The following is a 115,343-nucleotide window of genomic DNA, read 5'->3' on the forward strand; positions in this document are numbered from 1 at the left end:
TAGAAGACTTATGGGAAGTAGTTTTGGAAAAGGTCAACCATATTGTCAAAAAAGGCCCGTTCGCTCTTAAACTGGCAAAAATGGTGATTAATCAAGGTTTTGAAACAGATTTAAATACTGCGCTAATGCTAGAGAAGCTGGCCCAGTCGATCTTATTTAATTCCGAAGATAAACAAGAGGGGGTTAATGCCTTTTTAGAAAAACGTGATGCTTACTTTACAGGTGAGTAGATAAATCCTCGTCAAGAAAATTAACAACCTCGTTCAATATGTAAACAAAAAAATAACTGGATGGAAGCAGGATGTCTTGAATGGAGGGGGAGTCAAAATAAATAGTTGGCACGAATTATGCAAGATATAGACTCGAAGAGTGTATATATAACTTAGGAGGAGAAAAAATGGACTTTAATTTAACAGCAGATCAACTAGAGTTACAAAAATGGGCAAGAAATTTTGCAAAAGAGAAATTTTCCGAAAAAGCTTATACATGGGCAAAGAGTGGGGAGGTTCCGTGGGAAAATGCCAAGATTCTTGCCGAACATGGATTAATGGGAATGACGCTGCCTGAAGAAGATGGTGGTCAAGGTTCAGCACTAATTGATGCCATCATTGTAATGGAGGAAATCGCGAAGGTTTGCCCAAATACCGCTGATATGTTTCAGGTGGGAAATTTCGGTGCCATTCGTCAGTTATCTGCTTATGGGAGCAAAGAATTAAAACAAAGGGTATTGCCATCCATTTTATCAGGTGAAAAGCTTATTTCCGTTGCCATGTCAGAACCTAATGCCGGTTCGGCTGTTACCGATTTAAGTACAAGAGCCAGCATTGAAGGCGATAAAGTCATTATTAATGGATCAAAAGTATTTAATACCCATGGACCGCACAATTCTTATTATGTTGTATGGGTTCGGTTTGGCGAGGGTGTGAAATCCTCTGGTGCTGTTTTAGTGGAAAGAGATGCTCCAGGCTTCACCGTTGGAAAAACGGAATACCATATGTCAGGGGAGGAGCATTGCGCATTATATTTTGATCATTGTGAGGTCCCTGTAGGAAACATCCTTGTTCCAGAAGACGGCTTTAGAAAATTGTTTATGATGTTTAATATCGAAAGAATGGGAAATACAGCAAGATCATTGGCTCTTGGCCAGTCTGCGTTTGATTTGGCAGTTGAACATGCCAAGGAACGCAAGCAATTTGGTAAGCTGTTAGCCGAATTCCAAGGAATTCAATGGAAAGTAGCAGAAATGAAAATGAAATTGGATGCAGCCAGATTGTTATTATACCGTGCAGCAACAAATGCCGATAAAGGAGCACCAAGTCCAATTGAATCCTCGATTGCAAAAGCCTATGTAAATACAACTGCATTTGAAGTAGCACACGAGGCGGTACAAATATTTGGAGGCTACGGCTATTCTACTGATTACCCACTGGAATATATTTTTAGAAGAGTAAGAGGTTGGATGATTGCCGGAGGAACCCCTGAAATGATGAAAAATAAAATTGCTGAAGATGTATTTGGCATGAGATTTAGCCAAAGAAAAAAATAAATAGGGTTTTTAGGAGGATATGAGTTGGCAGAAAATAAAACTTTATGCGCAGGGCTTGGTACAGATATCCAGTCTGGGGCATTTTTAATGGAACATGAAGGAGCCGACCTTTTACGAAAATATGAACTGCCTATCGCAAGATCAACGATTGCTAAGAGTAAAGAGCAAGCCTGCCAAATTGCGACAGAGATTGGTTACCCGATTGTGTTAAAAGGAATGTCCAGAGAAATTATTCATAAATCAGATGCTGGCGTTGTGAAGGTAAATCTTAAGAATGAAGATGAATTGACATCTGCTTATGATGAGATTGTAAAAAACGCGTTAAAGAATAACCCAGGAGCGGACATTGCTGGTGTCCTTGTTCAGGAGTTTGTACCAAAGGGGATGGAATTAATTTTTGGAATAAAAAAGGATCCAACCTTTGGTCATCAATTAGTAATTGGCCTTGGCGGCATATTTGTTGAAATCATTAAAGATTTTTCAATGAGAATGATGCCGGTTTCCGTTGATGATGTAGAAGAAATGCTGAAAGAATTAAAAAGCTATCAAATGATTGAAGGCTACAGAGGGAAAAAGGGCATAAATAAACAGTTAATTTATACAATCTGTCTTTCATTAAATGACTTGATAGAGGAACATCCTGAAATTGAGGAACTAGATTTGAATCCAGTGATATTTACGGATAATGATGCCTATATCTGTGATGTAAGGATTTTAATCACTAAACATAAAGAAAAGGAACTGGTGAGAAAAGATTTAAGTCATTTGAAGCAGATGATCAACCCGCAATCCATTGCCGTTATAGGGGCATCGACGAATGAAAAGAAAAATGGCGGCAGGTTATTTAAATATGTTGTAGAAAACGGTTACAAAGGTAAGCTCTTTCCGATTAATCCTGGGGCTAAGGAAGTGAAAGGGTATAAAGCATATCCAAGTCTTTTAGAGGTTCCGGATGAAGTGGAATTAGCCTGCATAATTGTAGCAGCCAAACATGTTCCAGACGTAATGGAAGAATGTGTGGCCAAGGGAGTAAAGGCAGCCATCATCTATTCTTCCGGATTTGCGGAAACTGGAGAAGAAGGGAAAAAGCTCCAGGAACAGATTTTAGCGATTGCTAAAAAAGGGAATATCCTTGTTCTTGGGCCGAATTCAATTGGGATTGCCAGCCCAAATAATAATATTTATACAGCCTTTGGAGCAGCACTTGAAACAAAAGTAAAGGTTCCCGGAAACATTGGCTTTGTTTCCCAAAGCGGCGCGATGGGTAGTGCGTTGTTAAGCAGAGCCTGGGAGCAGGGGGCGGGTTTCAGCCGTTGGATTAGTGTAGCCAATGAAGCTGATTTAACAACAAGTGACTTTATGGAAGTATTGATTGAGGATGAGTTAACCAAGGTAATCACCGTCTTCATGGAGGGGATTAAGAATCCGAAGGCCTTTTCATTAGCTTCCGCAAGAGCGCTTAAGGCGAAAAAGCCTGTGTTAGTATACAAAACTGGTAGATCCAGCATTGGCAAAAGAGCCGTTCAATCCCATACAGGTTCGATTGCGGGGGATGATGCAGTCTATTCATTTGTCTTTAAAAAATTTGGAGTATTAAGAATTAACCGGATTGATGAAATCATTGATGTTTCGCGGGCCTTTACTGTGCAGCCTTTACCAAAGGGGAAAAGAATTGGGGTTATTACCGCTTCGGGTGGTGCCTGCAGTATTATTGCTGATCTTTGTTCAGAAAAAGGGCTGGAAATACCCGAGTTAGTTGACACATCGGAGGAAATAAAAAAATATATTCCTCCATTTGGCTCTGCCCAAAACCCTGTCGATGTGACAGCAGAGGTAATTGCCGTTCCAGAGATGTTTAAAAAAGTAGTCGAAAATGTCATGAAAGATCCCAATATTGATGGTATCATCGTCATGCTGACGACCAATGCAGACCCGGGTGCTTTCATCATTGCCCAGTCATTAATTGAAATTTTTAAAGAAAATGACAAACCGTTAGTAATCGGACGTTTAGGGGCAGATAACATTGCACCGCAGGCAATGGAATTATACAACAAAGAAAAACTACCTGTATATCCGACACCGGAAAGAGTAGTCAGTGTCATGGATTATTTGGTAAAGTACAGTGAAATATTAAAAGAAAAGGGTATAACTTGAAACTAAATTTGAACACAATCAAATGAAAATAATAGAATTATTTCTAGTCGATGTTCCTTGGAATATCGACTATTTCATTATAAACTAATAATAAGACAAAATAATACAAAATTTTAAATATTTAAAATAGTATTTCAAACTATTTTTTAATAAGTTTTTAAAAAAGACTTAACAATTAAAAAAATAGCTTTAATAATCTTTTGTACTTAGTATCTCACTATCCCATTGGTTTTGGGGGATTTTGAGTTTGGTTTTTTAAAGTAAAGGGAGGGTATGGTTGTGAAATATAAAATGATCATGACTTCTGGTTACCCGGAGATGACAAAAATGATTGAAAAGGTAGCTTCTGAGTTAAATTTTAAGGTGACAGTTGTTGAGGGGATTCTGGATGAAGCCGTTCGGGAAGTTATAACGCTAATTGCAAAAGGCGGATATGAAGTTGTTGTAAGCCGAGCTGGAACTGCGAATGCGCTTAAAAAGGTAATAGACCTACCGGTAATATATAGCGATTCAACTAACTCTGATATTATGCAGGCACTTATCCGGGCTAAAAATTTGGGTGACAAAGTGTGCTTTATCACCTACCCAGAAGAGGGGTTTCTATTTGATTTTGATACCATGTTTGAAATTATCGGTTTTAAAGTAGAAATCCTAACTTATAAAACACAGGAAGAACTAGTCAAACAAGTTAAGGAAGCCAAAAGATTGGGAATGGATGTTGTGGTTGGTGGCGGAGTTCGCGTTAAAGATCTTGCCCGGAGTCATGGCATGAAAAGCATGTACATTACACTTGGAGAAAGATCCATAAAGCGTGCTTTGATTCTAGCTGATAAAGTTGCACAAGATCGTATAATTATGAAGGAAAGGGCAGAGAAGTTGAACGCTGTCATAAATGCTTCGGAAGAAGGGATTTTATTATTAAATCAAAGCGGGGAGATTGAAACGTTGAACCCTGCGATTGAACGTATTTTTAAGGTCAAGGAAGAAGCAGTAATTGGTAAAAAGCTCAAAGAAGTAGCCGATTCAAAGATAGTCCAATTATTAAAAGATAAAAAGATTAATTCCGTTCAAAAAGGCAGTTTTACATTCCAGGAACTGATTGTCACCTATGAACCTGTTATTGCCAATCATGAGAGAGTAGGAACAGTTGTAACCTGCAGGGAGTTTAGTAAAATACAAAAATTAGAAAGTAAGGTCCGCAGGGAACTTCACTCAAAAGGTCTTGTGGCAAAGTTTACACTTGATGACATTATTTATTCAGGTCAAAAAATGGAGAATGTGGTTCAGGTTGCTAAAGAGTATGCCCATACTGATTCAACCGTTCTCATTTTAGGCGAAAGCGGTACGGGGAAAGAATTGATTGCCCAAGGAATACATAATGCCAGCAAACGAAAGGACGGCCCTTTTGTCGCGGTAAACCTAGCTGCGCTGCCGGACTCCTTATTGGAAAGTGAATTATTTGGATATGCGGAAGGAGCTTTTACAGGTGCAAATAAAGGAGGGCGACAAGGTTATTTCGAACTGGCACATGAAGGAACCATTTTTCTTGATGAGATAGGAGAGATTCCGCCGCACATTCAAACCCGTTTGTTAAGGGTGCTTCAAGAGAAAGAGGTTATGCGGGTTGGAGGGGATCGGGTAACTCCTGTCAATATCCGGATTATTGCAGCCACTAATCAAAGACTATGGGAATTGGTGAAGGAAGGGAAATTTCGGTCAGATCTTTATTTTCGGCTGAGTGTCTTGCATTTAAGGGTACCCCCTCTAAGAAAGCGAAAAGAAGACATTCCTGCATTAGTAAATAATAGCTTCAAGCAAATAGGCACAGATAAAACCTTCCATCATTTTTCCAAAGACATTCAAAATTTTTTCATATCATACAGTTGGCCAGGAAATATTAGACAATTGGAAAACTTAGTCGAACGTTTACAGTTAAGGGTGAAAAATCAAAAAGATGAAAATGAATTTATTCAGGAATGTATTAGAGAAACAGAGGAAAACAGTGATGTATTTAATGAAGATATAATGATTGTTAACCATGGAACGATGGAGCAAATTGAAAAACAAGTAATTGAACAAATGCTCGAACGTTATGACAACAATCGTACTCTTGTAGCTGAAATGCTGGGAATTAGCCGAACGACTTTATGGAAGAAATTAAATGAATATTAATTAAAAGCCCTGAGGAAACACCGTTTAATATCTTAACGATATTTCTACATCATGATTTATTTTTGAACACTTATAAAAAATACATTTAACTTTTATTAAAGTGATGCAGATAATGGAAGATTGCACGAATTAAAAATCTTGGTATTTTAGTAGTATTTCAAAAAGTAGTGGACATTTATGTAAGAGATCCACTCCCCGACTTGGCATGATTTTTGCATATATATAAATTAAAAGTGATAGCTGGTGATTTTAAAGTCCCTTCCTGTTTTCTACAGAACTAAGGTGGAATCTTACGGCTTTCCCTATTCTGAAAATTCAATATTTACACAAACTTATTTTTTAATTAGGAGGAATGGATCATTGTCAAAAGCTTTATCAGGAATTAGGGTTCTTGGCGCTACAAGAATGCTTGCAGGGCCCTATGTAGAAATGTTACTTGCTGATATGGGAGCTGAAGTACTGCATGTTGAATTGCCGGGAGGAGGAGATGACTCTCGACATTTTGCTCCACTTATAAATGGTGAAGGTTCATGCTTTTTAGCTTCAAACAGAAATAAAAAGAGTATTACCCTCAATCTTCGGACACCGGAGGGACAGGAAATATTTCGTGATTTAGCGAAGATTTCAGATATCGTGGTTGAAAATAACCGTCCAGGAACAATGGATAAATGGAATATTGGTTATGAACATCTAAGAGAAATTAATACCGGGATTATTATGACATCTGTTTCCGGATTTGGGCAGACAGGACCATATTCCAAGCGTCCTGGACTAGATATTGTTGCCCAAGCAATGGGCGGTATGATGTTCATGACCGGAGAAAAAGATGGCCCACCGGTTCGAACTGGAAATGCGATGGGTGATTTTTTAGGTGGTTTATATGCGACATATGGTACATTGTCAGCGCTGTATTATCGAGAAAAAACTGGACTTGGGCAGCATGTCGATGCTGCGCTTCTCGACAGTATCATTGCTGTACTGGAAAATGTCATACCTAACTATGTCGGATTAGGAAGAATTACCGAAAGAATGGGAAGCAGAATTCCGGGTATTGCTCCTTATAACTGTTATTTAGCAAAAGATGGCTATGTTGCCATTGGGGTATCTTCTAATGCATTATGGAAACGTTTTGTAGAAGTTTTGGGTAGGCCGGAGCTTTATGATGATCCAAAATTTAATTCTCCGAGCAAAAGAGTCGAAAACGTCGAAGAAGTGGATAGTATTACACAGAATTGGGTTGCAGAAAAAAATGTGAATGATGTAGTGGAATTATTGAATGAAGCAGGTGTCATTTGTGGACCTGTATATAGCGTTGATCAGCTAATTAACGATCCACATGTAAAGGCCAGAAATATGGCGCCGGAAATAGAACATCCCATAGCCGGAAAACTAAGAGTATCCGGAATCACACCAAAACTTTCCTTAACCCCTGCGGGAATTGAAACTCCACCGCCGTCCTTAGGTCAGCATAATGAAGAAGTTTATAAGGGATTATTAAATTTTTCTGACGAAAGATTGAAGTTGCTTGCTGAAAGGGGAATTATTTAATGATATTTGAATTGACAGAAGAGCAGAAAATGATGCAGCAAATGGTAAGAAGTTTTGCAGAGGAAATGGTGAAGCCCCACGCTGCTGAAATTGACGAAACCGACGAATTCCCCATGGATATCTTTAGAGAGGCTGGAAAACTTGGACTTCTTGCTATCAATATGCCGGAAAAGTATGGCGGAAGCGGAGCTGATTCCACCGCTGCCGTTATTGCCAGTATTGAGATTGCCAAGGCTTCTGCAGCAGTGGCCAATATTTTCTCTTCCGTCCGCCATCATTTGTTCTGCATGTACCATTATGGGAATGAAGAACAAAAACAGAAATTTATACCGGCAATGGCTAAGGGAGAAATAATTGGTTCTTTTGCCTTATCTGAAAGCGGTTCCGGTTCTGATGCTTCAAGTATTAAGACGCAGGCCAAATTGGACGGTGATGAATATGTTATTAATGGAAGTAAAATGTGGATCACAATGGGCAATGTTGCAGATTTTACAATTGTCTTTGCCGTTACGGACCCGGACAAAGGCTCCAAAGGAATCAGTGCTTTTATAGTTGAGAAAGGAACCCCCGGATTTACGGTAGGAAAACGAGAACGCAAATTAGGGCAAAAGGGAAATCCAGTATGTGAATTAATGTTCGAGAATGTTCGGGTTCCAAAAAGCTGCATGTTAGGGGAAGAAGGTCAAGGGATAAAAATTGCTCTGCATTCGCTTGACAGCGGCCGGATTGAAGTAGCTGCATTGGCGGTCGGGCTGATGCAGGCTGCACTGGAGGAAAGTGTAAACTATGCAGAGAATCGGAAACAATTTGGCCAAAAAATCAGCAGTTTTCAATTAATCCAAGCGATGATTTCCGAAATGGCTACTGATCTTGATGCTGCCACCCTTCTTACATATCGTGCAGCCTATTTAAAAGATCAAGGGAAAAAGTTCACCCGCGAAGCATCGATGGCGAAATGGTTTGCAACGGAAGCGGTTATGAAGCATACAACAAATGCGATCCAGATCCACGGTGGGTATGGTTATTGTAAAGATTACAATGTCGAACGCTATTTCCGTGATGCCAAACTAACACAAATTTTCGAAGGTACGAATCAGATTCAGCAAATTGTCATTTCCAGGGAGGTATTAAAACAATGGGCGAAATGAAGCTAGCCGGTAAAACAGCCATTGTTACCGGAGCAGGACAAAACATCGGGAAAGCAGTTGCATTCAGGTTGGCAAAAGAAGGAGCTGCGGTTGTGGTTGCTGATATAAACTTAGGAACTGCCGAGCTAGTTGCAAGAGAGCTTAATGAAGCAGGATTCAAAGCCATGCCCCAGTATGTGAATGTGGCAGTAAAAGAAGAAGTTGACGAAATGGTAAATAAAAGTGTCGAACATTTTGGAAGGATTGATATTCTTGTCAATGTTGCCGGAATACTGGGCCCTTCCGTTCCTTTTAAGGAAATAGCTGAATCGGATTGGGATAAGGTGATAGCTGTTAACTTGAAAGGAACCTACCTTTGTTGCCAAGCGGTAGTCGGCGGCATGATGGAGCAAGGTTACGGCCGAATTGTAAATATATCTTCCGTTTCTGCAAAGGAAGGAAATCCAAGGTTAGCCCCATATGTATCCGCAAAGGCAGGGGTAATCGCACTGACGAAATCAATTGGAAAAGAGATTGCTAAAACAGGTGTAACGGTAAACTGCGTAACGCCAACCATGATTGAAGGTGAAATGGTGAACAACATGACCGAAGAATATTTCCAATCATTGCTAGCGAAGATTCCGATGGGGCGTCTTGGGAAACCGGAGGAGGTTGCAAACGTAGTGAATTTCCTTGTTTCCGATGAAGCGGCATATGTAACAGCACAATGCTATGACTTAAGTGGCGGCCGATCTGTTTACTAGAAGAATTATTTCAATCTAAAATCTATTATTACCTTTAAGGAGTGTTTGAGAATGAAAGCCGTTGTAAAAACAAGGCCAGAACCAGGATTTGTCGAAATTAAAGAAGTACCGATTCCAAAAATTAAACCAGATGAGGTCCTCGTTAAAATCCATGCAACCGGAGTATGTGGAACCGATATTTTACTTGCTGACTGGAAATATGTCGGCAGAAGTCCGGTAAATCCACCGATTATACTTGGTCATGAAGGGGCAGGTGAAATTGTCGAAGTTGGTGCAAATGTAAAACATGTAAAGATTGGTGACCGGGTTGGTATGGAGGCGTTATTAGGCTGTGGTCACTGTCATTATTGCCGACAGGGAAATATCAACTTATGTCCAGATTGGGATCATCTCGGGATTGATTTCGATGGGACTTACGCCGAATACATCGCCTTTCCGGCTATTGGCGTCCATGTGCTGCCAGACAACATTTCATATGAAGAAGCGGCGTTCCTTGAACCAATCTCCATTGTTGTCCATGCGTTGGAATCCAATCCAATCACGGCTGGAGATACAGTGGCCGTAGTAGGTCCAGGGCCGCTTGGATTGTTTTCGATTCAAGCAGCTAAAGCAGCAGGAGCGGGAAAAATCATCGTTGTAGGGACTTCAGTGGATGAAAAGCGCTTGCAAATTGCCAAAGGATTAGGTGCTGATATAGTTTTAAATAATGGTGATAGCCATGCAGCTGAAACCGTAAAAGAATTGACAAACGGGCTGGGTGCTGATGTAGTGATTGAAGCTGGAGGAACTGGAACATCAATTGAGCAAGCCATTGCCATGGCAAAAGGTGCAGGCGAAGTGTATTTAATGGGCTTTGGTAAAGAGTCCACAATTAAGCCGCTGACACAGGTTGTTCGGCAAAACTTAACGATTAAAGGGGTAGTTGGAAGTTTACCGCGTCATTATGAAACGGCTAACAGATGGCTTGAAAATGGTGTTGTAAAGATTGACAAAATGGTCACCCATACATTAGGTTTCAATGATGCGCTCAAAGCTTTTGAATTAATGAAAAATAAAGAAGCTGGCAAAGTTCTTTTTAAAGCAGAACTGTAAATTCCTGATATGAACGCCTTAGAAAAGCGGTTAAGAGGGAATAGATAATAATGGAACAACAATAGAAATTGAAATGGAGGTTAACAGATGCTGGCACAATCCTATGTGAATGGAAAATGGCTGGAAAATGAAGATAACTCTTTATCAATCTATAATCCTTATACGAAGGAAGAAATAGGAAAGCAGTTTCAGGCATCAGAAGCGGATGTTGAAAATGCCATCGCTTCCGCATATGCTGCCAAAAAAGAAGTTGCAAGTATTCCGGCACATGAACGGGCAGCAACCTTGAAGAAGGCTGCGCAGTTACTTGAGGAGCGAAAAGAGCAATTTGCCAAAATTATATCTCAAGAGTTGGGTAAACCGTTACGCTATACGTTAGATGAAGTAACCCGTTCAGTAGAAACGCTGGAGTTATCAGCGGAGGAAGCCAAAAGGCTATTTGGGGAAACGCTACCTGGTGATACATCGTCACGGGGAACAAAGGCAATTGCGGCAACATTTCGTGTTCCGGTTGGTGTCGTTGCGGCGATCACCCCTTTTAATGCGCCGCTAAATTTAGTTGCCCATAAGATAGGTCCGGCCTTTGCCGGGGGAAATAGTGTCATCTTAAAACCGGCTACCCCCGCAACATTAATTGCAACCGAATTTGTGAAACTGCTATTAGAAGCAGGTTTTCCTAAAACATCTATTAACATGGTTCTTGGAAGACGGGATGCCGTACAGCAAATTGTCAAAGACGACCGAGTAAATGTGATTTCTTTTACCGGTGGTCTTGTGGCCAGTAAAAATATTTGCCAGCTTGCAGGCATTAAGAAGGTTCTTTTAGAACTGGGCGGGAACGCCTCCACCATTGTCCATGAAGATGCCGATATAGCCCGTGCTGCCAAAATGTGTGCAAGAACAGGATACAGCAATTCGGGGCAAAGCTGTATTTCTGTCCAGCGAGTTTATGTGCACGAATCAGTTATTTCCGAGTTTACTAGGTTATTTAAAGAAGAAGTAGAGGCATTAAAAGTCGGTGATCCTCTTTTACCTGATACAGATGTCGGAAGTATGGTGGATGAAGCTAACGCAAAAAGAATTATGGATTGGATTGACGAGGCAGTAAGTATGGGAGCCGAAGTTCTCAGCGGCGGCCAGAGAGACGGGGCGATTGTTAAACCAACAGTCCTTTTAAGGCCACCTCATCATAGTAAAGTCGTTTGTGACGAAGTATTTGGACCGATTGTCAGTGTGATCCCATACAAAACAATCGAAGAGGCCATTGAAGCAACGAACAATTCAGAATTTGGCCTCCAAGCGGGAATCTTCACCAACCAAATGGATTTAGCTTATAAATTTGCTCAGGCCCTTGAAGTAGGGGGAGTTGTGATAAACGGAACTTCTAATTTCAGACTGGATCATTGGCCTTACGGGGGCGTGAAGTATAGTGGTATTGGCCGTGAGGGCCCACGCTATGCAATTGAAGAGATGACGGAGATGAAAATGATCGTTTATCAAATCGTAGATTAATATCTTGTATTTCGGTTAGGGGGCACCACATGGAAGAAAGCATCCTGCTAGAGAAAAACAATGGTATCGCTCAAATATATTTAAACGAACCAGAGAGCTTAAACGCTTTAAGTTCTAATTTAAAAGGAAATTTAATGAAAATTGTGAATGAGCTGGAGTTCGACCCGAACATTAAAGTGATTATTCTTGCAGGTAAGGGGAGAGCCTTTTGTACCGGCGGGGATATAAAAGGGATGGCAGAAGCGGAAGGGTACAGCCCGGCTCTGATTAAGCAGAAGATGGATCTTTCCTCGAGTATTATCGAACGTTTGCGAAAAATGCCAAAAGTTATAATTTCCGCCATACACGGCTATGCTGCCGGGGCTGGATTTAGTCTAGCCTTGGCATCGGATCTAATTGTTGCTGAAGAAAATACCAAATTGATCTTATCCTTTAAGAATGTGGGTTTAACTCCGGATTTGGGAATTCATTATCATTTGCCTAGGATTGTAGGAGAATGGAAAGCCAAAGAATGGATTTGGAAAGGGATGAAGATTACGGTAGAGGAAGCCGTAAAATACGGATTTTCGATGGAAATTGTTCCAAAAGGGCAGCAGATTGACAAGGCTGTTGAATTAGCTAACGAAATTTGCGAAGGTCCATTTCAAGCATTAGTATACTCCAAATTAATCATCAATCAGTCCGCACAGTTTAAATTTGAAGATATTCTGGCAAAGGAAAATGAAATCCACACAATTCTGAGGGGTACAGAAGACCACCGGGAAGGAATTAACGCATTCTTAGAAAAACGAAAACCAGTATTTACTGGAAACTAGCATTCTATTAAGGAGGCATTAAAAATACGTGAAAGAGTTAGTATCTAGACAATTAGTGAAATACTTAGAACACCGCGGAATTGAACATATTTTTGGACTTTGCGGACACACCAATATTGCCGTTTTAGCTGAGTTAGAGAAAAGTTCGATTAAATTTATCAATACCCGCCATGAACAGGTTGCCGGACATATGGCAGATGGGTATGCCAGAGTAACAAAAAAGGCATCAGTTGTTCTATCCCATATTGGACCGGGACTGACGAATACGGCAACGGCAATTGGTACTGCGGCATTAGATTCCATCCCGATGGTTGTCATTGCGGGGGATGTTCCAAGCCATTACTATGGAAAAAATGCTTTCCAAGAAGTGAATTTGCACTCAGATGCCTCTCAATTTGAAATCTTTCGGCCGATTGTCAAACGGGCATGGCGGGTGGAGCGGCCCGAATTATTCCCTGAAATTATCGAGAAGGCCTTTCAATTAGCGGAAAGCGGGCGCCGGGGACCGGTTTTAGTATCTGTTCCTATGGATATTTTTTCAAAGGAAATCGATACGAGCTTGTTTGAGAGACTTAAACATCATACCAAAAAGTTAACCAAACCGACCATTGATGTGGAAACAGCAGAGAAAATCATTCTGACTTTGATCAATGCCGATAATCCACTGCTATATGTTGGCGGTGGAATAGTAATTGCTGATGCGGCTGAAGAAGTAAGGGAGTTGGTTGATCATCTCAATCTTCCAGTGGCTAACAGTATGAAGGGTAAAGGGGTTGTATCGGATGATCACCCATTATCGCTAGGTTTGGCTGGTTATTGGGGCTCGAAACTCACCAATGAAAAAACCAAACAAGCGGATTATATTTTAGCAATTGGTACCAGATTTTCAGAGGCTGACAGCAGCTCTTGGGAAGAGGAGTATACGTTTAATTTTCCGCCCACTAAATTAATTCATATTGATATTGATCCAAATGAGATTGGCCGGAATTATCCGGTTGAAATCGGTGTTGTTGCCGATATTAAAGAAGCATTAAAAGTGCTAAACAAAGTAGCCAAACGATTAGTACCAGCAGGACTTTCCAATGAAGATTTAAAGCAGGAAATTAAGGATTTTAAAGAAGGATTTACGAAAGACAATGAGCAGCATGTTAAGGATGAAAGCTTCCCAATGAGGCCGGAAAGGATTTTACAAGAAGTTCGGGAAGCGTTGCCCAAAGATGCCTTTATTACAACAGATGTTGGCTGGAACAAAAATGGTGTTGCCCAAAGATTCCCTATTTATGAAGCAGGAACCGTGCTTACCCCAGGGGGATTTGCCACAATGGGATTCGGTTCACCGGCAGCTGTCGGTGTGAAGGTGGCAAAGCCTGATCGGGTGGTTGTTTCATTAGTCGGCGATGGGGGCTTTGGACAAAATCCTGCCGTGCTGGCAACGGCTGCAGAAGAAAATATTGGTGTTATATGGGTCATTATGAACAACAGCTCCTATGGGGTTATTGCGGGACTGGAAAAGGCCCATTTTGACACGACCTTTGGAACGATCTTTTATAAGGATGGAAAACCTTATACTCCAGACTTTGCCGCAATGGCCCGGTCATTTGGTGTCGAAGGGATTAAAATTGAATCGGCGGCTGAATTTAAACCGGCACTGGAAAAGGCGATTGCCTCCAATAAACCATGTGTCATTGATGTATCCATGGTGAATGTTCCTACACCAACAAACGGCCATTGGAATATTAATGATATTTATTCGCCAAATGAGAAAAAATCACACGTAAGTGTGCCTTTATAATTCTCTGATAATAAGGGAGGGATAGGAATGTTAGCGCCTATCTCTTCTTTTAGCTCTAACAGAGAAAGTGGATCATTTTACATACGTTTTTAGACATAAAGGAGAGAGCTTATGCCAATCGGTCCAATAATCAATGGTTTAGCGATTATTTTAGGCGGCTTTTTAGGCGCATTTTTCCAAAATAAAATTCCCAATCGTTTATGTAAAATAATGCCGTTAACTTTTGGCGTGGCTTCCATGGGAATGGGAGTTAATTCAATTATTAAAATCGATTCACTTCCACCGGTAATTTTGTCGTTATTAATCGGGAGTGCTATTGGGGAAATTATTAAGCTAGAAAAAGGAATTGAATGGTGTGTCAATAAAATTCGGACGCCGACGGAGTGGTTTTTCTTCAAAGACCGCTCAAGTAATGTGAATGAGGATGTCATGGAAAAGTTTATTGCCATTGTGGTCCTTTTTTGTACGAGCGGAACAGGAATTTTTGGTGCTTTAAATGAAGGAATTACCGGGGAGGCTTCCCTGTTGATTTCGAAAGCCTTTCTTGATTTATTTACGGCTGCCATATTTGCCACGACTCTAGGCTATTTGGTCATGACAATTGCTATCCCCCAATTTCTGGTTATGATTACGTTATTTTTTAGCGCAGGCACCATTCTGCCGCTTACAGAGCCATATATGATTAATGACTTTTCGGCAGTCGGCGGTCTGATTATGTTAGCTACAGGCTTTCGGATCAGCGGAATTAAATCATTTCCGATCGGCAACATGCTTCCAGCACTAATCATCGCCATGCCGATTTCTAAATTATTTGCCATTCTTTTTTCCTAGTTTGATATTTTGTATCCCACTTAATCGATGCAAGTTTATGAAAGGACGGACAATCAAAATGACAAAAAGATTTTCATTAGCTCATCTGACCGTGTTGGAATATAGTCCTGCAGAAATGACTTATATGGCTGCAAAAACAGGGTATGATTATGTTAGTTTTCGAACCATCCCTCTAGGGACGGTCAATGAACCACAATATCCCTTAGCGGAAAAGAAAGAAATGCTTCGTGAAACAAAACAGGCTCTACAGAATACTGGGATTGAGCTTTTGGATATAGAAATGGTCCGAATTTATGATGGTGTCAATCCAAAAATCTATGAACCTGACTTTGAAGCAGCTGCTGAATTAGGAGGCAAGCACGTGCTTACAACTGTTTTAACAAATAATCGTCCGTTTGCGGTTGAATGTTTTGCCGAAATTTGTGAGCTGGCTAAGCCATATGGCTTAACGATTGATTTGGAATTTATAACTTGGTATCATTGCGCAACATTAGCCGATGCTAAAGAAATCGTTGGAAAAGCGAATTGCGACAACGGTGGAATACTAATTGATACACTCCATTTTCATCGCTCAAAAATTGGTTTAAATGAATTGCTTGATGTACCAAGGGAATGGCTCCATTATGCCCATGTTTGCGATGCGTCAGGAGAAATTCCAAATACTACAGAGGGACTTATTCATACAGCACGACAAGAGCGGCTTTATTTGGGGGAAGGGGAAATTGATATAAAATCCATTATCAGTCACATGCCAGAAATCCCTTATTCATTAGAAATACCTCATTCTGATCTTGTACGCGAAATAGGCTATGAGGAGTATGCACGACGTTGCTTGCAGAAAGCCAAGGATTACTTTGCCTAAACACAGATCGGAACTGGTACGTCCGCAAATTGAACATTTGCAAAAAAAGGAGATGATGCAAAAGTGAACGCCAAAAGGGTTATTTTGAATAAAAGTTATTTTGAAATTGTTAAATTTATAGTATTTTCTGATATTCATGGAGTATGAAATACAATGTAGGTAGGACTCAAATCCCATTTTGGATACTAACATTTCGATTTCACTTTATATGTTAAAGTGAAATTTTTTCCTTTTGGCACGTGTTTTGCAAATTAAGATATTGCCATGCTGTTATTGAAAAATCTTTTATAAAGGGGAGAACAATTTGACAAGACCTAAAATCAAATGGGAAATTCATTAAACGTATGATCTTCAAAAAAGAAATCCCCCACTGATGGAAGTTTCACTTTATCAATCACGGAACCTTTCGTTTAAAAAATGAACAACAAATAAATGAATAGTTTTATATATGAACAATTACTTCGTACAAAACCAAATATATTGCTTTTGTTATTTGGCACGATATTTGCATTATAAACAGTAGACAAAGTTACAAGTTAATTTATTCGTATTTTTGTTGAATATTACTTATTAAAGGGGGAGTATCATCGATTTGTTTTGAAAAGGTATAGTCTCAAAAGTATTTTCTGTTAATTTTAAATAATCGGAATTGAGTTTGATGAAATTAATTATAAAGGATGAAAAAAATGGTTGAGACACTTACATTCCATGATGAATTACTTCAGATAGTAAAACGGATTACAAAGGAACAAATTATGCCGCGTGCGGCTGAAATAGACCGTACAGATGAATTTCCGCATGATATCGTAAAGATATTAGGTGAAAATGGTCTATTAACAATGACTTTACCAGAAAAATATGGTGGTATAGAAGCGAATAGCTTATTGCTGGCAAAAGTGATAGAGGAAGTCAGCAAAGGAATGGCCACCATAGGAACGACATTATTATCTACGCATTCTGTAATACGTATGGTTGCATTGTTGGCAAATCCTACTCAATTGGATAAATTTTATTCGAATTTAGCCAACGGTCATAAGCTTTGCTGTTTTTGTTTAACAGAATCAAATGCCGGGTCTGATGCCAAGGCATTAAGTACAACAGCGAAAAAGGATCCTAATGGTGGTTATATTTTGAACGGAACAAAGATTTTTGCCACACTGTCTCAAGTGTCTGAATACTATCTAGTTTTTGCGAAGACAGAAGCAGATGAAATTTCAGCATTTCTTGTCCATAAAGACAGTCCCGGATTAAGATTCGGAAAAATTGAAGATAAAATGGGGCTCCATGGAAGCTCTACAGGGGACGTAATTTTGGAAGATTGCTGGGTTGATGATGATTCCTTACTGGGGAAACCAGGAGAAGGCTGGGAAATGTTAACTAAAGTTGGAACCAGTATGCTGCGTTCCTGGGGCGCCGCTGCTATTGGATTAGGAATTGCTCAAAGCGCCTTAGATCATGCGGTTGAATATGCAAAGGAACGCAAACAATTTAATAAACGAATTGGGGATTTTCAAGGAATCCGTTTTATGCTGGCCGATTGTGCTACCCAATTAGAAGCCGCCCGCTGCCTAGTCTATGAAACAAATAAAAGGGTTGACGAGGAGTACCCCAACATTTCAGCATATACCTCTGCTATGGTATCGATGTCAAAGTGTTTTGCAACCGATGTAGCCATGAAAGTGACAACTGATGCTGTTCAAATCTTTGGGGGATATGGATATATAAAAGATTATCCAGTCGAACGATTAATGAGAGACGCGAAAATTTATCAAATTGTCGATGGTACAAATCAGGTACAACGTATGCTGATTGGCAGCATCTTAATGAAACAATAGAAATCTCTAAATGGAAATTAAATAGGTTGGTGGATGATGAGGAAATATTTGGTTATAAATGGACCTAATTTAAATCTGTTGGGAACTCGTGAGCCAGAAATCTATGGGACAGTAACACTTGATGAAATTGAAAATAGGCTAAAGAAATTGGCTAAAGATTTAGGAGTTTCAATAGAATTTTTTCAATCCAATCACGAAGGAAGTCTGATTGATTGTATTCATGAAGCAAAAGATGTGATTGATGGTATCATCATTAATCCTGGTGCTTTTACCCATTACAGCTATGCCATAAGGGATGCATTGTCTTCAATAAATATACCTTTTATAGAGGTTCATTTATCCAATCTACATGCAAGGGAAAGCTTTCGAATTTCAGTTATGGCTGACATTGCCATTGGTCAAATTACCGGTTTTGGGGCATTTGGGTATGAAATGGCTTTACAAGCAATCGCATTACCTCATTCTAGTGGAGGAGAATAATGGAAAACTTCCAATCATTTGATCGTTTAAGTTTAAACCAAGCGACAACACAGAGATGGAACCTTCGGGAGGCAGTTGATGGCTGCGCCCGCGCTGAAATTCCTTGGATTGGATTATGGCGTGATAAGATTGCCGAAATAGGCCTGAAAGAGAGCAGTAAACTGGTTCGGGATGTTGGATTAAAAGTGTCCGGCATCATTAAAGGGGGCATGTTCCCATCCGCTTCAGTCGGAGAGTGGCAAAGGATCATCGATGAGAATCGGCGTGCTATCGAGGAAACGGCAGAATTAGGTGCCAACGCACTTGTGATGGTCGGCGGTGGGTTACCTAATAAAGACCTGGATTACGCCAGAAAACAGTTTAAAGAGGGTATCGCAGAATTGGTACCTTTCGCACAAACCCATGGAGTTAAGTTAGGGATTGAGCCGCTTCATCCAATGTTTGCAGCCGATAGATCAGTTGTTGTGACATTAGCTCAGGCGAATGAGATAGCTAAATCCTATCATCCTAACGATGTAGGCGTGGTTATAGATGTTTACCATGTTTGGTGGGATCCGGATTTATATAATCAAATTTCTTACACAGGAGAGCATATTATAGGTTTTCATGTATCTGATTGGCTTATACCAACTCCGGATATGCTCAAAGGAAGAGGGATGATGGGTGATGGCATAATTGAGATTCGCCGGATTAGAAAAGCGGTAGATGCTGCCGGGTATACCGGGCCGATTGAAGTAGAAATCTTTAATCAACAATTATGGGATCAACCTGGCGATGAAGTTTTAGAAGTTGTCAAAAAACGATTTTTAGAACACGTTTAGTTTCCACATTCTTAATTATGAGAATATTGATTCCAGATTAAGAGGATAGGGTTTTATAAGTTTTACATTGTAAAATCACAGAGGATGTGAGGAAAATGGCTGATTTAGGACGTATTGATGGTAAAACGAAGTTAATTGGTTTTTTAGCAAAGCCTGCTGGACATTCTAAGTCTCCAGCCATTCATAATGCCGCCTTCCGAAAGCTGAATCTTAATTATGCGTTTATGGCGTTTGAGGTGGGAAATGAACAACTTGCTGATGCAATAACAGGTATTCGAGCATTAAATATTCAAGGCTTTAGTGTATCCATGCCGAACAAAATAGATATCTTGCCTCTTTTAGACGGGTTATCGCCTGCAGCAGAATTAATTGGCGCGGTAAATACAGTAGTGAATCATAACGGTCAATTGATTGGGTATAACACAGATGGAATTGGCTATATGCATTCTTTAGCTGCAGCAGGCGTGAATTATAAAGGAAAAAAGATGACCATTTTAGGGGCAGGCGGTGCAGCTACAGCGATTACCATTCAAGCCGCCTTAGAAGGAGTAGCTGAAATTTCTATTTTTAATCGTGAAGACCAGTTTTTTCCCAATGCTTTAAGGAATGCTGAAATCATTAATAAAAAAATGAAGGATACTAATTGTATTGCAAGAGTTTATCCTCTTGAAGATTTAGCTAGATTGAAAGAGGAAATTACCACAAGCCAGATACTTACAAATGCAACAGATGTAGGAATGAAACACTTAGAAGGTCAGAGCCTGCTGCCCGATCCATCGTGGTTACACCCAAGTCAGATAGTGACAGATATTATTTATTTTCCTGACAGAACAAAACTGCTGGAGCAGGCCATAGCTATTGGCTGTAAAACCATTAACGGACTAGGAATGCTGTTATGGCAGGGGGCAGAACAGTTCAGAATTTGGACAGGACAGGAAATGCCGATAGAAGATGTGAAACAGCAAATTTTTGCAACCGCTAACAATTAAAAATGATATAAAGGTGGTCAAGTATATGAAAAATAAAAGAAAAAGCATTTTTAAAGGAATGATTCTAAGTACGCTTGCAGTATTAGCATTGACGGCATGTAATTCTCAGGGTAAAAGCAACACTTCAAAAAGTTCTGGATCGTCTACAAAGGACAGTAAGGTGATCAAAATTGCTCAAATTGGACCTTTTAGTGGAAATGCTGCATCATTTGGAAATTGGGATAACCAAGGAATTATGTTGGTAGTGGATGAAGTGAATAAAAATGGCGGTATCCATGGAAAGAAAATTGAAGTAATCAAGATTGATGATCAAGCTAATCCAACGGTTGCTGTTAATGCCGCACAAAAAGTTGTCAATCAAAATATTGTAGCTGCATTTGCCACTCCATTGAGCACCGGCACTCTTGCTACATTGCAAGTATTTGATCAAGCAAAGATTCCACAATTGACAGCTGGGCAGGATACGTCCATTACGACAAAAGGAAGCAAGTATATTTTCCGTTATAATGCCAACAGTGCTGCTTATACAAAAACAGCCGCAGACTATATTGTTAACAAATTAGGAAAGAAAAAAATAGCTATCATAACGAATTCCGGTGCTTATGGTAAAGGGGAAAGAGATTCTTTCACAAAAGCTTTAAAAGAGTTTGGTGTTGAACCTATAGCAGATGAAGTCGTAACTCCAGATGCAAAAGACTTTACGGCACAGTTAACTAACATTAAGGCAAAGAATCCGGAAGTACTCTATATGGGGACAGAAAATATTCAAATGGGCTTAATAACCAAGCAAGCTATCGCCTTAGGATTAAAAGCTCAAAGGGCTGGGGGATCTGCTGCAGACCCGATTTTCGTAAAAACAGCCGGTGTCGAAAATGCCGAAGGAACCATTTTTACAACTCAATATATTCCAGATGCAAATGAAAAAACGAAAGAATTTAACGAAGCAGTTAAGGCGAAATATGGAATTGAAGGAGAGTTTCATATTGCCAAGGCTTACGATGGAGCAATGATGCTTGTAGAAGCCTTAAAAAACGCCTACCCCAATTTAGATGGAGAAACAGTTGCTAAAGAATTAAGAAAATTAAACTATAGCGGAATTACTGGAGACTACAAATTTGATGAAACAGGAGAAGGTACGGATAAAGCACAAATGGCTGTTATTAAGGACGGCAAAGCTACACTACTTCAATAAACGATAAAAAAGGAGCCAACCGATGAATGGAACAGTATTGATTCAAAGTTTAATTGGCGGATTAGGTATTGGCAGTATCTATGCATTAGTTGCTATCGGCTACTCTCTAGTTTATCGGACAATGGGATTAGCAAATTTTGCTCATGGAAATATTCTGATGGTTGGGGCGTACATCGGGACAGTTTTTTATGTCTCGATGCATACCAACTTTATTATCGCCATTATTATCTCCTCCATTTTAATAGGTATTCTAGGAATGGTAATGGAAAGAATACTTAGGCCACTCGGCAAAATGGATCTTATCTATATGATGCTTGGGACATTAGGGATCGGGATTGTGTTGCAAAATTTAGCCATCATTATTTGGGGAACTGATGGAATTGCTGTTCAATACCCAATTAAAAATGAGCCCTGGGTTATTGGAAACATTTCCATTTCTCCTTATACGCTAGTTATTATTTGTGCTTCAGCAACAGTAGTATTAGCGTTGCAGTTTTTCCTCCATAAGACAAAACTCGGTTTAGCAATGCGTTCATCTGCCCAAGAAAAGGAAATGTCGTTAGTCTTAGGAATGAATGTAAACCTGATGAACGCATTAACCCTAGGTTTGGGATCGGTACTAGCTGCAATAGCGGGGGTGATGGTAGGTCCAGTTTTCTATGTAAGCCCGGATATGAGTAGTTCCGTAGGAATAATTGGTTTTGCTGCAGCCATTTTGGGTGGATTTGGAAGTATACCAGGGGCCATTATTGGTGGACTCACGTTTGGTGTCCTGCAAACAATGGTGGCAACCCAGGTTTCAGAGTGGAGTCAAGTAATTGCCTTTGTTATTTTTGTTTTTGTCTTAATCATTAAGCCATCTGGCATCGTTGGAGAAAGAGTGGTGGATAAAATTTGACCTTAAACAAAGTGGCTGTAGATAAAACAGCAAACGAGCGAATGGATAACCAGGCTGAATTAACCTTTAGTTTAAACGAACGGAAGCTAACTAATTCCAAAAGCAAAGCCAATTATTGGATTGCATTTGCAGTTGGCGTGGGACTTTTGTTGCCATTTGCAGCGAATACTTACCAAATTCATATACTTAATTTGGTAGTTTTATATATTATGCTGGCCATTGGATTGAATTTAACAATGGGCTATTGCGGACAATTAAATCTGGCACATGTTGCCTTTTATGCTGCAGGCGCTTATACATCAGCGATTCTTACAACTACCTACCAATTTAATTTTTGGTTAGCTTTACCGATATCAATTTTAGTCAGCGTGTTTTTAGGTGTATTAATTGGCCTTCCCTCATTAAGGGTTCGAACGCATTATTTGGCGATTGCTACGTTAGGTCTTTCCATTGCGGTGAATGAAACCATAGTGAATTTGGATACTGTCACAGGCGGGCCCGTAGGAATTACAGGAATCCCGAAGCCTTCTTTTTTCGGTATTTTGCTTATCACCGAATATAGTTACTATTATTTAGTTTTTGCTTTTACACTACTGTTGTTCTTATTCTCAAGGCTGGTCGTGAAACATGGTATCGGACGCAGTTTCAGAGCTGTACGTGATGATCATATTGCCGCCCAATCCCTAGGAATAAATGTTGCCAAACAACAAATTTTGGCCTTTGCTTTTTCCGGTTTATTTGCCGGGGTTGGCGGGGTTTTATATGCTCACATGCTTTCATATGTCAGCCCGGATACGTTTACATTTAATGAAATGATGTTCATTTTAACCATTGTCGTTATTGGCGGACTCGGTAATATTTACGGTTCCATTGCAGGTGCTGTTATTCTGCTAATCTTGCGGGAATGGTTGCTACAATTTGAAAATTGGCAGCAGGTTTTATACGGGGCAATGATTGTGGCTTTAGTGGTATTTATGCCAGGCGGATTAGTTAGTATTAAATCGCTTTTTCAGAGACGAAAAAAGGCAGGTTCGTCCTAATGCAAATAATAAATTTACACAAAACTTAAAAGGAGATAGCCGATGGAACTACTAAAAATCGCCAAGGTTTCCAGAGAATTTGGGGGGCTGAAGGCTATAAATGATGTGTCTTTTTCTGTTAAAAAAGGAGCGATTCATGGGGTAATTGGCCCAAATGGTTCCGGAAAAACAACTCTTTTCAACGTAGTCAGCGGTCATTATAAACCGACCAGCGGTGAAGTGTGGTTTGAAAATAAGCCAATCCATAAGCTGCCACCATATAAAATCTGTAGAGCCGGTCTAGCCCGGACCTTTCAAAATCTGCGACTGTTTAAACAAATGACGGTTCTAGAAAATATTTGTGCCGTTTTGGACGAATCATCAGGGGTTCGTATTTTGGATTATTTCCTTTTTCCAAATCGGGTTTTGCGGATTGAAAAGGAAACGGTCTTAAAGGCCGAGAAGTTGTTGGAGGATTTTAATTTAAGTGAATGGTGGAATGTCCAAGCAGATAGTCTACCCTATGGGGTTCAAAAAAGAATGGAAATTGCAAGGGCACTTGCAACAAATCCGAAATTGCTCTTGCTGGATGAGCCGGCGGCCGGTTTAAATCATACAGAAACTGATGAATTATCAGGTATTATTAAACATATCCGGGATGATTTAGGCATTACGGTTGTCTTAATTGAACATGATATGAAAATGGTTATGTCGATTTGTGAAACGATAACGGTCCTTAATGAAGGTCATCTGTTAATAGAGGGTACACCGGAAGTCGTTTCGAACGATAAACAAGTCATCTCGGCCTATTTAGGGGGGGAATGGTAATATGCTGGATATCCGAGATTTGGACATTTATTATGGGAAAGTCCATGCTGTTAAAGGGGTTAATTTATCAGTAGAAGAGGGTGAACTTGTCTCCATATTAGGGGCCAATGGGGCTGGTAAAACCAGCATTCTTAAGGCAATCTGCGGTATTACAAAGGCAGCGGGAGGACAAATTTATTTAAATAGCAAGGATATTTTGAATATGAAGCCCCATAAACTAGTCAAACAAGGATTAGGGTATGTTCCTGAAGGACGGAAAATTTATCCGCTTTTAACCGTAAAGGAAAACCTAATGGCGGGTGCTTATCATCGTAAAGATCGGGCAGGAATTGCTGCGGATTTGGAACGGATCTATGAGTACTTTCCTATTTTAAAAACGAAAAGTAATGTATTGGGAGGAAATCTTAGCGGGGGACAGCAGCAAATGCTGGCAATCGGCAGGGCACTGATGACAAAACCCAAGTTCCTTATTTTGGATGAGCCCTCTATGGGTCTGGCGCCAAGTGTGGTGGGTCAGATTTTTCAGATTATTGGGCAGTTACGGAAGGAAGGGATGACCATTCTTTTGGTTGAGCAGAATGCTTTTCATGCTTTAACCATATCTGATCGTGCATATGTCCTAGAAACAGGAAGAATAGCACTTGAGGGCAGTGAACAGGAGCTGAAAAACAATAATCAGGTTAGGGAAATCTATCTTGGAATGTAATTCAAAAAAGGTGTAGTACATGTTTGGAGCTACAGGGCTTTATATCCCTTCACAAATTAGGAGAGAATGAAATACATGCAAACATTTAAAGCAATTGTACTTGATATGGATGGTACACTGTTAACAAAAGATGGAAAAATCCCAAACAAAACGAAAAACATTCTGCTGAAATTAAAAGATAAGGGGATAAAAATCTTCTTGGCAACAGGGCGCCCAATTAGTACTTCTTTACCATACCACCAAGAACTTGATTTGGAAACACCGCTGATTTGTTTAAACGGGGCTGTTGTTTATGATCGCTTAAAGCAAAAGGTATTAAGCCAGGCCCCTATTTCATTTGAACTTATCAATCTTGTAAAAGAGACCGTAATGGATAATGCAAAAGCAATGGTTTGTCAAACTTTTCAATCAAATTATCAGCTTATAAACTTAATTGGTGAACAGATCGAACGATATTGGCCTGTGGAAAAAGCAGGGGTCATGCCGGGAAATGACGAACCATTTCTAAAAATGAAAATCATGTTCAACAGTAAAAGCTTTGCCTCGTACATAGTGAACAAGTTTACCCCGGTCTTACAGGTTTCAAACTGGGGGGATTGGTTTGAAGTGACAAGCCAGTCTGTCACAAAGTGGACCAGTTTCCATTCGGTTATCAAACAATATGGGATTCATGTAAGAGACGTGATTGCGTTCGGGGACGGTGTAAATGATATTGATTTAATAAAAAATGTTGGCATAGGAGTGGCAATGGAGAATGCCCTCCCCATTCTTAAACAAGTAAGTAAATATTCTACTTCGTCAAATGAAGATAATGGGATCTTTCATTTTTTAAACAATTATCATGTTTCTTAAATTATTGGAGGAAAAAAAGTGAAAAATATTAGAATTGCCGTTTTAGGAATGAATCAAGGATATAAATTTGCCAAGGATGCCTTAACCATTCCAGGGGTTGAACTTGTCGCTGTGGCAGGGAATAATGAGCAGGCCGAAAGGAGAGCACAAGAACTGGAGGTCCCGCTTTATAAAAATTATCAAGAGCTGATTGAAGAATGCCAGGACTTAGATGGTATAATCATTACCCTTCCAAATGGTTTACATCGTGAAGTAGTTGAACTATGCGCAGAAAAGGGGATTCATGTTTTAGTGGAAAAACCGATTGCTGCAACTGTTGAGGATGCGGAGACAATGGTAAATGCAGCGAGAAAAAATCAAATTAAATTGCTCGTCGGCCATCACCGCCGTTTTTCGAACAAATTAATAAAGTTAAGAGAGATTATTTCATCAGGCGCTCTCGGAGAATTAACGGGTGTCAATATGTTATATATGCTTGCAAAGGATCATTCTTACTTTTCCGAAAAATGGAGGCTGACCCAAGGGGGAGGTCCGATGCTGATTAATGGGATTCATGATATTGACACTTTATTATTTGTGACAGGTTTAACGATTAAAAGTGCCTATACAGTTATGCAAAACAAAATTAGAAATAATCCTGTAGAGGATACTGCTGCGATTATACTCGAAACAGTAGAAGGGCCAATTATTAATTATTTCCTCTCTGACGGAACACCTTCCCCGTGGTCATATGACTCAACCGCTAAGGAAAATCCTAAATTTGCCCAGTATGAAGAAAATTGTTATAAAATATTTGGGACAAAGGCAAGCATCGCCTTCCCAAGTTTTGAAATTTACACTTATGATGAAAATCATTTTGGCTGGGAACATAAATTACAGAAGAGTAAAGTTGAAGTAGTTGATAATGACCCAATGATGGCTGAACTGCTGCATTTTATAAATATATTAAATGGAAAGGCAGAGCCATTTGTGACTGGAGAAGATGGACTTGAAACATTAAAAGTGATAACAGCGATAAAATCATCGGCGGAACGCAAGCAGAAGGTTGAAATTAATCTATATCAACAAAAGAAAAAAATTACTCAATAATGACATTTTAATAAGATATAAATTTGATACAACACAAGGGAATCTCTCTGTTAATCCTTTGTGTTTTTATTTTCGAAAATTGAGCTTACAATTAAACATCTTAACATACTATTATTACCAAAAAAAGAAACCGGACAACATTGTGATACGTTTCACATAATTTTCACTTTTTTTAACAAACGTATTTCCCTTGGTTTAGATATAGCTGATCATTCCCATACTAACGATAGCAAATATTGCGAATTGGAATCTTCTCAGAGGTGAAACCCGTTTGGAACTGATTTACCGTGCAGTAACCGTCTTTATGGTCGGATTTTTATTTTTGCGGCTGACAGGAAAAAAAGCCGTAGCCGAAATGCACTCTTTCGACTTATTGTATATTTTTGTTCTTACGAATATTATTAGTACGCCGGTGGAGGTCGCTAGCCTTGGAAAAGCGATTATGTATGCTGCCATCACCGTGATGATTTATAAACTAATCGTTCGTTTATCTTTACATAACAAACTTAGATGGATTATGTATGACAGTCCTACGGTCTTGATTCGCAATGGGGACATTGATCGGAAGGGACTGAAAACGGTGCGGATGCCGGTGGCTGAATTATTGGGGCATTTACGGGTCAAAGGGTATTCCGATACGCAAAATATTGCTCTGGCGGTGATGGAGGAGACAGGGGAGATCAGTGTCATTCCTAAGTCTGAATACAGACCGGTGCAACCGAATGATCTTCAATTACAAGTAAAGCAAGAATATCTGCCGATTCCCTTAATCATGGACGGACAAATTATCTCTCATAATTTAAAATACCTCAACCTGGACTTAGACTGGCTTTTACAGGAGGTTAAAACAGCAGGGCAAAAGGTAGAAAATATTATCTTGGCCACCTTTCAAGAAAACGGCAAGCTATTTATTGATCATAATGAGATTCAAGAGCATCAACATAATCCTTATTACTATAGACCAGGGAAAGATCATTAAGAGGTGTCCAAAGGTACCTAAAAAGGATAATAAACTATATGAAAACACTAAGTATAAAGTAAAGGGCTGCCAAAAGTGTATTTTTGGACAGCCCTTATAAATTTACTTACTGGAACATCTAGTTTCTACTCCATGACTTATTCGTAAAAGGCGCTTGGATAAAATACAAACGACAAGTAAACAAGCTGCAGAGAAGAAAAACACTGAAGAAACACCCATTTGTTCCGATAAAAAACCAACAACCAAGGTCGAGATCCCGAAAACTGGGGTATAAATCGTATGAAAAGCAGCATAGACAATGGCTAACTGTTCTTTGGGGGTTACTTTTTGGAACAAGGTTTGCAACGGTATCCCTTTCAACTGAGAACCAACCCCGACAAAGAAGGAACATACAAGTGCGATCAGTCCTACACTTGTATAACCAAATATGAATGTTGCTCCAGCTGATAGTATCGCCCCGCCCAATACGACAACCTTCATTCGTTGCTGTACCCAAGCATCAAAGCGAATCATTAATAAACTGATTCCGATCATTCCCGCAAAAAATGCCGCATTAATGAAGCCCCACCAAGCGCTTGATTGTCCTAATACTTCTTTCACATAGACAAGTAAAATCGCTGATACCCAGACAGCTGATGCCGCACTTTCAAACAGATCAATCCATAAAAAGCTTCTTTGCAGCTTACTTTGAAAAATAATCTGAAATCCTTCGGTTACTTGTTTGAAAAGAGAACGATTTTCTTCTTTTTCAACTTGAATTTTAGCCAAAAAGAAAAAGGCAGTAGCTGCAATTCCATATAGGCAAACGGAGAACAAGATAACATTTTCAGCTGAAAGCCAAAGCAGCAGGGAACCTCCGATCATCCAGCTGGCAATTTGCATTACCTGGTCAATGGATTCGGCTATACTATTCGCCTTCATAAGCTCCAATTCAGCTACATACTGCGGAATCATACTTTGCTTTAGTGGATTTGCAAACCCATCCAAGAAAGAAATACAAATAATGAAAAGCAGCAGAACGAAGATCGATGGATGATGAGTCATGATGACAATCAGCCAAACCATCGTTAATAAGATTGTTTTAACGAACTGAGTGATCGTTAACAACAAATTGATGTGAATTTTTGCCAAAACAAGTGGTGTCACTACCCCGGCCGCAAAAAGTGAAAAGGTCATGACAAAAGGTATCCATGAAGCATAGAAGGCCGAACCGGTTGTATTATAAACAAGGCTGATGATTGCAACAATATAAAAGATATCTCCTAAATTTGCTGCTGTTTGTCCGAGTAACAGACGTAAATAGTTTTTATTTTTAAACATGCCAATCCCCCATTATTTACTCAAATTTAAGTGAATAACAGGGTTTAAATTAGCTGGTTCGGCATCTAAACGCTCCTTTCTCTATGTAACCGGCTTTTGCAAGAAATGGGGGAATCTTGCAAAAACGTCTATTACGGAATTTTGAACTCCCAGCAAAAGATTAAAACCACCATGATCTTCAGATGTTGGGAACCCGTCAGCATTTTAAAAAATCGTACGCTAAGGATATAAGAAATCGACTTTTTTATTATGAAGTTATTAAGGAATAAAATCCATAACAGTCCGATAATACCTTAGGGAATATCGGCTTTTTATTCAAATTAGCGTGGGCTTATGTTTACTTCCTATGCAACTTGGGTTTTAGGTACTTTAATTGGAGAATTGTTAGCCCATTTTATACCTTTATCGATTAGTTCCATAATGTCAATCTCTTTGTATGCCATGTTTATCGGATTATTAGTTCCAGCAATTCGTAACTCTTGGAAGCTTATTTTAATTGTAATACCTAGTGCTCTATTAAGTTATTTATTTGGTTTGTTTTTAAAGGGTGGGTGGCCAATAGTTATTGCTACAATTTTAGGAAGCGCATTAGGAATGGTTTTTAAAATGGAGGAGGATTAAAAGATGTGGGTAATGATTACTATTATAGGAATGGCCATTGTTACGTACATTTCTCGCCTTGCCCCTGCATTTATTATAGGGCGGTTTACTATACCCAATTGGCTTGAAAATTGGTTAAAATGCGTTCCTTATGCAGCTTTGGCTGCCTTAATCTATCCTGGAATACTTACAGTAAATGAACACAAACCTTTCGTAGGATTAATTGGTGGGTTTGTTGCAGTTGTATTAGCTTACTTTCGTCTGCATATTTTATTTGTGATTATATGCGCAATTATGACAGCATTTGTGCTGTCATAATTTTGTGCGCTTGGCAGCGCATCGGACTAGAGGGTGAAAGTCCCGAACACACCGAAGTGGCGGAAGTGTATAGCTGACAGGTAGTGCATTGCCGTGAGGAAATGTGCAGAGGACTTGAAGGCAAAACCTGGAACAGGCGACTATTTAACCATGTTGGCTGGCTGAGTCGGATAACCCTGCAAAATAAGGGAGTGTCCAAAACCACAAGAAGGCTCTGTTAGTTAGGAGGACTGGATTCAGGGGAAAGCCCGATGACGTGACCCAAGGAGGTCTCATCGTCTCCATACATACTATGGTAAACCTTAAACAAGTCAGTGATTGGCAAGTTAAGGCTATGGATGGTGAGAAGTCAGAGCAGGGGATAGTAGTGAACAAACTTACCGGAAAGGTCGCAAAGGTAAGTGACTCAATACCTAGTTATTGAGAGGAGCCATAACCCAAAAGGTATGGACTCTATGCGAAGCCCGTCTGTCCATGGAAGAGAAACTGAGTTAGCTTAGAATACGTCATGTCCATACAGAAACCGAGAGGACAAATCCATAGAATCGGGGTTGAACAGAAGGGTAGACCGTATGGGGCGTAGTACTTTATGGATCTGTTGATATTGCCGAGGTTGGGCTAGTTAATCATCAGACTGAAAGGAAAGAAACGGAACATGAACGGAAAAGAAGACAAACAAGGTTTTCGTGAGGGAGTAAAGACTCCACAAAAGAAGAAATGGTATAGTCTCATAGATAAAATATGGGCAATGCCTAACATGGAGGAAGCCTTTAAAGAGGTAAAAAGGAATCGTGGAGCCGCAGGGGTAGACGGAGTAACCATTAAAGCATTTGAATTTGGTGTGGAGGATAATGTACAAATCCTTCAACGTGAGTTACGAGAAAAGACATACAAGCCGAGACCTGTGAAGCGTGTATATATTCCAAAGGCTGACGGTTCAAAAAGACCTTTAGGCATCCCAACCGTGAGAGACCGAGTAGTACAAGCTTCTGTACGTAGAATAATAGAACCAATATTTGAAGCTAAATTTCTTGATTGTAGTTTTGGTTTTCGACCGAATCGAAGTGCACATATGGCATTAGAGAAAATCCGAAAGGATTTACTGGATGGGTATGTGTACGTAATTGATGCAGACCTGAAATCATATTTTGATACAATTCCGCATGACAAACTTATGACTTTAGTTAGGGAAGAAATAGTGGACGGAAGTGTCATTAGATTGCTTGAAAGTTTTCTCCAAGCAGGAATTATGGAGGGTGGCAGTTTCCATCTAAATGAAAAAGGTACTCCACAGGGCGGTGTCATCAGTCCGTTACTTGCGAACATATATTTGCATCCATTGGATGAACTTATGACAGAAAGAGGGCATCGCATTACACGATATGCAAATGACTTCGTTATTTGTTGTAAATCACAAAAGGGTGCCGAAAGGGTACTTAAATCAGTCACTCGATTCCTTGAACAAAAACTCGGATTAATCATCCATCCCGAAAAGACTAAGATTGTTAATAATATGAATGAATCATTTGTTTTTCTGGGGTATGAATTTAAACAAGCTTTCTGGGTTAAACCTTCTAAGAAATCTATAAAGAAGTTTAAAAGTAAAGTCAAGGAGATAACAAAGCGAAACCAAACGGTGAACATTGAAAAACTGATTAAAGAAAGACTCAACCCATATTTAAGAGGATGGGGAAATTATTTTGGATATTGGCACTCAAAGACACTAATGGTTAAGTTTGATAAATGGATTAGAAGAAGATTACGGTCTGTTCAATTAAGAAGTTGGAGGAAAATAAGGAAACTACATAGGGAGTTACGCAGAAGAAAATGGAAAGGGGAACTTCCACAGCTTCGGATGTATGCATGGAGAAGTTCAAAGTGTAAACCCGTAAACGTAGCCCTTCCAAATGAATGGTTTTATAAAGAGAAAGGTCTTGTTTCTCTTGTGGATATTTACAATGAACATCATCCCCAACGGGGATAATCATGGAGGAGCCGTATGCGATGACCCGCACGTACGGATCTGTGAGAGGCGCATGAGTAATTCATGCGCCTACTCTATTGAGCATGGCGAACAATGCGGTCAAGAATCGCATCTGCTATCTGTGCCTGTCCCAGCCTAGAGTGCCACCGTTCGGGCGAGAATTGGGAACAGAATATAGTAGAAGTTCTCTTTATTTTTGCCTCAATAATTTCCAAGACGTGAAGGGCATTCTCCTCTAAAAGCTCAGTTAATAACCATTCATCAAGTATCAATAGATCAATCTTCTTGTATTTTTGGATGAGTTTACGGAAGCTGTCTGTTTCCTAACATATTTTTACTCCTCATTAATATCATGGTAATAAAGCCGGGGGACTCGCAGCGTCTGTTCAGTAAGAGACAGGGAAGGGAATCCATCAAAGATAAAATGACAAGGAGTGAAGGGATTTGGCGAAGGTTGGGAAGGATGATTTTGTTACTGGGTTTGTACCGCATCATAATCACGGTTCGGTGGATTACACTTCAATGGAAGCAGGGCATGTTCATCAATGTTTAGATGTAACGTCTCCACCGATACCGACACAGGATGGCAGTCATATTCATTATACGGAGGGCTATGTTGTGTTTGAAGACGGCCATACTCATCATTACAAAGCCTACTCGGGGCCGGCCATTCCTGTAGGAAATGGGATGCATGTCCATTATTATGACTTTTATACAAGTGAGGACGACGGCCACCGCCATCATGTAACAGGAGTAGATAAAGCCGCTCCTGGTAATAGGTAATACTAATACAAAATCAACCTAGATACTTTGACGGAGTCATTCAGCGTTTTGAATTTACCTTTGAGCTTGGATGGAAGAAGAAATACAAAAAATAAATTAGCTATCCCTTCTTGCTGAAAGGATAGCTAATTTACGGTTTAATGCTTCATATGACAGCGGTCTTTGAACAAATAATCGCCTTTATTAGCTCATCATTGCTGCAGCACTTAAAATAACCATGATCACAACGGAAATGACGACAACTAATTTCCAAACATGTCTTAGATAGGTGCTGTATGGAATCCGGGCAATTGCCAGAGCACCCATGATAACAGCACTCGTTGGTGTAACTAAGTTGATGACACCTGAGGCACTTTGATAAGCAGTGATCACCAAGTCGCGGCCGACATGAGCAAAGTCTGCTAAAGGTGCCATAATTGGCATTGATAAGGTTGCCAAACCGGATGTTGAAGGTACCAAGAAAGATAACGGCAGGTAGAATAAGAATGAAATATTCGTAAACGCCACTGAACCTAAATGTTCCAGTGCACCTTCGCCCCAGTGAAGCACAGTTGCTGTCATTCCACCAGCATTCATAACAACGGTAATCCCGCGGGAAATACCGATAATAATGGCTACACCTAATAAATCAGCAGCGCCTCTCATAAACGTGCTGGTATATTCTTCCTCGCCCATTTTATAGATAAAGGCAATGATGATCGAAGAAACGAGGAATAACATCGTTAATTCACCAAACCACCAGTCGCCAAGCGGAATCATCCCGCCCAATAATTTTCCGATGAACGGAATCTTTCCAAGCCAATTGACCAAATCTTCAAAAATGGTAACGTGGAATTTTGCAGCCCATGGAATAACCCCTAAAATCATGACCACAAAGGTTAAGCCAAACACTGTTAAAACAGCTTTATGACGGCTGGTAAATTCAACGTCTCCTGTTTGTTGAGATAAGAAATGCTTTTCATTATCTTCTTTCATATTGGCAATCAGTGATTTGGAAGGGTCGTCTTTCACCTTTTTGGCATAGCGCATCACAAACAGGATCGAAATGATTAAGGTAACAACCAGAATAATCACACGTAATCCTATACCATCACCAATGGATACGCCGGCAAATCCAGAAGCAATCCCTGTAGCAAACGGGTTAACGGTTGAACCTAAGCAGCCAATTCCAGCCCCGATGGCGATAATGGAGACTGCTGTTAATGCATCATAACCAGCGGCAATTAGAACTGGAATTAAGATTGGATAGAAAGCAATTGTTTCTTCCGCCATACCGTAGGTTGTCCCGCCGATCGCAAACAACGTCATCAAAATGGGTATCAGCCACTGCTCTCGTCCTTTTAATTTCCGGATAACTCTGGTAATTCCGGCATCAATCGCACCCGTTTTCATAATAATACCGAGGAACCCTCCGATTACAAGAACGAATAAGGCAATATCGACGGCATCAAAGAATCCATTGATTGGGGCATTGAGAACCTCCCAGAGTCCTTGCGGAGTTTGCTTATCAACGGGCAGCTGATGATAAGTCCCAGCGATTGGAATTTGTTCACCTGTCGCTTTGTCTACTTTTGTATCGTACTTACCGCCTGGAACAACCCAGGTTAAAGCGGCGATGACAACAATAATTAAGAATAATAACGTGTAAGCTGTGGGCATTTTAAACTTTTTTTTCATGATAATTCCCCCCATTATATAAGATATTTAAATCTAGTGGGTTAACTCGTAAACAGCTCTTGCGTAAATCTCCATCGCCCTGAACAATTCTTTTAATTCAACATGTTCGTTTGGCTGATGTTCAGTTTTCGCTTGATTAGGGAAAATAGCACCGAATGCCACAAAGTTTTCCATTGCTCGGGCATAAGTGGCACCACCTGAAGAAATCGGCTCTGATACGAGATCACCAGTAACTTCCTGATAAACCTTCATCAATGTTTTAATTAGAAAATGATCTTTTGGAACATAAATCGAACGTAAAAAGTCAAATTCTTTGTATTCCAAGCCATATTTCTTGGCTGCATCGGCTAATTGGCGGACAACCTCATCCTTGTTAGCCGTAACAGGAATACGCATATCAATCGAAAGTTGTTCCATCTCATCGGTTATGGCAATCTTTCCAACATTGAATTTCAGTTTTCCGGAAACTTCATCTTCACATTCACCGAAAATTTTCACGGCAAACGGATCTTCCTGAACTAAATCATTAATAAATTCGATTGTTTTTGATGTAAAACCGATTTTTTTCAATGCCATTAATAGTCGGTTAATCGCATTGATTCCTTCTTCGGTTACTTGAGCATGAACCGCTTTCCCTAAAACGACAATTTCCTGGCCTTTTTGTTCATAGGAAAATCCCAGTTCATCCAAAGCAGCTGCTAATTCAGTTTGCTTTTCACCGCTATAGTGGGCAGAGTCAGGCACCGCATTAAAGGCACTGCCGGATTGCAGCCGCAAGCTTGTTTCATTTTTTCCTTGTAAATGAAGCTGTAGCAGACCTTTTTCGGCATAAACTAATGGAAATGTCGAGTCCGGTGTAAAGCCCATTGTCGGAATTTCTTCGATTTCGCAGTAGCGTTTCATGTCGCGCCATAAGGTTTCCTCATCGGTTCCAAAAATGAAGCGAACGCGCTTATTAAAGGTAACACCGAGATTCATTAGCGCCTTTACGGCAAAGAGGGCAGCAAGAGTCGGTCCCTTATCATCCTGGGTACCGCGCCCATACATAATTCCGTCTTTTATGACCGCTTCAAATGGTGATGTCTGCCATTCATCGAGGCTTCCAGCCGGGACAACATCAAGGTGACCCAAGATGCCAACCATTTCTTCTCCTTCACCAATTTCAGCGTAGCCGTAATAACCTTTTGGATCATAGTAAGTACGAAAGCCTAACTGCTGACAGATCTCTAATGCTTTTTTAAGAGCTAGGTCAATTTGTTTTCCAAATGCGAAATCCCTTTCATTTTCATCAATAACACTAGGAATGGCGATTAGCTCTGTCAGTGCCTGATGAAAATCTGATTCAACTTTGCGCAGTTCAGGAATTAAGTTATCTAAGCTCATTGTGATCTTTCAGCCTCCTTTAGAAAAATTTTTTTAGCCGATAGGAAAGGATAATCTTTCCTATGAGGCATAAGTGCAACTACGTCTCTGTCTTCGTCTAGAGGCACGCCAATCGGCGAGTTTTCTTCAAGATAGGAAAGAGATCAATTGAGTAATAAGCTGTAATCACATTTCTCCATTCATATAGTTGCGTATTCGCCTTCATTTTAGTATAGCTATCTAATAATTCACATGAATAAATTGTGAACATTCTCACGATGGCAAAATTAATAATTTCAAGGATTCACTATATTTTTTTAATTCACAACAAAAGGTTATATGCAAAAAAGAAAGTAATGTTTTTAGGGTTACCATTTTCTCTCCATTTCAATCAGAATGTTAATGGCAGGAAAGGAAATATATCACCCAAGGTTTTCCTCAGCTAGGTGTTTGTTTGATGTGTTATGTAAAAGAGGAAATTCCTTTATCCTAGAAGGACCGGGCGGTTTTTCGCCCGGTTTTCTTATTGTCCAGCTTCAGCGCCTAGCGGCTAGTGTCCTTCGCTCTCCGCCCTACGATAAGTCAACATCGAATCGCCTCCTGCTTCTGCGCCAAAGCTTATTCAACGAAGCTGATGTTCAGCTCGTCGCAAAGCCTAGGAAGCATTTTCAGGTAGTTACTTGGCTCTTCGTGTTTCCTTTATCTCAGTTGGAGCGCTCCACAAGGAAGGCTTCGACAGCATTTGCATCGCACGAAGGAAAAGCGATAGCTTTTTCGAGGAGGCCATACGCCGCTGACCAAGGCGCTTCCGCTTTTCTGGTCCTAAATATTGATTTGTCCTGTTGCTAACATGATAATAGCGACAATCGCAAGGATGATGAAAATAATCGCCCAGACCAGTTCAAAGGTTTTAAATGTCTTCTGGCCATTTTCCTTTTGGGCATATCGAAAGACCAAGATTCCAATTGCATACAACAATGAAGTTAGCACTAAATAACTAAGCCCTGCTGCATATAACAGCCATACCCCATAGATGGAAGCAATAATACCAATGACCATTTGCTTGGTATCCTTTTGCTGGCTGCTATATTTCACTTGATAGAGAGTAGAGAAAAGATAGGGTACTAAAATTGCCGAACTGGCTAACGAATAGGCGAATTGGTATGGTTTGTCGGAAATTAACAAGGTAAGCAAGAATAATTGCACCAACACATTGGTAATAATTAACGAATTTACTGGTGCCTTATTCTTATTTTCTTTAGCAAAATATTTTGGTAAAATTCCATCTTTTGCTGCGACATAAGGCAACTCAGCAGCCAATAGTGTCCACCCTAATAAGGCACCTAAGAGGGAAACGATTAACCCTAAATTGACGATCGCTGCTCCCCAAGGGCCGACAACTTCTTTTAATACATAAGCCATAGAAGGGCTCTTTAAATTTGCCAGTTCTGCCTGTGACATAATTCCATAGGATAACAAGGAAATCAACACGTAAATAACCAAGGTGGAAAGTAAACCAATGACCGTCGCTTTTCCGACATCTTTCATATTCTGGGCTCTACTTGACAGAACAACTGCCCCTTCGATCCCAATAAACACCCAAAGGGTAACAAGCATGGTACTCTTTGTTTGACTCAATACATCGGAAAGATGAAAACCATTCTTCCCCCAGAAATCGAGGCTAAAGGTATCGATATTAAAGGCAAAAATGACAATGATGATGAAGAGGAAAATCGGCACAAGCTTACCAATGGTAACAACTAGATTTACCAGTGCTGCTGATTGAACGCCCCGTAAGATGAGAAAGTGCATGAGCCAAAGAATTATGGAAGCGCCGATAATCGAAGCAACATTTCCTCCGTTAAATATCGGTATAAAATAGCCAATTCCACTAAATAAAAGTGTTAAAAATGCAATATTACCTAGCCATGCTGACAACCAATACCCCCAGGCTGAATTAAATCCCCAATAATTACCGAAACCTGCTTTGGCATAACTAAAGACACCGCCTTCTAAATCAGGCCGTTTATTGGTTAAATTCTGAAATGAAAACCCTAAGGTGATCATCCCGATTCCAGTGATAATCCAGCCAAGTATGACCGCTCCGGCACTGGCCCCTGAGGCCATATCAGAAGCGATATTAAACGCTCCACCGCCGATCATCGAACCAATGACCAAGGCAATGAGCGAAATCAAACCAAGTTTTTTTTCATTTTCCAAGTGAACACCTTCATTTCTTTAAGGAAGTTATGCTGCCATCCCCATGATGTCTGTCCTTCTTTAAGCTAATAGGATGGATAAATTCAATTGTGCTCTGTCTTCGTCCTTAAGGGCCCGCCAATAGGCGAGTTTTCATTTATTGTGACAATTTGAAGGTGTCTGATACCACAGGGAATAGTCAGCGCTCACGATAGCGTAGCCGCTATTACTGCTTTGATGATTATAATATTTGTTTATGGAAAGGAGTATCCAAGGAGCTCCGAAGTAAATGGAGCTCGATTGGAATGACTACTCCAAATCAATAATTTTAAGCGATAACTGGGGCCCCATGCATGGAAACGACTGTTCCAGCTGTGCCGTTTAGCGCGTTAAATGCTTGATCTAATGAAGTAATGATGGTTTTGCGTTCAGGGTTGGTTTTCGCAAATTGGATCGCTGCTTCAACCTTCGGAAGCATGCTGCCGGCTGCAAAATGACCAGCCTCGATGTAAGCATTTAATTCATCAATGGTGACATCTTCAAGTTTCTTTTGAGTTGGTTTATTAAAATCGATATAAACATTATCAACTGCTGTTAAAATGATTAACGCATCTGCACCAACAAGCTCAGCAAGCTTTTCGGAAGCAAAGTCTTTATCAATAACAGCCTCAACGCCAGTAACTCCAGCTTCCGTTTCAATCACAGGAATGCCGCCGCCGCCAACAGAAATAACAATATGTCCCTGTTCAACGAGAGAATTGATAACGGCATGTTCTTTTATGCTGACAGGTTTAGGTGAAGGAACAACTCTTCTCCAGCCGCGACCGGCATCTTCTTTAAAGCTGGCACCGGTTTCTTCAGCAATTCTTTTAGCTTCTTCTTCACTGTAGAATGGCCCAATTGGCTTTGTTGGATTGCTGAATGCCTGATCCTTTTGATCGACAACAACACGAGTAACAACGGTTGCTACATCCTTTTGGATACCGCGCTCTTTTAATGCTTTTTCCATTGCATTTTGCATCCAGTACCCAATCATGCCTTGGCTCATCGCACCACATGTATCAAGCGGCATAGCTGGGTTTTTAACAGAATCAGCGGCAGCCTGCTGTAGTAAAATATTTCCGACCTGAGGGCCGTTACCGTGGGAAATAATGATATCAATTCCCTGAGCGATAAAATCAACTAATTGTCTCGCAGTTTTTTCAAGTGCCTGTTGTTGGGCAGCAGCGGTTGCATCTCCGGATTGGATGGCATTTCCGCCTAAGGCAATAACAACTTTTTTATTTTTCATAGTATAAACCTCCGGGTCGTAAATATACTGATAAGAAGGAAGGGATGTTCCTTCAGAAACAATATTTTATAGATAACTTTTATAGATAACTAAAGAAAGGAGAGGGAGACAGACTCCTTCTCCTGCATTAAAGAAATTAATCTAATTTGCCAAGAGTTGCGGCCATGACGGCTTTGATGGTATGCATTCTGTTTTCAGCTTGGTCAAATACTTTTGAATGTTTGCTGCGGAATACTTCATCAGTTACTTCCATTTCAGGAAGACCATGTTTTTCATGAATATCACGGCCATACTTTGTTTCTAGATCATGGAAAGCAGGTAGGCAGTGTAAGAAAATTACATTGTCATTGCCTGTCTTTTTGATCATTTCCATGTTGACTTGATATGGAGATAGAAGCGCAATTCTTTCAGCAAATTTATCTTCTTCACCCATAGATACCCATACGTCAGTATAAATTACATCGGCATCAGCAACGCCTTCTGCAACATCGCTGGTGATGGTTACACGACCGCCAGATTGTTTTGCTAAGTTTTCTGCTAATTCCACAATGTCATTAGCTGGGAATAATGACTCAGGAGAACAAATCCGTACGTCCATTCCAACAAGGGCACCGCCAACAAGCAAGCTGTTAGCAACGTTGTTACGGCCGTCGCCAACATAGACAAACTTGATGCCTTCAAGATGGCCAAAGTTTTCTTTTACTGTTAAGAAGTCAGCAAGTGTTTGGGTTGGATGCCATTGGTCAGTCAAACCATTCCAAACCGGAACGCCGGAATGTTCAGCCAGCATTTCTACCTTTTTGTGTTCAAAGCCACGGAATTCAATCCCATCAAACATGCGGCCTAATACTTTTGCTGTGTCTTCGATTGATTCTTTTTTACCTAATTGGATATCGTCTTTTCCTAAATATTCAGGATGTGCACCAAGATCAATACAAGCAACTGTGAAGGCACAGCGTGTACGAGTAGATGGTTTTTCAAATAACAATGCAATATTTTTACCTTCTAAATAACGGTGTTTGATGCCCCGTTTTTTCTCGTCTTTTAATTTCATTGCTAAATCGATAAAAGATACAAATTCTTCTTTTGTAAAATCCATTTCACGAAGAAAGCTTCTTCCGTGTAATTTAGATACAGTTGCTTCCATATTTAATCTCTCCTATCAAACAAATTACTTACGAAGATCCTCACGAACAATTGGCATGCTCATGCAGCGAGGGCCCCCACGGCCACGGGATAATTCCGAGCTTAAGACTTCAATGACCTCAATTCCGTGCTCACGTAACAATTGATTCGAAATGTAGTTGCGGTCATATGTCACAACAACACCTGGGGCAATGGCCAATGTGTTGGAACCGTCATTCCATTGTTCACGGGCAGCAGCAATTTCATCACCGCCACCGCAAGGGATAAGGATCAGCTCGCTGAGTCCAAGAGCTTCTTTTAAAGCTTCTTGAAGGTTGTTGCGATGTGTGATATTAACATGGTCTTCATCCGGACCTTTTTCAAGGATGTATACGTTCATGTTGCCTTCTGGTCCTTGAATAGCTGGGTGAATCGTAAACTTGTCATAGTCTACCATTGTAAAGACGGTATCTAGGTGCATGAAGGCACGGCTCTTAGGAATCTCAACAGCTAGAACTTTCTTGAAGGAGCTGTTCTTTTTAAATAGATTAAGAGCCAGTTTTTCAATTGCTCTTGCAGATGTACGTGCAGAAACCCCAATAGCAATGACTTCATTACTTAAAATAAGTTCGTCTCCACCTTCAATTGGGAATTCATAATCACGATCTAGCCAAACTGGAACATCATGACCGGCAAATCTTGGATGATGTTTAATAATATATTCCATAAATAAAGATTCACGGCGGCGTGCAGGCTCACGCATTTTATTAATCGTTAAACCATTGCCCATACTTGCTGCAGGGTCACGAGTGAAATAAAGGTTTGGCATTGGATCCAAATAAAATGGATAATGGTCTTCCATTAACTCGTATAAACGGGTCTTCTTGCTCGTTTCGATTTCCTTTTTGAGGACACCGCTCATGATTTTATCAACCATATCTGGGGTTGAGAATGACAATAAATATTCTTTTAATGCTTTTCCAGCACCATTGACATTTGCGTTGCTTTCGCGTAAAATGTCATCAACAAATTGATTTTTTAGTTCTGAATTATTGAGTGTTTCAGAAACTAATTTTTCGAGGTATAGTACTTCTACGCCTCGATTTTTTAATGTCTCGGCAAAGTAGTCATGTTCTCTTTGGATAATTGGTAGATATGGAATGTCGTCGAATAATAGCCGTTGTAAATACTCTGGCACTAGGTTTTCAACTTCTTTTCCAGGCCGTTTCAATAGAACGGTTTTTAAAGTACCAATTTCTGATGTGACATTGATCGGATGACTTAATTTGGTTGTTTCTCTCTCGCGTGTCGTCTCTTGAATACTGCTCATCTTTCTTCCTCCTTTTTATTAACTTCCTTGCTACAACTTTATTTTAGGCAATGTGCAAGAAAAATTTTGTTTGCCTCTTCACAATTAAACTGTTAAATTCATTACATTTTTTTGTTGTTTGTATAAGGGGATTTGCATACTTATGAATATATTCATAAAAAATATTGATTTTTAAAGGAAATAATTGAATAACCAACGGATGTCACACAAATGACAAAGATGAATTCGCAAAATTAAAACGATTAGTAATAGAAGAAAGGTTGGCAAATTGCCAACCTTTTTAACTATATTTGAATTTTTCCTGTTGCTAGCATGATGATTGCAATAATGGCAAACAGAATAAAGAGACATGCCCATAAGAGTTCAAATGGTTTAAACGCTTTCTGCTGCTTTTCTTTGGCGGCGTATAAGAAAATGAGAGTACCCAGTGAATATAATATCGATGTCAATAATAAATAGGTCACCCCTGCTGCATATAAGATCCAAAAACTATAGATAGAAGCAATGATACCAATAATTATTTGTTTTGTTTCTTTATGCTGCCAGCTGTACTTCACTTGATATAAAGCCGAAAAAAGGTAAGGCACTAAGATGGTCGAACTGGCCATCGAAAAAGCAAACTGGTAAGGCTTATCGGAAATTAACAAGGTTAGAAGGAATATTTGAATCAAAAGTCCCGTGAAAATAAGGGAGTTCGTGGGAACATTATGCTTATTTTCCTTCGTGAAAAATTTCGGGAAAGTTCCATCTTTTCCTGCCAGATATGGAATTTCTGCAGAAAATAAAGTCCAGCCAAGCAGAGCCCCCAGTAACGAGATAATCAAGCCAAGATTAATAAACATGGCCCCCCAAGGACCCACGATACTTTCCAGAACATATGCCATCGAAGGGCTTTTTAGACTTGAAAGTTCCCCTCGGGTCATGACACCCAAGGATAATAAGGAGATTAAAATATAAATCGTTAAGGTGGACATTAAGCCGATGACCGTCGCTCGGCCAACGTCCTTTTTCTTCCGAGCCCGGCGTGATAAAACAACAGCCCCTTCCACTCCGGTAAAAACCCATAGTGTGACGAGCATCGTACTTTTCGTTTGGGTCATAACGTTTGCTAGGTTAAATGACGTGCCACCCCAAAAATCTAATGTGAAGGTATGAAAATGAAACGCAAACAGGGCAATGACAATGAATAAAAAGATCGGGATGAGCTTCGCAATCGTCACAACGATATTCATGATGGCCGCGGTTTGAATTCCTCTGGAGATAAAGAAAATTAATAACCAAAGGAAAACAGAAGCCCCCAGCACGGAAACGAGATTAGCGCCATTGAATATCGGTAGAAAATAGCCGATCGCACTGAACAGCAGGGTTAAAAAGGCGACGTTTCCGAGCCAGACAGACAGCCAATAACCCCAGGCAGAGTTAAATCCAAAATAGCTGCCAAAACCTGCCTTGGCAAAACTGTAGATTCCGCCATCTAAATCCGGCCGTTTATTGGTTAAATTTTGAAAGGTAAAAACTAATGCGATCATGCCAATTCCTGTAATGATCCAGCCAATGATAATTGCGCCGGCATTTGCCCCTGCTGCTAAATCAGAAGCAACATTAAATACGCCACCGCCGATCTGTGAACCAATGACTAGGGCAATTAATGCCAAAATACCTAGATTATTTTCTTTGTTTTCCATTATTACCATCCTTATATGTAAAAATTAAAAGGCCAGCCTATTGCACAACGAATGGGTTAGTGCAGTAGTTGCTGACCCCTTCTTAAGTATTTCCTTAAAGATCATCAAAATAATCTGGCTGATGAAAGCAAATCTTTTTCTCTTTAACGGAGATAATTCCTTCTCTTTTTAATTGATTCATAATCAAGCTGACTGTTTCCCTTGTGGTACCGGAAATTTTCGATATATTTGCGGCAGTAAGCGGGCAAGGGATCATAAGTTCATGTTCACTGATTTCACCAAGGTCTTCCATCAAGAACTTAAGGGCATGAAGGACTCTTTCCTGGGCATTCGGTACGATGATTTGTTGCATCCGCTGTTGGTGAAGTTCGAGAATGGTAGAGAGTTTTGAAATGGTATGGATTAATGTCTTTGCACTGGACTTAAGCATCTCTTCGAGTATAGGTGTTGGCACAAAATAAACCATGATATCGGTAGCGGCAATCGCCGTGTTTTTATAGCACGGATCGTTGAAAATACCGCAGTAAGGAAACATTTGGTTCTTTTTTACATAGTCAATATAGTGAATGCTGCCATCTTCATTACTATTTTCATACATAACATAGCCATCCAATAAGAAGAAGATTTTATCGCGCGGATCACCTTCCATAAAAAGGCGTTGATTTTTTTTGTAAGAACGAAAATAAAAATAAGGAATATACTTTTGTAATGTTTTGGCTGGGAGTAATTTTAAATTGGGAAACTGCTGCAAATCAGAAAGTACATCCATTTGTAAGACTGCTGAATTTAGCAATTTTGTTACCCCTTTCTAGGTTAACCTAATTAATGATTTAGCAAGTCAATTTGCTGTTGAATATGAATGGCTTCCTCAGGAGAGCGGCAGATGATTAAGCAGGTATCATTACCACAAATGGTTCCAGCTTTTCCTTCCAGGTCCATTGAGTCAAACAACGCCCCAAAGGAATGGGCATGTCCAGGCAGCGTTTTAATGACCACAAAGTAGTTGATCGCTTCCATGTTCACAAGGGCGTCGCGCAGCTTGTGCTTTAATTTTTCTGATATGATATATTCTTGGTCCACTTTAAAGCTGTACTTAAAGCCACCGTCTTTAGTTGGTACTTTGATCAGCTGCAAGGCATGAATATCCCGGGAAATGGTTGCTTGGGTTACCTTCAGTCCCTTTTCCAAAAGCAGTTTTTGTAGCTCGTCCTGCGTGCTTACTTCGTATTTAGAGATCAATTGAGTAATAAGCTGTAATCGCATCTCTCGATTCATAAAGCGAACTCGCTTTCATTTTAGTATATATATATGATAATCCAATTTGTTTAAAATTTACATGGATAAATGGTGAACATTTTCACTATGGCGAGATTAACAATTGCGAGGATTCACCATTTTTCTTCAATTTCAAAAATTAAATCATGTACTATTTCTTTTTAAAGGTTACCATTTTCCTTCCATTTTAGTAAAATAAAATAGGAGAATGATAGAGAGAAATCTATCACCTGAGTTTTTTTACCTTTTTAATAGAATTGTAATTTTTTTAATACATTTGAAACATTTTAAAGGCAATATCGTCTATAATGGTGATAAAGGGGAAAATAAAAACAGCAGCAGAGAGGGATCTTATGAATGAGAAATTTAGGCGCATTTGGTCAATCTGGTCTTTAAGCCTAATCATTGTGATTGGAGTTGTGTTTGCCGGAATTTCGATTACAAACTATTTTCAGGCAAATGCGGCGAGCAAGCCTATGAATCAACCAAAAACGGAAATTGCCGAGCACCCTGTCATGAAGAAGGCCAAACCAGATGTGTCAAAACAAAAAATAAGGGATGAAAGACAAGATAAGGAATGGATTCCAAAGCAGCAAGATCAGGCGCTTGCGAGGGAAAATGTAAAAGAGATTAGAAAAGTGCCATCAAAAACGACTCAAGATACAGCCGCGGCACCGTCTGCCACTAAGGATAAAGCTACTCCTCCACCTGTAAAGAAAGAATCCAAAACAATCGTGTCCGAACACAAAGTAAACAAATCAGGAAGAGACGAACCCAAGAATAAAGTGGTTTATTTAACATTTGATGATGGACCGTCGCCTTTTTCCGGTGATATCATTGAACTGTTAGATAAGCATCATTTTAAAGCGACATTTTTTATGATTGACGGAAATATTCGCCGGTTTCCTGAAGCAGCTAAATTAATGGTGAAGTCAGGTGAAGCTGTCGGGCTTCATAGTGTCTCTCATGACGTCAAACGGTTTTATGCCTCAGTACATTCCGTGTTAGGTGAATTAGAACAAAATCGCAACACTTTAAAAGAAATCTCAGGTGTTGATTCCTATTTAATAAGAACCCCGTATGGCAGTGTACCGCGGATGACACCAGAATATCGGAAGGCTGTTATTGAAAAGGGTTATTCGATGTGGGATTGGAACATCGATAGTAAAGATTGGTATTTCAAAGACGGCCGCTATGTAACCAGCGTGATCGAGCAGCTGAGGAGAATCGAACATCATCAGGAACCGATTGTGATTCTCTTGCATGAACGGAAGGAAACCCTGGCAAACTTACCAAAACTACTTGACTTTTTAACAAAGAATGGCTATAAAAGTCATGCGATTAATAGCTCCATGACGCCTTTTCAATTTAAACAAAAGTAGCTACAATAAGGTGTCATAAAGGACAAAACAGCGGTATATTTGCTATAATATACAGGAGTTAAAATACTTTCTATTCTGAAAATAATGAGGACCGATAATTGTCTATGATCAATAAATTAATGCAGAGCAGTTCACTTAAACGGATTTTAATTTTTGCCATTATTGCCCTTGTTTTATATGCCATGAGGTCGATGATCAATTTAATTTTACTCACCTTTATTTTTACTTTTCTAATGGATCGGCTAGTTCAATTCATCCAAAAGAAAATTCCCCTTAATCGAAAATTGCTGGTGGTGATTTGTTATTCCAGTATTGTCGGCCTGCTTTCATACGGGTTAATTATGTATTTGCCGATGATTGCTGGTGAAATTAGGGCATTAATCATCCAATTGACTGATTTTTATACAGCCAAGCATGACAATATCGTCTTGAATTATATCGTGACTCGAATAGAGGAAATCAATATTTCAAGCTATTTGGAGCAAGGGGTTACTTACTTATTAAAGTCCTTTAGCGGCATTAGTAAAGTTGGCTTGCAAATTCTGTTAGCTCTGTTGCTTAGTTTATTTTGCCTGCTTGAAAAGCCAAGATTAATTGAATTTACCAAGAAATTTAAAACGAGCAAAATTTCATCGATTTATGTCGAAATTGAATATTTTGCTCGAAAATTCGTTAGAACCTTTGGGAAAGTCATTGAAGCGCAATTGATTATTGCCGTTGTGAACTGTATTCTTACGACGATTTCATTGTGGCTGCTTGATTTTCCTCAGCTTGGCGGTTTATCCATTATGGTCTTTGTTTTAGGCTTGATTCCCGTTGCCGGGGTCATCATTTCATTAATTCCGCTTGTGATTATTGCCTATAGTATTGGCGGAATCATGAAGGTGCTCTATGTCGGCCTGGCCATTGCCGTCATCCATGGGATTGAGGCCTATATATTAAATCCAAATTTAATGAGTTCGAAAACAAATCTCCCGGTTTTTTATACATTTATCGTCTTGATTTTTGGCGAACACTTTTTTGGAGTATGGGGTTTAATCATTGGGATTCCCGTGTTTGTTTTCTTTTTAGATATCCTCGAAGTAACAGAAAGCGAATAGATGACAGAATGAAAAATGGGATCGTCGTGATTTTTACGCTGATCCCATTTTTTATTTGAATAATTTACCCCCTATTTTGGGAATCTAGTCTTATAGATGTTTTAGGGGAGGATTATGAATGGTCGAGCGCAGTATTAGATTGTCGAGTGCGGAAATCTCCGGTTTATGGGAAGTCTATCTTCAAGAGAATCTGTCCGTTTGCCTGCTGACCTACTTTTTACATCATAATAAGGATGAAGAAGTTGCCAAGCTGCTCCAAGATGCGCTTGCTTCATCCTCTGAATTTATCAAAAAAATGACCGATATATTTCAATCAGAAGGGATCCCGCTCCCTGATGGCTTTTCCGAAAAAGATCTTGATTTGACCGCCCCACCATTATTTTATGACATGTTCGCTGTTAGTTTAGTCTATTGCATCAGCCGCTTCTCCATGATTAACACGGGTTTTATTACCTCGAATGTTGCGCGTAAAGATGTACTGGATTTTTTTGTGACGATGCTGCAGCAAATGGCTGATTTATACAAAAAATCGACAAAACTGATGCTGGCAAAAGGAATATATGACAGGCCACCTATGGTGCCTTATCCTGAAAAGGTAGAATATGTGGATAAATTCTCTTATATTAGCGGTTTTGGTAAAAAGCGGCCCTTAAATGTAACGGAAATCACGGAAATCTTTTTTAATACGGAACGGAATTATTTTTCAGTATTACTTTGTACGGGGTTGCTTCAGGTTGTGAAGGACAAAGAAATCCATCAATATATTGCTGATGGGAAAAGAATCTCTGAAAAGCAAATCAATACCTTTAACGATATCCTTATGAGGGAGGAACTATTGGGGAATGTCTCTACGTCTATGGAAGTAACGACGGCAACGGTCAATCCGTTCTCCGACCGGCTTATTGTGACTCTTTTCAATTTATTGAATGGGATTGATATTACCTTAATTGGTCATGCATTGTCCTTATCTCTGAGAACCGACCTTACGGCTTATTATCAAAAATACAGTCTGGAGGTCTTAGCCTATACAGCAAGAGGTTTTAAGCTAATGGTTGAACGCGGTTGGGCACAAAAGCCGCCACATGCACCGGAACGAAGAAAACTGCAAAAATTACAATAAACTTCTCAGGCATCCCTCAGGATAAAAATTAGGGGGGCCTGAGAAGTTTTTGGGTCAGTCGTTTTTCATCAACTATGGTACATTAATAGATAAGGAAAAACAGGAGGGGTCAAAATGAGTTTACAAGCACAAATAATGAGGGATTTACATGTCTCTTCCACGATTCAACCGAAGGAAGAAATTCGCAAGCGAATTGATTTTCTGAAAAATTATTTATGGAAGACAAAGGCAAAAGGATATGTTTTAGGGATCAGCGGCGGTCAGGATTCCACTTTGGCAGGACGGCTGGTACAGCTGGCAGTGGAAGAGCTGCGCCAGGCAGGGACGGATGCTGTTTTTATTGCTGTGAGACTGCCGTATGGACGGCAGCAGGATGAAGAGGACGCCAAACGGGCATTGGCCTTTATCAAGGCTGACCAAGAAGTAGTATTTAATATTAAAACAGCCGTAGATGAGCTGCAAAAGGAATATAATCTAATTTCAACCAGCCAGCCTTTGAGTGATTATCAAAAGGGAAATGTAAAAGCAAGAATGAGAATGATCGCCCAGTATGCCGTTGCTGGGATGGCTGGCCTGCTTGTCGTCGGCACCGATCATGCAGCCGAAGCGGTTACCGGGTTTTATACAAAATATGGCGATGGCGGGGCAGACATTACCCCGTTAACGGGATTAACGAAGCGTCAAGGGAGGGCTTTGTTAAAAGAACTCGGGGCTGAAGAACCGCTCTATCTGAAAGTCCCAACGGCGGACCTGTTGGATGAAAAGCCGGGACAGGCGGATGAAACAGAATTAGGAATTTCCTATGATGAACTGGATGATTATCTGGAAGGAAAGCAGGTCCCGGCGGAAGTAGCTGCTAAAATTGAAAAGCGCTATCTTATAACTGAGCACAAGCGTCGCATGCCTGCCACCATGTTTGATGAATGGTGGAAATAATGGAAGAAGAGAGATTGCCGCATGAGGCAGTCTCTTTTTTACTGGTTCGCGACGAATAAAGAAAAGCTTGAACTTTTCTTTATAAAAGGTTCATAAAATTGCAACAACCTCACCCGTCATGGACTGTTAAAGCGTTCTATAATAAGAATTAAAAATATAGAAACGGAGGTGAATACATGAAGACTCACCTAACCGAAGGGAAATTTATCATTTACTCCGTCGCAGCCATTGTTCTTTTGATGATGGTCCATCTGTTCCAATCACCGATAAGCGTTCTCTATAACCCTGAAAATTACGTGGGAATCCATATCCTTTTAGAATGTATCAGTATATGCATCTCGGCTGCCGTTTTCATTTACGGACTTAAAAGTTATCAGCAGACAAGATCGAGCCAAATGCTGCTCTTAGCGATCACCTTCTTCCTCGTAGGATCAATTGACTTGCTCCATACCTTATCCTTCAAAGGCATGCCCTACTTCATTTCAGAAAGTTCCGTTGCAAAAGCGACCTGGTTTTGGGTGATCGCAAGGGTGATTCAAGCTGTTCTGATGCTGCTTGTGCTAATTATTCCTGAGCGCAGACTCAAAAGGGATTATCGCCTTGGCGCTCTGGTATTAGGGATCTTAATCGTTTGTTCCATCGGATTGATTGTATTCTATTTTGAGAAACAACTGCCGTTGCTGATGGTTGAAGGAAAAGGCACAACCATGTTAAAAAATGCAATGGAGTATGGGATTACTTTCATTGAATTTATTTGTTTGCTGATAACCTTATATCAATATCATGTAGAAAAAGGTGAAGAAAAATTATCCGTTGCTTTAGCGTTTGTCTTTTTACTGTTAATGGAATTAGTTTTTACCATTTATAAAAGCGTGTATGATATTGATCATTTTATCGGTCATATTTTTAAAACACTGGGCTTCTATTATATCCTAAAAGGCTACTACTTTTTGAACGTTCATGAGGCGGCGGAGCGGGAACTGCCTGAGCAAAAAAATCAACAACAAGGCCTGAACCAAATCCAGGATAAACCAGTTAGAAAAAACAGTGAAGCAAGTTAATCGAGCCGATTGCTTGCTTTTTTTTAGGCTCTGTTAAAGAATATTGTTAATATTTGAAACCTCTCCAGTATTTGAAATGACTGACACATATGACAGTTTGCGACTATCAAAATTCAATGTATAGTTCTGATTCAACCAACGAAATACTTGAACATTCATTCTAAATTAGAGGGGGATTTTATGGGTAAAAAACGAAAATTAGTATTATTTATTTCAACAAGTTTAGATGGGTATATCGCTACAAAAGATGAATCTCTTGATTGGCTATTCAAAGTTGAAGGTGAAGGAGATAACGGTTATTCTGAATTTTATGAAACGGTAGATACGATTTTATTTGGTAAAAGGACCTACGATTGGGTAATGAAACAAGGTATAAAAGAACTCCCATATAAAAACAAAGAATGTTATGTATTTACAAGGTCTTCTCTTGATGATAAGGAAGATGTAAAATTTATTAATGAAGATGCGGTTCATTTCACCAATAAACTTAAAAATCAAGAAGGAAGAAACATTTGGGTTGTTGGTGGAGGAGAATTGTTACATTCTTTTATAAAAAATAAATTGGTTGATGAATTCATCATTAAAGTTGCCCCAATTTTACTAGGAACAGGAATTCCTCTGTTTAGAGAAGGAGATTATCCATTAAACCTCTCATTGAAAGGTGTAAGGAACTTCAATCAATTCGTTGAACTACACTATGAAGTTAAAAAATAAAGACACACAAGAACAAAGGAAACCCTAAAAAATGGGGTTTCCCTTACTTAATCGCAATTATCAACATTAAAATTTAACAGGTCCTTGTTTTAAAGGTTTCTGATAAATTGCGTAGCCTTACGGAATAGTATGAAAAAGGGAATAGTTTACATCTTCCGATAAAAGTTTTGTTTGGTGGGCTCCCGTTATAGTTGATATATTTATTATAACAATCTGTGTCTATATTTACTCTAGCATCAGTGTTACTCAGTAATCGCTCGCGTTTGTTTACTATAACAGAAGTTATTTCTTTGCTTTATCTGTCCATACAACTTTGTATAAAAAAGCAAGCTCAGTGTCTTTAATACCTTCGGGGAGTTCTCCATTTTCTCCCCCAACAGAACTCAGTCCGTTTTTTGTAGTTCCTGCCCACGCTGCTAAATAAATAGGTTTATTTTTCTTTAAAGTAACTTTTTCTCCTATTAGCTTACTGAAAGAAAAAGATGTCATGTTATTTGAATACGTTGTTGAAGCAAGTCCAGATGGTATCCCAGATATCAGTTTTAAAGAATGGGCTTTATTTCCGGTGTCACTTATTCCAAAGGAAACGAAGCTGTCTTTATATTTTGTTCCAAGCTCATCCCAAGTCTTTAGCAACTCTTCTTTAAACTTCCCATCTTCATATACCTCTACTGAAAATTGCAAATCTGCATCTTCATTCAGGATGCCATTCAGCTTGAAAAATTCAATATGTCCTACACCAGTCTTGCTAATAAGCAGGTTTTCTTTTTCATTCATATTAAATGAATCAATGGTTATTTTCATATTTGATGGAGATTTTTCTTTTGCTACAGATTTTACTTTTTCTACACCTGCGCACCCTGTTAACAACAAACTGAAAATGATAATTAAGCAGCAGCCTTTAATATGTCGCATTTTTTACTCCCCTGATTAATGCAATGTTTCATTAAATTATTTCAAAATTCACCCATTTTCGCAATAAGGAAATAATAATTCTGCTCCCTATTTATCCATAAGATTCCCATTTAAAAATTAAATTACTGTAAAAAATATTGAATTTTAGGAAATAATAGGTTGATATGATACTTTGTTTATTAGTAAACAAAAAGAAGAGCTAAGTATTCTTCCTATAGCAAAAAGTGGTAAAAACATCTTTGTATCAATTGGAAATATTAGTAAGGAAAAAGAAACCTACAATGTTATTGCTTTAAGTAATTGGAAACAAGTACCTTTTATAAATAATGAATTAGTAGGCAATGTATCTGTTGATCCTGGAGAAAGAAAAATTTTTAAGTTTAAGCTTCCATTTGTAAAAGAAAATTCAAATTTTCAAGTTATTGCTTTCCCAACTCCCTATAAAATCAGTAAAGATAACTTTGATAGTACGTTAGTCTATGGGTCGATTCGAACGATGATAAAACCTTAATCCCTTTAGAAATTTAAGTTTATCCATTATTTCAATTAACAAACAGCCCTTCGCCTGACAACTCAATAGCTCGAGGCTTATTCTTATTACTGCATTTTGTTAGCTAATAGGAAATTCAACTACGCTTCACGAACCATCCTTAAGGACTCGCCAGTCGGCGAGTTTCCATAAAATAAAAAAATTGGAAATCAGGAAAAAGTACCCCCGGGCTGGCATAAATCAGATATACTGGAATTAGGAAAATTGAAACCTTTCCTTCTTTAATCCGTATATTTATCATACATAACTTTTTTAAAACAGAAGGGATGGATGCGATGGATTATTAAGGTTTGAAGCCCATTCTGCACTTTCCGTTGTATTTCTTGCCTATCATGATAAAGGGATGATGCGTATGGAACTATTTGGCGTGCCGATCGTAACAGTTTACTTGTATGGTCTGATTATTTCGGGCATTTTAACGTTTATTTATGTTTTATTTGCCGATGTGCTGCATGTTGACACCGGTGATGGGGGGTTACACTTTTTAAATCCTGTCCTTGTATTTGCCTTTATGACCATTCTTTCCGCCAGCGGCTACTTATTTGAACGCTTATCTTCACTGCATTCTCTACTCATTTTAGCGATTTCAGCCGTCATTGCTTTTATTCTGGTAACCTTGTTAAATGTTTTTGTTTTAGTACCGATGTCATCGGCTGAGGAATCTCTTGCCTATCAAGAATCGGATTTACGGGGGCGGATTGGAACCGTGATCACGCCGATCCCTGCTGATGGTTTTGGTGAGGTGTTAATTGAGAGCGCGAGCGGCAGAATTGCCAAACCGGCATCAAGCTTTGATGGCGGAGAGATTGCTAATGGAACAAGGGTGCTGGTGGTCCAGGTAAAGGATGGTGTCTTGCAAGTAACCGTCCATCAAGAAAATGAAAGTTTTATATAGAGGAAGAGGAGGCTAAAATATGGAATTTAGTTTTGTATGGATTGTCATTGGGATCGTTGCCCTTATTCTTATTGCCCTGATTGGTGTATTTATTACAAAGTACAGAACGGCTGGTCCGGACGAAGCCTTGATTGTAACCGGGAGTTACCTGGGAAACAAAAATGTCCATGTCGATGAAGCCGGGAATAAAATTAAAATTATTCGCGGTGGCGGGAGCTTTATTTTACCGGTTTTTCAACAGGCACAGCCGTTAAGTTTATTATCTAGTAAACTGGAAGTCACTACCCCGGAAGTTTATACTGAACAGGGTGTACCGGTTATGGCCGATGGTGTGGCGATTATCAAAATCGGCGGTTCGATTGGCGAAATTGCCACAGCCGCCGAGCAGTTTCTTGGGAAACCGAAGGAAGATCGAGAAAATGAAGCAAGAGAAGTTTTAGAAGGTCATTTGCGTTCCATTCTTGGTTCGATGACCGTTGAAGAAATATATAAAAACCGCGATAAGTTTTCTCAAGAGGTTCAACGCGTGGCCTCACAGGATCTCGCAAAAATGGGTCTGGTGATTGTTTCGTTTACGATTAAAGATGTCCGTGATAAAAACGGCTACTTGGACGCTCTCGGTAAACCGCGGATTGCCCAGGTTAAACGTGACGCCGATATTGCTACAGCTGAAGCCGAAAAGGAAACGCGAATTAAAAAGGCTGAAGCTGCCAAGGAAGCGAAGCGCTCCGAATTAGAACGGGCAACCGAAATTGCCGAAGCGGAAAAAGTCAATCAGCTGAAGATTGCCGAGTTCCGCCGTGAACAGGACATTGCCAAGGCACGTGCCGATATGGCCTATGACCTCGAAAGTGCAAAGGCCAAACAGGATGTTACCGAGCAGGAAATGCAAGTTAAGATTATTGAAAGACAAAAACAAATCGAGCTCGAAGAAAAAGAAATTCTTCGCCGTGAGCGCCAATATGATTCGGAAGTGAAGAAAAAAGCCGATGCCGACCGCTATGCTGTTGAGCAGTCTGCAGCCGCAGAAAAAGCGAAACAAATGGCCGAGGCGGAAGCGAATAAATACCGGATTGAAGCAATGGCGAAGGCCGAGGCGGAACGGGTTCGCATCGACGGTTTAGCCAAAGCGGAAGCACAAAAGGCACAAGGTCTTTCCGAAGCAGAAGTTATTCGGATGAAAGGTCTGGCGGAAGCCGAAGCAAAGGAAAAAATCGCCGAGGCCTTCGAACAGTTCGGTCAAGCAGCGATCCTCGACATGGTCATCAAAATGCTGCCTGAATACGCGAAGCAAGTGGCTGCGCCGCTTTCCAATATTGATAAAATTACCGTTGTCGATACTGGCGGCGGTTCCGGTGAAAATGGCGGGGCTAACAAAATTACTAGCTATGCCACTAACCTGATGACAAGCCTCCAGGAATCATTAAAGGCTTCAAGCGGTATTGATGTCAAAGAGTTGATCGAAAACTATGCAGGTAAATCCAATGTGAAAAATAGTATTGCCGAATTAACCGATACGATTAAGAAGAAAGATGAATAATGAAAAGAAAACTCGCCGATTCGATATTGGCGAGTTTTTTTACTCAGTATTAGTTTAGCAAATCATTTACATTGTATATTTTTCCGCTTTCTACATTCCCGCTGAGTGTCAAATCAATCAGGGCATTGGCTACCATATCCGGCTTTAACAGCATTCCTTTTTCCTGATATTCTTGAAATTTCTTCAGGTCCTTAAATGCTTTTTCGGAGGATGACCTAATGGTTGCTTGCATGTCTGTATCCATGATCCCCGGGCTGAAGGCAATAATACTATGCTTCGTTTGTAACGCTGCCTGTTCGCTGGCAACCGTTTGGGTAAACATATTTAAGCCCGCCTTGGCACTGCAATAGACACTCCAGCCTTGAATCGGACGAACTGCGGCACCAGATGTAATATTTATAATGTGAACGGCTGTGTCGCTAAACTGAGCTTTATGTAAAAATAGATTGGTAATCATGATGGGTGCCGTTAAATTCACTGTAATATTACGGTCAATCGGCGTTTTATCCAAATGACCGACCGTTGCAATCGGTTCGATGACGCCAGCATTATTAAAGACAAAGATATCTGACGGCTCTTTTTGAAAAACGCGATGAGTAATTTCCATAAAAACTTCCTGTACTTCACTTTCCAATGAGAGATTACAGGAAAAATGTTGATAGCTGGTTCCTTTTTCTTGTGCCATCATTTTCAGTTTCTCGTTTTCTGTCCGCGAAACGGTAACAACAGCGAACTGTTTTGCGATTAGACTTTTTGCGATGGCTTCACCCAATCCTTTGGAAGCACCGGTAATCACTGCATATTTCATGATAACTCCCCCCAACCAGCAGCTGTTTATAAATAAATTGTATGTCCCAAGTTTTTAAAAAGCAATCTTAAAGTTCACCTATACGTCGCGGCTTGTGTAATAGTGAGCAAATAAAATGGGGATATGGTATTTTTAAATTAAAATGAGCGAACAGGAAAATAAAGAAGAAGCGGCTTGAACATGTTTTCGAGCCGCTTTTCTAAGATTATTTTTCCTAGTGTGAATGGTTTGACGGGTAAATTCAGAAAACAGACGGGTAAATCCCAAAAGGGAAGGGGACCCAACATAACATGTACTTAAAACTTCCCGGTAAACTGGAAAAACAAGACGAGCAACCCTAATGCCCAGACATAGATGGCGAACGGCTTTAAGGAATGCTTTTTCAAAAAGCCAATCATCCATTTGACGGCAATATAGCCGAAGAAAGCCGATGAGATTATCCCGACAAGCAGGGCGGATAACGAGATTTCCTCCCCGCCGCCGCCAAGCAGATCCGTTGTTTGTAACACAATGGCCCCGACAATGGCCGGCGTCGATAACAGAAACGAAAAGTAGGCGGCAGTTTCCCGGTCCAATTTGCGCCAGAGGGCGGCGACAATCGTCATTCCGGAGCGGGAAATGGCCGGCAAAATGGCAACGGCCTGAAACGAACCGATAATCAAAGCATCCTTATAGCTGATATCCTCCATCCGCTTATAGCCATTTTTCGCCGAATCCGCAAGCCAAAGAAAAAGACCTGTCAGCAGGAATTCCCAGCCAATCGTCACCCCGGTTTTCGATATATCCTCAATATAATCTTTCATCGCCAGACCCAAGACCACTGCCGGAATCGTACCAACGATTAGTAAAAATGTTAATTTACTAAATGGCTTTCGGAGAATTTTGATAAATTCGTCCTTGTAAAAAACAAACACGGCCATGAGTGTTCCCACATGGAGCATCGTATCAAGCAGCAATCCCGCTTCCTGTAAGCCGAATAAATTTCTTCCCAAATAAAGATGCCCGGTGCTGGAAATCGGTAAAAATTCTGTCACTCCTTGAATGATTCCTAGAATCAGTGCTTCCAGTTTTGTTAACATAACGTCCCTCTCATTCTTATGAAGTATATGCCTGTACCATATTGATATGCAAAATTCTCTCGGGCTATGAAATTATCAAAACAAAATGTGTGCAATGGGAGTCAATCCTCCCATAAAATAGGATTATAGACTTGCGAAAGGGGATAAGCGTTTTGGAAACGAAACATCTTTACTTTAATACGTCGATTGGTGTACAGAAACCTGAAAGTATCCGTAACAAAGAGCAAGCCTGCCCGTTTTGCGCCAGAGATGAACTGACCAATATTATTGCTGTTGATGGACCGATCATTCTTTTGAAAAATAAATACCCCGTTTTGGAAAATGCTTATCAAACCGTGTTAATCGAAACGGATGATTGTCACGGCGACCTTTCGAGTTATTCCAAGGAACATTTGCACCGATTAATCCAGTTTGGGATCAAGCATTGGCTGGAAATGGAGCAAACCGGAAAGTATCGCTCCGTCCTGTTTTTCAAAAACCACGGGCCGCTGTCGGGAGGTTCGATCGCCCACCCTCATATGCAAATTGTCGGTCTCCATCATTTAGACTACAGCGTCACAGCTGTCCCCGAAATGTTTGCCGGAATTGTGATGGCTGAAGAAAAAGACGGTCCGCGCTTCACATTATCGACAAGGCCGCGAGTTGGCTTTTATGAATTTAATATCGAAATGGATGATAGTTGCTATCAGGAAAGATTTTCGGAGTATTTGCAAGTCGCCGTTCATTATATCTTGAATCATTTTCCATTCAAGACTTCTAGCTATAATGTCTTTTTCTATCATTTAAATGGCAAGATTTACGCTAAGGTGATGCCGCGTTTTGTGACAACGCCGCTGTATATCGGCTATGGGCTGCCGCAGGTGCCCAGCAATCTCGAATGGATGGCAGAGGAATTAAAGCGGATCTATTTTAGTTAATAGGAGAGTGTAAAGTTTCCCCAGATTTTACACTTTCCTATGTCGGCTAATTCAACCTTCCATTTACAGTGCGCAAACCACTTTGTAAAATAAATCCAAATGTTAGTTGGAAGTTGAGATTTGCTGCTTTTAAAAATATAATGGAGGAATGTACGAGTTTTATATCAAGGTGGAGACACATCATGACATCCAATAAAAACACAACTTCTAAACTGGATTACAGTCTTGTTTTAATATTAATGCTTTTGTTCCTGGCCAGCTGTGCGGCAATTTATAGTGCCCAACAAAGCGGACAATATGATCGGAACTTTTTAGTGATGCAAATTGCCTGGTATGTGGTAGGGTGCGTAATTGTTGCAGTGGTAATGCATTTTGATTCAGACCAATTGCGCAAGCTGACATGGTATGTTTATGGGGCTGGAATTGTCGTGCTCATTTTGCTGATTTTGGCACCGGAAAGTATCGCTCCCAGAATCAATGGCTCGAAAAACTGGTTTCAACTACCCGGGATCGGGACAATTCAGCCATCTGAGTTTATGAAAATATTTCTGATTCTAGCATTAGCCCGCGTGATTGATGATCACCAGCAAAAAAATGTCATGAAGACGCTGCAAACTGATTTCTGGCTGTTAACGAAAATGGGGCTTGTCACCATGCTACCGCTTGTGCTCATCGTTAAAGAGGACTTGGGAACAGGACTTGTCTTTCTCGCCATACTAGCCGGAATGATTTTTATCTCCGGGATTACCTGGAAGATCATTGGTCCGGGTATTTTGGCCGGAGTGCTGATGGTGGGGACGGTCTTTTATTTTGTTTTGTGGAACCCGGATATTCTGGAAAAGTATCTGGGGGTAAAGCAATATCAATTTGGTCGGATTTATTCCTGGCTTGATCCTTATAATTATCAAAGTTCAGCCGGTTATCAGCTGATTAAATCGATGCTGGCAATTGGCTCCGGGCAGACAAGCGGCAAAGGCATCGGCAACCGCGATGTCTATCTGCCGGAAAGTCAAACGGATTTTATTTTTAGCGTCGTCGGTGAGGAATATGGCTTTATTGGCGCCAGTGTTTTAATCAGTTTATTCTTCCTGTTAATTTACCACATTACGAAGGTTGGCATGGAAACGAAGAATCATTTCTACACGTATATTTGTGTCGGGGTGATCAGCATGATTACCTTTCACGTCTTTCAAAATATCGGTATGACCATTGGCGTTTTACCAATTACCGGGATTCCACTTCCATTCATTAGTTATGGGGGCAGTTCGTTAATGGGAAATTTTATGGCGATCGGCTTGATTTTTTCGATCCGTTATCATTATAAAAAATATATGTTCTCGACAACCTCATAAGAAGAGTAAAAGAGCAGGAGCTATTTCGCCTCCTGCTTTTTATTACCCCTTATAACTTCTAGATAAGTCAGAAAAAATAAAAGATAAGAAATATTCTATTGAAATATTATTATTGAAATTTTATAATATTTTAGTGGAACCCTGTTGTATAACACCTTGGGGTTAGAATCTATTTTACAGCATTTAAAGGGGGAATTTTTTTGATAGACAAACTGGTAACCAATGTTTCCGGCTATTTATGGAGTGCACCACTGGTCATTTTCATCGTTTTTGTGGGGGTGTACTTTAGTTTCCGCACAAGATTCTTGCAGATCCGGCACATTAAAGAAATGGTAAAGTTAATCAGCGTCCGGGAAGGGCTCCAATGAGGGGGTTTCGTCGTTCCAGGCATTGGCTATGTCTTTATCCGGCCGGATTGGGGTAGGGAACATTGCCGGCACGGCAACAGGTATTTACTTTGGGGGACCGGGTTCCGTCTTCTGGATGTGGGTCATCACCTTTATTGGTGCCGCATCCGCCTTTGTTGAGTCGACTCTGGCGCAAATTTATAAAGAAAAGCAAGATGGAGAGTATCGCGGCGGACCAGCATTCTATATTGAAAAAGGACTTGGCTGGAAATGGTTTGCGGTTGTGTTTGCCGTTGCAACCCTGCTCGCAATGGCTGTTTTAATGCCTGGTATTCAGACAAACTCCATCGCAGAAGGCATTAAAAATGCCTTTGGGATTAGCCCTACTATTACTGGAGCCGTAGTTGTTTTGCTGATCGCGGCAACGATCTTTGGCGGGGTAAAGCGGATTGCCAGAGTGGCAGAATTTATCGTTCCGTTTATGGCACTCGGATATCTGCTTATCGCTATTTCCATTGTGGTGGTTAACTTTGACAAAATTCCAGAAGTTTTCGGTCTTATTTTTAAAAGTGCTTTCGGGGCAGAAGAAATGTTCGGGGGAATTCTCGGTTCAACGATTATGTGGGGAGTAAAACGGGGTCTGTATGCAAACGAAGCTGGTCAAGGTACTGGTGCTCACCCTGCCGCTGCCGCAGAAGTATCACATCCTGCTAAGCAAGGACTGGTCCAGGCATTTTCCATTTATCTTGATGTGTTCTTAGTTGTTACATCAACTGCGATGATGATTTTATTTACCAATTCTTACAATGTCGTAAATGGTTCAGGAAAATTATTAGCTGAGCACCTTAAAGGAGTGGAAAGCGGCCCTGGCTACACGCAAGCGGCAGTTGATACTTTACTCCCGGGATTTGGTCCAGCATTTGTAGCGGTCGCTCTATTTTTCTTCGCCTTCACGACGATCTATGCGTATTACTACATTGCCGAAACAAACCTTGCCTTTCTGGTAAGAGGCAAAAACAGAAAACCAGCCATGTTTATTTTAAAATTGGTCCTTTTAGGTGCGGTTTATTATGGCGCAGTTAAAACAGCCACGACCGCATGGGCAATGGGGGATATCGGATTAGGAATCATGGTTTGGCTGAACTTGTTAGCCCTTTTCTTCTTAGGCAAACCGGCGATTCTCGCCTTAAAAGATTATGAAGCGCAGCTGAAGCAAGGCAAAGATCCGGAATTCAATTCAACGGAATTAGGTATTAAGAACGCTGAATTCTGGGCTGATGGGTACTACAAGTCCGAACAAAAGGAAAGAAAAAGTTCGTAAGTACAAAAATGAGCTTACAGGTAAGCGTGTTCCGGCACCATATTAGGTTCCGGCCCACGCTTACTTCATTTTTTATATTGATTGTTTTGGCTGTTTTGTTTATCGACCCCGCTGGCTTCTCGGCCGGGGCCAGCATTGCCCTTCACGCTTGCTGCACTTACGCCGGCTTTGGAAGGATTTTTCTTCATTCTCGCCATGATGATCACCTCATCCGATAGATTGCCCTAAGGTAACAAAAATATGGCGATAAGTCAGTTTTCAAAAAAAATTCAATTTTCCACGTTTACTGATTGCACAATTTTTCAAAATATTTTATTATTAGTAATAACAAGGCTCATTCACAGGCATATTTTTTTTAACAGAAAAATGAATGAGCATTCATTCAAAGCTTATGAAGGGGGAGACAATGTTGAGTCGATTGATTAAAAAAGCGGCCGTACTAGGATCAGGGGTCATGGGATCTGGGATTGCTGCCCACCTGGCAAATATCGGTATTCCAACATTATTACTCGATATCGTGCCACGTGAATTAACGAAGGAAGAACAAGCAAAAGGACTTACATTAGAAGATAAACAGGTGCGTAACCGCATCAGTGCCACAGCGATTCAAAAACTGTTAAAGCAGAAACCGGCACCATTAACAACGAAAAAAAATCTTGCCCTTATTGAGGCCGGTAACCTTGAAGACGACTTAGTCAAACTGAAGGATATCGACTGGGTTATTGAAGTGGTAGTGGAAAACCTAAATGTAAAAAAACAAGTATTTGAAAAAGTAGATCAGTACCGTAAGCCAGGGAGCATTATCAGCTCCAACACTTCTGGAATTTCAGTAGAAGCCATGGTGGAGGGGCGTTCCGACGATTTCAAAAAGCATTTCTTAGGGACACACTTTTTTAACCCGCCGCGCTATCTGAAATTATTAGAGGTCATTCCGACGCAATATACGGACCCGGATGTTCTTTCTTTCATGAAAACTTTTGGTGAGGATGTTCTCGGGAAAGGTGTTGTCGTGGCCAAGGATACACCGAACTTTATTGCCAACCGGATTGGGACTTATGGTTTGTTAGTGACCGTCCAAGAAATGCTTCAATCAGGGTTAAGCGTCGGGGAAGTCGATTCCATTACCGGTCCGCTGATCGGCCGGGCAAAAAGTGCCACCTTCCGCACCCTTGACGTCGTTGGGTTGGACACATTTTACCATGTTGCCGGCAACGTCTATGAGAAAGTCGAAGGAGAAGAAAAGAAGGTCTTTGAAGTACCGGCATTTTTGAAAAAAATGGTTGAGAATGGCTGGCTTGGCAGCAAATCAGGTCAAGGCTTCTTCCTGAAAAAGGGCAAGGAAATCCTCGAACTGGATCCCAATACACTTGAATACGGTCCGCGTAAAAAGCTTTCAACACCGGCTGTTGAGCTTGCCAAACAAGAAAGAGGAACGGCCAACAAACTGAAAGCGCTTGTCTATGCTAACGACCGTGCCGGGCAATTCCTCTGGAATACGTTTGCCAAGTCGTTTGTCTACTCTGCAAAGCTTCTAGGTGAAATTGCCGATGATATTGTCGCGATTGACCGGGCCATGAAATGGGGCTTTGGCTGGGAAATGGGCCCATTTGAAACATGGGATGCCATCGGTGTGGAAAAATCGGTCCAAAAAATGCAGGAATCGGGTATTGAAGTTCCTGCATGGGTGACAGAAATGCTCGAAAAAGGCCATACCTCCTTCTATATCGAAGAAAATGGCGAACTCTTCTTCTACCATCATGGTGAATATCGATTAGTCGAGTTCAATCCAAAGGTAATTGACCTTAAAAAAATCAAGAAACAAAAGGGTGTCATTAAAAAGAATAGCGGTGCCAGTTTGATTGATCTTGGTGACGGTGTCGCTTTGCTTGAGTTCCATTCACCGAACAATGCAATCGGGATGGATATCGTACAAATGCTGAACTACGCGATTGATGAAGTCGAGAAAAATTATAAAGGTCTTGTTATCGGCAACCAAGGTAAAAACTTCTGTGTCGGTGCCAATTTGGCGATGATGCTGATGGAAGTTCAAGACGACAATATTTATGAACTCGATCTGATTGTCCGCCAGCTTCATAAAGCATTATTAAAAGTGAAATACAGCTCGAAACCGGTTGTTGCCGCACCATTTGCGATGACGCTAGGCGGCGGCGCTGAAGTTTGCCTGCCTGCTGCCCATATTCAGGCTGCTTCGGAAACGTACATGGGACTTGTTGAAGTTGGTGTCGGTTTGCTGCCTGGCGGCGGTGGCAACAAAGAGCTTTACATGAAACACTTGGAAAACCTGCCAAGCGGTGTGCCATATGATCTGCAGCAAGTTGCCATTAAAGTGTTTGAAACGATTGCGATGGCGAAGGTTTCCACTTCGGCTGAAGAGGCCCGTGAAAATGGCTTCCTAAGCAAATCCGACGGGATCAGCGTGAACCCTGATCACCAGCTGTATGATGCGAAACAGGCAGTGCTTGCTCTATATGAACAGGGTTATAAGCCGAAAGTGCGCAGAAAGGTACCGGTCACAGGAGAAACCGGCTATGCCACATTATTGCTTGGTGCCGAAGCGATGCGCCTATCCGGCTATATCTCCGAGCATGATATGAAAATTGCCAAAAAGATTGCTTACGTTATTTCCGGCGGTAAACTGCCGTTTGGGACAGAAGTCGATGAAGAGTACTTATTGGATCTTGAAAGAGAAGCATTCTTAAGCCTGATTCAGGAACCAAAATCGCAGCAGCGCATGCAGCATATGCTTGTAAAAGGGAAGCCGTTAAGAAACTAGAATGAACTGGGGCAGAAACGGTCAGCCCCTTTAAAAAATAGACTCGTATTTTTACAAATTGCAAGAAAGAGAGGGAATGGCATGAGAGAAGCGGTAATCGTTGCCGGAGCTCGGACCCCGGTAGGTAAGGCAAAAAAAGGAACGCTTGCCACTGTACGTCCTGATGATTTAGGAGCATTGGTTGTAAAAGAAACAATAAGGCGGGCCGGAAATTATGAAGGAAATATTGATGATTTAGTGATAGGCTGTGCGATGCCGGAAGCGGAGCAGGGGAATAATGTCGCCCGTAATATTGGGGCGTTGGCAGGACTGCCGCATACAGTGCCGGCGATCACCGTGAATCGTTTTTGTTCATCAGGTCTGCAGTCGATTGCTTATGCAGCGCAGTCGATCATGCTTGGACATGCCGATACGGCGATCGCTGGCGGTGTGGAATCGATGAGTATGATTCCAATGATGGGGCATGTGGTGCGCCCGAATATTAAACTGGCAGAAACCGCACCGCAATACTATATGGGAATGGGCCATACAGCTGAAGAGGTGGCGAAAAAATACGGTATCACCCGAGCAGAACAGGATGCCTTTGCGGTAAGAAGCCATCAGCGTGCCTTTAAGGCGATTCAAGAAGGTAAGTTTGTCGATGAGATTGTCCCGGTTGACGTCACCATCCGCACAGTTGATCAAAACAATAAACTGGTCGAAAAAACCATTCAATTTTCCCAGGATGAAGGTGTCCGCCCGGATACGAATCTTGAAACGCTGGCTAAACTTCGTCCCGCATTCTCGGTGTCAGGCACCGTAACCGCCGGAAATGCTTCACAAACAAGTGACGGAGCGGCCGCCGTGATGGTGATGGATCGTGAAAAGGCCGAATCCCTTGGGCTTAAGCCATTGGCCAAATTCAGATCGTTTGCCGTTGGCGGAGTACCGCCAGAAATTATGGGAGTCGGCCCGGTTGTCGCTGTCCCCAAGGCATTGAAGCTGGCCGGCCTGGAAGTTTCCGATATTGACCTATTTGAATTAAACGAAGCGTTCGCGTCTCAATCGATCCAAGTCATCCGCGAGCTTGGTCTCGATGAAGACAAAGTGAACGTCAACGGCGGGGCGATTGCCCTTGGCCATCCGCTTGGCTGTACCGGTGCAAAGCTTACCTTAACATTAATTAACGAATTAAGACGCAGACAGCAGCAATTTGGTGTCGTAACGATGTGTATTGGCGGCGGAATGGGTGCCGCCGGAGTGTTTGAGTTACTTTAATGCATTGTTGGGGCCAGGGAACCCCTGGTCCCGTTTGAAAAATAACAATAGGAGGAAACAATCATGACTGAAACAAAAAAAATAGTTAAAGGCGGAAGCTTTTTAATTGAAGATTTATCATATGAAGATATTTTAACGCCGGAAGATTTCACCGAAGAGCATTTAATGATTGCCAAGACGGCCGAGGATTTTGTCGAAAAAGAAGTGCAGCCAGTGCTTGAGCGCCTCGAACAGCATGAATTCGATATTACCGTCAATCTGTTAAAACAAGCTGGTGAATTGGGACTGTTGGCGGTTGACGTGCCTGAGGAATATGAAGGCCTTGGCTTAGATAAAATCACCTCTTCGCTGGTAACAGAGAAAATGTCCGGCGGTGGCGGATTTGCCCTTTCTCATGGCGCCCATGTTGGGATCGGCTCATTGCCAATCGTTCTATTCGGGAACGAGGACCAAAAGAAACGCTATTTACCGGCACTTGCTTCCGGTGAAAAACTGGCGGCCTATGCTTTAACAGAGCCTGGATCCGGATCGGATGCCCTTGGCGCCAGAACAACGGCGAAATTAAATGCAGAAGGCACTCACTATATCTTAAACGGCGAAAAACAATGGATCACTAATGCTGGCTTCGCCGATGTGTTTGTTGTTTATGCCAAAATCGACGGTGAGAAGTTTACAGCTTTTATCGTTGAACGCGACTTTCCAGGTGTTTCTACTGGTGCCGAAGAAAAGAAAATGGGAATCAAGAGCTCATCCACCCGTACGCTTATTCTAGAAGATGTACCGGTTCCGGTTGAAAACCTTCTGGGTGAAATTGGCAGAGGTCATGTCATTGCCTTTAACATCCTTAATATTGGACGTTATAAATTGGCAGTAGGGTCTGTCGGTGGTTCGAAAAAAGCATTAGAGATGACGATTCAATATGCAAACGGCCGTCAGCAATTCAAAACACCGATTTCGCAGTTCAATTTAACCAAAGAAAAGTTCGGAACATTGGCATCTGAAATCTATGCCGCAGAAAGCTCCGTCTACCGTACCGTTGGCTTGTATGAAGATAACCAAGGCCGACTTTCCACTGAGGAAGCAAAAGACATTAAAAAAGTGGCCAACTCAATTGCCGAGTACGCGATTGAATGTTCATTAAATAAATTCTTTGCCAGTGAAGTATTGGCCCATGTTGTTGACGAAGGCGTGCAAATTCATGGCGGCTACGGATTTATGCAGGAATACCCGATTGAAAGAGCCTACCGCGACGCCCGCATTCAGCGTATTTTTGAAGGAACGAACGAAATTAACCGTTTATTAGTGCCGGGAACACTGGTGAAAAAAGCACTAAAAGGCGATCTTCCATTATTCCAAAAAGCCTTGGCGTTGCAGGAAGAAATCATGATGTTAATGCCGGAAGAACCAGGTGATGAGCCGCTTGCTCAAGAAAAATATCTTGTCAAAAATGCCAAGAAAATTGCGTTGTTAGCAGCTGGCCTAGCCGCACAAAAATATGGTAAAGCCCTAGAAATCGAGCAAGAGGTACTGGCAAATATCGCTGATATCATTTCTGACGTTTACGCCATGGAATCCGTTGTCTTACGGACCGAAAAAGCAATGGCCAAAGACGGCGCAGATAAGAGCAAGCAGAAGCTTCTGTATACGCAAATCTTCTGCCAGGAAGCTTTCAATCATATTGAAGCCGTTGCCAAAGAAACGCTTGTTGCTGTTGAGCAGGGCGATACACTGCGGATGATGTTATCTACCCTACGTAAATTAACCCGCCACACCCCAATTAACGTGATTGCGAAAAAACGCGAAGCGGCTGATGTCCTTATTGCTGCAGAACGCTTTGTCGTTTAATGAAAGAAAACAGGGCTTCCTCCCATACTATGAGGAGGCCCTTTTGATTTTTATTTTTGGCTAAGAAGGATTTCGGAGAATCATGTCGAAATTGTTTGAATGAGATGGGGTTTGTCTGTTAGGATTTTCTAATAGAATATGATACTATTCAGATGGAGGCCTGTGGGCTTATTTTTCGTAAAAGGCGGTGAGGTTGAGTGTCTCTGACTTTTTACTGGTATCCTAAATGCGGTACATGTCGAAATGCTAAGAAATGGCTAGATGCCCATCATTTTTCCTATGAAGCTATACATATTGTGGATAATCCACCGTCACGTGAACAATTGGAGAAGTTCTATCGAAGCAGCGGTTTGGAATTGAAAAAATTTTTTAATACCAGCGGACAAAAGTATCGAGAATTAGGAATCAAGGACAAAATGAAGTCAGCCGGTGAAGCTGAACTTTTGGACTTGCTGGCATCTGACGGCATGCTGTTAAAACGACCAATATTAACCGATGGGCAAACGGTTACAGTTGGCTTTAAAGAGGATGAGTATGAGAAAATATGGCTGAAATAATTCAGCTGGCTTTTTATGTTCCGGGAATCGATCATATTCGATGATAGATTTTAGAAAAACAATGGAGGGATTTTTTGCTATGACTACACCAAAAGATTTGCGTTATACCGAGGAACATGAATGGGTGAAGGTGGAAGGGGACAAAGTGCGTGTCGGGATCACTCACTTCGCACAATCAGAACTGGGGGATATTGTTTTTGTAGAACTTCCGGAGGTCGGCGCTGAATTAACCGCCAACGAGCCATTCGGCAGTGTAGAATCTGTTAAAACGGTATCGGAACTTTACTCCCCTATCAGCGGTAAAGTGGTTGAGGTAAACGAAGAGTTAAATGACAGCCCTGAATTTGTCAATGAGTCACCATATGAAAAAGCTTGGATGATTGTAGTTGAATTATCAAACAGCAGCGAGCTTGATGAACTGATGACGGCTGAACAATATGAAGAATTAATAAAAGAAGACTAGTTTTTCGGAGAAAGGGCACCTGATGGGGTGCTTTTTCTTTGGGTGATATTTCCACGTTACCTGCATGAGGAATGGGAAAACTAGGTTGAAGGCAAAAAACTATTTTAAAATTGACAATCATGATATTGTTAACATACATAGTTGAAGCATACTTCATGGTATTAGAATATGTTAACAGTAAACCACTTCTGCCAGGTGATGGATGATGAATGATTCGTATGTTGACAAAGTTCTTATTGTCGAAGGAAAATCGGATAAAGATAGGGTAAAGCGGATTGTCAAGGAACCCGTTGAAATTATTTGTACTAACGGGACGATTAGTCATACAAAATTGGAAGAATGGATTGAATTCCTCGATGACAAGGATGTCTATATCCTTGTGGATGCGGACGAGGCCGGTGAACGGCTCCGCAAGCTATTTAAGCGTGAATTTCCTAATGCAGAGCATTTATATATAGACCGGATGTACCGCGAAGTCGCAACAGCCCCGGTGCATCATTTGGCGACTGTTTTATTGGGCGCTAATATTGATGTTTATACAGAGTTTTTAGAAATGGGATAATGGCTTATGAATGAATGGAACCGTGATGATTTATCATTATTTTTAAATCAGCGAGGAACGGGGGTAGTGTATTTTTACACACCATTGTGCGGCACTTGCCAGCTCGCCGGAAAAATGCTGGGGGTGGTGGAACACCTCGTCGAAATAGAAATGGGAAAAATGAATCTTAATTATTATTCGGATCTTGCTGAGAAATGGGTGATCGAGAGTGTCCCCTGCTTGCTGCTAATTCGGAACGGGGAAATCGTTGATACCATTTACGCCTTCCACTCGGTCCCATTTCTTTTGGAAAAAATAAATAAAGAGTTAATACAAGCAGATGCTTAAGAAGTGTCTGCTTTTTGTATGTGGTCATTTCGGTTTTAATCAATAATCCGGACAACTCACGGTGAAATAGTGAATGCCGAAAAGAATGAATACACTCAGCACATATTTCGAAAAAACGACATATTTTTCAGGACTTCAGCAGAAAAGGTCGAGTGAAGATGAAAGGATTTCCGGTTTCCATTCCGAATATGTAAGTAGGAGTAATGAACCGGAGTGATAGATGATGATCGAAATCGTGAACCACTTTATCGAGGCATTGAAAAATCAAGAATATCTTCATGCCATTATTCAGCAGGCTGATTTCCGGATAAACCTGGCTGCTGACGGCCAGGTGATCCAACTGGTATTTTATAATGGTGAAATCACTGTAGAAAAGGAAATATCCGACAGCCTTACAAGATTTGAGATTTCCGGCAGTCAACCGGCGATCGCGCAGCTGTTGGAGGGCAAGGAAAGACTGAGATTATTGGAACGGAATGGATGTTTAAAGGTTGTGGCCCCATTGAGAATGGTATTGCTGCTCGAGTCCATATTTTACTTAACAAGGCCCGATCACTATTTAGAAAAAATAATTTAATCAAACCTATTGACTCGGAATTAAACTTCGGGTAAGATATTTTTAAAATATTCTACCAATAAACACAATTCAATAAAGATTCTTATCACGAGCGGCGGAGGGAACTGGTCCAATGATGCCCGGCAACCGGTTATAAACACGGTGCTACATCCAGCAGAGCGGCTTGCTCTGAAAGATAAGAAGAGTCCCCTCTCTTCTTATGAAGCGGGGGTTTCTTTATAAATTGTGACAAAAGGAGCGAGTGTCGAATGGCTGAGAATCAAAAAAAATATCGTTTTGAAACATTAAGTGTACATGGTGGCTTATCACCAGACCCGGTAACGGGGGCTCGGGCAGTTCCGATCTATCAAAATAATGCCTATCAATTTAAAAACACGGAACATGCCGCAAATCTGTTTGCTTTAGCAGAACCAGGTTATATCTATACCAGGATTCACAATCCAACGACAACTGTTTTTGAAGACAGAGTGGCCCTGCTGGAAGGTGGCGTCGGCGCACTGGCGGTTGCTAGTGGAATGGCGGCGATTACTCTGGCGATTTTAAATATTGCCGAAGCTGGTGATGAAATTGTCTCGGCATCCACTCTATACGGCGGCACCTACAACTTATTTGCTGTGACACTCCCGAAATACGGCATTGATGTGAAATTTGTTGATCCGAAAGATCCGGAAAACTTCCGTGCTGCGATCACGGAAAAAACAAAAGCGGTGTTTGCTGAAACGATCGGAAATCCCAGCTTAACTATTTTGGATATTGAAAAAGTGGCCAAGATTGCCCACGAGGCTGGTGTGCCGCTTATCATTGATAATACGTTTGCGACCCCATACCTCTGCCGGCCAATCGAGCATGGTGCCGATATTGTCGTCCACTCTGCGACAAAATGGCTGTTAGGCAACGGGACAACGACGGGCGGCATTATTGTCGACGGCGGTACGTTTGATTGGAATTCACCGAGGTTCCCGGGCTTCACGACACCAGATGACAGCTATCATGGCCTTGTTTATGCCGAGGCCATCGGGGCCGCTGCCTATATCGTTAAAGCCCGTGTTCAACTGTTGCGTGACCTAGGACCGGCTCTTAGCCCGCAAAATGCCTTTCAATTTGTGCTCGGCCTTGAGACTCTTCATGTCCGGATGAAAGAACATGTGGCTAATACCGAAAAGGTGGTCGAATATTTAACGAACCATCCTGCTGTCGAATGGGTCTCCTATCCGGGGCATCCGTCACATCCTGATTATCAACTGGCTCAGAAATACCTCCCAAAAGGGGCAGGCTCAATGGTTGTTTTCGGCATTAAAGGCGGCAAACAGGCCGGGGCAACCTTAATTAATTCGATCAAAATCTGGGCCCATGTAGCAAACGTTGGGGATGCTAAGAGTTTGATCATCCATCCGGCCAGCACGACTCACCAGCAGCTGGACGCAGAAGGATTAAAGGCAGCCGGCGTTTCGGAGGATTTAATCCGCCTGTCAATTGGGATCGAAAATGTCGATGATCTCATCGAAGATCTCGAAGATGCCATTGCCGCGGCAACCGGCTTGACTTCCTTAAAAACAAATGTCTGAATGTTTCGGGCAGATGTGAGAGAAATTAATTGACACCTCTTTTTATCCGTGGTACGATTTCATTTGTACTTTATAGAAGCGCACTTACATAATGTGCTGCTTGAATAATGAATATAGGATTTGTTATCTCTTATCAAGAGAGGTGGAGGGATGTGCCCGATGAAGCCCGGCAACCGTCATTATTGAAATGGTGCCAATTCACACAAAGCAGTTGCTTTGAAAGATGGGAGAAAGGTTTGATTAGTTGTGCCTTTCTGCCTGTGCGGAAAGGCTTTTTCTATGAATAGGCTTGTAACGGCGTGATGACTTTCACGATTTGACCTTAAAGAAAAAGAATCTTTCCATTCAAAAAATCAAACCCTATATATTAGGATAAGAAGCGGGTGATTTGATGATTTCAATCAAAAATGTCCGAAAGATTTTTCCTTTCAAGGAAGGACAATTAACTGCCGTTGATGATGTCAATTTGGAAATTAACGACGGAGAAATCTTTGGTGTTATTGGTTATAGCGGCGCCGGAAAAAGCACGTTAATCCGGATGCTGAATGGACTGGAACTTCCCACAGAAGGAACCATTACCGTCGCCGGACGGGATATTTCAAAGATTAGGGGCAGCGAACTTCGCAAAGCCCGTCAGGAAATCAGCATGATTTTTCAACACTTCAATTTATTATGGTCCCGAACGGTCAGTGAAAATATCGCCTTTCCGCTCGAGATTGCCGGCATAAAAGGGCCGGAAAGGAAAAAACGGGTGGCAGAATTGATCAGGCTGGTGGACTTGGAGGGCAGGGAGAATGCCTATCCATCACAGTTGAGCGGCGGCCAGAAGCAGCGTGTCGGAATTGCCAGAGCGCTTGCCAATAATCCAAAGGTATTGCTTTGTGATGAAGCAACTTCCGCCCTTGACCCGGAAACAACCGATTCGATTTTGGACTTATTAGTCGATATTAATAAACGGCTTGGCTTAACGATTGTGTTAATCACTCATGAAATGCATGTCATTCGAAAAATTTGTCACCGGGTAGCGGTAATGGAAAACGGCAAAATCGTTGAAATAGGTTCTGTGTTGGATGTGTTTAAAAACCCGCAGCAGCCCATCACCAAACGGTTTGTCCAGCAAGTGTCCGAACCCGAAGAAACAAAAGAAATCGCTGAACACCTGCTTAAATGCTATGATTCCGGACAAATTATCCAGTTAACCTTTATCGGCGATTCCGCTGAACAGCCATTGATTACCAATTTGATTCGCCGTTTCCATGTCAATGTCAATATTTTGCAAGGGAAAATCTCGCAAACCCAAAAAGGCTCCTATGGAACATTATTCGTTCATATCGATGGGAACGAACAAGAAGTGAATAAAGCTGTTGACTTTATTCGTTCCCAGCAGGTAGGCGTGGAGGTGGTTTCAAATGGCTAAGTATTTCCCGAATGTTGACTGGCAAATCATGTGGGAGGCAACCAATCAAACCTTATTTATGACCGGGATTTCCGTTCTTGTTACATTTGTTTTGGGAATTATTCTTGGTATGCTGCTGTTTCTCACCGGAAAAGATAATATGTGGGAAAATAAACTGATTAACACGGTGATCGGCGCGATTGTGAATATTTTTCGATCTATCCCGTTTATTATCCTTATTGTCTTGTTGATCCCATTTACCGTTTTTTTACTTGGGACGATGATAGGTGAAACAGCAGCATTGCCGGCATTGATTGTCGGAGCGGCACCGTTTTATGCAAGAATGGTGGAAATCGGCCTCAGGGAAATTGATAAAGGTGTAATCGAGGCGGCGAAATCAATGGGAGCGTCAACATGGACGATTATTTGGAAGGTGCTGCTTCCCGAATCGCTGCCAGCACTTGTTTCTGGAATTACTGTAACGGCCATTGCCCTCGTTGGTTATACGGCCATGGCGGGGGCGATTGGTGCCGGTGGCTTAGGAAATCTCGCTTATAATTACGGTTATCAGCGAAATCAAAATGATGTCACGGTTGTCGCAACTGTCATTATTTTACTGATTGTCTTTGTGATTCAATTTATTGGCGATACAATCACAGCAAAAATTGATAAACGTTAAATAAAGTCTTGCCCGATGGTGATCCAATTGAACAGTCCATAAGGCGGGGTTTTCAAATTACTTAAAAGGGGATATACAAAATGAAAAAATGGCTTGGAGCACTTTTAGCATTAGCACTTGTACTGGCATTGGCAGCTTGCGGTACATCAAAACAAAAATCGGAAAGCAACGGAAACGGCGGAGATCAAGCAAAAACGACAAAATTAGTCGTCGGTGCATCACCAGTTCCCCATGCTGAAATTTTGGAACAGGCAAAGCCGATCCTCAAGAAAAAGGGAATCGATCTTGAGATTAAGACATTTACTGACTATGTTTTACCAAACAAAGCCCTTGAATCTAAAGAACTGGATGCGAACTACTTTCAGCACATTCCTTACTTAAACGCACAAATTAAAGAATTTGGCTATGACTTCGTAAACGCCGGCGGCATTCATATTGAGCCAATCGGGATCTATTCTAAGAAATACAAAAAGTTAAGCGATCTTCCTAATGGAGCTCATTTAATTATGAGTAACTCCGTTTCTGACCATGGTCGTTTGTTATCACTGCTTGAAAATGAAGGACTTATTAAGTTAAAAGCAGGAATCGATAAGACAACTGCTGATATAAAAGATGTCACGGACAATCCCAAGCATCTAAAATTTGATGCCAACTATGAACCGAAGCTTCTGCCGCAAATCTATAAAACGGGTGAAGGCGATGCGGTCTTAATCAACTCAAACTATGCGATTGATGCTGGTTTAAATCCATTAAAAGATGCGATTGCCATCGAAGATAAGAATTCACCATATGTTAATATTATTGCCGTTCGTAAAGGCGATGAAAACAAACCGGCGATCAAAGCGCTAGTCGAGGCATTACAATCAAAAGAAATTCAAGACTTTATCCTGAATAAATACAAAGGTGCTGTCGTTCCTATTTCAAAATAAAAATAGTATTAAAGAAGGTCAGTGGCACTCCACTGGCCTTTTTTGGCTAATAAGAAGGTATTTAATTTTTTCTGAATTTTACGCTTTCTTAAGTTGCATAAATTCAACTACGCCTCGTGAACCGTCCTAACGGGCTTGCCCGTCGGCGAGTGTTTATATATACATGAATCTGGATTTTTTGGAAAAAAATAGATATTATCAAGCGTTGGAAATTGAGCCAAAAAAGGAGTATCATTTAAAGCGGATTAAGTTTTACATATATTTTTATCTGTATTTTTCGTAAAAACTTATTTCATTCTCATTTATGATTAGTCCATTGAAAATAGGAATAGTTATTTCTGCTTATTAGTTGATAATAGTTTTCATATGTTATAAGATTGTAATGAGAATAAAGTGAGAATAAAGGGAACAGATCTCTACGGTCTGTGAGATACAAAATTTTCGGAGGTATAGATATGGCTGGATCAACTTTAATCATTAAGGACCTTCATGTTGCCATTGAAGGAAAAGAAATTTTAAAAGGTGTAAACCTTGAAATAAAAGGTGGCGAAATTCACGCGATCATGGGCCCGAATGGAACTGGTAAATCCACACTATCATCGGCGATCATGGGCCATCCAAAATATGAAGTAACAAGCGGCAGCATCACCTTAGACGGTCAAAATGTTTTGGAAATGGAAGTAGATGAGCGCGCCCGTGCCGGGTTGTTTTTAGCAATGCAATACCCAAGTGAAATTAATGGTGTGACAAATGCTGATTTCTTACGTTCGGCGATCAATGCCCGCCGTGGCGAAGGAAATGAAATTTCATTAATGAAATTTATTCGTCAAATGGATAAGCAAATGGAATTTCTTGAGATGGATTTAGATATGGCACAGCGTTATTTAAATGAAGGCTTCTCCGGTGGAGAGAAAAAACGCAATGAAATTCTGCAGTTAATGATGCTTCAACCTAAAATTGCCATTTTGGATGAAATTGACTCCGGACTTGACATCGATGCTTTAAAGGTTGTCTCAAAAGGTGTCAATCAAATGCGCAGTGATGACTTTGGTTGCTTGATTATCACTCACTATCAACGTTTGTTAAATTATATTACTCCTGACTATGTCCATGTGATGATGGATGGCCGGATTGTTAAAAATGGCGGTCCTGAACTTGCGCAACGTTTAGAAGCGGAAGGTTACGACTGGATTAAAAAAGAACTTGGCATTGAAGATGAAACAGTTGAGCAAGAAGCTTAAGTCTTAGGGTTAGGAGGATTAACATGACAACTGAAATAAAATTACCATTCGATAAGGCTTTCGTCAGTACTTTTTCTAGTGCTATGAACGAGCCTGCCTGGTTTGCGGCGCTTCGTCTAAAGGCCTTGGAGCAATTTGAACAGCTGCCCATGCCAAAAACGGAAAAAACAAAAATTGAAAAATGGAATTTTACCCAATTTCGCCAGCATACAGTGAAAAGTCAGGCCTATTCATCTCTTGCTGACCTTCCGGAAGAAGTAAAAGCATTAGTAGATATAGAGACCAGTAAACATAATCTTTATATTCAGCGCAATCAGACACCTGCGTTTCTAACACTGTCGGACGAATTGAAAAATAAAGGCGTTATTTTCACCGACATTTTTACCGCTGCGAGGGAGCATGGCGATCTGCTAAAAAAATATTATATGACGCAGGCAATCAATGCAGATGAACACAAATTGACAGCGCTTCATGCGGCACTTGTTAACGGCGGTGTTTTCGTTTATGTACCGAAAAATGTGGAGATCACTGAACCGATTCAGGCTGTATTTGTTCATGATGACAAAGAAGCCAACTTGTTTAACCATGTTATCGTGGTAGCAGATGATAATAGTTCTTTAACATACGTTGAAAACTATATTTCCACAGTGGAAGAATCCGATACTTTGGCCAATATTTTAACGGAACTTGTTGTCAATACAAATGCTCGAGTTCAATACGGTGCTGTTGATCATTTGGCAAAAGGAATGACCGCATATGTGAACCGTCGCGGAGTCGCCGGCAGAGATTCTGAGATTGATTGGGCCCTGGGGTCAATGAACGAAGGAAATACCATTTTTGAGAACACCACGAACTTACTTGGTGACGGTTCTATTGGGGATGCGAAAATGGTTGTCGTTGGCCGTGGAGAGCAAACGCAAAACTTCACGACGAAGGTTGTTCATTTCGGAAAACATACCCAAGGAAATATTTTAAACCATGGCGTGGTAAAAGATAGTGCAACTACGATTTTTAACGGTATTGGTAAAATTGAACACGGTGCCTCCAAAGCAGATGCCGAGCAAACCTCCCGGGTGCTGATGCTCAGCGAAAAAGCACGCGGTGATGCCAATCCCATTTTGTTAATCGATGAGGATGATGTCATGGCCGGGCACGCCGCTTCAGTCGGACGGGTAGATCCGGTACAGCTTTATTACCTGATGAGCCGCGGGATTCCACAGACCGAAGCAGAGCGTTTAGTCATTCATGGCTTCCTTGCACCGGTTGTAACGCAATTGCCAATTGAAAAAGTGAAAAAACAATTATCTGAAGTTATCGAAAGGAAAGTAAAATAATGAATATCCAGGATATTCGCCGTCAGTTTCCGATTCTAGATCAAGAAGTTAATGACCACCCGCTGGTTTATCTAGACAGCTCTGCGACGTCACAAAAGCCGATTCAGGTCATTGAGGCGGTTAATCAATACTACCGCGAATACAATTCCAATGTCCATCGCGGGGTGCATACATTAGGAACAAAGGCAACAGATGCATATGAAGGAGCACGGGAAAAGGTTCGTAAGTTTATTAATGCCAAATCACTCGAGGAAGTTATTTTTACCAGGGGCACCACTACATCACTGAATACCGTAGCGGCAAGCTACGCTGCCGCAAATTTAAAACAAGGTGATGAAATTGTTATTACCCATATGGAGCATCATAGTAATATCATCCCATGGCAGCAGGTGGCAAAAAGAACCGGTGCCAGGTTAAAATATATTCCGCTCCAGGAGGATGGTACTCTTTCTCTGGAAGACGTTCGGGAGGCGATTACGGACAACACAAAATTGGTTTCGGTAACCCAGGTGTCAAACGTTCTAGGGACGATCAATCCAATTAAGGAAATCGCTAAAATTGCTCACGAACATAATGCCGTTATCGTCGTTGACGGTGCCCAAAGTGCCCCGCATATGCTGGTCGATGTCCAGGATTTAGATTGTGACTTTTTCGCTTTCTCCGGTCATAAAATGTGTGGTCCAACCGGGATCGGTGTTCTTTACGGTAAAAAGCATTTGCTCGAGAACATGGAGCCAATCGAATTTGGCGGAGAAATGATTGATTTCGTCCATTTATACGAATCAACTTGGAAAGAGCTTCCATGGAAATTCGAAGGGGGCACACCAATTATTGCCGGTGCTATCGGTCTTGGCGCTGCGATTGACTTTTTGAATGAAGTTGGGTTAGAGCAAATTGCTGAGCATGACCATAAACTTGCCGCTTACGCACTGGATAAACTGTCTTCTGTCGAGGGGATTACAATTTACGGCCCGCATGATGCTGCAAAGCGTGGCGGACTGGTAACATTTAATCTGACCGACGTCCACCCGCATGATGTGGCAACCGTATTGGATGCAGAAGGAATTGCGGTTCGTGCCGGACATCATTGTGCCCAACCATTAATGAGATGGTTGAACGTTACAGCAACGGCACGTGCCAGCTTTTATTTGTATAATACAGAAGAAGATATTGACAGACTGAGCGAAGGCCTTGTCAAAGCAAAGGAGTATTTCAGCGATGTCTTCTAATTTAGACGCCTTATACCGAAGAGTGATCATGGATCATTATAAAAAGCCGCGAAACCGTGGCATTTTAGAAGATGGCAGCCATACGATAAATATGAATAACCCGACCTGCGGCGACCGGATTCAATTAACCTTTAAAGTGGAAGATGGAATTGTTGAGGATTGCCGCTTTGAGGGGGAAGGCTGTTCCATCTCGATGTCATCCGCCTCGATGATGACGGAGGCGATTAAAGGGAAAAAAGTAGAGGATGCCTTGAGATTATCGAAGATTTTTTCTGATATGATGCAAGGCAAAGAAATAGATGAAGACATGGATTTAGGTGATATTGAAGCACTTCACGGTGTTTCCAAATTTCCCGCCCGGATTAAATGCGCAACTTTAGCGTGGAAGGCGATGGAAAGAGGGTTAACTGAAGGGGAAAAAGAATAAAACGACGAAGCGGTGGAGATTGGGATGATGTCTAGCTCCAGCGCCTAGGGGGCTCGAGGTCATAAGCCAATCCGACAGGAAGGTTAAAGAACAACCTTCATGTCGGCGCATCTTTGCTTGTCGCCCCTTACCAAGGCGCTTCCGCTTTTCTAAGAAGGAGGAATACGACAATGGCAAAAAAGATGCCTGAAATCGGTGATTATAAATACGGTTTTGCCGATAAAGACGTTTCCATATTCCGGTCAAAACGTGGCTTGACCCGAGAAATTGTTGAAGAAATCTCCAAGATGAAGGGTGAGCCACAGTGGATGCTGGACTTCCGCTTGAAATCACTGGATATCTTCTACAGCAAGCCAATGCCGATGTGGGGCGGAGATTTAAGTGGGTTAAACTTTGACGAAATCACATATTATGTAAAACCGTCCGAGAAGTCCGAGAAATCATGGGATGAGGTCCCAGCTGAAATCAAGGCCACTTTCGATAAACTGGGAATTCCGGAGGCAGAACAGAAGTATCTTGCCGGTGTATCGGCCCAATATGAGTCTGAAGTGGTTTACCATAACATGAAGGAAGACCTTGAAGCCTTAGGAATCGTCTTTAAAGATACCGATTCCGCTTTAAGAGAAAACGAAGATATCTTCCGTGAACACTGGGCAAAGGTAATCCCTCCAACAGATAATAAATTTGCGGCATTAAACTCGGCGGTTTGGTCTGGCGGTTCGTTCATTTATGTTCCACCAGGTGTAAAGGTTGATACGCCATTACAAGCCTATTTCCGGATCAACTCGGAAAACATGGGACAATTCGAAAGAACCTTGATCATTGTTGATGAAGGCGCCAGTGTCCACTATGTTGAAGGCTGTACCGCCCCGGTCTATACAACCAATTCGCTTCACAGTGCCGTTGTTGAAATTATCGTTAAAAAAGGCGGCTACTGCCGTTATACAACGATTCAAAACTGGGCCAACAATGTTTACAACCTGGTTACGAAGCGTACGGTCTGTGAAGAAAATGCCACAATGGAATGGGTTGACGGTAACATTGGCTCCAAATTAACGATGAAATATCCGGCTGTCATCCTGAAGGGTGAAGGCGCCCGCGGCATGACATTATCGATTGCAATTGCCGGCAAAGGCCAAGTTCAGGATACGGGTTCAAAAATGATTCATTTGGCGCCAAATACTTCTTCGACGATTGTTTCGAAGTCAATTTCCAAGCATGGTGGTAAAACCAACTATCGCGGCTTGGTGCACTTTGGCCGTAAAGCTGACGGTGCTCGTGCTAACATTGAGTGCGATACGCTGATTATGGATAATAAATCAACTTCTGATACGATCCCATACAATGAAGTACTAAACAACAATATTTCACTTGAACACGAAGCGAAGGTTTCCAAAGTTTCCGAAGAGCAGCTCTTCTACTTGATGAGCCGCGGCATCTCTGAGCAGGAAGCAACAGAAATGATCGTCATGGGCTTCATCGAACCATTTACAAAAGAACTACCAATGGAATACGCCGTTGAAATGAACCGATTAATCAAGTTCGAAATGGAAGGTAGTATAGGTTAATCCTCTACAAACCTTGGTGTATCAATGTTTGAGAGCAATTCAATAACCTAATAAAAAGTAGTCGTGCCGATTTCGTGCCGATTCAGATTTTACGTTTAGTGTAGGAGGCGGACTTTTGAAGTTCGTCTTCTTCTATTTTTTCGGTAATTTCGAGATAAGTAAGGCAGAAAGATTGTAAGTCTCAATTCGGTTGTCTTAATTCAATTGATTTTTTGCTATGATTAACTGCAAACGACTCTCCAATTTTTTAGTAGCTATTACATATATAGCTGCTCTTTTTTCGAACAATATAGAAAAGTTCTACCTTTTTTCAAAAAATTTCCTGCTTTGTATTACCTATATCAGCAAGGGTTATGCCGACTTTGTATACCAAACCAAATGATTCAAACCTTTAATGAGCTAAATGAACTGATTAAACCACAATCAGAGGAAGAACCACAGAATTGGCTAACCCTTTCGTTTGATAAGGAAGTAAAGGTACAATTGGTTTTAGCTGCTGAGAATGCAAAGATGAAGCTGGAGGAATTTATTCGAGCATTGGTTTGGGCAAAGATGAAGAAAGTTCAGCAATTGCGGAAAGAACGAGATGAAAGAATGAAAGAGAACTTAAGGAAACATTCTATCCAAATTATTAATGTTCGATTGACCAATGAACTACTGGACAAGTACGAATCCAAGTTTGAACAAATCAAAAGCAAAACTAATGTTGAAAATAAATTGAAGGATTTGTTGTTAAAGGAATTAGGATAGTCCCCCCTCATTTTCATTTGTGAAATGCTTTTGTGTACCGATGGCGGGAGAAGAATTTTTCTGCGTGATGCTTACATGAGTTTTTTTGGAAAGATGTCAGGATATAAAGCAAAATATGTAAACCTCCGATTATTTAGGCTGCTTTTGAAAAAGTAGCTGATCTTTTTATTTATCGAATAAGTGAGTCCAGAAACTTATCAAAAAACCTAAGGATGTTACTCTTAGTCCAATGTTTATATGAAAATAAAATGCATCCTTTAATGGCTGCATTTTTGGAATTATTCATTTTTTTCTTTTTCATCATTAACCAAATATTGAATCGAGGATTCCGCCGCATTAGTCGTAAAAATTTGAAATAAATTATAAATAAAGCTTTTTATTTCAATCAAAAAGTACAGTATTATTACCAAATATAAAGAAATAAGAACCGCAGCGATGTATTCATTTGTTAATTTTGAAAAAAAACTTAAACACCAATCTACAGGTAAATATTTGAACGTAACTAACAATAATAAATTCATAATAGTAATTCCGAGGTAAAATATTGATAAACCGTAAAAATACACATTGTAAGTTGAGAATTTATCAAGTTGTTCTTCATGCTTTACAGCTATTAGTCTGATTAATGTACTTCCATTTGATAAGGCTTGAAAAATTGAGTAACCAGTTATAATAACTGCAAAAATAGGAATAATAACATAATTTATATTCACAGCTATATCGGCAATAACACTTATTGCTGAAGTCGTTGGATAAATTAAAAACTTTTGGGTAAGAAATATAATAATAAAAAGAACTCCAAGAATTTTCATTCTTTGCTTACTCAAAGTAAATCTTTTCAGACTTAACACGAATAAATCAAAAGAATTTATTTTTTTTAAATTTACTAATTCCTGCGTATTATCAAATAACTTTTGATTGTCCATTTATATCACCTTTAAAAAGGTTTATTTATCTTAAGAACTTATTATATAAACCTTCAAGTTTAGTGAAAAACCTATCATAAATCTTTTTATTTTCGGGACTAGTTTCATTAAATTCTTCCTTGTTGATTAATTTGCCTGCAATTACATCAATATTTTGCAGGAATGTTTCTTCTTCATCGACGGGGATACTCATTTCTTCTGTAAAGGAGTCATCCTTAAGTGTTCCAGAAGTACCGTTTTGAAATTGAACCTTTACAGTGGGCTCTAATAGTCCCTTTGTATCTTTAAGAATTTGAGTTACGTTTTCTTTATTCTGCGGTGAGTTAAAACGTAAGTGTCCTGTTTTACTCCCTAAAGATTTCAATGCTTCTGTTAGTTCATCAACAGTCTCATTCTCCATTATATCCCCGTTTAGCGGATAAAATTTCAAAGTTATGTTATTTATCTTTTTTACATCTTTTAGTTGCTCTTCAATTGTACCTTCAAAAGGTATTGCAACAACATTTAAATTGGGCAGTGGTAATTTATCATTCTTATTAATGATATTTTTATTTTGTTCTCTGATAAAATCATACAGGACATCTCTAGCTGTTGAAGAAAAATTTTTTAATGTTGGGCTACCGTTTTGATTTTTAACTAAAACCATTCGATGGTTCTTCAAATTAATAAGAAAATATGAATATGGGTCAGATGGATATACTTCATCAGTGCGTACCAATTCGCCGTCAATAATCCTAGACTTCACTTCAAGACGAGTACTTTTTACAATTAATCCAGCTAAAACAAATTCTCCTTTAACATTAGTAAGTTTAACCTGTTCAAAAAAGAAGGTTGTCTTTTTATTTTTCTTTCTATTTTCTTCCTTATAATTTCGTGTAAACGCAGGAAAAATTATATTTTCAAATTGAGATAACATTGGCTCGTTTTCAGATCCAAAAGTCAAATTAAAATTAGCTATATATGATGTCTTATCAATAATCAAGTTAATTTCTCCCCTTCTATTAAAATATTCTATGAAAATAGTACCATTAATGCAGGAGAATTTGACATTTTTTTTAAAAATTTTTAACTTTAGACACATTATAAGTGTGCCAATATTAGACGAATATCAGGTGAAGGAGTCCTGCGGATAGTTTACGCCACAGAAGATCAGGGTGCACAGGTACTGCTCGAATTTTGTCGAAGATTGATAGGTTTTTTGGTATGTAGAAAATGTTAGAATAGAGTTGCAACTGGATATTGTGAGGGTGGCCAGGTTGTCAGTCTTCTTTTCCTAAGCTTTAGGGAAGGGAGGTGATAATCATGGAACATTTCTTGAGATGCTACGAGAGATTCTGAAGGGAATTGTACGGGAAACCGCTGCCTTTATCTTTCAGAAACAACTTTTAGATAACAAGAAAACCACCCTACGCCGTCGGAAGCACAAGGGTGGCTTTCGAAGATAAATTTATTTAGACAACCACCACCCTGACGGTAGCAGTTGCATGGAGAAGTGTTAGGAGCACTTCTCTTTTTTATTATACATTCATTATACCCTAAAATATTCTGAATTAAAAGGACCTTATCAAATTCCTCTAGGCATTTTCAGGAGACGTTTTTCATGTAATCATGAATTGACAATCATACTTTTTCAATGTTAAAACTCCTTTTTTTAAAAAAGGTTATGCTATTATAAGGTAATGGAGCTTCGATTTTGCATTTAACAAGTCTCAGCTTAGACTATGGAAGGTGAAAACATGGAATGGATTGTATTAGTTATAGTCGGGATTTTTGCGAGCTCACTGGGTTCGCTGATCGGTATGGGGGGAGGAATCATTGTCGTTCCCACCTTGCTTTATTTGTCGACACTTGCGACCTTCAGCCATTTGACGCCGCAGGTAGTGGTAGGGACATCCTTATTCACGATGATTTTTACCGGCCTTTCCTCGACATTGGCGTATATGAAACGGAAAACAGTTGATTATAAAAGTGGCCTCATTTTTCTCATTGGAAGCGGTCCGGGGAGTATCCTTGGAGCTTGGGTCACAGAAAAATTAGATTTGCACTCATTTAATATTTATTTTGGTCTGTTTATCCTGTTTGTTTCAGTTGTCATGGTGGTCAGGGACAAACTAAAACCACTTCCTTATAAAAAGGAAAAAGGGATTGTCCGCAGCTTTACGGATAATAGCGAAAAAACGTTTGAATATGGCTTTAACCCGGTGTTGGCGGTGATTATTTCCTTCATCGTTGGCTTTTTGTCAGGGATTTTCGGCATTGGCGGCGGCTCGTTAATGGTTCCAACGATGATTTTATTATTTTTCTTCCCGCCGCATGTGGCTACCGCTACATCGATGTTTATGATCCTGCCGACATCGATCCTAAGTTCGATTACGCATATTGCCCTTGGCAATGTCAATTGGCTTTATGCCCTGGCATTAGTGCCCGGTGCTTGGATTGGCGCAAAAATTGGTGTCTATTTAAACTCAAAGCTGAAGAGCAAAACCATTGTTTTGATCATCAGGATTATTCTTGTTGTTGTCGGAGTCCGGCTCATTTATCAAGGAATTATAGGGTAGTGTTGTACTATGGAAAAAATCCATCTTTATCATACCAATGATGTTCACAGCCATTTGGAAAATTGGCCGCGAATTCATCAGTTTATAAACCAACAAAGACAGCAGCATCTCGCAGCAGGCGACGAGTTTTTTCTTTTTGATATCGGCGATTTCATTGACCGTTGGCATCCGTTGACGGAGGCGACAAAGGGAAAAGCCAATATTGCTCTGTTAAATGACAGCCGCTATACGGCAGTCACGATTGGCAATAATGAGGGAGTAAACCTCCCCCATAGTGATTTGCATCATTTGTATGATGAGGCTCATTTTGATATTCTGCTGGCAAATCTTTATCAAAAAAATGGAGAAATCCCGGATTGGGCCCAGCCATACAAAATTTATCAGACAAAATCGGGAACAAAACTAGCTGTGATCGGCTTAACCGCAAATTTTTCCCAGCTTTATACTTTGCTTGGCTGGAAAGGAACCGACCCTTTTTTGGAAATAAAAAAGCGGCTTAAACAATTAAAACAGCAAGCCGATATCGTGATTTTACTTTCCCATCTAGGAATTCGCGATGATGAACGGATGGCCGAACAATTTCCGGAACTGGATGTCATTTTAGGTGCGCATACCCATCATGTTCTGGAAAACGGTAAATTGGTTAACCATACATTGTTGGGGGCCGCCGGGAAATTTGGCTATTATGTCGGTCATATGACGCTGGAATTGGACGAGCAAAAATCGGTGATGAATAAACAGGCAACTTTATATGAGGTAGACAAGCTTCCAGCCGTTGAAAAAGAAAAGGAGCAAATTCAGTCCTATCTTGATACGGGAAAAGACCTTTTAAAAACGATGGTGACCTCGTTAGATCATCCGTTTGCTAGTGATCCGTTTCAGGAAACGGAGCTGTCGCATTTGTTATGTCAGGCGGTAAGGGAATGGTGTCAGGCAGATTGTGCGATGATCAATGCCGGGCTTCTGCTAGGTCCATTAACAGGTGAAGTAACTGAATATGACTTATTATCGGTTTGTCCCCATCCGATCAATCCCTGTGTGGTTGAACTGAGTGGAGAGGAACTTACAAAGATGCTGGTTGAATCAATGGATGACAGCCTGCATCACAGGCAAATTAAAGGGCTTGGCTTCAGGGGAACGATAATCGGTAAATTTGTTTATGACCAAATTCAATTCCGCTCGGGCTGTATCTTCATCGATAATGAAAAAATAGTAAGCAACAAGACTTATACGTTAGCTCTTCCCGATATGTTTACTTTTGGTCATTTTTTCAAGGATGTCCTCCCGGGTAAGGAAAAACGGTATATCCTTCCGGAGTTTATGCGGGACATCTTAAAATGGAAGCTTGAAAACTAGTCCTTTGCCTAAGACACTTAACCGATCCTTGACATAATGTGTTAGTAAGGAAAGGAGCGTGGGAGCCTTTGATTAATTTATCTCCTATTGAAATTAGCGGCCACACATTTCTGGCTGTTTCCGTATTGCTTCCGAAAACAACCTTACTGGCCGTTACCAATGATAAAGGGTATATCATGTGCGGTGCCTTAGATGTTGGTCTTTTAAATGAAAAACTTAAGGATCGAAAAATCATTGCCGGCAGGGCAGTCGGGGTGCGGACGATTGACCAGCTGTTAGATGCCCCGCTGGAGTCCGTCACATTGGAGGCAGAGGAACTGGGAATTTATCAAGGCATGATTGGCAGGGAAGCCCTGCTTAAAATGATTTAAAGGCTTGCAGTGATGCAAGCTTTTTGTATTGCCCGCCAATTGAAAGGCGCAAACCGCCAATAGGAGGTCGGAAGCCGCCAATTGAAAGGCGCAAACCGCCAATAGGAGGTCGGAAGCCGCCAATTGAAAGACGCGAAACGCCAATTGCGAGCTATATTCCGCCAATTGCAAGGTATACATGCCATTTTTCAAAGCAAAGTTTTTTGGGCTAGTTCTTCTTAATCAAGCATAAATATAGCTTGAAGGGGTGATGGATTTGGCTAAATTTCGTAAGCGACGTCTGCGGCGGGGAGCGCTGCCATTCCGATATGTAATGCTGTTAACCTTTGTTTTTTTTCTGCTATCTACAGCAATCGGAGTATTGCTGGTCAATAAAGGTATTGAACCAACGCTAATGCGTTATGCCGAATCAGAGACGCGTAATATCGCATCAATTGTTATCAACCGCGCCATCACCAAACGAACAACAAACGTGGGAGAAAATAATAAGGTCATAATTGTCTCACCAGGCGAAAATGGAACTGGTCAAAATGCGGAATTAAACACTGATTTAATCAACCGGGTATTGGCCGAAACAACCGCACAAATTCAAAAAAATATCCGGGCGGCAAAGCAAGGGAGACTCGCTTCCTTAGAACAGCTGACAGATGTCGAAATTGAGACGGAGGATGCACCAGCAGACAATGCCATTCTGTGGTATGTCCCATTAGGACGGGCGACCAATATCGCTTTGCTAGGAAACCTTGGGCCGAAAATTCCGGTAAAATTCCAGGCGGTCGGTGAAGTGGAACCGGATGTGAAAATTAAAACGAAAGAAATGGGCATAAACAATACGTGGATTGAAGTTTCTGTGGAAATCGAAGTTTCGGTTCAATTTATCACCCCATTTGCAACAGATATTACAAAACTGCAGCAAAGTATTCCCGTCGGCGCCGGAATGATATCCGGACCGGTACCACAATTTTATAACAGCAGCGGCGGTTTGATTCCGTCGGTTCAGGTTCCTAATCAGACCCCGGATAACAAAACGGAAAAGAAGAAGGAGACAAAAAAATCAGGTAATTAAAAGGACTATCCATTGGACAGTCCTATTTTCTTCTCATTTCAATTCGTTCTATTTGTTTCCACCTTGCCAGATGTGGATAAGGGTCAAAGGACCATTCAGTTTTCCCATTATCTTTATACATTCCGTAATGCAGATGGGGCGGGAATTTTCCGGAGGTTCCCGGTGGACCATAGCCGGAGCTCCCGACCCCGCCAATCACCATCCCCGGTTCCACAATTTGGCCAACCTGAATATCTTTCGCAAAGCCGCTTAAATGGGCAAAGTAATGGTACGTATTATTGATATCACGAATCCCGATGCGCCAGCCGCCAAACTTATTCCAGCCCTTAATTTCGACGACCCCGTAGCAAGTAGCTCTAACAGGAACACCGTAGCCGGCAAAAATATCGGTGCCTTCATGAATCCGCCGCCCGCCCCAGCCACGTTTATCACCCCAGGTACTGCGATAGCTATGATTGCTGCGGAGCGGAACCGGAAATACCCGCTTGTCCAAATCAAGCCGGCCAAAGTGGCGGTACAGCTTGGCATATATGGCAATACTGCCAACCGTCCGATCACGTTTATAATAATTCCATAATCCGATTTTTATATTATCGTGATCGATTCCGTAAGAAAGGAGATAATTGGCGATTGCATATAACTTGTCCTCATCGTCTTTTAAACTGGCCTTTCCATCCCCATTTCCATCCACTCCGATCCCGTTAAAGAATTGAATGATGGCCGGGTTTTCTTCAAAAGGGTTGGGATTGGCTGGACCTGCCCATACTTCCGGACGAAAATAGATCCCCAGCGTTCCGTCCGGTTTCGGCAAGTCCCGGCGGACCAGGCGGATGTTTCTTTCATATTGATCAATGGCTGCCAAATAGTACCAGGGAATTTGCGTAACAGCTTCCACCTTCTCATAAAGTCGCATTCTTTCCTGATATACGTTTGGATTGGGCTCTTTGGCATTGACCTTGTTGCCGGAAAATGCGGTGGTGAAGCATAAAAGAAAGGTTCCAATGAATAGAGCAACTCGCAAAGGAATCCTCCTTCCGATTAAAAGTACAAGTTTAGTTTATGAATAATAAGAGATTTCATTATCGCTAATAAATGGTAAGTCTCTAGGTTGATTTTTGTAAGAGAATGTTTATTTGTCCAAACCCAGTTATCTTGTCCTTCTAGCTAAGAGTATGGTAAAGTGGCAGAGAAGAATGATTTTAAACAAGGGGGACGAAAATGAGCAAAAGGGATGAACTTTTAAGAAAGCCGGACTGGTTAAAAATAAAGCTAAATACCAACGATTCCTATACAGGTTTAAAAAAGCTAATGCGTGAAAAAAATTTACATACTGTCTGTGAGGAAGCCCGCTGTCCCAATATTCATGAATGCTGGGGGGCACGCCGAACGGCAACATTCATGATTCTGGGGGATACGTGCACCCGAGCCTGTCGCTTCTGTGCGGTGAAAACAGGCATGCCAACGGAATTGGATTGGGCCGAACCGGAAAGAGTTGCTGATTCTGTCCAATTCATGAATCTTAAACATGTCGTCGTCACAGCGGTGGCCCGCGATGATCTAACGGATGGCGGTGCCGCTGTTTTTGCCGAGACGGTGCGGGCGATCCGCCGAAAAAATCCGTTTACCACCATTGAAGTGCTTCCGTCTGACATGGGCGGCAAGGAAGAAAACTTAAGGATTTTAATGGAGGCCAAGCCAGACATCTTGAATCATAATATTGAAACAGTCAGACGCTTGACTCCGAGAGTCAGGGCCCGGGCCCAATATGACCGCTCGCTGGAATTCCTTCGCCGGGCAAAAGAAATGGAGCCAACCATCCCCACTAAGTCTAGCCTAATGGTTGGACTAGGGGAAACAAAAGAAGAAATTATCCAAGTAATGGATGATCTTCGGAAAAATAATGTAGACATTATGACAATTGGACAATATTTACAGCCAACAAAAGCTCACCTTCGGGTTGAAAAATACTACAGCCCGGAAGAATTTGAAGAGTTACGGAAAATGGCTATGAAGAAGGGCTTTAACCATTGCGAGGCCGGTCCGCTCGTGCGCTCGTCCTACCATGCAGACGAACAGGTAAATGCCGCCGCCAGACAAAAGCAGCTGCTTGGCGAACAAAAGGCACAAGAGGCTTAAGCAAAGAGAGTTCAGATCCACATATGGGCCTGAACTCAACTTTTCTATTTTCCTTGTGGAGATTTTTTCATTTTATTAATCACGTAATTGACTTGTGAGCGGGAATGGCGGTTTGTCGAATCAAGACTTGCCAGATTCGCGACATCCTGCATTAGGGTTTTATCGTCCGTGACATAAACCCGAAAGTATCTCGGGACGACCGACATGGCGGTTCGCCTCACTTGATCAGCAGTTACGTTACGATTTTTTGAATCGGTGGTATAGGCAACCAAGACCTCTTGATCGGTAACAAGTGTTGCGGCATCATGGACATTTGGGAGGTTGACACTATATTTACTAATAATATGGGCTAACTGTTCACGGTCAAGCGCTATCCGGGTCTCGTTTGCCGTATTATCGTTCATGACCGGGCTCTTTTGATGACGAACATAGCCAAAGTCATTGCTGACATTCCGGACACTCTGCCCGGCACCTTCCCGGTACAGCTCATGGCGCTTATTATTGACATTGATGGTATTACCGGATTCCTCATAAACATCGCGGTTCCCGATATCCTTAGAACAGCCGGTTAGAGCGATTGCGGCGCATAAGCCAGCGGTGATGGCCAAGTTTTTCAAATGAAACACCTCCTTTTATTAGATTTGCCAAAGCGAATATTTTTTTTCTTAGTAATTGATGGTTTATCGGTTATAATGAGAAGTAGACTAGAGGTGCCGAGTTAGAGGTGAAAGACATGGTGACGATTATTAATAACACTACATATGAAGTCATCCAAGAATATCGCAACGCTTTTAATGAAGAGGCCTTTAAAGCCAGATTCAGTGATATTTTATCGAGATATGATTACATTGTGGGGGATTGGGGTTATGGCCAACTGCGGTTAAAAGGTTTCTTCGATGACCAAAATCAAAAGGCGACCTTTGATACAAAAATCAGTACACTCAGTGAATATCTGTTTGAGTATTGTAATTTTGGCTGTGCTTATTTTGTGTTAAAAAAGGTAAAAAAATAAAACTCGCTTATCAAGGGCGAGTTTTTTAGCGGTGAATAGAATCATTGTAAGGCGGCTGTTCTTCGCCGTTGGGGTCATCATGGGTTGGATGGGAACCAGCCATTTGCCGCGGCAAATCTTGATGCAGTGATTTATTTTCGTAATTGAAGGCACTGTAGCGGCGCTGACCATCCTTCCAAGAGGTACTCTTCAACTGAACAGGCTCATCTTGGCGAATCGGAGACCCAAACGGACCATCCGGAAATTCTTCGGCCGCTAGGTAATTCCGTTGTTTCTCGACATTGGAAAAGTCGACGTATTGTTTTTCTTTATCAGCCATGTGTTTCACTCCTTTTCCTTAGTATGGCAAGGGAGGTGAAAAACATGTGGATACATTTAGATCACTTCTATCAGGAAAGACCTGAGCTCCTCCGCGACCTCTTCATTTATTTGAAAGGCAAATTCCAAATAGCCTTCCTCCTGTAAATCATCCTGCCCAATGATGGCAAAGCGGTTTCCCTGCATATCGAGAACCAGCTGTTTTCCATAATGACGGCCTGTTTGGATAATGGCTAAATCAAACCGTTGGTGTTCACCAACAAAACTGACAAATCTTGTTGTCGTTTCCTCTTTATCATCATAGAGAAAAAAGCGTTCAGTCATAAACGATAGTCTCCTTTTTCCATATTTCACATCTCCTTAATAGTAACAAATAAACCTGGTGAAGGGGAATTTATAAGATTGTAAAGTCAGACAAAAATATTTTCAGGAAAATATGTTACAATATAGCTGGAAATTGGTTAGAAATCATAAGGAAGTGGAATAAATGTATTTTGTTGATCGGGAAAAAATAGAAACCACATTAGTCTACTTAGAAGCGCAAATTCGTCTTTTTGCAAGCAAGAAGGAGTGGGAAACGCCTTTAGAAAAAGCCGCATTAGAACGAATTACGCAAATGTGCCTGGAATCCGTATTGGACGTCGGGAATACCATGATTGACGGATTTATTATGCGCGATCCGGGAAGCTATGAGGATATTATTGACATTCTGATGGATGAAAAGGTGATTTCCCAGGAAACCGGGGAGGCGTTAAAGGTTCTGATTAGTTTTCGCAAGCCGCTTGTTCAATCTTATACGGATATTGACCATCAACAGCTTCTTGAGCAATTCAGCCAACATTTACCGGCGTTATCGATTTTTGCGGAAAATGTTCGTGACTATTTAAAGAACGAATTAGGGCCGGTTTCCGCCTTTAGAAACTAACTGTCGTGCCGCAGATGACATTAAGGCTATGGAAATATTTCTACCCGAGCTTTGCTTATACTGCCTATCAAGAGCATTTAGACATACTGGAGTGAATGTAGTGAAAAAGTATAAAGGATACCTCATTGATTTAGATGGAACAATGTATCGCGGGTCGGAGCGAATTGAAGCTGCTTCTGACTTTGTGAAGGGGTTGAAGCAAAAAGGGATTCCTTATTTGTTTGTTACCAATAATTCTTCAAGAACGCCGGCACAGGTTGCCGAAAAACTTATTGGCTTTGATATTCCTGCAGCACCAGAGCTCGTGTTTACCACCAGTCAAGCCACTGCTAATTACATATATGAGTGTAAAAAAGATGCCTCCGTCTATGTCATTGGTGAAGAAGGAATTAACACTGCGATTTCTGAAAAAGGATTTCACCCTGGCGGAGAGCATGCTGACTTTGTTGTAATGGGCATCGACCGCGCGATTAGCTATGAAAAATTGGCGGTTGCCTGTTTAGCGGTGAGGAATGGGGCCACTTTCATTTCGACGAACGCCGATATTGCCATTCCAACTGAAAGAGGATTGCTGCCGGGAAATGGTTCATTGACATCTGTCGTTGCCGTTTCCACCCAAACAAAACCGATTTTTATTGGCAAACCGGAATCGATTATTATGGAGCAGGCTTTAAAGGTGTTAGGGACACCGAAGGAAGAGACGCTGATGGTCGGCGATTATTATGATACCGATATTTTGGCGGGGATGAATGCCGGAATGGATACCTTATTGGTTCATACCGGAGTGACAACAAAAGAACTGTTGGCGGGATACGAGAAAAAGCCGACATATGCCATTAATTCCTTAATGAATGGGAATTTTAAAAAAACAGGATGGGTGTGCTGCACCCCATCCTGTTTTTTAATCTTTGTCAATCCCCGCTGCTCTGTGTGCCAATCTGCTTGAGGCAGCAGCGGCAATAGCCCCGACAATATCATCTAAAAAGGTATGAACCTCTCCGGTTGATTTATCATTTAAGTGAGCCAATATCCCTGGCTTTTGTTTATCAATATAGCCATAGTTAGTAAAGCCAATTGAACCATAAACATTAACAATTGAAAAGGCCAGAATTTCATTTACCCCGTACAAGCTTTCATCCGTTTCAATAATGGTTTGCAGCGGTTCTTCCAGCATCCCTTTTTCTGCCAACATGTCTAGTTGAATCCCGGTTATAATGGCGTTTTGGACCTCACGTTTTGTGAGCACACGCTCGACATTCTCGATACAATCTTCCATTTTTAAATTCTCATGATATTTTTTCTGTAAATAATAGACCAGTTCGGCAATATCCTTAATTTGGACACCCCTTTCTTTCAACCATCTGCGGGCAGTTTCTTCAGTCAGGTCAACTTTTTTATTATCTGCCATTCCTACTATCACCTTTTCTGTATAATTTGGCTAATCCCATACTCCCATTAATTTATCATATGCAAAATGAGGAAAAACAATCAACTAAAATACATTGCTAATTGCTATTTTTTAAAATAAGGAGGTCAACAAGTTTTTTGGTGTTGCTACATATACATGAGTTTAGAGGGGAAAAAGAAGAGGTGGAACACAATGTTACCCACACTGTTAGAAACTCATTATGGGATCACGGCTAAAGAACAACTCAAAATGAAAACCTATGATGCCGTAAGAGGAAATGGCTGGATCTACATCATCACCAATCCCAACAATCGAGAAGAAGCCGATGTCATCGAATTAAGCGGAATCTCACAGCATTTAAGGTCGTATGGCGACAAACAGGTCCCGATCATTATGCAATCAAAAGACAGGAGCTATCTCACTAATTGGGAGCAGCAAAAATATTGTGTACTGGCAATAAGAGAAGTTGACCGCCAAAAACGGCACACAAAATTAGGGAGGAGGCTGGCCAAATTCCACGAACGCGGCAGAAGGGTGCCATTTCAAATAGAACGGACCTCGAGGATCGGTCAGTGGAAGGTACTATGGGAAAAACGGCTTGAACAGATGGAAAAAGTTTGGAATGGCTTGCTGTTTCAAACTCCTGAGGACGAATTTGAACGGATGTTTATTGAATCGTTCCCTTATTATATGGGCTTGACCGAGAATGCCATTCAATATTTGGTCGATACAGAGCTTGATGACGAGCCGCAGCCAACTGACAGCGGTACCGTTTGTCATGAACGTTTTACCGCAAAAACGTGGGGGAAAGCGATCATATCAAAAACCCGTTTGACTGGGTATTCGATCATCGCAGCCGTGATTTGGCCGAATGGACAAGGGAGCGATATTTCCGTAATAATCAAACCTATGATGTTGACGTAAAGCAATTTTTTGCTGAATATCAAAGCATTGCCCCATTATCTTCGTTTTCATGGCGGTTGTTGTTTGCACGGCTGATTTTCCCGCTCCATTATTTTGACTGTGTTGAAAGTTATTATGGATCTCAGTCAGAGCAGGAAAAAAGGTCATTGGAAGAGTGGCTCAGCAAAATCATTAAACACTCAGCGGAGAACGAACGTTTTTTGGCAGGCTTTTATCAAATCAGCGGGGCTCCGCTTCACAGAATGAATCTCCCTTTGTTGGAGTGGTTGTATCAATAACGATATTTTCGGAAACGAAACACTGGATGAAAAAAAGCGATTGCCGCTGTTAGCCGCAATCGCTTTTACCATCATATTAAAAGACTTGTTCAACTTCGACAATTCCAGGAACTTCTTCAAGGAGTGCTCTTTCAATCCCTGCTTTCAGTGTGATTGTAGAGCTTGGGCAGGATCCGCATGCACCTAATAAGCGAAGTTTCACGATACCATCCTCAACATCAATTAGCTCGCAATCTCCGCCATCGCGAAGAAGAAATGGACGTAATTTATCTAATACTTCTGAAACTTGTTCAAACATTTCTTGTTCTGACATCATAATCGACTCCTTTCCTACATTATATTATACTGACACCAGCTTGAAAAATCCATTATCAGAAATCGGGGAAAGGTACAATTGAGTAATTTTCTTATATTTAGATTATGAATATAGTAAAATAAAAGAAAACGGTGAGGAATGATGTTATGGAATTTACTGAAGTGGAAATTATTCTATATGGGGCTGAACAATTATGTCCAAGCTGTGTGAACCTGCCGTCATCCAAGGAAACATATGAATGGCTTGAAGCAGCCATTTCCCGGAAATTCCCCAAGCAGCCATTTAAAATCAGCTATGTAGATATTTATCAGCCCCCAAATGATCCGGTCAAAGCAGAGTTCGCCAAGAGAGTCATTGAGGAAGATATGTTTTATCCTGTGGTTCTTATTAAGGAAAAGGTCGTAGGCGAAGGCAACCCCCGGCTTAAAACGATTTTTGCCGAGCTTGAAAAATACGGTTATAAAGCAACATGATGAAGAAAAGGCTGACCAAAGGAGTCAGCCTAATTTCTTATCCATTATGGAATTTGTATAACCATAAGACCCCTGACTTTAACAGCCTGGCGACACGGCCAGTTATGGCCCGGTCGGCCATGACGCCAAATCCCTGTTTTTTTCCAAGCGAACCAAGGACACCCTTCAGTTTAATCGGCGGGAATTCAACAGGTGGTTCTTCTCCATTCCAGCGCTTTCTTAACACCTCAACGATTTGCACGGCTTGCCCCTCAGCCAGTTGGGCACTCGGTGCATGCGGCAGGCTGGCACAGTCCCCCACAATGAAGATATGTTCATCCGTAGGCAGATGGTGTCGTGGTGTGATGACCAATCTTCCGGAACGATCTTTTTCCGTATCGATATTTTGTACAACTTTATTAGCTTGAATCCCAGCAGTCCAGACAATGACATCACAGTATATCGGATTGTCATTATTGTAAAGTGTATTTTCTTCTACTCTAGTAATATTGGAGTTGTTGATAATTTCTACATTGTGTTCTTTAAACCAACCTTCAACGTACTTGCTCAAACGATCCGGAAAGGCGGAAAGAATATGCTTACCACGGTCAAATAATTTAATGTTAAGGTCACGGCGGCTCTCCGTTAATTCACTGGCAAGCTCCACTCCGCTAAGTCCAGCACCAACAATACCAACAATCGATCCTGGTCCTAAATTATTCAAGGCTGAGTACGTTTGGCGGGATTTTTCAATACTTTGTATACTATAGGTAAATTGTTCGGCACCGGGAACATCATGATACTTATCCTCACAACCTAAGCCAATCACTAAATCATCATAATTAAGTGGTTCCGCATCTTTTAAAATAACCCTTTTGTTCTGCAACTCCACTCCAATGACTTCGGCAAATTTCACTCTAAGCCGGGGATGCTCAGGAAAGTCAACCCGAACTTCTTTGTCGGACACCGTACCGGCTGCAAGCGCATAATATTCCGTTTTTAAACAATGATATGGAACCCGGTCAACTAACGTAATCATGACGTCTTCCGGCAGGTTATTGGGAAGAAGTTCATTAAGGATCTTCATGCCCCCATAACCGCCTCCAAGAATTACTAGATTTTTCATTCTGATTCCCCTTTGTTTAACCATAATAATGTTAAATTCCCAAAAAAATACTATAAGAATAGTAATTAAATGAATAGTTTTGTTCAACTCTCCCCATTTTGCACACAATTATGAGTATATCGAAAATATGTCAAAATAACAACACTTATACGTTCTATCTTGACAAATATACTAAAAACATGGTATTTGACGATACTGTTTAAAAATAGTAGGATAAATTATTGTGGAGAGGTGAAAGTATGTTCAAGCCAATCATTGAATTTTGTGTCAGCAACTTGGCTGAAGGTTCACAGAAGGCATTAGAAAGATTAGAAAAAGATCCAAATTTGGATATTATAGAATATGGATGTCTAAGTTACTGCGGGATTTGCGCCAGGTCTCTTTATGCCCTTGTTAACGGGGAAGTTGTGACCGGTGAGACAGCGGATGACTTGGTGGATAATATTTATCAATACTTGGAAGAAAATCCAATGTTCTAATATCGGGGAGCGGATCGCTCTCCTTTTTTAGTACAAATTCATATACTAATACAGAAGTTGGATTGCTTGAGTAGTTTTGGGCAACTGTTTATACTAAAGGAAAGCCTCAATGAAGGAGGGGAAATTTCTTGAGTAAGGATATTATCTTTTTAACGGAAGCTGCCTCACTGCAAATCAAAGACATGATGAAGCATAATGAGGAAGAAGATGCTTTTCTGCGTGTTGGGGTAAAAGGTGGCGGCTGCAGCGGTTTATCATATGGTATGGGCTTTGACCATGAGGTTAACAAAGGTGATTACCAGTTCGAACAATATGGCATCCGCATTTTAGTCGATAAAGAAAGCGCCCCCATTCTCCAAGGAACAAAGATTGATTATAAACAATCGATGATGGGTGGCGGCTTTACCATCGATAATCCCAATGCGATTGCTTCCTGCGGCTGCGGTTCATCGTTTAAAACCGCGACAAATGCAGGCGCGCCAACGGATTGCTGACCGAGATATTAAACGGTAATCGAAGCGGAAACAGCAGGCGGGGTTGCGGATAACGACTAAAAATCCGCGAAAAACAACCTCACGATTGAATAAAAACAACCCGAAAACGGGCGGTAAAGGGTTATTAATAACGACCTTTCTTAGCGATGAAATAAATTCGTCGTTAGGGGAGGTCGTTTTTGTTTTGGCGCTAAAGAAACGAACACGCATAAATAAACTTGCTAATTCTTCGAAAACTTATCCGACGCTATCATTCGACCAGGCAATCGACGTAGTCGTTTCCGGTAAACGCGCGGAGGGAGTACGAGACAGAACAATAAAAGACTATGTAAAAATGTGGGGCTATTTTACCGATTGGTTATTCGCTAACTATGAAGTTAAAACGGTGGACGAGTTGGAAGCGGATGTTTTTCGGAATTACATTAATTTCATGAAATACGACAAAAAACGTTATGACGGACATAAATACATTGACGCAGGTAAGCAAGGCATTGGGCTTGCAGATACGACAATTAACATTAATCTTCGCTGCTTGCGTTCATTATTTAATTATTTACAACGTGAGGAACTGATCGAAGTAAATCCGATGGAAAAGGTTCGCTTAATCCGCCAGGACGTAGATTTGACGAATTGCCTAACGGATGATGACGTTAAAGCGATCTTAAAGCAGCCCAATTTAAAGGACTTCGTTGGATACCGTGATTTTGTGGCGATTAACTTGCTATTAGATTCGGGCTTGCGAATCAACGAATTAATCGAGCTAAGAGCGGCAGACATTGACTTTCAATCGCGGTTTATCACGCTGCAAGGCGAGCGAAATAAGAATAGAAAGCCGCGACTAGTGCCTATTTCAACGCATGTAATGAAACTGTTATTACAGCTACTAACCGAGAACAAGACGCACTTTAAAACGGACAGAGTATTTCTGTCATGCTACGGTGAACCGTTAGGAATGAACCAATTTAACAAGCGGTTGAAATATTACGCTGAGAAAGCCGGCATTAAGGGGAAAAAGGTAACGGCACATGTCTACCGCCATACCTGGGCGAAAAATATGATTCTCGCAGGCTGCGACCCGTTTACCTTGCAAAAGATAGGCGGTTGGGCAGACATTCGAACGATGCGGCGTTATATACAGATGGACACCGAGGAAATGCGACGGAGTCATGACGATTATTCGCCAATTAATCGCTTTAAAAAATAAAAATCCATAAAAAAAGAGCGCCAGCCGTTCACAGCGGCAAGCACCCAACACAAGTTACTTACATAATAGCGAAAAAAAGCGTTAAAGTCAACGTTTGTTTAGTCGTGATTAGTTAACCAAACATATATTCTCTACTGTTGGGCAGGCGTTCCGGAAATGGAGCCGGAATTATGAAAACAATCGAAGAACTAAACGCAGCAGTTAGCGAGCATCGTCGCAACAATGAACTAAGCGCCACCGAGCGCGAAGTCCTCGACGTGTTGTCGCGCCATTCATGTAAAGACGTCGGCCGGTCGTGGCTGGCTAAGTCAACGATCGCGGAACTGGTCGGCAAGTCACGCCGCACGGTTATCCGCGCCTGCAATCGCCTGGAATCGCTTGGCATTATCCGCCAGTATAAACGCATGCGGCAAACCGGCGACAAGCGCCAAACCAGCAATTTAATCGTAATACAGGCGCCGCCAGCGCCAAGTGTCACACCGGCATGTCACACCGAAGAAACTCCGTCAAGAAACACAAATAATACATATAAAGCTACGGCAGGCGCGTTAAAACGGTCTATTCCTGCGCCATTATTCAAGGCCTTGGCGCCGTACTTTAACGACGATGAAATGTACCGCGCGGTTGGCATTCTTTACCGTGCTAAGGCCAGCGTTGATCGCAGTATCACGGTCGAGGACCACGCTAGCGAGTTTATTGACGGCTTGCAGTCGGTTATATTTGCATACAAGCGCGGGCGTGTGCGCAGTCTATTCGGCTGCCTTTACGCTGCATGGCGACAAGTTGCCGTCGAGATTAAGCGCAGGGAAGTATTCGCGGACATGTACGACTGGCTTGCGTCTTAAAAACGCTAGGAGCCATCGGAAGTAAACGTGTTGATTCGCGGGGAAGTATACAATTCCGATATTGTTACTCGGATATATAATAGAAGAAACTCGAATATTTGCGTAACATTTCTGTTCAACATTACGCAACATTTGGCCGTTTTTTACTTCCGATTTTAAGCAAATTAATCCGCACCGACCGTCCAGCGGACACGCCCGTCCAAAACTCAGGGGGTTTGCCAAATAGCGTCGACATATCGCTTGCATGACGGCTTACAGCGGAATGAATACGATTGCATAAATAACCGTTTATCATTACGCATAATAAACATTTTACGTAATAATCTATATGTGGAATAGCGTCATATCAACGCTTAATCGTTACGTAAATAAAAGCTTCATGCAATATTTTATACATCCGCATAGTGGAGCGGTTTGTTGGCGCTTGTAATCGGTTTGTTACCAGCTACCGCTGCATAAAATAGGGCGGTCAGTGGCGGCATTATGAGACTTGCAAAAGCGCGTTAACGTCGAATATCCGCGTTGTTTGAGCAGTTTACATGTCGGATGCACTCAAACCCCCCAAGCCCGGCATAATTTCGACCGTCATTTGACGTTTTCAATTTGCGAGCAATTTTTCGAACTCGGGGTGATTACCTTACATCCTGCTCTATCCGCTCGATCGCCTTCGCCAGTTCTCCGTTAATCTGCCGGCCACTAAATCGCATCACCTTCCATCCCTGCGCCTTTAAATAACGATTCTTACGCCTGTCTCGCGCCTTCGCTTCGAGCGATGAATGATACGTCTTACCGTCACATTCTATCGCGATACGAGGGCCATATAACGCCAGATCAATATGATATTTTCCGCATGGCACCTGTGTATTAACTTCGTATCCTCGCGATGTCAACGCATCGTATAACCGCCTCTCGATGTAACTTTCGCATTTATTACGGGGATTTGCTGGCGCTGGATCGTGTTTAGAGCGGAATATGTACGCCAGTAAGCCAGCGGCAAGCAAGCCGAAAAATACAATATACTCAATCAATCGTAGCACCTCCAAAAAGGAATTAGCCGCTATTTGTCGAATTAATATAGCGAGGTGACCGCAATGACCGTACATAATAAATTGAAGGAGCTGCGCCACGATCACCGCATGAATCAAACGGAGTTTGCCGAGTTTCTCGGAATTAGCGTTTACTCCTACAATCGCTATGAGAACGGCACTCGGATACCAGTGCTAGAAGTGGCGCTGCAAATTAGCGAGAAGTTAAAACGACCAGTTAACGATATTTTTTATCGCGTGAATGAGACGTCAAAATAGGCGTCTACTTCTCGGCATGGACTTTGCCAAACGGAAAAATTTTAGCCGAACAGGCAATATTACCACAGTATCTACATAGGTTATTAACAAGTAGCTACTCATTAGCATTACCGCAGTTTAAGCTTTATGGACGTTGACAATTAGCAAAATAGGAAATCTGTTAAAAAAGGAGGAATTCGAATGTTATTCGGGCCTAGCGTAATAATTGCAGGCGGCAGTTTTATTGCGGTCGCCTTGCTCGACAGAATAGCCGACAACTTCGGCATTACCTGGCTTGGTGTCGCGTTAAAGTTAGCCGTTCCGCTTGCCGCAATGGCACTGGCTGTTTACTTTCTCGAAACAAATGCGCTTGTGAGGTGGCTGCGTTGACCTTATGGGCGAAGTTGAAAGCGAGGCACAAATTAATAAAGGCATTTCGCGCCGGCAATATCCACCTTACGTATAAAATGATCGACGGCACCGACCGCACTATTCTACCGAAAATCCACGCAGTAACAATAAACGATTCCGCAACTACTCTAATATTTACGCTACCAAACGGACTCAATCCAGACTTGTTAAAGAAGAATTTCTACGTATTTCAGCAGCATTTTGGCAAAAATATCGAACTATCCGGAGAAATCAAACGCTACACCTTGCGAATAAATCACGACTCACTGCCGAAAGTATTGCCATACAATTACGCGACGTTACAACCGCACTTGGAAGGCGTCGAAATGCCGATCGTATGCGGCAAAGATAGCGCTGGCAAATGGATGATTTATGACGTGATAACCGAGCCAAATTGCCTTATTTCCGGTGAGCCTGGCGCCGGCAAGTCGACGCAATTACGCAGTATATTAACGACGTTAATTCAACGGAAATCGGCAGACGACTTGCACATATTTTTAGGCGACTTGAAAATGAGCGAATTTTTCCTCTTTAAAGGCGTCGCACACGTCAAGAGTGTCTGCGTTTATCCGGAGGACATGGCGCGAATGCTGGCGCACTTACACAGCGAAATGAAGCGACGGGGCGAACTGCTTAACAAATACAAGGTAACGCACGTCATGAAGCTACCGCCAACCGTTAAGGTGCCGTTTATTCTGCTCGCGATTGATGAATTCGTCATGATTATGGACGACCGCGAAATGAAGCGAATTATCGTTCAATTGGTCGCGCTTGGCCGTGCACTCGGCATTTATTGCATACTGTCGCTACAACGTCCGTCTCACGACATACTCGATACTAAGATTCGTGGGCTTTTAACTGTTCGCATGGGATTCCGGACGACTGATTTTTCTAACTCGCGGATAATTGGAACGCCAGGGAGTGAACGCATTAGCAAAGAAACGCCCGGGCGATTCCTTATTAAACGCGATGAATTAACGGAGCTACAAGCGCCATACTTAACCGAAGAAGATGCGGAGGCTATTCTTGCGAAGTATAAAGCGGATGGCTGGACGGATATGATCGCAAGGGTGAGCTCGTCGGAAATTCCGATAAACAAAAGTGAAGAACTAACGGAAAGCGACGTATTTTACGACTAAATGGGAGGGAGTAACATTGCTGACTAAACGTGACAAGGCGATAATCCGCGACTTGAATAAATTTCGCGTTATGGATCGTGACTCGATAGCCGAGCTACATTTCGCAGGTTTAAAGAATCCGGTTACGGCAGCGAATTCTGTTTTGCTTCGCCTGCTTCGCGACGGCCATATTCAGCGGTCAACGAGCTTTCAGCCTTATGTTTACTTCGGGGCTGACACGCAGATAAAAAAGAACAGCGCTAAAATAGGCCACTGGCTTGCAATTTTGAACGTATATAAGGAAATGCGAAGCTTTGGCCGGCTGGAAACGTTTCTTGTCGAGCCTAAATACGGCCGCAAAGGCAATGCGGAGCCGGACATTTTCGCAATCTATCGAAATACGCCGTTTTTTATTGAAGTGCAAAAGTCGATATACTCGGAAAAGCAAATGGCAGATAAGATGGCGCGATATGTTGACTTTTACAATGCGGGCATTATGCCGAAACCGTTCCCGCACATTCTTATTTTATCCGAACAGCGTTATGCGATTGATGGTAGCTATCCTTTCAAGGTATTTCAATCTGAATCGTTCGCGAAATTTAATCGGTCATTAACGCAAAAGCCAGCGCAGCCGGTGCCAGCCGGGCGTGGAATAAAAATAGTTGTGCAATAAAAAAGGCGCCTTAGTTGGCGCTTTCTTCGTCTACTAATATTAAAATGTCTTTAATTTCTACGCCTAACACTTCGCAAATTCTTCCGATCGTGTCGCGTTGGTACTGCTTTGTTTCATCATTGTATAAACGACGCAAAGTTTCAAACTTTAGCCCGGACATTTCTTCTAATTTTCGAATGGAAATTTTTCTCTCATCCAAAATAGCTTTCAAATTAGATTTAGCACGCATGTTAATTCCTCCTCGAAATTAATTATATTATAAGTCGACTAAAAAAAGTAGTCGAAATGTATTGACAACGGAATATTGTCAGGTTATTATTAGGTTACAGACAACAAAATGTAGTCAGATGGAGGGCGAATAAAATGGGTTACCTGATGGCGTACTTATATTTTATTGGTGCAGGCATCATCGCAACTATTTTCGTAAAGGCGGTGATTAGCGGTGAATAAAAACGTCAAACACATCGCATTTTACACTCGCAAGATCGCGCAGCTAGGGGCAATTCATCCGTCGAGACGCACAGCAAGACACGACAAACGCAGCGAACGCCTTAAACAGTACAAGCAAGCGCTAAACAAGCGACTAAAGGAGGAAGCGAAATGACACCGATTAAATTATTGGCGCATGATTTTGACGTCGTTGCTGGCGAACACTGGCAGGAGGAACTTGATGCGTTCCTTGTTAGCGATAACATTGTTGTCCGATTTGAGGACGATCACGAGCTAATTGTGTATAAATTTCCGCAGTCACTTGCCGGTCGAAGTTCCGTTGATTATTGGCCAGGTGATGGCCGTGTTAAGAAAATGACCGTATTTTTTGATCGTGTAACTCGGTGGCAGCCGTTTGACTTGGCGAAACCGTTCAGTGAAATAATAATCGAATTAATGGAGGCTAAATAAAATGGGACAACTCGTAAAGGTGGAGTTTTTATTTAACGGTGTCGTCGACGAAACCGAGAGCGATCGTGGCTTATTATTAGGCGATAAAGTGCTAGTGGCAAGGCGGGGCGCTGGCGTTTGCTTGTATGACGCGTTGCCATCACAGCTGGGCGAGCCTGGCGTCGTGATGGTTGATCTCGACAACGGCAGCGGTGACTACTTGGACTGTAGTCAGGAAATGTTAATCGATATTATTTACAAGGTTGTTTAAAGGATGCCATCACTATGGTTGGCGACATAGTGGTGACGGTGGCGGTGGATTGAGCGTACTGTTGGCGCAGTACGACCTTACCACTTAAAGTTCGTATTCTGTAGGCGAGAATATGAGCGAATAAAGTTCCGGCGCGGCAACGTTGGAACTTTTCTTTTTAAACTGATGATCGCGGAACACGGGGCGGAGGTTGTGCGGAAATTTATCGATGGGTGCTTCGAGGAATATCGCCCGACCGCACAATATCCCGGACTTAACTTCGCGTTCATGTTTACGTATCAGCGCAGCCGGATATTACCGAGAGTGTTGGCGCAAGTGGCGGAGGAGCAACGGAAGGTGGAACGCCAAGAGCCGAAAGTTGACGTTGAAGAATTGGCGGAATGGTTGTAACGAAATATAAGGAGGAAATGGAATGTGTGAATTAATGAAGGGCGGTGGCACGAGTGAACTATCGCAAGACATAAACGTTATAACTGCGGAAATCAACGCATATCAACGTGTGGCAGGCGAAGCAATATTCGAGATTGGCAGACGGTTGAAACACGTGCGGGAGTCAATATTTACGGAGAAAGGACATTTATCGGGAAAATGGTCAGAGTGGTGTAAGGAAATAAATATGAACGTTACTACGGCGAAACGATTCATTCAAGTATATGAAAAGCTGGGAGACAACCGTGACACGTGGCACGGGTTAAGTATGAGGGTGCTTTACGAAATCGCAACCTTACCGCATGAACAGCGCGAGCAACCGCACACGATCCCGTCAACAGGCGAAACAAAAACAGTCGACGAAATGACAGTACGAGAGTTGCGAGAAGTGAAAAAAGCATTAAAAGCCGAGCAAGAAGCGCGCAAACTAGCTGAACAAAAACAAGAATTAGCCGAAAGTGAAGCAGCGACTCTAAAATGATGGATGCTGCAAGAGAATTAGAACGGTTAGAACGAATGAAAGACCCTATGCAAAATTTTGCAGACGGTGATAAGGGCACCACTAGAGATAAGGTTGCTGAACAAATAGGTTTAGGTAGCGGGGAGCAACTAAGAAAAGCGAAATTTATCGCAGATAACGCCGACGATGAAACCATTGCGAAACTAGACGAAGGTGCGAGCAAGCGGAGCAACGAGAACGTATGGCACAACGCGACTAAGAATCGTCGAAGAACTCGGAACATCGATGTTCCGAGCAACGAGAACGTATGGCACAACGCGACGCCGACATCTTACGTGACAAACTCGAGTCAATCGAGGAAAAAGAGCCGGAGATACGTAAAAAATTTTCTAAACTTGTCCCAATTTTGGGCGGTTTTTTGGGTATGTATAGTGAATGGCGAAAATGATTAAGATTTTAAAGCGAGGGGAGCGATTGATTATGAGTAATGTTGTTAGTTTGGGAGCAGAACTAATAAAGCGAATTACACCGGGGGAATGGAAGAACGCTATCGAATTAGCTATTAAAGAGCGTCCAAGATTGGAATTGGAACTTAAACAAAAATTAATAGATTCCGGGATTGTATCCATAAATGAACCTTCAAGAGGTAAGTATTTATTCATGGGGATTTTTATGGAAGAAGGGTGTGAACCTATTTATATATGGGCGGACTCATCAGAAGAAGCAATGATTTACGGTGCTGAATATGACCTTTGGATGTGCGAACAGGTAATCGATGAAAACGGAAATATCGCAGAATGGTAAAACGCCCGGAACTCGTCGGGCTTTTTGCGAAAAATTGAACGGAGTGGCTTACTTTCACACCAAAATGCACGTATTAACATATGAATGGGTAACGCTCGCCAGCGATGTCGGGATTTTTTTAAATGCAGTTTTATTACCAATTGTGGGAATACGGCTTACTTTTTTCCGAATAGTTGGCCTTATAAGTAGAGGGCGGTTTAAGTAGCGACAAAAAGGTAATAGTGAAATAGTCGCAGTAAATTTATTTATTAATAGGATGGCAGAGTTACCCTCATGGCTCTGCTATTCTCTTTTTTTGCGTGAGGGTAAACAAAATTAGAATTTTAAGGGGAGATTATTATGAATGCAAAAGTATTTCGTTTTATCCGTCAATCAAAAGGGTTAACGCAACAAGAGATGGCGGACATGCTAGGCGTTAGTAAACCGTTAATTTGTTTGATCGAGCGCAACAAAAAGAATATCAGCGATAAAGTAAACCGTAGATTACGAGAAACGTTCGGCCACGAATATATAGAGAAATGCCGCGCGTTTTTAGAGCAACAATAGGGAGGAGATTACATGGGGGATAAGAAGGAAAAAGAGTACCCGTTTAAAATTTCGGAGTACTATTCGCCTGGGCTTAACAGTTTAAAGCGAATATATACACAACATCCGGATTTTAACGGGAATGTCCGATTGATCTACGAGTTACTATTTGATAATTGGAACTCGGATTACGGTTATGCGTTTCCAAATATATGGAAACTTGCAGAAGAATCCGGACTAGGGGAGGCGACAGTTAAACGATGTATTAAAACGTTGGTCAAGCTCGATTTAGTAGAAAAGAAGAAATCAACTGTCGCGCAGAATAACGTTTATATCCTCAAGAAGCCAGTTACAACGATTGAAGAACTAAAAGCGAAGTTTCCGGAGGTTGAGCCGTATATGAAAGAAAGACTTGCGAAAATAAGAGCGAGCGAGGCGGCCAGCAAGGCACGGTTTGCAAAGAAAAAGCCCGACGCTGGGAACGTCGAGCCTGCGAAAATATCTGATAGCACTAATATAGCATCGGGAAAGACAGGCGGTCAAGACATAAATGGACTAGACAACTGGCTTTAATTATTCCTACGTATCATTTTGATACGTATATACAGATCATTTTGATACGTAGCTACGTATCATTTTGATACGTTAAATAAATATACCGAAATAAATATACCGAAATAAATATACATTGCGCCATATTCGCTAACGCTCATATGTCGCTGCGCTTATATGGTATTTTTCGCAAATGTTTTTCTGAAAGAAAACCAAATAAAGATACACGCTACGTATCATTTTGATACGTAGGCATTACAGAAACGTGGGGGAATAAACATGGGGGAAATCATTTACAGACAACCGGGAGGAGGCGCTATCGAGTTCGCGAAACAATTAACGGAAGGGCTAACACGAGAGCAAGCGGCGCCGGTAATTGCTGCGTTATTAAAAGGCGAGCTGCACGACGCATCGGACAAGCGCATTAAACGTTGCCAGTATTGCGGTTATTACTGGCGCGATGATAGTTTGCGTAATACAAGGCGGACATGCTCGGACGATTGCAAACGGAGCATTAAAACGATGCAAAGGGCCCGACAACGGGCCGACGCTGAACTGCTTAATCCAAAACCGCGCAAACGTGTCTTAATGGACGATTATGTATATTGGACGGAATATCCGTACTGGATTAATGAGTACTCGATGGTAAAAATAGGCTGGAAATACGAAAAGCCGGATGGCCTTGCGGTGATGGATTATATCGAGGCAAAGCGAAGTATTTACGGAGAAGGTAACCGCAATAAAATGACGATTGACTTCGATTTTTAAGTGGCGACAAAAAGGTATATGTAGAAAAGCCCGTTACAGGGCGGTATTTTTTAGAAGTTTGACGGAATAAAAGGGAGGTTATAACGATGAACGGAATAAAAGCGAAAGCACTCCGTTATTATGTCGGAGAGTCGATGGAAGTATTTGGCAAGCGCATCGGAGTTGCAGCGAGTACAATTTGCGCGATTGAAAATGGCCAGCGTGATTTATCTGATTATGTTCGCGCTAAACTAATTCGTCTTGAGACGCAGATGCCGGACGAATTTTTTATTTTTTACGAACGTTTTTGTGAAAGCACATAGGTAGCGCATTATATCATTTTATTAAGTTTTTTTATATTTTAACTGAACTATCACAAGAAAGTCAAGAGGTGAGCGAGTGGATAAGGGAACGCGAGTTGAGCTACTTATCGCCTATTTGCAAGCGTTATGTAATGCAAGCAGATCAGGCGTTAAAGTTTACGAGGAAATCCGCAGGGTAATAGCGGGAATAGAACAACTATTGAGTGAGGGAGAGAGTGAGAATGGAGAAGATTTTTACAAGTAAATTGACGTTTTGGGCATTACTGGCGCTATACATGATTGGCGGTGTTGCGGTGTGAGAACTTGCACACGATGCCAGCAATCGAAGCCGTTAGACCAATTTTACAGCGTCGACCGTAGCCACTGCACCGACTGCGAGCGCAAAACAGCGCGCTGGCGAATGCAGCGGCAGAAAAATAAAATCCGCACTGCCTGGCGCGACGCAAAGAAGCAAGCTAAAAAATACGGCGTCGAGGACACGTTAACGCTTGACGAAGTTGCTTATATTTTCGCATTATCGGGCGGGCGATGTGCTTATACCGGCAAGTTTGCGGTCAAGCCGACGCTGGAGCATATTATCCCGATGTCACGCGGAGGGGCTAACGCGGCCTGGAACGTGATTGTCGTCGACTTCGCGCAAAACTATCAAAAGCAAAACACGGATCCGTCGGATTGGTTTCAATTTAACTACGGCTACAAATTCGAGTCGGAAATCGTAGCATTAATGGCGGCACGTAAAGGCGTAACCGTCGAGGAGATGCAAGCGGAGTTACTTGAGTTACAGCGTAAATATAGCGAGGAGTGGTATCGCAAGCATGTTACTAAAAAGGCGGTGGCTGGCGGTTGAGCTATTACCCACGCGATGAACAAGAAACCATTTACCATTACGACGCAATCAACGGAACCTGGCGCGTTTATTCGACTTACCCGCCACATATCCGGAAAATACTGGGCAATTCGCATATTATACGGACACACAAAGACGCAGACGGGCGCGTGATTGCTGTCGAAGGCTATGCAGACGCTAACCAAGTGCGGTTATATAAACCGAGGTTGTAACGGCATTTTTGGCAGATTAGTAGACGGGTAGACTTATTATACTCGGCGATGATTAGGAGTGTAAAAAAGCGGGTTGCAAGCCTGAAATTTTAGCAAATACAAGCTAATAGCACGCCTAAATGCTAACGGGAGGGACTGGCGATGAAACGCGATAAGTTAAACATCATGGTATGTTTGCCATGTGCTGAAATGCCGGCAAACGATAGATTAATAGTTGTTAAGGCGACAGACGGCAAGAGAACGCAATTTATTAAGTTTGGGCGGCATACGTCAATGAATACGATCATGTTCCGGACACCAAGTATTTTTATAGATAGGGCCTACGATGAAAGACGTAAAAGACGGAAGGTGAGGGCTTAATGGTCGAATGTCTAACGCTAGTTAATGAGTATTGGGGCAACAACTATTCCGGCAGTTATTTCGAGCGAGCTGGCGAGCATATTTTCGGCCTTGTCCGTAAGGCGATAATTCGTTTTGAAGTAACGCAGACCGATGACGGCAGTTATAACACGTTTTTCGAAGTTGTGGCGCCACATGGTGAGGTTGTTGCAACCGAAAAGCGATACGATGAACGGTATTTATCGAAATATACTGCTCTAATGGGAACGATTGAGCAGGCAAGAGATAGGGCGATAATGTTTGGCGCCATGTCTTTGAATTTGACGCTAGAAAATGGGCGAAATGTTGAAGATTATTTGACGTATTTGCAAGCGCAGGAGACACGGAGACTTAAAGACTTAGAAACTACGGAAGGTGAAAAAGAATGTCTTTGTTCTTAAAATTTTATAAAAAGCGAGGTTGCAAGTTATGACTGAAATAAAGGTACTATGTCGATTTTGTGAGTTAAAAACGACCTGCAAGCGGCGGCAACAAAAGCAAAAATACGAGGATGCAGGCTGGCAAACTTATTGCACAAGCGCTAAACCAATAAAAAGGAGCGGTAACAATGGACAAAAAGGCAGAACGCAAAGAAGCACGCAAGCGGCGCGACCAAGAACGCAAGAGAAATAGGCGAGATAAAGAAACGTATGGATTTACGATGGATGCAATTATAGGCGAGGAACAAACGGACAAGCTGCGGCAGGTGGTGCGGTCATGACGTTTTTTATAAGAGATTACAAAAAACGCAAATATATTTTGTCTTAACAAATAAAACCTATGCGCTAGATTGCGAGAGTTTGATAATACCGCAATCTATTCATAAAAACAAAATAAAAGGGGGAATAAAGATTGGAAGAAAAGCAAACGGAAGTAAACGAGCAACATCAAGAGCCGGACATCGAAACGATCCAACGGGAATTGGATGAAACAAAGGCGACACTTCAACGAAAGTCCATAGAATACGATTTTTACCGTAGAGCCAGTGCAAAAGGTATCAGCAACATTGACAAAGTGATGCCGTTCCTAGATTTCTCAAAGGTTAACGATGCAGAAGGTGTGGATACCCTTGTGGAAATGATTGATATTCTCGCTGGCGTGTCGGGTTCAAAAAAAAACATCCAAAAGCCATTGGGTGAGCCGTCTAACTCCGGGAAAATAATCCCGGACAAATCGCCCGATACATTACTAAAAGAAGCAGGCGACAAGGCGCGCAAGTCCGGAAAATTAGAGGATATTGCCGCTTTTAGTGCATTAAAACAAAAACTATTTGGAGGTAACAAATAATGACATTAATTTACAATTCTGATTTAATTGGAAAAAAACAATCGGTGGTTGACGAAATTTTATTATTAAATCCAAATCAAACGCCAATGATTAACCTTTTAGGATTTAGTGATCCAGTCATTTCTACCACGCATGTATGGTACGAGGACGAAGTTTTTGCTACCAAATCAAAAGTCACAACGGCAGCAACCGCCGCAGCTACGGAATTAGTAGTCGAGAGTGTTGAACCATTTCGTGGTGACGTAGTAGCGCAGATTGACGAAGAAATGGTACTCGTTAAGTCCGTTGATTCGACAGCGAAAAAGCTGACGGTCGTTAGGGGCTACGCAGGTTCAACCGCAAAAGCAATTGCAGCAAATACTGAAATCGAAGTTCTCTTCGTAGAAGGCGAAGAAGGGGCAGCAGCAAGGGAAGCCCGTTATAAACAACGCGTAAAGGTTGAAAACTTAACGCAAATCTTTGACGATAGCGTCGAGGTTTCGGGAACGGCTCAAACAGTCGGTCAGTACGGAATCAGCGACCTATACGGCTATGAGAAAGCCAAAAAGGAATTAGAGCTCGCGCTTCAACTTGAAAAAGCTGTAATCAACGGCTTGGCATTTGATAACGGGAAAGTTCGTCAAATGCGCGGAATCCGTAACTTTATCCAAACGAATGTTACCGACGCTACCAAAAAGGATATCACAATTGACATGCTGAATGATATTTCGCAAGGTGTTTATTCTAATGGTGGATTTTCTAGCGGCGGACAGTATGCGTTTATCGTGCCCGCCAAGCAAAAACGCAAAATCAGCGACTTGCAAAACGATAAATTGCGTCTTGTTCGCGCTGAAAATACTCGCGGTCAAGTAGTCGACTATATTCAAAATGACTTCGGAATGTTCCCGGTTGTGATGAACGACAACTTAAAAGCGGACGAGTTGCTATTCATCGACACTAACCGTGTTAAAATTCGCCCGTTGGGTGACCGCTCATTTTACCACACGTTATTAGGAGTAACAGGCGACCGCACACAAGGCATGTTAGTCGGTGAGTACACGCTTGAATTCCGACAAGAAAAAGCTCACGCTCGCATTAAAAATCTAGCTTAAACACTTTAACGCCAATAAAAATAAGGCGTTTTTATTTTGCGCAATTAAACTGCGGTTTTGGCATTGCCGCAGTGGAGCGCAGACAGACCTCCGAAATGGCCAGTCCCGCGGCTGGCCTTATACATAACTTCGCGATGATGGTGCTAAAACGTGCCGGAGCGGGAGAAATTTAACCAAGGAGGCAAATGAAATGGATGGAAATATGGAGTTACTGCGGTTTGGCTTACTCGCAAACAAAGTTACACTTTACCGGATGATGGTGCCGCAAAGCGTCATCAACGAACTAGCAGACGCTAAGCGAACAATGACCACACTTCAAGGCGATAAAAGGCTCGGCAGAATAGCGACAAATATCGTTGGCATGGTCGACCAATTAATTGAGTATGCAACGGTATTAAATGGCGGTAATAGATATCGCGCAAGCATAATAGAGGGCGAATTACAGTCAAAATGGCTCGAAATTGAAGCGATGATTGACGCTCTAGCAGACGAAGAAGGGAGGCAGTAACGATGGCTTTTGATTTACGTGCAAGGTTAAGGTTAGACGACCGCATGAGCGACCCGTTGCGTAGGATTGCACGCCAGGCAGAACGCAACCAGCGCATAATTAGCCAATTAAACCGCACTACCAGTCAACTAGATAGAGCGAATCAACGCTGGATAGATTCAAACGGCAGACTTCGCGATGGATTAGGTCGATTCGCGCGTCAAACGGAAAGTAACCAACGAGCAATGGAGCGATTAAACAGGACGACTCAACTGACAAGAATAGAGACTGGACGACTAGGCGACGGATTTAGACTATTAGGAGGCACGGCACGCGGAATATTTTCGCTTAAAAATGCGTTCGTTGGCTTAGCGGCTGCAATCGGCGGTACAGCGGCTGCGAGAAAGGTTTTTGACAATACGATTGGCGAGGCGGCAAAGTACGAGCAAAGTGCCGTTACAATAGAAGCAATGTTTCAAAACAGTAAAAAGGCATCTAAGTATATGAATGAAATGAATAAACTTGCGATAGACTCGCCGCTATTAAATTCGCAGGACATCTTTGCAAACTCGAAGTCATTTATCGCCTTTTCACAGTCAATTCCGACACTCAAGAAGATGTTTCGATTGGCCGAGCGATTTGTAGCGCTAGATCCTTTTCAAGGGGTTGAAGGTGCAGTGTTCAGTATGAAGGAGCTATTTTCCGGCGATGCATTCTCGATTCAAAGGCGATTTGAAATAGGCACAAAAGCGGAGTGGAACGCGATTAAAAAATTGCCCGTCAAAGAGCAGATAGGCGCAATCGATAAATTATTGAATAAGTATCGGATTACCGATGATTTGATAAAGAAAATGGGAAATACAACTTTAGGCATTTGGAATCAGATAAAAGAAAAAACGCAAGTTATTATGCGCGATATGGGCAAGCCTGCGTTAACGGTAATTAAAAAATTCATTGACGAAATTAATAAAGGCATGGAAGGCGATAAACTAAGCGGATTTCAAAGAACTGGCGCAGATATTTTAAAAAATATTGCGACTGGGTTCGTTGAGGCCGCTAAAAGTATCGGTAACTGGATTCAGAGCATCCAAAACGACTCGGAGTTTAAAAAGAAAACGACGTTATTTGGCAAAGTAGAATGGATTATCTCGGACATTTTCGATTCCTTTATAAACTGGCTAGATGGCGGTGGAAGTGAAAAGATCGCTAAAACAGTTGATACGTTAATCCAATCACTTGCAGCCGTAATTGAGGCGTCAACTAAAGCATTAATGCCGGTAGCGATTAAAGTTGGCTCGGCAATTGGTAGCGGTATTGTCCAAGGAGTTAACAAAGCAATTAAAGACTCGTGGGTGCTTAATATGCTGGCGGACTCTAAAACGCGAAATGAATTTTTAACAAATAAAGCATCCCAATTTGTCGGTAAAAAAGTAATTGATTACGTGATCGGTAAGAAAAAGAAATCGAGCGGCACCGGCAACGGCAGCAGTAGCGCTGGCAAATTCGGTCATAAACCTAAATCTTATGCAAGCGGATTGACTCGCGTACCTTACAACGGCTATCAAGCGACTTTGCATAAAAATGAGCGCGTTTTAACGCCAGAGGAAGCGAAGGCATATAATGATGGCGGTAGCGGTGGAAATACGTACCATTTTGGTAATATCATCATTCAAGGCGGTGCAACCGACAGGCAAACAGCAAGGAAGCTACTCGAAGCAATTACACGTGAGATTGAGCTTGCTGGAGGTGCAGGCGCATAAAAAAAGGCGATCAAGTAATCGTCATTGGCGATGATGATAGCGATAATTATTTTGTGGTAGATGCAGTTGATTAAATGCGGCTGGCCTTGCGGTTGCAGGGCTGGCGTTTTTTACATATTTCGCTTGTACTTGCGGAAAAGTTTGGGTAATATAGAGTTAACGACATACATCGCTATGAACTGGCGTTGTTAATAATCCTAACGAACAAAAACAATCGTCAAAAAGCTCTGCAAACGTTGATATTATCGCGTTTAATCGACCGTAAACGTAACCGACTAATTTACCATCGATAATCCCAATGCGATTGCTTCCTGCGGCTGCGGTTCATCGTTCCGCACTGCAACGGCAGCGGGTACACCGGAAGAATGCTGAATAGCAAAAAAGGCGTCCAATGGTGGACGCCTTTTCTAATCTATTTATCAAACATGGAAGAACTGTGTAATGGCTGAATTCTTGCCTTTGGATCCATAAAGGCCTTTGCATTGTTTACGGCGGTTGGCGCTTCGCCAAAACCGGCTGCAATTAATTTTACTTTTCCATCATAGGTACAAATATCACCGGCAGCATAGATTCCCGGAATATTTGTTTCCATTTTGGAATTGACAACGATAGAATTCTTTTGAATCTCGAGACCCCATTCTTTAATTGGACCAAGCGATGAAACAAAGCCGTAGTTACAAATAACGGCATCCACATCAATTGTTTCCCGGCTCTTGTCAGCAACGCTTTCCAGCACTACTTGTTTAATGCCATGATCGTCGCCAATTAAATCAGCAGGAACAAATGGTGTTTTTACTACTACTTTAGAATTAAATAAGTTTTCAACACTATGCTCATGGGCACGGAATTTATCCCGACGGTGGACAATCGTCACTTTTTCGGCAATAGGCTCAAGCATTAAGGCCCAGTCGACCGCAGAATCTCCGCCGCCAAATACGACGACTTTTTGACCGGCAAATTGATTGAGATCCTCGATGAAATAATACAGATTTTTTCGTTCATATTTAGCAGCACTTTCCAATTCTAACCGGCGTGGTTGAAAGGCGCCATTTCCTGCGGTAATAATAACCGTCTTTGTATAATGAACTTCACAGTTGGTTGTTAATTTAAATGTTCCGTCTTCTTGTTTTTCTAATTTTTCAACCGATTGTTCCAGTGCCACTGTTGGTTCAAATTTAGCCATTTGTTCTTTTAGGTTGTTAATTAATTCTTGAGCACGAATTTTAGGAAAACCGGCAACATCATAAATATATTTTTCCGGATATAGTGCAGTTAATTGACCACCCAGTTGCGGCAAGCTCTCAATAATTTTCACAGATGCTTGTCTCATTCCCCCGTAAAAGGCAGTAAATAAGCCGACGGGTCCCCCACCAATAACCGTAATATCATATATTTTTTGATCTTCCTTCACAATGATCCCCCCAACTAGTAGTTGCAATTCCCACACATTATCATACCATAAAACAAAAAATTTCTCCTAACTTTCTGCAAAATACGCATTTTTTCGGTTGTAACTTAATGAGATAATTTGCCTCTTTTCTATTTAGTAAAAATAAATGATGTAAAGTAAAAATAAATGATGTAAATAGCTTGAATTTGTGAGAAAACTAGCATAAGATGTATTAGGGAATATTGTTAAGATTCTGTGACAAAAAAAGTACATTTTTATGAAAAATAGTAAAGTGAATGGTAATGTTGAAAGGTTGACGGGAGTATATTTTTAAAAGCCTGGAAACCAATTGATTTCTTTGCATTTATTCGTGAAGTTTATCACATACATTTTCTTACTTTTTAAAATAAAAATGTACAGAGCAGTGGAAAATAAAATAAACATTATTAAAAAGGGTGGAAGTGATTAAGTTGAGAAAGCCAAAAATCGTGATCCTTGGGGCCGGATACGGTGGATTATTAACGACTGTACGCTTGCAAAAGCTGGTCGGGGTTAATGAAGCAGATATTGTTTTGGTGAACAAAAATGACTATCATTATGAAACAACTTGGTTACACGAAGCTTCAGCGGGTACACTTCATCATGATCGAGTACGTTATGATATTCAAAATGTCATTGATCACAGTAAGGTGGACTTCGTTCAAGATACAGTGGTTGAAATCAAAAAGGATGAAAAGAAGGTCATTTTGGAAAAGGGCGAAGTGGAGTATGACTATCTCGTCATTGCACTTGGCGGTGAACCGGAAACATTTGGTATTAAAGGCTTAAAAGAA

Annotated in this window: 122 protein-coding genes, 3 pseudogenes and 2 riboswitches (2 of these 127 cut by a window edge); of the genes and pseudogenes, 98 read left to right on the top strand and 27 right to left on the bottom strand. The window is 41.3% G+C overall.

Annotation, left to right across the window (positions count from 1 at the left end):
- The 25 genes from RCG24_RS20015 to RCG24_RS20135 form a co-directional block, all read left to right on the top strand.
- Positions 1-230 carry the end of an enoyl-CoA hydratase/isomerase family protein gene (locus RCG24_RS20015; RefSeq protein WP_308077857.1) on the top strand. 541 nt of this gene lie to the left of the window's left edge, so 230 of the gene's 771 nt are visible here — the last part of the coding sequence; the start codon falls outside the window, past its left edge; the stop codon is at positions 228-230.
- Positions 231-397: 167 nt separating this feature from the next.
- Positions 398-1,546: an acyl-CoA dehydrogenase family protein gene (locus tag RCG24_RS20020; RefSeq protein WP_202656171.1), complete on the top strand. Its 1,149-nt coding sequence runs from the start codon at positions 398-400 to the stop codon at positions 1,544-1,546.
- 24 nt (positions 1,547-1,570) lie between these two features.
- Positions 1,571-3,700 carry an acetate--CoA ligase family protein gene (locus RCG24_RS20025; protein ID WP_308077858.1) on the top strand — a complete coding sequence of 710 codons (2,130 nt, stop codon included), beginning with the start codon at positions 1,571-1,573 and terminating at the stop codon, positions 3,698-3,700.
- Positions 3,701-3,979: 279 nt separating this feature from the next.
- Entirely contained in the window at positions 3,980-5,872 is a 1,893-nt protein-coding gene (locus RCG24_RS20030) for a sigma 54-interacting transcriptional regulator (protein WP_308077859.1), read from the top strand.
- 360 nt (positions 5,873-6,232) lie between these two features.
- Complete coding sequence (locus RCG24_RS20035) at positions 6,233-7,420, top strand: CaiB/BaiF CoA transferase family protein (protein WP_202656168.1); 1,188 nt, start codon at positions 6,233-6,235, stop codon at positions 7,418-7,420.
- Positions 7,420-8,568 (top strand): acyl-CoA dehydrogenase family protein, encoded by a 1,149-nt coding sequence (locus RCG24_RS20040; RefSeq protein WP_202656167.1) that lies wholly within the window; start codon positions 7,420-7,422, stop codon positions 8,566-8,568. The genes RCG24_RS20035 and RCG24_RS20040 overlap by 1 nt, the downstream gene beginning before the upstream one ends.
- Complete coding sequence (locus RCG24_RS20045) at positions 8,556-9,311, top strand: SDR family NAD(P)-dependent oxidoreductase (RefSeq protein WP_308077860.1); 756 nt, start codon at positions 8,556-8,558, stop codon at positions 9,309-9,311. Before RCG24_RS20040 ends, RCG24_RS20045 begins: the two co-directional genes overlap by 13 nt.
- A 51-nt stretch (positions 9,312-9,362) precedes the next feature.
- Complete coding sequence (locus tag RCG24_RS20050; protein ID WP_202656166.1) at positions 9,363-10,403, top strand: zinc-dependent alcohol dehydrogenase; 1,041 nt, start codon at positions 9,363-9,365, stop codon at positions 10,401-10,403.
- Between the two features lie 87 nt (positions 10,404-10,490).
- Entirely contained in the window at positions 10,491-11,915 is a 1,425-nt protein-coding gene (locus RCG24_RS20055) for an aldehyde dehydrogenase family protein (RefSeq protein WP_308077861.1), read from the top strand.
- Between the two features lie 29 nt (positions 11,916-11,944).
- Positions 11,945-12,730 carry an enoyl-CoA hydratase/isomerase family protein gene (locus RCG24_RS20060; protein ID WP_308077862.1) on the top strand — a complete coding sequence of 262 codons (786 nt, stop codon included), beginning with the start codon at positions 11,945-11,947 and terminating at the stop codon, positions 12,728-12,730.
- 28 nt (positions 12,731-12,758) lie between these two features.
- Positions 12,759-14,522: a thiamine pyrophosphate-binding protein gene (locus tag RCG24_RS20065; RefSeq protein WP_202656163.1), complete on the top strand. Its 1,764-nt coding sequence runs from the start codon at positions 12,759-12,761 to the stop codon at positions 14,520-14,522.
- 111 nt (positions 14,523-14,633) lie between these two features.
- A complete protein-coding gene (locus RCG24_RS20070; protein ID WP_308077863.1) occupies positions 14,634-15,353 on the top strand; it encodes a DUF554 domain-containing protein in 720 nt (239 codons plus the stop codon).
- A gap of 58 nt (positions 15,354-15,411) precedes the next feature.
- Complete coding sequence (locus tag RCG24_RS20075) at positions 15,412-16,215, top strand: sugar phosphate isomerase/epimerase family protein (protein ID WP_202656161.1); 804 nt, start codon at positions 15,412-15,414, stop codon at positions 16,213-16,215.
- Positions 16,216-16,901: 686 nt separating this feature from the next.
- Positions 16,902-18,050: an acyl-CoA dehydrogenase family protein gene (locus RCG24_RS20080; protein ID WP_202656160.1), complete on the top strand. Its 1,149-nt coding sequence runs from the start codon at positions 16,902-16,904 to the stop codon at positions 18,048-18,050.
- Between the two features lie 36 nt (positions 18,051-18,086).
- Positions 18,087-18,530: a type II 3-dehydroquinate dehydratase gene (aroQ, locus tag RCG24_RS20085; RefSeq protein WP_308079226.1), complete on the top strand. Its 444-nt coding sequence runs from the start codon at positions 18,087-18,089 to the stop codon at positions 18,528-18,530.
- The gene (locus tag RCG24_RS20090) at positions 18,530-19,351 is read left to right on the top strand and encodes a sugar phosphate isomerase/epimerase family protein (protein ID WP_202656159.1); all 822 of its coding nucleotides are present in this window, start codon (positions 18,530-18,532) and stop codon (positions 19,349-19,351) included. Before aroQ ends, RCG24_RS20090 begins: the two co-directional genes overlap by 1 nt.
- A gap of 95 nt (positions 19,352-19,446) precedes the next feature.
- The gene (gene aroE, locus RCG24_RS20095) at positions 19,447-20,340 is read left to right on the top strand and encodes a shikimate dehydrogenase (RefSeq protein WP_202656158.1); all 894 of its coding nucleotides are present in this window, start codon (positions 19,447-19,449) and stop codon (positions 20,338-20,340) included.
- Between the two features lie 25 nt (positions 20,341-20,365).
- Positions 20,366-21,532 (top strand): ABC transporter substrate-binding protein, encoded by a 1,167-nt coding sequence (locus RCG24_RS20100; RefSeq protein WP_308077864.1) that lies wholly within the window; start codon positions 20,366-20,368, stop codon positions 21,530-21,532.
- Between the two features lie 22 nt (positions 21,533-21,554).
- A complete protein-coding gene (locus RCG24_RS20105) occupies positions 21,555-22,430 on the top strand; it encodes a branched-chain amino acid ABC transporter permease (protein WP_202656156.1) in 876 nt (291 codons plus the stop codon).
- Positions 22,427-23,470 (top strand): branched-chain amino acid ABC transporter permease, encoded by a 1,044-nt coding sequence (locus tag RCG24_RS20110; protein WP_308077865.1) that lies wholly within the window; start codon positions 22,427-22,429, stop codon positions 23,468-23,470. Before RCG24_RS20105 ends, RCG24_RS20110 begins: the two co-directional genes overlap by 4 nt.
- A 42-nt stretch (positions 23,471-23,512) precedes the next feature.
- A complete protein-coding gene (locus RCG24_RS20115) occupies positions 23,513-24,277 on the top strand; it encodes an ABC transporter ATP-binding protein (RefSeq protein WP_308077866.1) in 765 nt (254 codons plus the stop codon).
- Between the two features lies 1 nt (position 24,278).
- Positions 24,279-24,983 carry an ABC transporter ATP-binding protein gene (locus RCG24_RS20120; RefSeq protein WP_308077867.1) on the top strand — a complete coding sequence of 235 codons (705 nt, stop codon included), beginning with the start codon at positions 24,279-24,281 and terminating at the stop codon, positions 24,981-24,983.
- Between the two features lie 75 nt (positions 24,984-25,058).
- Complete coding sequence (locus RCG24_RS20125; protein ID WP_308077868.1) at positions 25,059-25,835, top strand: HAD family hydrolase; 777 nt, start codon at positions 25,059-25,061, stop codon at positions 25,833-25,835.
- A gap of 18 nt (positions 25,836-25,853) precedes the next feature.
- Complete coding sequence (locus RCG24_RS20130) at positions 25,854-26,924, top strand: Gfo/Idh/MocA family protein (RefSeq protein WP_308077869.1); 1,071 nt, start codon at positions 25,854-25,856, stop codon at positions 26,922-26,924.
- Between the two features lie 271 nt (positions 26,925-27,195).
- The gene (locus tag RCG24_RS20135; RefSeq protein ID WP_235888324.1) at positions 27,196-27,903 is read left to right on the top strand and encodes a DUF421 domain-containing protein; all 708 of its coding nucleotides are present in this window, start codon (positions 27,196-27,198) and stop codon (positions 27,901-27,903) included.
- 102 nt (positions 27,904-28,005) lie between these two features.
- Here the strand turns inward: RCG24_RS20135 and RCG24_RS20140 are convergent, their stop codons facing one another.
- Positions 28,006-29,223, bottom strand: a complete 1,218-nt coding sequence (locus tag RCG24_RS20140; RefSeq protein WP_308077870.1) for an MFS transporter — start codon at positions 29,221-29,223, stop codon at positions 28,006-28,008.
- A gap of 333 nt (positions 29,224-29,556) precedes the next feature.
- Here RCG24_RS20140 and RCG24_RS20145 point away from each other — a divergent pair, with 333 nt between their 5' ends.
- The 3 genes from RCG24_RS20145 to ltrA all read left to right on the top strand — a co-directional run bounded on the left by RCG24_RS20145 (position 29,557) and on the right by ltrA (position 32,125).
- On the top strand, positions 29,557-29,844 hold the full coding sequence (locus RCG24_RS20145) for a hypothetical protein (RefSeq protein WP_202656149.1): 288 nt from the start codon (positions 29,557-29,559) through the stop codon (positions 29,842-29,844).
- Positions 29,845-29,847: 3 nt separating this feature from the next.
- Complete coding sequence (locus RCG24_RS20150; RefSeq protein WP_202656148.1) at positions 29,848-30,141, top strand: AzlD domain-containing protein; 294 nt, start codon at positions 29,848-29,850, stop codon at positions 30,139-30,141.
- A 655-nt stretch (positions 30,142-30,796) separates the two neighbouring features.
- The gene (gene ltrA / locus RCG24_RS20155) at positions 30,797-32,125 is read left to right on the top strand and encodes a group II intron reverse transcriptase/maturase (RefSeq protein ID WP_308077871.1); all 1,329 of its coding nucleotides are present in this window, start codon (positions 30,797-30,799) and stop codon (positions 32,123-32,125) included.
- Between the two features lie 74 nt (positions 32,126-32,199).
- Here the strand turns inward: ltrA and RCG24_RS20160 are convergent.
- A pseudogene (locus tag RCG24_RS20160) lies at positions 32,200-32,427 on the bottom strand (ATP-binding protein); the annotation flags it as partial.
- Between the two features lie 142 nt (positions 32,428-32,569).
- Here RCG24_RS20160 and RCG24_RS20165 point away from each other — a divergent pair.
- On the top strand, positions 32,570-32,908 hold the full coding sequence (locus RCG24_RS20165; RefSeq protein ID WP_202656147.1) for a YmaF family protein: 339 nt from the start codon (positions 32,570-32,572) through the stop codon (positions 32,906-32,908).
- A gap of 183 nt (positions 32,909-33,091) precedes the next feature.
- Here RCG24_RS20165 and RCG24_RS20170 read toward each other — a convergent pair whose 3' ends face one another.
- From RCG24_RS20170 to argR, 9 genes are all read right to left on the bottom strand, one after another.
- Positions 33,092-34,585, bottom strand: a complete 1,494-nt coding sequence (locus RCG24_RS20170) for a YfcC family protein (RefSeq protein ID WP_308077872.1) — start codon at positions 34,583-34,585, stop codon at positions 33,092-33,094.
- A gap of 33 nt (positions 34,586-34,618) precedes the next feature.
- Positions 34,619-35,968, bottom strand: coding sequence for a M20 family metallopeptidase (locus RCG24_RS20175; RefSeq protein WP_308077873.1), 1,350 nt, complete (start codon positions 35,966-35,968; stop codon positions 34,619-34,621).
- A gap of 801 nt (positions 35,969-36,769) precedes the next feature.
- Positions 36,770-38,167, bottom strand: coding sequence for an arginine-ornithine antiporter (arcD, locus tag RCG24_RS20180; RefSeq protein WP_308077874.1), 1,398 nt, complete (start codon positions 38,165-38,167; stop codon positions 36,770-36,772).
- 307 nt (positions 38,168-38,474) lie between these two features.
- Positions 38,475-39,437, bottom strand: a complete 963-nt coding sequence (gene arcC / locus RCG24_RS20185; protein ID WP_202656143.1) for a carbamate kinase — start codon at positions 39,435-39,437, stop codon at positions 38,475-38,477.
- Between the two features lie 136 nt (positions 39,438-39,573).
- Entirely contained in the window at positions 39,574-40,584 is a 1,011-nt protein-coding gene (gene argF / locus RCG24_RS20190) for an ornithine carbamoyltransferase (RefSeq protein ID WP_202656142.1), read from the bottom strand.
- A gap of 24 nt (positions 40,585-40,608) precedes the next feature.
- Positions 40,609-41,892, bottom strand: coding sequence for an arginine deiminase (arcA, locus tag RCG24_RS20195; protein WP_202656141.1), 1,284 nt, complete (start codon positions 41,890-41,892; stop codon positions 40,609-40,611).
- A gap of 284 nt (positions 41,893-42,176) precedes the next feature.
- Positions 42,177-43,577: an arginine-ornithine antiporter gene (arcD, locus tag RCG24_RS20200; RefSeq protein WP_308077875.1), complete on the bottom strand. Its 1,401-nt coding sequence runs from the start codon at positions 43,575-43,577 to the stop codon at positions 42,177-42,179.
- A gap of 94 nt (positions 43,578-43,671) precedes the next feature.
- Positions 43,672-44,370: a Crp/Fnr family transcriptional regulator gene (locus tag RCG24_RS20205; RefSeq protein WP_202656139.1), complete on the bottom strand. Its 699-nt coding sequence runs from the start codon at positions 44,368-44,370 to the stop codon at positions 43,672-43,674.
- Positions 44,371-44,399: 29 nt separating this feature from the next.
- The gene (gene argR / locus RCG24_RS20210; protein ID WP_202656138.1) at positions 44,400-44,852 is read right to left on the bottom strand and encodes an arginine repressor; all 453 of its coding nucleotides are present in this window, start codon (positions 44,850-44,852) and stop codon (positions 44,400-44,402) included.
- A 353-nt stretch (positions 44,853-45,205) separates the two neighbouring features.
- On the opposite strand from argR, the gene RCG24_RS20215 reads away from it, so the two are divergent.
- The 6 genes from RCG24_RS20215 to RCG24_RS20240 all read left to right on the top strand — a co-directional run bounded on the left by RCG24_RS20215 (position 45,206) and on the right by RCG24_RS20240 (position 51,165).
- A complete protein-coding gene (locus tag RCG24_RS20215) occupies positions 45,206-46,234 on the top strand; it encodes a polysaccharide deacetylase family protein (protein WP_202656137.1) in 1,029 nt (342 codons plus the stop codon).
- A 104-nt stretch (positions 46,235-46,338) separates the two neighbouring features.
- Positions 46,339-47,334, top strand: a complete 996-nt coding sequence (locus RCG24_RS20220) for an AI-2E family transporter (protein ID WP_202656322.1) — start codon at positions 46,339-46,341, stop codon at positions 47,332-47,334.
- A 118-nt stretch (positions 47,335-47,452) separates the two neighbouring features.
- Positions 47,453-48,454 carry a DUF3231 family protein gene (locus RCG24_RS20225; RefSeq protein WP_308077876.1) on the top strand — a complete coding sequence of 334 codons (1,002 nt, stop codon included), beginning with the start codon at positions 47,453-47,455 and terminating at the stop codon, positions 48,452-48,454.
- A gap of 114 nt (positions 48,455-48,568) precedes the next feature.
- On the top strand, positions 48,569-49,390 hold the full coding sequence (nadE, locus tag RCG24_RS20230; RefSeq protein WP_308077877.1) for an NAD(+) synthase: 822 nt from the start codon (positions 48,569-48,571) through the stop codon (positions 49,388-49,390).
- 176 nt (positions 49,391-49,566) lie between these two features.
- Positions 49,567-50,451 (top strand): membrane-associated sensor domain-containing protein, encoded by an 885-nt coding sequence (locus RCG24_RS20235; RefSeq protein WP_202656134.1) that lies wholly within the window; start codon positions 49,567-49,569, stop codon positions 50,449-50,451.
- 180 nt (positions 50,452-50,631) lie between these two features.
- Positions 50,632-51,165, top strand: a complete 534-nt coding sequence (locus RCG24_RS20240) for a dihydrofolate reductase family protein (protein ID WP_202656133.1) — start codon at positions 50,632-50,634, stop codon at positions 51,163-51,165.
- Between the two features lie 282 nt (positions 51,166-51,447).
- Here RCG24_RS20240 and RCG24_RS20245 read toward each other — a convergent pair whose 3' ends face one another.
- Positions 51,448-52,080 carry a hypothetical protein gene (locus RCG24_RS20245; RefSeq protein WP_308077878.1) on the bottom strand — a complete coding sequence of 211 codons (633 nt, stop codon included), beginning with the start codon at positions 52,078-52,080 and terminating at the stop codon, positions 51,448-51,450.
- Positions 52,081-52,252: 172 nt separating this feature from the next.
- On the opposite strand from RCG24_RS20245, the gene RCG24_RS20250 reads away from it, so the two are divergent.
- The 3 genes from RCG24_RS20250 (at position 52,253) to RCG24_RS20260 (ending at position 55,065) form a co-directional block, all read left to right on the top strand.
- Positions 52,253-52,591 carry a hypothetical protein gene (locus tag RCG24_RS20250; RefSeq protein ID WP_308077879.1) on the top strand — a complete coding sequence of 113 codons (339 nt, stop codon included), beginning with the start codon at positions 52,253-52,255 and terminating at the stop codon, positions 52,589-52,591.
- 391 nt (positions 52,592-52,982) lie between these two features.
- Positions 52,983-53,525: an NfeD family protein gene (locus RCG24_RS20255; RefSeq protein ID WP_202656130.1), complete on the top strand. Its 543-nt coding sequence runs from the start codon at positions 52,983-52,985 to the stop codon at positions 53,523-53,525.
- 19 nt (positions 53,526-53,544) lie between these two features.
- Positions 53,545-55,065: a flotillin lipid rafts scaffold protein FloT gene (locus tag RCG24_RS20260; protein WP_202656129.1), complete on the top strand. Its 1,521-nt coding sequence runs from the start codon at positions 53,545-53,547 to the stop codon at positions 55,063-55,065.
- A 49-nt stretch (positions 55,066-55,114) separates the two neighbouring features.
- Here the strand turns inward: RCG24_RS20260 and RCG24_RS20265 are convergent, their stop codons facing one another.
- Both RCG24_RS20265 and RCG24_RS20270 read right to left on the bottom strand, forming a co-directional pair.
- Positions 55,115-55,873 carry a (S)-benzoin forming benzil reductase gene (locus RCG24_RS20265; RefSeq protein WP_202656128.1) on the bottom strand — a complete coding sequence of 253 codons (759 nt, stop codon included), beginning with the start codon at positions 55,871-55,873 and terminating at the stop codon, positions 55,115-55,117.
- Positions 55,874-56,169: 296 nt separating this feature from the next.
- Complete coding sequence (locus tag RCG24_RS20270) at positions 56,170-56,952, bottom strand: undecaprenyl-diphosphate phosphatase (RefSeq protein ID WP_202656127.1); 783 nt, start codon at positions 56,950-56,952, stop codon at positions 56,170-56,172.
- A gap of 152 nt (positions 56,953-57,104) precedes the next feature.
- On the opposite strand from RCG24_RS20270, the gene RCG24_RS20275 reads away from it, so the two are divergent.
- The 3 genes and pseudogenes from RCG24_RS20275 (at position 57,105) to RCG24_RS20285 (ending at position 60,889) form a co-directional block, all read left to right on the top strand.
- Complete coding sequence (locus RCG24_RS20275) at positions 57,105-57,869, top strand: DUF4931 domain-containing protein (RefSeq protein WP_308077880.1); 765 nt, start codon at positions 57,105-57,107, stop codon at positions 57,867-57,869.
- 182 nt (positions 57,870-58,051) lie between these two features.
- On the top strand, positions 58,052-59,221 hold the full coding sequence (locus RCG24_RS20280; protein ID WP_202656125.1) for an FtsW/RodA/SpoVE family cell cycle protein: 1,170 nt from the start codon (positions 58,052-58,054) through the stop codon (positions 59,219-59,221).
- Between the two features lie 203 nt (positions 59,222-59,424).
- Positions 59,425-60,889: pseudogene (locus tag RCG24_RS20285) on the top strand (alanine/glycine:cation symporter family protein).
- Between the two features lie 65 nt (positions 60,890-60,954).
- On the opposite strand, the gene RCG24_RS20290 reads toward RCG24_RS20285, so the two are convergent.
- Positions 60,955-61,086 carry a YuzL family protein gene (locus tag RCG24_RS20290; protein ID WP_308077881.1) on the bottom strand — a complete coding sequence of 44 codons (132 nt, stop codon included), beginning with the start codon at positions 61,084-61,086 and terminating at the stop codon, positions 60,955-60,957.
- Positions 61,087-61,298: 212 nt separating this feature from the next.
- On the opposite strand from RCG24_RS20290, the gene RCG24_RS20295 reads away from it, so the two are divergent.
- The 18 genes from RCG24_RS20295 (at position 61,299) to RCG24_RS20380 (ending at position 80,389) form a co-directional block, all read left to right on the top strand.
- A complete protein-coding gene (locus RCG24_RS20295) occupies positions 61,299-63,683 on the top strand; it encodes a 3-hydroxyacyl-CoA dehydrogenase/enoyl-CoA hydratase family protein (RefSeq protein ID WP_308079227.1) in 2,385 nt (794 codons plus the stop codon).
- 81 nt (positions 63,684-63,764) lie between these two features.
- Entirely contained in the window at positions 63,765-64,940 is a 1,176-nt protein-coding gene (locus tag RCG24_RS20300) for an acetyl-CoA C-acetyltransferase (RefSeq protein WP_202656123.1), read from the top strand.
- 63 nt (positions 64,941-65,003) lie between these two features.
- The gene (locus tag RCG24_RS20305) at positions 65,004-66,785 is read left to right on the top strand and encodes an acyl-CoA dehydrogenase FadE (RefSeq protein ID WP_308077882.1); all 1,782 of its coding nucleotides are present in this window, start codon (positions 65,004-65,006) and stop codon (positions 66,783-66,785) included.
- A 197-nt stretch (positions 66,786-66,982) separates the two neighbouring features.
- A complete protein-coding gene (locus tag RCG24_RS20310; RefSeq protein ID WP_308077883.1) occupies positions 66,983-67,342 on the top strand; it encodes an arsenate reductase family protein in 360 nt (119 codons plus the stop codon).
- A gap of 79 nt (positions 67,343-67,421) precedes the next feature.
- Positions 67,422-67,805 (top strand): glycine cleavage system protein GcvH, encoded by a 384-nt coding sequence (gene gcvH / locus RCG24_RS20315; RefSeq protein ID WP_308077884.1) that lies wholly within the window; start codon positions 67,422-67,424, stop codon positions 67,803-67,805.
- Positions 67,806-68,010: 205 nt separating this feature from the next.
- On the top strand, positions 68,011-68,367 hold the full coding sequence (locus RCG24_RS20320) for a toprim domain-containing protein (RefSeq protein WP_202656319.1): 357 nt from the start codon (positions 68,011-68,013) through the stop codon (positions 68,365-68,367).
- Positions 68,368-68,373: 6 nt separating this feature from the next.
- The gene (locus RCG24_RS20325) at positions 68,374-68,694 is read left to right on the top strand and encodes a thioredoxin family protein (protein WP_308077885.1); all 321 of its coding nucleotides are present in this window, start codon (positions 68,374-68,376) and stop codon (positions 68,692-68,694) included.
- A 220-nt stretch (positions 68,695-68,914) separates the two neighbouring features.
- The gene (locus RCG24_RS20330; protein WP_202656118.1) at positions 68,915-69,271 is read left to right on the top strand and encodes an SCP2 sterol-binding domain-containing protein; all 357 of its coding nucleotides are present in this window, start codon (positions 68,915-68,917) and stop codon (positions 69,269-69,271) included.
- Between the two features lie 79 nt (positions 69,272-69,350).
- Positions 69,351-69,453: riboswitch (SAM riboswitch) on the top strand.
- 66 nt (positions 69,454-69,519) lie between these two features.
- Positions 69,520-70,836, top strand: a complete 1,317-nt coding sequence (locus tag RCG24_RS20335) for an O-acetylhomoserine aminocarboxypropyltransferase/cysteine synthase family protein (RefSeq protein WP_308077886.1) — start codon at positions 69,520-69,522, stop codon at positions 70,834-70,836.
- 127 nt (positions 70,837-70,963) lie between these two features.
- Positions 70,964-71,066: riboswitch (SAM riboswitch) on the top strand.
- A gap of 161 nt (positions 71,067-71,227) precedes the next feature.
- Positions 71,228-72,253: a methionine ABC transporter ATP-binding protein gene (locus RCG24_RS20340; protein WP_308077887.1), complete on the top strand. Its 1,026-nt coding sequence runs from the start codon at positions 71,228-71,230 to the stop codon at positions 72,251-72,253.
- Positions 72,246-72,911 carry a methionine ABC transporter permease gene (locus RCG24_RS20345; protein ID WP_308077888.1) on the top strand — a complete coding sequence of 222 codons (666 nt, stop codon included), beginning with the start codon at positions 72,246-72,248 and terminating at the stop codon, positions 72,909-72,911. The genes RCG24_RS20340 and RCG24_RS20345 overlap by 8 nt, the downstream gene beginning before the upstream one ends.
- A gap of 80 nt (positions 72,912-72,991) precedes the next feature.
- Positions 72,992-73,840, top strand: a complete 849-nt coding sequence (locus tag RCG24_RS20350) for a MetQ/NlpA family ABC transporter substrate-binding protein (RefSeq protein ID WP_202656114.1) — start codon at positions 72,992-72,994, stop codon at positions 73,838-73,840.
- A gap of 455 nt (positions 73,841-74,295) precedes the next feature.
- Positions 74,296-75,081 (top strand): Fe-S cluster assembly ATPase SufC, encoded by a 786-nt coding sequence (gene sufC, locus RCG24_RS20355; protein WP_202656113.1) that lies wholly within the window; start codon positions 74,296-74,298, stop codon positions 75,079-75,081.
- Between the two features lie 23 nt (positions 75,082-75,104).
- Positions 75,105-76,415 (top strand): Fe-S cluster assembly protein SufD, encoded by a 1,311-nt coding sequence (gene sufD, locus RCG24_RS20360; RefSeq protein ID WP_202656112.1) that lies wholly within the window; start codon positions 75,105-75,107, stop codon positions 76,413-76,415.
- On the top strand, positions 76,415-77,644 hold the full coding sequence (locus RCG24_RS20365; RefSeq protein ID WP_308077889.1) for a cysteine desulfurase: 1,230 nt from the start codon (positions 76,415-76,417) through the stop codon (positions 77,642-77,644). Before sufD ends, RCG24_RS20365 begins: the two co-directional genes overlap by 1 nt.
- On the top strand, positions 77,634-78,071 hold the full coding sequence (gene sufU / locus RCG24_RS20370; protein WP_202656110.1) for a Fe-S cluster assembly sulfur transfer protein SufU: 438 nt from the start codon (positions 77,634-77,636) through the stop codon (positions 78,069-78,071). The genes RCG24_RS20365 and sufU overlap by 11 nt, the downstream gene beginning before the upstream one ends.
- Positions 78,072-78,241: 170 nt before the next feature.
- On the top strand, positions 78,242-79,639 hold the full coding sequence (gene sufB, locus RCG24_RS20375) for a Fe-S cluster assembly protein SufB (protein WP_202656109.1): 1,398 nt from the start codon (positions 78,242-78,244) through the stop codon (positions 79,637-79,639).
- Between the two features lie 378 nt (positions 79,640-80,017).
- Positions 80,018-80,389, top strand: a complete 372-nt coding sequence (locus RCG24_RS20380) for a hypothetical protein (protein WP_308077890.1) — start codon at positions 80,018-80,020, stop codon at positions 80,387-80,389.
- A 278-nt stretch (positions 80,390-80,667) separates the two neighbouring features.
- Here the strand turns inward: RCG24_RS20380 and RCG24_RS20385 are convergent, their stop codons facing one another.
- Entirely contained in the window at positions 80,668-81,315 is a 648-nt protein-coding gene (locus RCG24_RS20385; RefSeq protein ID WP_308077891.1) for a hypothetical protein, read from the bottom strand.
- A 25-nt stretch (positions 81,316-81,340) separates the two neighbouring features.
- On the bottom strand, positions 81,341-82,297 hold the full coding sequence (locus RCG24_RS20390; RefSeq protein ID WP_308077892.1) for a hypothetical protein: 957 nt from the start codon (positions 82,295-82,297) through the stop codon (positions 81,341-81,343).
- Between the two features lie 754 nt (positions 82,298-83,051).
- Here RCG24_RS20390 and RCG24_RS20395 point away from each other — a divergent pair.
- The 4 genes from RCG24_RS20395 to yunB all read left to right on the top strand — a co-directional run bounded on the left by RCG24_RS20395 (position 83,052) and on the right by yunB (position 86,666).
- Positions 83,052-83,873, top strand: coding sequence for a sulfite exporter TauE/SafE family protein (locus tag RCG24_RS20395; protein ID WP_202656105.1), 822 nt, complete (start codon positions 83,052-83,054; stop codon positions 83,871-83,873).
- 9 nt (positions 83,874-83,882) lie between these two features.
- Positions 83,883-85,229, top strand: a complete 1,347-nt coding sequence (locus RCG24_RS20400) for a bifunctional metallophosphatase/5'-nucleotidase (RefSeq protein ID WP_308077893.1) — start codon at positions 83,883-83,885, stop codon at positions 85,227-85,229.
- Between the two features lie 68 nt (positions 85,230-85,297).
- Positions 85,298-85,600, top strand: a complete 303-nt coding sequence (locus RCG24_RS20405; RefSeq protein WP_202656103.1) for a YunC family protein — start codon at positions 85,298-85,300, stop codon at positions 85,598-85,600.
- Positions 85,601-85,850: 250 nt separating this feature from the next.
- Complete coding sequence (gene yunB, locus RCG24_RS20410; protein WP_308077894.1) at positions 85,851-86,666, top strand: sporulation protein YunB; 816 nt, start codon at positions 85,851-85,853, stop codon at positions 86,664-86,666.
- A 22-nt stretch (positions 86,667-86,688) separates the two neighbouring features.
- Here yunB and RCG24_RS20415 read toward each other — a convergent pair whose 3' ends face one another.
- Entirely contained in the window at positions 86,689-87,687 is a 999-nt protein-coding gene (locus RCG24_RS20415) for a M23 family metallopeptidase (protein WP_235888320.1), read from the bottom strand.
- A 197-nt stretch (positions 87,688-87,884) separates the two neighbouring features.
- Here RCG24_RS20415 and lipA point away from each other — a divergent pair, with 197 nt between their 5' ends.
- Complete coding sequence (lipA, locus tag RCG24_RS20420; RefSeq protein ID WP_308077895.1) at positions 87,885-88,802, top strand: lipoyl synthase; 918 nt, start codon at positions 87,885-87,887, stop codon at positions 88,800-88,802.
- 44 nt (positions 88,803-88,846) lie between these two features.
- Here the strand turns inward: lipA and RCG24_RS20425 are convergent, their stop codons facing one another.
- Positions 88,847-89,419, bottom strand: a complete 573-nt coding sequence (locus RCG24_RS20425) for a YhcN/YlaJ family sporulation lipoprotein (RefSeq protein WP_308077896.1) — start codon at positions 89,417-89,419, stop codon at positions 88,847-88,849.
- A gap of 116 nt (positions 89,420-89,535) precedes the next feature.
- Here RCG24_RS20425 and RCG24_RS20430 point away from each other — a divergent pair, with 116 nt between their 5' ends.
- A complete protein-coding gene (locus RCG24_RS20430) occupies positions 89,536-89,814 on the top strand; it encodes a YutD family protein (RefSeq protein WP_235888319.1) in 279 nt (92 codons plus the stop codon).
- 25 nt (positions 89,815-89,839) lie between these two features.
- Here the strand turns inward: RCG24_RS20430 and RCG24_RS20435 are convergent, their stop codons facing one another.
- Together RCG24_RS20435 and RCG24_RS20440 are read right to left on the bottom strand one after the other, a co-directional pair.
- Entirely contained in the window at positions 89,840-90,133 is a 294-nt protein-coding gene (locus RCG24_RS20435) for a cytosolic protein (RefSeq protein WP_202656099.1), read from the bottom strand.
- 56 nt (positions 90,134-90,189) lie between these two features.
- Positions 90,190-90,456: a DUF3055 domain-containing protein gene (locus RCG24_RS20440; RefSeq protein ID WP_202656098.1), complete on the bottom strand. Its 267-nt coding sequence runs from the start codon at positions 90,454-90,456 to the stop codon at positions 90,190-90,192.
- Positions 90,457-90,619: 163 nt separating this feature from the next.
- On the opposite strand from RCG24_RS20440, the gene RCG24_RS20445 reads away from it, so the two are divergent.
- Positions 90,620-91,057 (top strand): DUF86 domain-containing protein, encoded by a 438-nt coding sequence (locus RCG24_RS20445; protein WP_308077897.1) that lies wholly within the window; start codon positions 90,620-90,622, stop codon positions 91,055-91,057.
- A gap of 100 nt (positions 91,058-91,157) precedes the next feature.
- Positions 91,158-92,003: a TIGR01457 family HAD-type hydrolase gene (locus RCG24_RS20450; RefSeq protein WP_374049109.1), complete on the top strand. Its 846-nt coding sequence runs from the start codon at positions 91,158-91,160 to the stop codon at positions 92,001-92,003.
- On the opposite strand, the gene RCG24_RS20455 is transcribed toward RCG24_RS20450, so the two are convergent.
- Positions 91,959-92,465: a phosphatidylglycerophosphatase A family protein gene (locus RCG24_RS20455; protein WP_308077898.1), complete on the bottom strand. Its 507-nt coding sequence runs from the start codon at positions 92,463-92,465 to the stop codon at positions 91,959-91,961. The genes RCG24_RS20450 and RCG24_RS20455 overlap by 45 nt on opposite strands.
- A 192-nt stretch (positions 92,466-92,657) precedes the next feature.
- Here RCG24_RS20455 and yutH point away from each other — a divergent pair, with 192 nt between their 5' ends.
- Complete coding sequence (gene yutH, locus RCG24_RS20460) at positions 92,658-93,389, top strand: spore coat putative kinase YutH (RefSeq protein WP_308077899.1); 732 nt, start codon at positions 92,658-92,660, stop codon at positions 93,387-93,389.
- Positions 93,390-93,743: 354 nt separating this feature from the next.
- On the opposite strand, the gene RCG24_RS20465 is transcribed toward yutH, so the two are convergent.
- Positions 93,744-93,983, bottom strand: coding sequence for a NifU family protein (locus RCG24_RS20465; protein WP_235888318.1), 240 nt, complete (start codon positions 93,981-93,983; stop codon positions 93,744-93,746).
- A 146-nt stretch (positions 93,984-94,129) separates the two neighbouring features.
- Between RCG24_RS20465 and RCG24_RS20470 the strand changes: the two genes are divergently transcribed.
- Positions 94,130-94,456 (top strand): YuzD family protein, encoded by a 327-nt coding sequence (locus RCG24_RS20470; RefSeq protein ID WP_308077900.1) that lies wholly within the window; start codon positions 94,130-94,132, stop codon positions 94,454-94,456.
- 37 nt (positions 94,457-94,493) lie between these two features.
- Here RCG24_RS20470 and RCG24_RS20475 read toward each other — a convergent pair whose 3' ends face one another.
- On the bottom strand, positions 94,494-95,561 hold the full coding sequence (locus tag RCG24_RS20475) for an NAD(P)/FAD-dependent oxidoreductase (RefSeq protein WP_308077901.1): 1,068 nt from the start codon (positions 95,559-95,561) through the stop codon (positions 94,494-94,496).
- A 239-nt stretch (positions 95,562-95,800) separates the two neighbouring features.
- Between RCG24_RS20475 and RCG24_RS20480 the strand changes: the two genes are divergently transcribed.
- From RCG24_RS20480 to RCG24_RS20495, 4 genes are all read left to right on the top strand, one after another.
- Positions 95,801-96,040 (top strand): YuzB family protein, encoded by a 240-nt coding sequence (locus RCG24_RS20480; protein ID WP_202655657.1) that lies wholly within the window; start codon positions 95,801-95,803, stop codon positions 96,038-96,040.
- Between the two features lie 128 nt (positions 96,041-96,168).
- Positions 96,169-96,534 (top strand): HesB/IscA family protein, encoded by a 366-nt coding sequence (locus RCG24_RS20485; RefSeq protein ID WP_308077902.1) that lies wholly within the window; start codon positions 96,169-96,171, stop codon positions 96,532-96,534.
- Positions 96,535-96,718: 184 nt separating this feature from the next.
- Positions 96,719-97,738 (top strand): tyrosine-type recombinase/integrase, encoded by a 1,020-nt coding sequence (locus RCG24_RS20490; protein WP_308079229.1) that lies wholly within the window; start codon positions 96,719-96,721, stop codon positions 97,736-97,738.
- A 170-nt stretch (positions 97,739-97,908) separates the two neighbouring features.
- Entirely contained in the window at positions 97,909-98,583 is a 675-nt protein-coding gene (locus RCG24_RS20495) for a helix-turn-helix domain-containing protein (protein WP_308077903.1), read from the top strand.
- A gap of 632 nt (positions 98,584-99,215) precedes the next feature.
- On the opposite strand, the gene RCG24_RS20500 is transcribed toward RCG24_RS20495, so the two are convergent.
- A complete protein-coding gene (locus RCG24_RS20500; RefSeq protein WP_308077904.1) occupies positions 99,216-99,686 on the bottom strand; it encodes a DUF559 domain-containing protein in 471 nt (156 codons plus the stop codon).
- On the opposite strand from RCG24_RS20500, the gene RCG24_RS20505 reads away from it, so the two are divergent.
- The 4 genes from RCG24_RS20505 to RCG24_RS20520 all read left to right on the top strand — a co-directional run bounded on the left by RCG24_RS20505 (position 99,675) and on the right by RCG24_RS20520 (position 102,068).
- Complete coding sequence (locus RCG24_RS20505; protein ID WP_308077905.1) at positions 99,675-99,887, top strand: helix-turn-helix transcriptional regulator; 213 nt, start codon at positions 99,675-99,677, stop codon at positions 99,885-99,887. The genes RCG24_RS20500 and RCG24_RS20505 overlap by 12 nt on opposite strands.
- 180 nt (positions 99,888-100,067) lie before the next feature.
- Entirely contained in the window at positions 100,068-100,256 is a 189-nt protein-coding gene (locus RCG24_RS20510) for a hypothetical protein (protein ID WP_308077906.1), read from the top strand.
- Positions 100,244-101,416 (top strand): FtsK/SpoIIIE domain-containing protein, encoded by a 1,173-nt coding sequence (locus RCG24_RS20515; protein WP_374049110.1) that lies wholly within the window; start codon positions 100,244-100,246, stop codon positions 101,414-101,416. The genes RCG24_RS20510 and RCG24_RS20515 overlap by 13 nt, the downstream gene beginning before the upstream one ends.
- A 70-nt stretch (positions 101,417-101,486) precedes the next feature.
- The gene (locus tag RCG24_RS20520; protein WP_374049166.1) at positions 101,487-102,068 is read left to right on the top strand and encodes a hypothetical protein; all 582 of its coding nucleotides are present in this window, start codon (positions 101,487-101,489) and stop codon (positions 102,066-102,068) included.
- 10 nt (positions 102,069-102,078) lie between these two features.
- Here RCG24_RS20520 and RCG24_RS20525 read toward each other — a convergent pair whose 3' ends face one another.
- Positions 102,079-102,297: a helix-turn-helix domain-containing protein gene (locus RCG24_RS20525; protein WP_308077909.1), complete on the bottom strand. Its 219-nt coding sequence runs from the start codon at positions 102,295-102,297 to the stop codon at positions 102,079-102,081.
- Positions 102,298-102,668: 371 nt separating this feature from the next.
- On the opposite strand from RCG24_RS20525, the gene RCG24_RS20530 reads away from it, so the two are divergent.
- The 20 genes and pseudogenes from RCG24_RS20530 to RCG24_RS20625 all read left to right on the top strand — a co-directional run.
- A complete protein-coding gene (locus RCG24_RS20530) occupies positions 102,669-102,968 on the top strand; it encodes a hypothetical protein (protein ID WP_308077910.1) in 300 nt (99 codons plus the stop codon).
- Between the two features lies 1 nt (position 102,969).
- On the top strand, positions 102,970-103,218 hold the full coding sequence (locus RCG24_RS20535; RefSeq protein WP_308077911.1) for a hypothetical protein: 249 nt from the start codon (positions 102,970-102,972) through the stop codon (positions 103,216-103,218).
- Between the two features lie 267 nt (positions 103,219-103,485).
- Positions 103,486-103,608 (top strand): hypothetical protein, encoded by a 123-nt coding sequence (locus RCG24_RS20540; protein WP_308077912.1) that lies wholly within the window; start codon positions 103,486-103,488, stop codon positions 103,606-103,608.
- A gap of 34 nt (positions 103,609-103,642) precedes the next feature.
- The gene (locus tag RCG24_RS20545) at positions 103,643-104,128 is read left to right on the top strand and encodes a DUF3102 domain-containing protein (RefSeq protein WP_308077913.1); all 486 of its coding nucleotides are present in this window, start codon (positions 103,643-103,645) and stop codon (positions 104,126-104,128) included.
- Positions 104,125-104,559 carry a hypothetical protein gene (locus tag RCG24_RS20550; protein WP_308077914.1) on the top strand — a complete coding sequence of 145 codons (435 nt, stop codon included), beginning with the start codon at positions 104,125-104,127 and terminating at the stop codon, positions 104,557-104,559. The genes RCG24_RS20545 and RCG24_RS20550 overlap by 4 nt, the downstream gene beginning before the upstream one ends.
- A gap of 28 nt (positions 104,560-104,587) precedes the next feature.
- Positions 104,588-104,911, top strand: coding sequence for a hypothetical protein (locus RCG24_RS20555; RefSeq protein ID WP_308077915.1), 324 nt, complete (start codon positions 104,588-104,590; stop codon positions 104,909-104,911).
- A 339-nt stretch (positions 104,912-105,250) separates the two neighbouring features.
- Entirely contained in the window at positions 105,251-105,457 is a 207-nt protein-coding gene (locus RCG24_RS20560) for a helix-turn-helix domain-containing protein (RefSeq protein ID WP_308077916.1), read from the top strand.
- 12 nt (positions 105,458-105,469) lie between these two features.
- On the top strand, positions 105,470-106,009 hold the full coding sequence (locus RCG24_RS20565) for a helix-turn-helix domain-containing protein (protein ID WP_308077917.1): 540 nt from the start codon (positions 105,470-105,472) through the stop codon (positions 106,007-106,009).
- 258 nt (positions 106,010-106,267) lie between these two features.
- The gene (locus RCG24_RS20570) at positions 106,268-106,756 is read left to right on the top strand and encodes a hypothetical protein (RefSeq protein WP_308077918.1); all 489 of its coding nucleotides are present in this window, start codon (positions 106,268-106,270) and stop codon (positions 106,754-106,756) included.
- Positions 106,757-106,842: 86 nt separating this feature from the next.
- Complete coding sequence (locus RCG24_RS20575) at positions 106,843-107,058, top strand: helix-turn-helix domain-containing protein (protein WP_308077919.1); 216 nt, start codon at positions 106,843-106,845, stop codon at positions 107,056-107,058.
- Positions 107,059-107,134: 76 nt separating this feature from the next.
- Positions 107,135-107,302, top strand: a complete 168-nt coding sequence (locus RCG24_RS20580; protein ID WP_308077920.1) for a hypothetical protein — start codon at positions 107,135-107,137, stop codon at positions 107,300-107,302.
- 156 nt (positions 107,303-107,458) lie between these two features.
- The gene (locus RCG24_RS20585; protein WP_308077921.1) at positions 107,459-107,905 is read left to right on the top strand and encodes an HNH endonuclease; all 447 of its coding nucleotides are present in this window, start codon (positions 107,459-107,461) and stop codon (positions 107,903-107,905) included.
- Positions 107,906-108,258: 353 nt separating this feature from the next.
- On the top strand, positions 108,259-108,477 hold the full coding sequence (locus tag RCG24_RS20590; RefSeq protein WP_308077922.1) for a hypothetical protein: 219 nt from the start codon (positions 108,259-108,261) through the stop codon (positions 108,475-108,477).
- A complete protein-coding gene (locus RCG24_RS20595; RefSeq protein ID WP_308077923.1) occupies positions 108,477-108,896 on the top strand; it encodes a hypothetical protein in 420 nt (139 codons plus the stop codon). Before RCG24_RS20590 ends, RCG24_RS20595 begins: the two co-directional genes overlap by 1 nt.
- Positions 108,897-109,063: 167 nt before the next feature.
- Positions 109,064-109,216: a hypothetical protein gene (locus RCG24_RS20600; protein WP_308077924.1), complete on the top strand. Its 153-nt coding sequence runs from the start codon at positions 109,064-109,066 to the stop codon at positions 109,214-109,216.
- A gap of 131 nt (positions 109,217-109,347) precedes the next feature.
- Positions 109,348-109,782, top strand: coding sequence for a hypothetical protein (locus RCG24_RS20605; protein ID WP_308077925.1), 435 nt, complete (start codon positions 109,348-109,350; stop codon positions 109,780-109,782).
- Entirely contained in the window at positions 109,782-110,873 is a 1,092-nt protein-coding gene (locus RCG24_RS20610) for an SU10 major capsid protein (protein ID WP_308077926.1), read from the top strand. Before RCG24_RS20605 ends, RCG24_RS20610 begins: the two co-directional genes overlap by 1 nt.
- A 190-nt stretch (positions 110,874-111,063) precedes the next feature.
- A complete protein-coding gene (locus RCG24_RS20615) occupies positions 111,064-111,381 on the top strand; it encodes a hypothetical protein (RefSeq protein WP_308077927.1) in 318 nt (105 codons plus the stop codon).
- 2 nt (positions 111,382-111,383) lie between these two features.
- Entirely contained in the window at positions 111,384-113,120 is a 1,737-nt protein-coding gene (locus RCG24_RS20620; protein WP_308077928.1) for a hypothetical protein, read from the top strand.
- A gap of 279 nt (positions 113,121-113,399) precedes the next feature.
- Positions 113,400-113,492: pseudogene (locus RCG24_RS20625) on the top strand (iron-sulfur cluster assembly accessory protein); the annotation flags it as partial.
- 40 nt (positions 113,493-113,532) lie between these two features.
- Here RCG24_RS20625 and RCG24_RS20630 read toward each other — a convergent pair.
- Positions 113,533-114,531 carry an NAD(P)/FAD-dependent oxidoreductase gene (locus RCG24_RS20630; RefSeq protein WP_308077929.1) on the bottom strand — a complete coding sequence of 333 codons (999 nt, stop codon included), beginning with the start codon at positions 114,529-114,531 and terminating at the stop codon, positions 113,533-113,535.
- 440 nt (positions 114,532-114,971) lie between these two features.
- Between RCG24_RS20630 and RCG24_RS20635 the strand changes: the two genes are divergently transcribed.
- On the top strand, positions 114,972-115,343 hold the 5' end (the start) of the coding sequence (locus RCG24_RS20635; RefSeq protein WP_308077930.1) for an NAD(P)/FAD-dependent oxidoreductase. Its footprint extends 855 nt past the window's final position; the window shows 372 of its 1,227 coding nt (coding positions 1-372); the start codon lies at positions 114,972-114,974; its stop codon lies beyond the right edge, outside the window.

The organism is Neobacillus sp. OS1-32 (genome assembly GCF_030915425.1).
GTDB classification, from domain to species: Bacteria; Bacillota; Bacilli; order Bacillales; family Cytobacillaceae; genus Neobacillus; species Neobacillus paridis.

Excerpts from the sequence above, each read along its gene's own strand:
- sufD (WP_202656112.1), top strand. The coding sequence starts at position 75,105 with ATGACAACTGAAATAAAATTACCATTCGATAAGGCTTTCGTCAGTACT.
- RCG24_RS20265 (WP_202656128.1), bottom strand. The coding sequence starts at position 55,873 with ATGAAATATGCAGTGATTACCGGTGCTTCCAAAGGATTGGGTGAAGCC.
- RCG24_RS20235 (WP_202656134.1), top strand. The coding sequence starts at position 49,567 with ATGAAGACTCACCTAACCGAAGGGAAATTTATCATTTACTCCGTCGCA.
- yutH (WP_308077899.1), top strand. The coding sequence starts at position 92,658 with ATGTTACCCACACTGTTAGAAACTCATTATGGGATCACGGCTAAAGAA.
- RCG24_RS20505 (WP_308077905.1), top strand. The coding sequence starts at position 99,675 with ATGACCGTACATAATAAATTGAAGGAGCTGCGCCACGATCACCGCATG.
- RCG24_RS20145 (WP_202656149.1), top strand. The coding sequence starts at position 29,557 with ATGTTTACTTCCTATGCAACTTGGGTTTTAGGTACTTTAATTGGAGAA.
- RCG24_RS20255 (WP_202656130.1), top strand. The coding sequence starts at position 52,983 with ATGGAACTATTTGGCGTGCCGATCGTAACAGTTTACTTGTATGGTCTG.
- argF (WP_202656142.1), bottom strand. The coding sequence starts at position 40,584 with ATGGAAGCAACTGTATCTAAATTACACGGAAGAAGCTTTCTTCGTGAA.
- RCG24_RS20215 (WP_202656137.1), top strand. The coding sequence starts at position 45,206 with ATGAATGAGAAATTTAGGCGCATTTGGTCAATCTGGTCTTTAAGCCTA.
- RCG24_RS20620 (WP_308077928.1), top strand. The coding sequence starts at position 111,384 with ATGGCTTTTGATTTACGTGCAAGGTTAAGGTTAGACGACCGCATGAGC.
- RCG24_RS20115 (WP_308077866.1), top strand. The coding sequence starts at position 23,513 with ATGGAACTACTAAAAATCGCCAAGGTTTCCAGAGAATTTGGGGGGCTG.
- RCG24_RS20345 (WP_308077888.1), top strand. The coding sequence starts at position 72,246 with ATGGCTAAGTATTTCCCGAATGTTGACTGGCAAATCATGTGGGAGGCA.
- RCG24_RS20075 (WP_202656161.1), top strand. The coding sequence starts at position 15,412 with ATGACAAAAAGATTTTCATTAGCTCATCTGACCGTGTTGGAATATAGT.
- RCG24_RS20465 (WP_235888318.1), bottom strand. The coding sequence starts at position 93,983 with ATGATGTCAGAACAAGAAATGTTTGAACAAGTTTCAGAAGTATTAGAT.
- nadE (WP_308077877.1), top strand. The coding sequence starts at position 48,569 with ATGAGTTTACAAGCACAAATAATGAGGGATTTACATGTCTCTTCCACG.
- ltrA (WP_308077871.1), top strand. The coding sequence starts at position 30,797 with ATGAACGGAAAAGAAGACAAACAAGGTTTTCGTGAGGGAGTAAAGACT.
- sufC (WP_202656113.1), top strand. The coding sequence starts at position 74,296 with ATGGCTGGATCAACTTTAATCATTAAGGACCTTCATGTTGCCATTGAA.
- RCG24_RS20105 (WP_202656156.1), top strand. The coding sequence starts at position 21,555 with ATGAATGGAACAGTATTGATTCAAAGTTTAATTGGCGGATTAGGTATT.
- RCG24_RS20495 (WP_308077903.1), top strand. The coding sequence starts at position 97,909 with ATGAAAACAATCGAAGAACTAAACGCAGCAGTTAGCGAGCATCGTCGC.
- gcvH (WP_308077884.1), top strand. The coding sequence starts at position 67,422 with ATGACTACACCAAAAGATTTGCGTTATACCGAGGAACATGAATGGGTG.
- RCG24_RS20575 (WP_308077919.1), top strand. The coding sequence starts at position 106,843 with ATGAACGGAATAAAAGCGAAAGCACTCCGTTATTATGTCGGAGAGTCG.
- RCG24_RS20070 (WP_308077863.1), top strand. The coding sequence starts at position 14,634 with ATGCCAATCGGTCCAATAATCAATGGTTTAGCGATTATTTTAGGCGGC.
- RCG24_RS20555 (WP_308077915.1), top strand. The coding sequence starts at position 104,588 with ATGAGTAATGTTGTTAGTTTGGGAGCAGAACTAATAAAGCGAATTACA.
- RCG24_RS20615 (WP_308077927.1), top strand. The coding sequence starts at position 111,064 with ATGGATGGAAATATGGAGTTACTGCGGTTTGGCTTACTCGCAAACAAA.
- RCG24_RS20590 (WP_308077922.1), top strand. The coding sequence starts at position 108,259 with ATGAAACGCGATAAGTTAAACATCATGGTATGTTTGCCATGTGCTGAA.
- argR (WP_202656138.1), bottom strand. The coding sequence starts at position 44,852 with ATGAATCGAGAGATGCGATTACAGCTTATTACTCAATTGATCTCTAAA.
- RCG24_RS20525 (WP_308077909.1), bottom strand. The coding sequence starts at position 102,297 with ATGCGTGCTAAATCTAATTTGAAAGCTATTTTGGATGAGAGAAAAATT.
- RCG24_RS20500 (WP_308077904.1), bottom strand. The coding sequence starts at position 99,686 with ATGTACGGTCATTGCGGTCACCTCGCTATATTAATTCGACAAATAGCG.
- RCG24_RS20385 (WP_308077891.1), bottom strand. The coding sequence starts at position 81,315 with ATGGACAATCAAAAGTTATTTGATAATACGCAGGAATTAGTAAATTTA.
- RCG24_RS20040 (WP_202656167.1), top strand. The coding sequence starts at position 7,420 with ATGATATTTGAATTGACAGAAGAGCAGAAAATGATGCAGCAAATGGTA.
- arcC (WP_202656143.1), bottom strand. The coding sequence starts at position 39,437 with ATGAAAAATAAAAAAGTTGTTATTGCCTTAGGCGGAAATGCCATCCAA.
- RCG24_RS20570 (WP_308077918.1), top strand. The coding sequence starts at position 106,268 with ATGGGGGAAATCATTTACAGACAACCGGGAGGAGGCGCTATCGAGTTC.
- aroQ (WP_308079226.1), top strand. The coding sequence starts at position 18,087 with ATGAGGAAATATTTGGTTATAAATGGACCTAATTTAAATCTGTTGGGA.
- RCG24_RS20560 (WP_308077916.1), top strand. The coding sequence starts at position 105,251 with ATGAATGCAAAAGTATTTCGTTTTATCCGTCAATCAAAAGGGTTAACG.
- RCG24_RS20325 (WP_308077885.1), top strand. The coding sequence starts at position 68,374 with ATGAATGAATGGAACCGTGATGATTTATCATTATTTTTAAATCAGCGA.
- sufB (WP_202656109.1), top strand. The coding sequence starts at position 78,242 with ATGGCAAAAAAGATGCCTGAAATCGGTGATTATAAATACGGTTTTGCC.
- RCG24_RS20140 (WP_308077870.1), bottom strand. The coding sequence starts at position 29,223 with ATGTTTAAAAATAAAAACTATTTACGTCTGTTACTCGGACAAACAGCA.
- yunB (WP_308077894.1), top strand. The coding sequence starts at position 85,851 with ATGGATTTGGCTAAATTTCGTAAGCGACGTCTGCGGCGGGGAGCGCTG.
- RCG24_RS20240 (WP_202656133.1), top strand. The coding sequence starts at position 50,632 with ATGGGTAAAAAACGAAAATTAGTATTATTTATTTCAACAAGTTTAGAT.
- RCG24_RS20330 (WP_202656118.1), top strand. The coding sequence starts at position 68,915 with ATGATGATCGAAATCGTGAACCACTTTATCGAGGCATTGAAAAATCAA.
- RCG24_RS20335 (WP_308077886.1), top strand. The coding sequence starts at position 69,520 with ATGGCTGAGAATCAAAAAAAATATCGTTTTGAAACATTAAGTGTACAT.
- arcD (WP_308077875.1), bottom strand. The coding sequence starts at position 43,577 with ATGGAAAACAAAGAAAATAATCTAGGTATTTTGGCATTAATTGCCCTA.
- sufU (WP_202656110.1), top strand. The coding sequence starts at position 77,634 with ATGTCTTCTAATTTAGACGCCTTATACCGAAGAGTGATCATGGATCAT.
- RCG24_RS20170 (WP_308077872.1), bottom strand. The coding sequence starts at position 34,585 with ATGAAAAAAAAGTTTAAAATGCCCACAGCTTACACGTTATTATTCTTA.
- RCG24_RS20270 (WP_202656127.1), bottom strand. The coding sequence starts at position 56,952 with ATGTTAACAAAACTGGAAGCACTGATTCTAGGAATCATTCAAGGAGTG.
- RCG24_RS20440 (WP_202656098.1), bottom strand. The coding sequence starts at position 90,456 with ATGACTGAACGCTTTTTTCTCTATGATGATAAAGAGGAAACGACAACA.
- RCG24_RS20435 (WP_202656099.1), bottom strand. The coding sequence starts at position 90,133 with ATGGCTGATAAAGAAAAACAATACGTCGACTTTTCCAATGTCGAGAAA.
- RCG24_RS20395 (WP_202656105.1), top strand. The coding sequence starts at position 83,052 with ATGGAATGGATTGTATTAGTTATAGTCGGGATTTTTGCGAGCTCACTG.
- RCG24_RS20060 (WP_308077862.1), top strand. The coding sequence starts at position 11,945 with ATGGAAGAAAGCATCCTGCTAGAGAAAAACAATGGTATCGCTCAAATA.
- RCG24_RS20430 (WP_235888319.1), top strand. The coding sequence starts at position 89,536 with ATGGTGACGATTATTAATAACACTACATATGAAGTCATCCAAGAATAT.
- RCG24_RS20045 (WP_308077860.1), top strand. The coding sequence starts at position 8,556 with ATGGGCGAAATGAAGCTAGCCGGTAAAACAGCCATTGTTACCGGAGCA.
- RCG24_RS20320 (WP_202656319.1), top strand. The coding sequence starts at position 68,011 with ATGAATGATTCGTATGTTGACAAAGTTCTTATTGTCGAAGGAAAATCG.
- RCG24_RS20080 (WP_202656160.1), top strand. The coding sequence starts at position 16,902 with ATGGTTGAGACACTTACATTCCATGATGAATTACTTCAGATAGTAAAA.
- RCG24_RS20550 (WP_308077914.1), top strand. The coding sequence starts at position 104,125 with ATGATGGATGCTGCAAGAGAATTAGAACGGTTAGAACGAATGAAAGAC.
- RCG24_RS20090 (WP_202656159.1), top strand. The coding sequence starts at position 18,530 with ATGGAAAACTTCCAATCATTTGATCGTTTAAGTTTAAACCAAGCGACA.
- RCG24_RS20530 (WP_308077910.1), top strand. The coding sequence starts at position 102,669 with ATGACACCGATTAAATTATTGGCGCATGATTTTGACGTCGTTGCTGGC.
- RCG24_RS20305 (WP_308077882.1), top strand. The coding sequence starts at position 65,004 with ATGACTGAAACAAAAAAAATAGTTAAAGGCGGAAGCTTTTTAATTGAA.
- RCG24_RS20540 (WP_308077912.1), top strand. The coding sequence starts at position 103,486 with ATGTTTACGTATCAGCGCAGCCGGATATTACCGAGAGTGTTGGCGCAA.
- RCG24_RS20100 (WP_308077864.1), top strand. The coding sequence starts at position 20,366 with ATGAAAAATAAAAGAAAAAGCATTTTTAAAGGAATGATTCTAAGTACG.
- RCG24_RS20175 (WP_308077873.1), bottom strand. The coding sequence starts at position 35,968 with ATGAGCTTAGATAACTTAATTCCTGAACTGCGCAAAGTTGAATCAGAT.
- RCG24_RS20380 (WP_308077890.1), top strand. The coding sequence starts at position 80,018 with ATGATTCAAACCTTTAATGAGCTAAATGAACTGATTAAACCACAATCA.
- lipA (WP_308077895.1), top strand. The coding sequence starts at position 87,885 with ATGAGCAAAAGGGATGAACTTTTAAGAAAGCCGGACTGGTTAAAAATA.
- RCG24_RS20595 (WP_308077923.1), top strand. The coding sequence starts at position 108,477 with ATGGTCGAATGTCTAACGCTAGTTAATGAGTATTGGGGCAACAACTAT.
- RCG24_RS20520 (WP_374049166.1), top strand. The coding sequence starts at position 101,487 with ATGGATCGTGACTCGATAGCCGAGCTACATTTCGCAGGTTTAAAGAAT.
- RCG24_RS20565 (WP_308077917.1), top strand. The coding sequence starts at position 105,470 with ATGGGGGATAAGAAGGAAAAAGAGTACCCGTTTAAAATTTCGGAGTAC.
- RCG24_RS20610 (WP_308077926.1), top strand. The coding sequence starts at position 109,782 with ATGACATTAATTTACAATTCTGATTTAATTGGAAAAAAACAATCGGTG.
- RCG24_RS20290 (WP_308077881.1), bottom strand. The coding sequence starts at position 61,086 with ATGGCGAGAATGAAGAAAAATCCTTCCAAAGCCGGCGTAAGTGCAGCA.
- RCG24_RS20475 (WP_308077901.1), bottom strand. The coding sequence starts at position 95,561 with ATGAAAAATCTAGTAATTCTTGGAGGCGGTTATGGGGGCATGAAGATC.
- RCG24_RS20220 (WP_202656322.1), top strand. The coding sequence starts at position 46,339 with ATGATCAATAAATTAATGCAGAGCAGTTCACTTAAACGGATTTTAATT.
- RCG24_RS20455 (WP_308077898.1), bottom strand. The coding sequence starts at position 92,465 with ATGGCAGATAATAAAAAAGTTGACCTGACTGAAGAAACTGCCCGCAGA.
- RCG24_RS20340 (WP_308077887.1), top strand. The coding sequence starts at position 71,228 with ATGATTTCAATCAAAAATGTCCGAAAGATTTTTCCTTTCAAGGAAGGA.
- RCG24_RS20400 (WP_308077893.1), top strand. The coding sequence starts at position 83,883 with ATGGAAAAAATCCATCTTTATCATACCAATGATGTTCACAGCCATTTG.
- RCG24_RS20280 (WP_202656125.1), top strand. The coding sequence starts at position 58,052 with ATGACATCCAATAAAAACACAACTTCTAAACTGGATTACAGTCTTGTT.
- RCG24_RS20585 (WP_308077921.1), top strand. The coding sequence starts at position 107,459 with ATGCAGCGGCAGAAAAATAAAATCCGCACTGCCTGGCGCGACGCAAAG.
- RCG24_RS20245 (WP_308077878.1), bottom strand. The coding sequence starts at position 52,080 with ATGCGACATATTAAAGGCTGCTGCTTAATTATCATTTTCAGTTTGTTG.
- RCG24_RS20150 (WP_202656148.1), top strand. The coding sequence starts at position 29,848 with ATGTGGGTAATGATTACTATTATAGGAATGGCCATTGTTACGTACATT.
- RCG24_RS20470 (WP_308077900.1), top strand. The coding sequence starts at position 94,130 with ATGGAATTTACTGAAGTGGAAATTATTCTATATGGGGCTGAACAATTA.
- RCG24_RS20260 (WP_202656129.1), top strand. The coding sequence starts at position 53,545 with ATGGAATTTAGTTTTGTATGGATTGTCATTGGGATCGTTGCCCTTATT.
- RCG24_RS20350 (WP_202656114.1), top strand. The coding sequence starts at position 72,992 with ATGAAAAAATGGCTTGGAGCACTTTTAGCATTAGCACTTGTACTGGCA.
- RCG24_RS20545 (WP_308077913.1), top strand. The coding sequence starts at position 103,643 with ATGAAGGGCGGTGGCACGAGTGAACTATCGCAAGACATAAACGTTATA.
- RCG24_RS20125 (WP_308077868.1), top strand. The coding sequence starts at position 25,059 with ATGCAAACATTTAAAGCAATTGTACTTGATATGGATGGTACACTGTTA.
- RCG24_RS20120 (WP_308077867.1), top strand. The coding sequence starts at position 24,279 with ATGCTGGATATCCGAGATTTGGACATTTATTATGGGAAAGTCCATGCT.
- RCG24_RS20300 (WP_202656123.1), top strand. The coding sequence starts at position 63,765 with ATGAGAGAAGCGGTAATCGTTGCCGGAGCTCGGACCCCGGTAGGTAAG.
- RCG24_RS20480 (WP_202655657.1), top strand. The coding sequence starts at position 95,801 with ATGTTCAAGCCAATCATTGAATTTTGTGTCAGCAACTTGGCTGAAGGT.
- RCG24_RS20365 (WP_308077889.1), top strand. The coding sequence starts at position 76,415 with ATGAATATCCAGGATATTCGCCGTCAGTTTCCGATTCTAGATCAAGAA.
- RCG24_RS20020 (WP_202656171.1), top strand. The coding sequence starts at position 398 with ATGGACTTTAATTTAACAGCAGATCAACTAGAGTTACAAAAATGGGCA.
- RCG24_RS20510 (WP_308077906.1), top strand. The coding sequence starts at position 100,068 with ATGTTATTCGGGCCTAGCGTAATAATTGCAGGCGGCAGTTTTATTGCG.
- RCG24_RS20055 (WP_308077861.1), top strand. The coding sequence starts at position 10,491 with ATGCTGGCACAATCCTATGTGAATGGAAAATGGCTGGAAAATGAAGAT.
- RCG24_RS20225 (WP_308077876.1), top strand. The coding sequence starts at position 47,453 with ATGGTCGAGCGCAGTATTAGATTGTCGAGTGCGGAAATCTCCGGTTTA.
- RCG24_RS20050 (WP_202656166.1), top strand. The coding sequence starts at position 9,363 with ATGAAAGCCGTTGTAAAAACAAGGCCAGAACCAGGATTTGTCGAAATT.
- RCG24_RS20600 (WP_308077924.1), top strand. The coding sequence starts at position 109,064 with ATGGACAAAAAGGCAGAACGCAAAGAAGCACGCAAGCGGCGCGACCAA.
- RCG24_RS20445 (WP_308077897.1), top strand. The coding sequence starts at position 90,620 with ATGTATTTTGTTGATCGGGAAAAAATAGAAACCACATTAGTCTACTTA.
- aroE (WP_202656158.1), top strand. The coding sequence starts at position 19,447 with ATGGCTGATTTAGGACGTATTGATGGTAAAACGAAGTTAATTGGTTTT.
- arcA (WP_202656141.1), bottom strand. The coding sequence starts at position 41,892 with ATGAGCAGTATTCAAGAGACGACACGCGAGAGAGAAACAACCAAATTA.
- RCG24_RS20535 (WP_308077911.1), top strand. The coding sequence starts at position 102,970 with ATGGGACAACTCGTAAAGGTGGAGTTTTTATTTAACGGTGTCGTCGAC.